Annotated in this window: 108 protein-coding genes and 3 riboswitches (1 of these 111 cut by a window edge); of the genes, 84 read left to right on the top strand and 24 right to left on the bottom strand. The window is 44.8% G+C overall.

Going from position 1 to position 115,343, the window contains the following annotated elements; all coding sequences use genetic code 11:
- From hflX to WFI24_RS03220, 5 genes are all read left to right on the top strand, one after another.
- Nucleotides 1-993, top strand: partial view of a GTPase HflX gene (hflX, locus tag WFI24_RS03240; protein ID WP_076210080.1) — the 3' portion only. Its footprint begins 294 nt before the window's first position; only the last 993 of its 1,287 coding nucleotides appear in the window; its start codon lies off the left edge, out of view; the stop codon is at nucleotides 991-993.
- An 84-nt stretch (nucleotides 994-1,077) separates the two neighbouring features.
- Complete coding sequence (locus WFI24_RS03235; RefSeq protein ID WP_336758709.1) at nucleotides 1,078-2,331, top strand: methionine gamma-lyase family protein; 1,254 nt, start codon at nucleotides 1,078-1,080, stop codon at nucleotides 2,329-2,331.
- Nucleotides 2,332-2,413: 82 nt separating this feature from the next.
- Nucleotides 2,414-2,827, top strand: coding sequence for a MerR family transcriptional regulator (locus WFI24_RS03230; protein WP_056689944.1), 414 nt, complete (start codon nucleotides 2,414-2,416; stop codon nucleotides 2,825-2,827).
- A 130-nt stretch (nucleotides 2,828-2,957) separates the two neighbouring features.
- Nucleotides 2,958-4,286, top strand: a complete 1,329-nt coding sequence (gene glnA, locus WFI24_RS03225) for a type I glutamate--ammonia ligase (RefSeq protein WP_091029299.1) — start codon at nucleotides 2,958-2,960, stop codon at nucleotides 4,284-4,286.
- Nucleotides 4,287-4,888: 602 nt separating this feature from the next.
- Complete coding sequence (locus tag WFI24_RS03220; RefSeq protein WP_336758706.1) at nucleotides 4,889-6,190, top strand: aldehyde dehydrogenase; 1,302 nt, start codon at nucleotides 4,889-4,891, stop codon at nucleotides 6,188-6,190.
- A gap of 103 nt (nucleotides 6,191-6,293) precedes the next feature.
- On the opposite strand, the gene lexA is transcribed toward WFI24_RS03220, so the two are convergent.
- Nucleotides 6,294-6,920, bottom strand: a complete 627-nt coding sequence (gene lexA, locus WFI24_RS03215) for a transcriptional repressor LexA (RefSeq protein ID WP_017688034.1) — start codon at nucleotides 6,918-6,920, stop codon at nucleotides 6,294-6,296.
- A 297-nt stretch (nucleotides 6,921-7,217) separates the two neighbouring features.
- Here lexA and WFI24_RS03210 point away from each other — a divergent pair, with 297 nt between their 5' ends.
- The 8 genes from WFI24_RS03210 (at nucleotide 7,218) to WFI24_RS03175 (ending at nucleotide 14,215) form a co-directional block, all read left to right on the top strand.
- On the top strand, nucleotides 7,218-7,595 hold the full coding sequence (locus WFI24_RS03210) for a LysM peptidoglycan-binding domain-containing protein (RefSeq protein ID WP_336758704.1): 378 nt from the start codon (nucleotides 7,218-7,220) through the stop codon (nucleotides 7,593-7,595).
- A 95-nt stretch (nucleotides 7,596-7,690) separates the two neighbouring features.
- On the top strand, nucleotides 7,691-7,900 hold the full coding sequence (locus tag WFI24_RS03205) for a DUF896 domain-containing protein (RefSeq protein ID WP_017688036.1): 210 nt from the start codon (nucleotides 7,691-7,693) through the stop codon (nucleotides 7,898-7,900).
- A 124-nt stretch (nucleotides 7,901-8,024) separates the two neighbouring features.
- Complete coding sequence (locus WFI24_RS03200; RefSeq protein ID WP_336758701.1) at nucleotides 8,025-8,534, top strand: hypothetical protein; 510 nt, start codon at nucleotides 8,025-8,027, stop codon at nucleotides 8,532-8,534.
- A 28-nt stretch (nucleotides 8,535-8,562) separates the two neighbouring features.
- Entirely contained in the window at nucleotides 8,563-9,354 is a 792-nt protein-coding gene (locus WFI24_RS03195; RefSeq protein ID WP_336758699.1) for an HAD family hydrolase, read from the top strand.
- Nucleotides 9,355-9,940: 586 nt separating this feature from the next.
- On the top strand, nucleotides 9,941-10,870 hold the full coding sequence (locus tag WFI24_RS03190) for an ABC transporter permease (protein WP_339177159.1): 930 nt from the start codon (nucleotides 9,941-9,943) through the stop codon (nucleotides 10,868-10,870).
- Nucleotides 10,871-10,882: 12 nt separating this feature from the next.
- A complete protein-coding gene (locus WFI24_RS03185) occupies nucleotides 10,883-11,755 on the top strand; it encodes a carbohydrate ABC transporter permease (RefSeq protein WP_336758696.1) in 873 nt (290 codons plus the stop codon).
- Nucleotides 11,756-11,802: 47 nt separating this feature from the next.
- Nucleotides 11,803-13,437: an ABC transporter substrate-binding protein gene (locus WFI24_RS03180; protein WP_336758694.1), complete on the top strand. Its 1,635-nt coding sequence runs from the start codon at nucleotides 11,803-11,805 to the stop codon at nucleotides 13,435-13,437.
- Nucleotides 13,438-13,540: 103 nt separating this feature from the next.
- Entirely contained in the window at nucleotides 13,541-14,215 is a 675-nt protein-coding gene (locus WFI24_RS03175; protein WP_336758693.1) for a GntR family transcriptional regulator, read from the top strand.
- 88 nt (nucleotides 14,216-14,303) lie between these two features.
- Here WFI24_RS03175 and WFI24_RS03170 read toward each other — a convergent pair whose 3' ends face one another.
- On the bottom strand, nucleotides 14,304-14,849 hold the full coding sequence (locus WFI24_RS03170; RefSeq protein ID WP_336758691.1) for an acireductone dioxygenase: 546 nt from the start codon (nucleotides 14,847-14,849) through the stop codon (nucleotides 14,304-14,306).
- A 179-nt stretch (nucleotides 14,850-15,028) separates the two neighbouring features.
- Here WFI24_RS03170 and metH point away from each other — a divergent pair, with 179 nt between their 5' ends.
- The 28 genes from metH (at nucleotide 15,029) to WFI24_RS03030 (ending at nucleotide 44,975) form a co-directional block, all read left to right on the top strand.
- Complete coding sequence (metH, locus tag WFI24_RS03165; RefSeq protein WP_336758690.1) at nucleotides 15,029-18,469, top strand: methionine synthase; 3,441 nt, start codon at nucleotides 15,029-15,031, stop codon at nucleotides 18,467-18,469.
- A gap of 75 nt (nucleotides 18,470-18,544) precedes the next feature.
- Nucleotides 18,545-19,483, top strand: a complete 939-nt coding sequence (rnz, locus tag WFI24_RS03160; RefSeq protein WP_336758689.1) for a ribonuclease Z — start codon at nucleotides 18,545-18,547, stop codon at nucleotides 19,481-19,483.
- Between the two features lie 128 nt (nucleotides 19,484-19,611).
- Entirely contained in the window at nucleotides 19,612-19,758 is a 147-nt protein-coding gene (locus WFI24_RS03155) for a hypothetical protein (RefSeq protein WP_186327799.1), read from the top strand.
- Nucleotides 19,759-19,839: 81 nt separating this feature from the next.
- Entirely contained in the window at nucleotides 19,840-20,649 is an 810-nt protein-coding gene (locus tag WFI24_RS03150) for a TIGR01457 family HAD-type hydrolase (RefSeq protein ID WP_336758687.1), read from the top strand.
- Between the two features lie 6 nt (nucleotides 20,650-20,655).
- Nucleotides 20,656-21,477 carry an Fpg/Nei family DNA glycosylase gene (locus WFI24_RS03145; RefSeq protein WP_336758685.1) on the top strand — a complete coding sequence of 274 codons (822 nt, stop codon included), beginning with the start codon at nucleotides 20,656-20,658 and terminating at the stop codon, nucleotides 21,475-21,477.
- Nucleotides 21,467-22,315, top strand: coding sequence for a deoxyribonuclease IV (locus WFI24_RS03140; protein WP_336758683.1), 849 nt, complete (start codon nucleotides 21,467-21,469; stop codon nucleotides 22,313-22,315). The genes WFI24_RS03145 and WFI24_RS03140 overlap by 11 nt, the downstream gene beginning before the upstream one ends.
- A gap of 19 nt (nucleotides 22,316-22,334) precedes the next feature.
- Entirely contained in the window at nucleotides 22,335-22,673 is a 339-nt protein-coding gene (locus WFI24_RS03135) for a cyclic-phosphate processing receiver domain-containing protein (RefSeq protein WP_017688046.1), read from the top strand.
- Entirely contained in the window at nucleotides 22,673-22,990 is a 318-nt protein-coding gene (locus tag WFI24_RS03130; RefSeq protein WP_336758681.1) for a thioredoxin family protein, read from the top strand. The genes WFI24_RS03135 and WFI24_RS03130 overlap by 1 nt, the downstream gene beginning before the upstream one ends.
- Nucleotides 22,987-23,766: an ABC transporter ATP-binding protein gene (locus WFI24_RS03125; RefSeq protein ID WP_336758679.1), complete on the top strand. Its 780-nt coding sequence runs from the start codon at nucleotides 22,987-22,989 to the stop codon at nucleotides 23,764-23,766. The genes WFI24_RS03130 and WFI24_RS03125 overlap by 4 nt, the downstream gene beginning before the upstream one ends.
- A gap of 6 nt (nucleotides 23,767-23,772) precedes the next feature.
- Complete coding sequence (locus WFI24_RS03120; RefSeq protein ID WP_336758677.1) at nucleotides 23,773-24,822, top strand: SAM-dependent methyltransferase; 1,050 nt, start codon at nucleotides 23,773-23,775, stop codon at nucleotides 24,820-24,822.
- Nucleotides 24,823-25,012: 190 nt separating this feature from the next.
- Nucleotides 25,013-26,491: a serine/threonine protein kinase gene (locus tag WFI24_RS03115; RefSeq protein ID WP_336758675.1), complete on the top strand. Its 1,479-nt coding sequence runs from the start codon at nucleotides 25,013-25,015 to the stop codon at nucleotides 26,489-26,491.
- A gap of 26 nt (nucleotides 26,492-26,517) precedes the next feature.
- Nucleotides 26,518-27,537, top strand: a complete 1,020-nt coding sequence (locus tag WFI24_RS03110) for an SAF domain-containing protein (RefSeq protein ID WP_336758673.1) — start codon at nucleotides 26,518-26,520, stop codon at nucleotides 27,535-27,537.
- Nucleotides 27,538-27,612: 75 nt separating this feature from the next.
- Complete coding sequence (locus WFI24_RS03105) at nucleotides 27,613-28,326, top strand: hypothetical protein (protein WP_336758671.1); 714 nt, start codon at nucleotides 27,613-27,615, stop codon at nucleotides 28,324-28,326.
- The gene (locus WFI24_RS03100; protein ID WP_336758669.1) at nucleotides 28,323-29,153 is read left to right on the top strand and encodes a hypothetical protein; all 831 of its coding nucleotides are present in this window, start codon (nucleotides 28,323-28,325) and stop codon (nucleotides 29,151-29,153) included. The genes WFI24_RS03105 and WFI24_RS03100 overlap by 4 nt, the downstream gene beginning before the upstream one ends.
- A gap of 7 nt (nucleotides 29,154-29,160) precedes the next feature.
- Complete coding sequence (locus WFI24_RS03095; RefSeq protein ID WP_336758667.1) at nucleotides 29,161-30,987, top strand: ATPase, T2SS/T4P/T4SS family; 1,827 nt, start codon at nucleotides 29,161-29,163, stop codon at nucleotides 30,985-30,987.
- The gene (locus WFI24_RS03090; protein WP_442956192.1) at nucleotides 30,977-33,043 is read left to right on the top strand and encodes a hypothetical protein; all 2,067 of its coding nucleotides are present in this window, start codon (nucleotides 30,977-30,979) and stop codon (nucleotides 33,041-33,043) included. Before WFI24_RS03095 ends, WFI24_RS03090 begins: the two co-directional genes overlap by 11 nt.
- A gap of 61 nt (nucleotides 33,044-33,104) precedes the next feature.
- On the top strand, nucleotides 33,105-33,590 hold the full coding sequence (locus tag WFI24_RS03085) for a hypothetical protein (RefSeq protein WP_062834890.1): 486 nt from the start codon (nucleotides 33,105-33,107) through the stop codon (nucleotides 33,588-33,590).
- A 16-nt stretch (nucleotides 33,591-33,606) separates the two neighbouring features.
- Complete coding sequence (locus WFI24_RS03080) at nucleotides 33,607-34,005, top strand: hypothetical protein (RefSeq protein WP_336758663.1); 399 nt, start codon at nucleotides 33,607-33,609, stop codon at nucleotides 34,003-34,005.
- Nucleotides 34,002-34,556, top strand: a complete 555-nt coding sequence (locus WFI24_RS03075) for a hypothetical protein (protein WP_336758662.1) — start codon at nucleotides 34,002-34,004, stop codon at nucleotides 34,554-34,556. The genes WFI24_RS03080 and WFI24_RS03075 overlap by 4 nt, the downstream gene beginning before the upstream one ends.
- A 696-nt stretch (nucleotides 34,557-35,252) precedes the next feature.
- Nucleotides 35,253-37,058 (top strand): group II intron reverse transcriptase/maturase, encoded by a 1,806-nt coding sequence (ltrA, locus tag WFI24_RS03070; RefSeq protein WP_285080847.1) that lies wholly within the window; start codon nucleotides 35,253-35,255, stop codon nucleotides 37,056-37,058.
- A gap of 21 nt (nucleotides 37,059-37,079) precedes the next feature.
- The gene (locus WFI24_RS03065) at nucleotides 37,080-38,123 is read left to right on the top strand and encodes a hypothetical protein (protein WP_336758660.1); all 1,044 of its coding nucleotides are present in this window, start codon (nucleotides 37,080-37,082) and stop codon (nucleotides 38,121-38,123) included.
- A gap of 138 nt (nucleotides 38,124-38,261) precedes the next feature.
- The gene (locus WFI24_RS03060) at nucleotides 38,262-39,812 is read left to right on the top strand and encodes an ABC-F family ATP-binding cassette domain-containing protein (protein WP_036613631.1); all 1,551 of its coding nucleotides are present in this window, start codon (nucleotides 38,262-38,264) and stop codon (nucleotides 39,810-39,812) included.
- Nucleotides 39,813-39,887: 75 nt separating this feature from the next.
- Nucleotides 39,888-39,997: riboswitch (TPP riboswitch) on the top strand.
- A 191-nt stretch (nucleotides 39,998-40,188) separates the two neighbouring features.
- The gene (locus WFI24_RS03055) at nucleotides 40,189-40,884 is read left to right on the top strand and encodes a thiamine phosphate synthase (protein WP_336758656.1); all 696 of its coding nucleotides are present in this window, start codon (nucleotides 40,189-40,191) and stop codon (nucleotides 40,882-40,884) included.
- Nucleotides 40,885-40,898: 14 nt separating this feature from the next.
- The gene (gene thiO, locus WFI24_RS03050; protein ID WP_336758655.1) at nucleotides 40,899-42,137 is read left to right on the top strand and encodes a glycine oxidase ThiO; all 1,239 of its coding nucleotides are present in this window, start codon (nucleotides 40,899-40,901) and stop codon (nucleotides 42,135-42,137) included.
- Complete coding sequence (thiS, locus tag WFI24_RS03045) at nucleotides 42,134-42,337, top strand: sulfur carrier protein ThiS (RefSeq protein WP_145322079.1); 204 nt, start codon at nucleotides 42,134-42,136, stop codon at nucleotides 42,335-42,337. The genes thiO and thiS overlap by 4 nt, the downstream gene beginning before the upstream one ends.
- 2 nt (nucleotides 42,338-42,339) lie before the next feature.
- Entirely contained in the window at nucleotides 42,340-43,107 is a 768-nt protein-coding gene (locus tag WFI24_RS03040; protein ID WP_336758773.1) for a thiazole synthase, read from the top strand.
- Nucleotides 43,104-44,153 carry a ThiF family adenylyltransferase gene (locus tag WFI24_RS03035; protein ID WP_336758652.1) on the top strand — a complete coding sequence of 350 codons (1,050 nt, stop codon included), beginning with the start codon at nucleotides 43,104-43,106 and terminating at the stop codon, nucleotides 44,151-44,153. The genes WFI24_RS03040 and WFI24_RS03035 overlap by 4 nt, the downstream gene beginning before the upstream one ends.
- A 108-nt stretch (nucleotides 44,154-44,261) precedes the next feature.
- Nucleotides 44,262-44,975, top strand: a complete 714-nt coding sequence (locus WFI24_RS03030; RefSeq protein WP_336758650.1) for a response regulator transcription factor — start codon at nucleotides 44,262-44,264, stop codon at nucleotides 44,973-44,975.
- 109 nt (nucleotides 44,976-45,084) lie between these two features.
- Here the strand turns inward: WFI24_RS03030 and WFI24_RS03025 are convergent, their stop codons facing one another.
- Together WFI24_RS03025 and WFI24_RS03020 are read right to left on the bottom strand one after the other, a co-directional pair.
- A complete protein-coding gene (locus tag WFI24_RS03025) occupies nucleotides 45,085-45,585 on the bottom strand; it encodes a C40 family peptidase (RefSeq protein WP_145322073.1) in 501 nt (166 codons plus the stop codon).
- 296 nt (nucleotides 45,586-45,881) lie between these two features.
- Nucleotides 45,882-46,523, bottom strand: a complete 642-nt coding sequence (locus tag WFI24_RS03020) for a thiamine diphosphokinase (RefSeq protein ID WP_336758647.1) — start codon at nucleotides 46,521-46,523, stop codon at nucleotides 45,882-45,884.
- A 126-nt stretch (nucleotides 46,524-46,649) separates the two neighbouring features.
- On the opposite strand from WFI24_RS03020, the gene WFI24_RS03015 reads away from it, so the two are divergent.
- Both WFI24_RS03015 and WFI24_RS03010 read left to right on the top strand, forming a co-directional pair.
- The gene (locus WFI24_RS03015; protein WP_336758646.1) at nucleotides 46,650-47,351 is read left to right on the top strand and encodes a trimeric intracellular cation channel family protein; all 702 of its coding nucleotides are present in this window, start codon (nucleotides 46,650-46,652) and stop codon (nucleotides 47,349-47,351) included.
- A gap of 1 nt (nucleotide 47,352) precedes the next feature.
- Entirely contained in the window at nucleotides 47,353-47,823 is a 471-nt protein-coding gene (locus WFI24_RS03010; RefSeq protein ID WP_237174872.1) for a low molecular weight protein-tyrosine-phosphatase, read from the top strand.
- Nucleotides 47,824-47,988: 165 nt separating this feature from the next.
- Here WFI24_RS03010 and WFI24_RS03005 read toward each other — a convergent pair whose 3' ends face one another.
- The gene (locus tag WFI24_RS03005; protein WP_336758643.1) at nucleotides 47,989-48,723 is read right to left on the bottom strand and encodes an alpha/beta hydrolase; all 735 of its coding nucleotides are present in this window, start codon (nucleotides 48,721-48,723) and stop codon (nucleotides 47,989-47,991) included.
- Between the two features lie 256 nt (nucleotides 48,724-48,979).
- Between WFI24_RS03005 and pdhA the strand changes: the two genes are divergently transcribed.
- From pdhA to WFI24_RS02960, 9 genes are all read left to right on the top strand, one after another.
- Nucleotides 48,980-50,047, top strand: a complete 1,068-nt coding sequence (gene pdhA / locus WFI24_RS03000) for a pyruvate dehydrogenase (acetyl-transferring) E1 component subunit alpha (protein WP_017688072.1) — start codon at nucleotides 48,980-48,982, stop codon at nucleotides 50,045-50,047.
- Nucleotides 50,048-50,148: 101 nt separating this feature from the next.
- Nucleotides 50,149-51,126 carry an alpha-ketoacid dehydrogenase subunit beta gene (locus WFI24_RS02995; protein WP_076210115.1) on the top strand — a complete coding sequence of 326 codons (978 nt, stop codon included), beginning with the start codon at nucleotides 50,149-50,151 and terminating at the stop codon, nucleotides 51,124-51,126.
- Nucleotides 51,127-51,302: 176 nt separating this feature from the next.
- Nucleotides 51,303-52,625, top strand: coding sequence for a dihydrolipoamide acetyltransferase family protein (locus tag WFI24_RS02990; protein ID WP_062834876.1), 1,323 nt, complete (start codon nucleotides 51,303-51,305; stop codon nucleotides 52,623-52,625).
- A gap of 3 nt (nucleotides 52,626-52,628) precedes the next feature.
- Nucleotides 52,629-54,044, top strand: a complete 1,416-nt coding sequence (gene lpdA, locus WFI24_RS02985; RefSeq protein ID WP_124115257.1) for a dihydrolipoyl dehydrogenase — start codon at nucleotides 52,629-52,631, stop codon at nucleotides 54,042-54,044.
- A 279-nt stretch (nucleotides 54,045-54,323) separates the two neighbouring features.
- Nucleotides 54,324-55,118 carry a thymidylate synthase gene (gene thyA / locus WFI24_RS02980; RefSeq protein WP_036613661.1) on the top strand — a complete coding sequence of 265 codons (795 nt, stop codon included), beginning with the start codon at nucleotides 54,324-54,326 and terminating at the stop codon, nucleotides 55,116-55,118.
- Nucleotides 55,119-55,168: 50 nt separating this feature from the next.
- Entirely contained in the window at nucleotides 55,169-55,657 is a 489-nt protein-coding gene (locus WFI24_RS02975; RefSeq protein ID WP_336758636.1) for a dihydrofolate reductase, read from the top strand.
- Between the two features lie 616 nt (nucleotides 55,658-56,273).
- Nucleotides 56,274-57,761 (top strand): glutamate synthase subunit beta, encoded by a 1,488-nt coding sequence (locus WFI24_RS02970; RefSeq protein WP_336758634.1) that lies wholly within the window; start codon nucleotides 56,274-56,276, stop codon nucleotides 57,759-57,761.
- Between the two features lie 275 nt (nucleotides 57,762-58,036).
- Nucleotides 58,037-58,528 carry a ferric iron uptake transcriptional regulator gene (fur, locus tag WFI24_RS02965; RefSeq protein WP_036613667.1) on the top strand — a complete coding sequence of 164 codons (492 nt, stop codon included), beginning with the start codon at nucleotides 58,037-58,039 and terminating at the stop codon, nucleotides 58,526-58,528.
- Nucleotides 58,529-58,653: 125 nt separating this feature from the next.
- Nucleotides 58,654-60,993 (top strand): type IA DNA topoisomerase, encoded by a 2,340-nt coding sequence (locus tag WFI24_RS02960; protein WP_336758632.1) that lies wholly within the window; start codon nucleotides 58,654-58,656, stop codon nucleotides 60,991-60,993.
- Between the two features lie 36 nt (nucleotides 60,994-61,029).
- Here WFI24_RS02960 and WFI24_RS02955 read toward each other — a convergent pair whose 3' ends face one another.
- Both WFI24_RS02955 and WFI24_RS02950 read right to left on the bottom strand, forming a co-directional pair.
- Complete coding sequence (locus tag WFI24_RS02955) at nucleotides 61,030-61,794, bottom strand: HAD family hydrolase (RefSeq protein WP_336758631.1); 765 nt, start codon at nucleotides 61,792-61,794, stop codon at nucleotides 61,030-61,032.
- 49 nt (nucleotides 61,795-61,843) lie between these two features.
- On the bottom strand, nucleotides 61,844-62,764 hold the full coding sequence (locus WFI24_RS02950) for an ArsR/SmtB family transcription factor (RefSeq protein WP_336758630.1): 921 nt from the start codon (nucleotides 62,762-62,764) through the stop codon (nucleotides 61,844-61,846).
- A 208-nt stretch (nucleotides 62,765-62,972) separates the two neighbouring features.
- Here WFI24_RS02950 and WFI24_RS02945 point away from each other — a divergent pair, with 208 nt between their 5' ends.
- The 5 genes from WFI24_RS02945 (at nucleotide 62,973) to WFI24_RS02925 (ending at nucleotide 68,492) form a co-directional block, all read left to right on the top strand.
- On the top strand, nucleotides 62,973-64,163 hold the full coding sequence (locus tag WFI24_RS02945) for an MFS transporter (RefSeq protein ID WP_336758628.1): 1,191 nt from the start codon (nucleotides 62,973-62,975) through the stop codon (nucleotides 64,161-64,163).
- Nucleotides 64,164-64,246: 83 nt separating this feature from the next.
- Nucleotides 64,247-64,972 (top strand): phosphonate ABC transporter ATP-binding protein, encoded by a 726-nt coding sequence (locus tag WFI24_RS02940; protein ID WP_091020744.1) that lies wholly within the window; start codon nucleotides 64,247-64,249, stop codon nucleotides 64,970-64,972.
- A gap of 22 nt (nucleotides 64,973-64,994) precedes the next feature.
- Nucleotides 64,995-66,314 (top strand): hypothetical protein, encoded by a 1,320-nt coding sequence (locus WFI24_RS02935; protein WP_336758626.1) that lies wholly within the window; start codon nucleotides 64,995-64,997, stop codon nucleotides 66,312-66,314.
- Nucleotides 66,307-67,005 carry a response regulator transcription factor gene (locus WFI24_RS02930; protein ID WP_017688086.1) on the top strand — a complete coding sequence of 233 codons (699 nt, stop codon included), beginning with the start codon at nucleotides 66,307-66,309 and terminating at the stop codon, nucleotides 67,003-67,005. Before WFI24_RS02935 ends, WFI24_RS02930 begins: the two co-directional genes overlap by 8 nt.
- Complete coding sequence (locus WFI24_RS02925) at nucleotides 67,002-68,492, top strand: sensor histidine kinase (protein ID WP_336758620.1); 1,491 nt, start codon at nucleotides 67,002-67,004, stop codon at nucleotides 68,490-68,492. The genes WFI24_RS02930 and WFI24_RS02925 overlap by 4 nt, the downstream gene beginning before the upstream one ends.
- 56 nt (nucleotides 68,493-68,548) lie before the next feature.
- On the opposite strand, the gene WFI24_RS02920 is transcribed toward WFI24_RS02925, so the two are convergent.
- The gene (locus WFI24_RS02920; protein WP_336758618.1) at nucleotides 68,549-69,775 is read right to left on the bottom strand and encodes a glucose-1-phosphate adenylyltransferase; all 1,227 of its coding nucleotides are present in this window, start codon (nucleotides 69,773-69,775) and stop codon (nucleotides 68,549-68,551) included.
- Nucleotides 69,776-69,968: 193 nt separating this feature from the next.
- On the opposite strand from WFI24_RS02920, the gene glgB reads away from it, so the two are divergent.
- Nucleotides 69,969-71,975, top strand: coding sequence for a 1,4-alpha-glucan branching protein GlgB (gene glgB, locus WFI24_RS02915; protein ID WP_336758617.1), 2,007 nt, complete (start codon nucleotides 69,969-69,971; stop codon nucleotides 71,973-71,975).
- Nucleotides 71,972-73,414 carry a glycogen synthase GlgA gene (gene glgA, locus WFI24_RS02910; RefSeq protein ID WP_336758615.1) on the top strand — a complete coding sequence of 481 codons (1,443 nt, stop codon included), beginning with the start codon at nucleotides 71,972-71,974 and terminating at the stop codon, nucleotides 73,412-73,414. The genes glgB and glgA overlap by 4 nt, the downstream gene beginning before the upstream one ends.
- Nucleotides 73,415-73,550: 136 nt before the next feature.
- On the opposite strand, the gene WFI24_RS02905 is transcribed toward glgA, so the two are convergent.
- Entirely contained in the window at nucleotides 73,551-75,320 is a 1,770-nt protein-coding gene (locus WFI24_RS02905; RefSeq protein WP_336758613.1) for an alpha-glycosidase, read from the bottom strand.
- A 237-nt stretch (nucleotides 75,321-75,557) separates the two neighbouring features.
- Nucleotides 75,558-76,733, bottom strand: coding sequence for a M20 family metallopeptidase (locus tag WFI24_RS02900; protein WP_336758611.1), 1,176 nt, complete (start codon nucleotides 76,731-76,733; stop codon nucleotides 75,558-75,560).
- Nucleotides 76,734-76,943: 210 nt separating this feature from the next.
- On the opposite strand from WFI24_RS02900, the gene WFI24_RS02895 reads away from it, so the two are divergent.
- From WFI24_RS02895 to WFI24_RS02885, 3 genes are all read left to right on the top strand, one after another.
- Nucleotides 76,944-78,380, top strand: coding sequence for an ABC transporter substrate-binding protein/permease (locus WFI24_RS02895; protein WP_442956191.1), 1,437 nt, complete (start codon nucleotides 76,944-76,946; stop codon nucleotides 78,378-78,380).
- Nucleotides 78,367-79,089, top strand: coding sequence for an amino acid ABC transporter ATP-binding protein (locus tag WFI24_RS02890; RefSeq protein ID WP_336758607.1), 723 nt, complete (start codon nucleotides 78,367-78,369; stop codon nucleotides 79,087-79,089). The genes WFI24_RS02895 and WFI24_RS02890 overlap by 14 nt, the downstream gene beginning before the upstream one ends.
- Nucleotides 79,090-79,306: 217 nt before the next feature.
- Nucleotides 79,307-79,504: riboswitch (cyclic di-AMP (ydaO/yuaA leader) on the top strand.
- Nucleotides 79,505-79,506: 2 nt separating this feature from the next.
- Complete coding sequence (locus WFI24_RS02885) at nucleotides 79,507-80,178, top strand: 3D domain-containing protein (protein WP_336758605.1); 672 nt, start codon at nucleotides 79,507-79,509, stop codon at nucleotides 80,176-80,178.
- Between the two features lie 113 nt (nucleotides 80,179-80,291).
- Here WFI24_RS02885 and WFI24_RS02880 read toward each other — a convergent pair whose 3' ends face one another.
- Nucleotides 80,292-81,086: a polysaccharide deacetylase family protein gene (locus WFI24_RS02880; RefSeq protein WP_336758603.1), complete on the bottom strand. Its 795-nt coding sequence runs from the start codon at nucleotides 81,084-81,086 to the stop codon at nucleotides 80,292-80,294.
- Between the two features lie 153 nt (nucleotides 81,087-81,239).
- On the opposite strand from WFI24_RS02880, the gene WFI24_RS02875 reads away from it, so the two are divergent.
- From WFI24_RS02875 to WFI24_RS02855, 5 genes are all read left to right on the top strand, one after another.
- Entirely contained in the window at nucleotides 81,240-81,581 is a 342-nt protein-coding gene (locus WFI24_RS02875; protein WP_145322023.1) for a prenylated flavin chaperone LpdD, read from the top strand.
- Nucleotides 81,582-81,692: 111 nt separating this feature from the next.
- Entirely contained in the window at nucleotides 81,693-82,364 is a 672-nt protein-coding gene (locus WFI24_RS02870; RefSeq protein WP_336758600.1) for a PspA/IM30 family protein, read from the top strand.
- 95 nt (nucleotides 82,365-82,459) lie between these two features.
- A complete protein-coding gene (locus WFI24_RS02865; protein WP_145322019.1) occupies nucleotides 82,460-82,861 on the top strand; it encodes a DUF350 domain-containing protein in 402 nt (133 codons plus the stop codon).
- Nucleotides 82,862-82,884: 23 nt separating this feature from the next.
- On the top strand, nucleotides 82,885-83,391 hold the full coding sequence (locus WFI24_RS02860; protein WP_145322017.1) for a DUF4178 domain-containing protein: 507 nt from the start codon (nucleotides 82,885-82,887) through the stop codon (nucleotides 83,389-83,391).
- Between the two features lie 11 nt (nucleotides 83,392-83,402).
- On the top strand, nucleotides 83,403-84,140 hold the full coding sequence (locus tag WFI24_RS02855) for a DUF4247 domain-containing protein (RefSeq protein WP_145322015.1): 738 nt from the start codon (nucleotides 83,403-83,405) through the stop codon (nucleotides 84,138-84,140).
- 111 nt (nucleotides 84,141-84,251) lie between these two features.
- Here WFI24_RS02855 and WFI24_RS02850 read toward each other — a convergent pair whose 3' ends face one another.
- Nucleotides 84,252-84,542, bottom strand: coding sequence for an HNH endonuclease (locus tag WFI24_RS02850; RefSeq protein ID WP_336758596.1), 291 nt, complete (start codon nucleotides 84,540-84,542; stop codon nucleotides 84,252-84,254).
- A gap of 223 nt (nucleotides 84,543-84,765) precedes the next feature.
- Between WFI24_RS02850 and WFI24_RS02845 the strand changes: the two genes are divergently transcribed.
- Nucleotides 84,766-86,034 (top strand): molybdopterin molybdotransferase MoeA, encoded by a 1,269-nt coding sequence (locus WFI24_RS02845; protein ID WP_336758772.1) that lies wholly within the window; start codon nucleotides 84,766-84,768, stop codon nucleotides 86,032-86,034.
- Between the two features lie 7 nt (nucleotides 86,035-86,041).
- Entirely contained in the window at nucleotides 86,042-86,575 is a 534-nt protein-coding gene (gene mobB, locus WFI24_RS02840) for a molybdopterin-guanine dinucleotide biosynthesis protein B (protein WP_336758595.1), read from the top strand.
- Nucleotides 86,576-86,762: 187 nt separating this feature from the next.
- On the opposite strand, the gene xerS is transcribed toward mobB, so the two are convergent.
- On the bottom strand, nucleotides 86,763-87,869 hold the full coding sequence (gene xerS / locus WFI24_RS02835) for a tyrosine recombinase XerS (protein WP_145322010.1): 1,107 nt from the start codon (nucleotides 87,867-87,869) through the stop codon (nucleotides 86,763-86,765).
- Between the two features lie 162 nt (nucleotides 87,870-88,031).
- Between xerS and WFI24_RS02830 the strand changes: the two genes are divergently transcribed.
- The 3 genes from WFI24_RS02830 to WFI24_RS02820 all read left to right on the top strand — a co-directional run bounded on the left by WFI24_RS02830 (nucleotide 88,032) and on the right by WFI24_RS02820 (nucleotide 90,382).
- Nucleotides 88,032-88,520 (top strand): GNAT family N-acetyltransferase, encoded by a 489-nt coding sequence (locus tag WFI24_RS02830; RefSeq protein WP_336758592.1) that lies wholly within the window; start codon nucleotides 88,032-88,034, stop codon nucleotides 88,518-88,520.
- Between the two features lie 78 nt (nucleotides 88,521-88,598).
- Nucleotides 88,599-89,372, top strand: a complete 774-nt coding sequence (locus tag WFI24_RS02825; RefSeq protein ID WP_336758591.1) for an SDR family NAD(P)-dependent oxidoreductase — start codon at nucleotides 88,599-88,601, stop codon at nucleotides 89,370-89,372.
- Nucleotides 89,373-89,488: 116 nt separating this feature from the next.
- Nucleotides 89,489-90,382 carry an aldo/keto reductase gene (locus tag WFI24_RS02820; protein ID WP_336758590.1) on the top strand — a complete coding sequence of 298 codons (894 nt, stop codon included), beginning with the start codon at nucleotides 89,489-89,491 and terminating at the stop codon, nucleotides 90,380-90,382.
- A gap of 475 nt (nucleotides 90,383-90,857) precedes the next feature.
- Here WFI24_RS02820 and WFI24_RS02815 read toward each other — a convergent pair whose 3' ends face one another.
- Together WFI24_RS02815 and WFI24_RS02810 are read right to left on the bottom strand one after the other, a co-directional pair.
- Complete coding sequence (locus WFI24_RS02815) at nucleotides 90,858-91,502, bottom strand: LysE family translocator (protein ID WP_336758589.1); 645 nt, start codon at nucleotides 91,500-91,502, stop codon at nucleotides 90,858-90,860.
- 154 nt (nucleotides 91,503-91,656) lie between these two features.
- Nucleotides 91,657-92,406, bottom strand: coding sequence for a YqcI/YcgG family protein (locus tag WFI24_RS02810; protein WP_336758588.1), 750 nt, complete (start codon nucleotides 92,404-92,406; stop codon nucleotides 91,657-91,659).
- Nucleotides 92,407-92,544: 138 nt separating this feature from the next.
- Between WFI24_RS02810 and WFI24_RS02805 the strand changes: the two genes are divergently transcribed.
- Together WFI24_RS02805 and WFI24_RS02800 are read left to right on the top strand one after the other, a co-directional pair.
- Nucleotides 92,545-93,408 (top strand): manganese catalase family protein, encoded by an 864-nt coding sequence (locus tag WFI24_RS02805; protein WP_336758587.1) that lies wholly within the window; start codon nucleotides 92,545-92,547, stop codon nucleotides 93,406-93,408.
- 204 nt (nucleotides 93,409-93,612) lie between these two features.
- Nucleotides 93,613-94,467 carry a manganese catalase family protein gene (locus tag WFI24_RS02800; RefSeq protein ID WP_336758586.1) on the top strand — a complete coding sequence of 285 codons (855 nt, stop codon included), beginning with the start codon at nucleotides 93,613-93,615 and terminating at the stop codon, nucleotides 94,465-94,467.
- A 154-nt stretch (nucleotides 94,468-94,621) separates the two neighbouring features.
- On the opposite strand, the gene WFI24_RS02795 is transcribed toward WFI24_RS02800, so the two are convergent.
- Nucleotides 94,622-94,975 (bottom strand): AMP-dependent synthetase and ligase, encoded by a 354-nt coding sequence (locus WFI24_RS02795; RefSeq protein WP_145321997.1) that lies wholly within the window; start codon nucleotides 94,973-94,975, stop codon nucleotides 94,622-94,624.
- Between the two features lie 173 nt (nucleotides 94,976-95,148).
- Here WFI24_RS02795 and WFI24_RS02790 point away from each other — a divergent pair, with 173 nt between their 5' ends.
- Nucleotides 95,149-96,597 carry an amino acid permease gene (locus WFI24_RS02790; protein ID WP_336758584.1) on the top strand — a complete coding sequence of 483 codons (1,449 nt, stop codon included), beginning with the start codon at nucleotides 95,149-95,151 and terminating at the stop codon, nucleotides 96,595-96,597.
- Here WFI24_RS02790 and WFI24_RS02785 read toward each other — a convergent pair.
- Nucleotides 96,590-97,222 carry a LysE family transporter gene (locus WFI24_RS02785; protein ID WP_336758771.1) on the bottom strand — a complete coding sequence of 211 codons (633 nt, stop codon included), beginning with the start codon at nucleotides 97,220-97,222 and terminating at the stop codon, nucleotides 96,590-96,592. The two genes, WFI24_RS02790 and WFI24_RS02785, sit on opposite strands and share 8 nt — an antisense overlap.
- A 128-nt stretch (nucleotides 97,223-97,350) precedes the next feature.
- Between WFI24_RS02785 and WFI24_RS02780 the strand changes: the two genes are divergently transcribed.
- From WFI24_RS02780 to WFI24_RS02770, 3 genes are read left to right on the top strand one after another with little or no spacing between them, the layout of a single operon-like run.
- Nucleotides 97,351-98,955, top strand: a complete 1,605-nt coding sequence (locus WFI24_RS02780) for a spore germination protein (protein WP_336758583.1) — start codon at nucleotides 97,351-97,353, stop codon at nucleotides 98,953-98,955.
- A 12-nt stretch (nucleotides 98,956-98,967) separates the two neighbouring features.
- A complete protein-coding gene (locus WFI24_RS02775; RefSeq protein WP_336758581.1) occupies nucleotides 98,968-100,176 on the top strand; it encodes a Ger(x)C family spore germination protein in 1,209 nt (402 codons plus the stop codon).
- Nucleotides 100,177-100,196: 20 nt separating this feature from the next.
- Nucleotides 100,197-101,303 (top strand): GerAB/ArcD/ProY family transporter, encoded by a 1,107-nt coding sequence (locus WFI24_RS02770; RefSeq protein WP_336758579.1) that lies wholly within the window; start codon nucleotides 100,197-100,199, stop codon nucleotides 101,301-101,303.
- Between the two features lie 78 nt (nucleotides 101,304-101,381).
- Here the strand turns inward: WFI24_RS02770 and WFI24_RS02765 are convergent, their stop codons facing one another.
- The 7 genes from WFI24_RS02765 to WFI24_RS02735 all read right to left on the bottom strand — a co-directional run bounded on the left by WFI24_RS02765 (nucleotide 101,382) and on the right by WFI24_RS02735 (nucleotide 107,295).
- Nucleotides 101,382-101,693, bottom strand: coding sequence for a spore coat protein (locus WFI24_RS02765; protein WP_145321989.1), 312 nt, complete (start codon nucleotides 101,691-101,693; stop codon nucleotides 101,382-101,384).
- Between the two features lie 13 nt (nucleotides 101,694-101,706).
- On the bottom strand, nucleotides 101,707-101,901 hold the full coding sequence (locus WFI24_RS02760) for a spore coat protein (protein ID WP_336758576.1): 195 nt from the start codon (nucleotides 101,899-101,901) through the stop codon (nucleotides 101,707-101,709).
- Nucleotides 101,902-102,003: 102 nt separating this feature from the next.
- Nucleotides 102,004-102,843 (bottom strand): manganese catalase family protein, encoded by an 840-nt coding sequence (locus WFI24_RS02755; RefSeq protein WP_336758574.1) that lies wholly within the window; start codon nucleotides 102,841-102,843, stop codon nucleotides 102,004-102,006.
- Between the two features lie 173 nt (nucleotides 102,844-103,016).
- Nucleotides 103,017-103,529, bottom strand: a complete 513-nt coding sequence (locus tag WFI24_RS02750) for a DUF3231 family protein (protein WP_336758572.1) — start codon at nucleotides 103,527-103,529, stop codon at nucleotides 103,017-103,019.
- A gap of 217 nt (nucleotides 103,530-103,746) precedes the next feature.
- The gene (locus WFI24_RS02745; RefSeq protein WP_336758570.1) at nucleotides 103,747-105,243 is read right to left on the bottom strand and encodes an amidase; all 1,497 of its coding nucleotides are present in this window, start codon (nucleotides 105,241-105,243) and stop codon (nucleotides 103,747-103,749) included.
- Between the two features lie 189 nt (nucleotides 105,244-105,432).
- Nucleotides 105,433-106,413, bottom strand: coding sequence for a DMT family transporter (locus tag WFI24_RS02740; protein ID WP_336758568.1), 981 nt, complete (start codon nucleotides 106,411-106,413; stop codon nucleotides 105,433-105,435).
- A 144-nt stretch (nucleotides 106,414-106,557) separates the two neighbouring features.
- A riboswitch (FMN riboswitch) is annotated at nucleotides 106,558-106,711 on the bottom strand.
- A gap of 83 nt (nucleotides 106,712-106,794) precedes the next feature.
- Complete coding sequence (locus WFI24_RS02735; RefSeq protein ID WP_336758566.1) at nucleotides 106,795-107,295, bottom strand: DinB family protein; 501 nt, start codon at nucleotides 107,293-107,295, stop codon at nucleotides 106,795-106,797.
- A gap of 142 nt (nucleotides 107,296-107,437) precedes the next feature.
- Here WFI24_RS02735 and WFI24_RS02730 point away from each other — a divergent pair, with 142 nt between their 5' ends.
- From WFI24_RS02730 to WFI24_RS02705, 6 genes are all read left to right on the top strand, one after another.
- A complete protein-coding gene (locus WFI24_RS02730; protein WP_336758564.1) occupies nucleotides 107,438-107,989 on the top strand; it encodes a CGNR zinc finger domain-containing protein in 552 nt (183 codons plus the stop codon).
- Nucleotides 107,990-108,109: 120 nt separating this feature from the next.
- Entirely contained in the window at nucleotides 108,110-109,477 is a 1,368-nt protein-coding gene (locus WFI24_RS02725) for an amidohydrolase family protein (protein WP_442956184.1), read from the top strand.
- A gap of 484 nt (nucleotides 109,478-109,961) precedes the next feature.
- Nucleotides 109,962-111,398, top strand: coding sequence for an amino acid permease (locus WFI24_RS02720; RefSeq protein WP_336758560.1), 1,437 nt, complete (start codon nucleotides 109,962-109,964; stop codon nucleotides 111,396-111,398).
- Between the two features lie 258 nt (nucleotides 111,399-111,656).
- On the top strand, nucleotides 111,657-112,736 hold the full coding sequence (locus WFI24_RS02715) for a hypothetical protein (protein WP_336758559.1): 1,080 nt from the start codon (nucleotides 111,657-111,659) through the stop codon (nucleotides 112,734-112,736).
- 98 nt (nucleotides 112,737-112,834) lie between these two features.
- On the top strand, nucleotides 112,835-113,758 hold the full coding sequence (locus WFI24_RS02710) for a tyrosine-type recombinase/integrase (RefSeq protein ID WP_145321972.1): 924 nt from the start codon (nucleotides 112,835-112,837) through the stop codon (nucleotides 113,756-113,758).
- Nucleotides 113,759-113,796: 38 nt separating this feature from the next.
- Nucleotides 113,797-115,011, top strand: a complete 1,215-nt coding sequence (locus WFI24_RS02705) for a chromate transporter (RefSeq protein ID WP_442956183.1) — start codon at nucleotides 113,797-113,799, stop codon at nucleotides 115,009-115,011.
- Nucleotides 115,012-115,343: the final 332 nt, after the last annotated feature.

The following is a 115,343-nucleotide window of genomic DNA, read 5'->3' as shown; positions in this document are numbered from 1 at the left end:
GTTCGTAATCTGGAAGAGACCCTGGATCTTAAAATTATTGACCGTACGCAATTGATTTTGGACATCTTCGCACAACGTGCCAACACAAGAGAAGGTATCATTCAAGTGGAATTGGCTCAACATAGCTACTTGCTGCCACGTTTGTCGGGTCATGGCAAGAACCTGTCCAGGCTCGGTGGCGGTATTGGTACTAGAGGTCCTGGTGAAAGCAAACTGGAGACAGACCGTCGTCACATTCGTGGTCGCATCGACGATCTGAAACGTCATCTGGAAGAACTGACACGTCATCGTAAACTGCATCGTGAACGCCGTAAAAAGACAGGTATTGTTCAGGTGGCTCTTGTTGGTTATACCAATGCTGGCAAATCAACATTGCTCAAGCAGTTGACTGCTGCAGATGTTTATATTCAAGATCAGTTATTCGCCACATTGGATCCAACATCACGTACCATGGAACTTCCGAGTGGCAAAGAAATCGTACTTACCGACACGGTTGGGTTTATTCAAAATCTTCCGCATGATCTGATTGCAGCTTTCCGGGCAACGCTGGAGGAAGTAAATGAAGCAGATCTCATCCTGCATGTTGTGGATGCCTCATCGGCAATGCGTGAAGATCAGATGCGAACGGTTAACACGATTCTGCAAGAACTTGGTTCAGGGGACAAGCCACAGCTAGTGCTTTATAACAAAAAAGATGCATGCACACCTGAACAGCTTGAGATGCTTCCATTGGATAAAGACCATATCAAAGTAAGCGCATTAGACGCAGACGATTTGCTTAAAATCCGTGAATTGATCCAGACAGAGCTTACAGGTGACACGAAGCGCTTCCGGATTCCGGCAGAACGTGGTGATCTTACGTCCGTCCTCTACAAAATTGGTGATGTAGTGGATACCAGCTTTGAAGAAAATGATGTGATTTATGAAGTGGAATTACAAAAAGGTGAGTATGAGAAATTTGGTCATATGCTTGAAGATTTCATCGAATTGTAATACTCATGACATATTGATGTGATAAGTTGACACGATAATAGATATTTAACGTCAGATTCGTGCTATGAAGGGGAATGAAGTAAGATGGTAAGCTTTGATTCAGAAATATCTGGACTTCAACATCAAGTGGAGCGTCAGATTGAAGGACAACTGCAACAGATTGATCGGATCACAGATCACAACCAATGGAAGGTGATTAATGCCTTCCAACAGCGAAAAGTAAGTGATTTTCATTTTGCAGGTTCAACAGGTTATGCGTATAACGATCGAGGTCGTGAAGTGCTTGATGAAGTATATGCTGATGTCTTCGGCGCTGAAGCTGCGTTGGTACGTCCTCATTTTGCTTCAGGTACACATACGATTAGTACAGCTCTCTTTGGAGTATTGCGCCCAGGTGACGAATTATTATACATCACGGGTAAGCCTTATGACACATTGCATAAAGTTATTGGCAAACCCGGTGATGGTACAGGTTCGTTACGCGATTTTGGCATCGGTTACCGAGAGACGGCCTTAACTGATGAAGGTGGAGTAGACTGGGCAGAAGTTGAGAAAAGCATCACAGCGGCTACCAAAGTCATTGGGATTCAACGTTCACGTGGTTATGACTGGCGCTCTTCCTTCTGCGTTGCTGAAATCGCTGAGATGGTTACGCGTGTTAAAGCGCTGAAGGAAGATGTTATCGTATTCGTGGACAATTGTTATGGTGAATTCACGGAAGAACGTGAACCGACTGAAGTCGGAGTTGATCTGATGGCCGGGTCACTGATTAAGAATCCTGGTGGAGGCATTGCGGAAACCGGTGGATACATATGTGGGAAGGAACAGTACGTACAGCTGGCAGCTTATCGTCTGACAGCCCCGGGAATTGGGGGAGAGGTGGGAGCAATGCTGGGGACAACACGTGGCATCTACCAAGGACTTTACATGGCTCCGACAATTGTAGGACAAGCTATCAAAGGAAGTACGTTTGCTGCTGCGATGTTTGCTGAATCCGGATTTGTAACCAAACCTGCTTGGAATGAAGCTCGCACAGATCTGATCCAGGCTGTTCAGTTTAGCTCTGCCGAGCATCTGATCGCCTTCGTGCAGGGGATTCAGCGTGCAGCAGCTGTGGATAGTCATGTGGTTCCTGAACCGTGGGATATGCCTGGTTATGAGCATCCTGTCATTATGGCGGCAGGTACGTTCATTCAGGGTGGAAGTCTGGAATTATCAGCCGACGCGCCTATTCGGGAGCCGTATATCGGGTATATGCAAGGCGGATTAACGTACTCTCATGTCAAATATGGCGTTTTGATGGCGTTACAGACTATGAAAGATCGTAAATTATTGTGAGTTTATCTAACACGTCATTGACACTTGGTAATAACTAAATGTACAATAGGGTGAAGAATAGATGACTGGAAGGTTGATGAACATGGGTGATGAAATTCGCAGAAATATGGCCTTATTCCCGATTGGTATTGTAATGAAACTTACGGATCTGTCTGCACGTCAGATTCGTTATTATGAGCAGCACAGCTTGATCGTTCCTGCGAGAACGTCAGGTAATCAACGTTTGTTCTCTTTTAATGACGTAGAGAGATTGCTAGAGATCAAGGCTTTGATTGAAAAAGGAGTTAACATCGCGGGGATCAAACAAGTGATGAATCCTGTTTCAAAAGAATCCGAGGAAGCTACAGTTATCACGCCAGATACTGAAGTTAAACGCAGAGAGTTGTCCGATACGCAGTTGCACCGCTTGTTGAAGCAACAGCTTGTATCAGGTAAGAGACCTGGACAAGTATCTCTCATTCAGGGAGAGCTTTCCCGATTCTTTAATAAAAAGTAAATTCGCATAACTTGGCGAGTGAGGGGAAAACATGCACTTTTGGTGTGAGACTCCTTGACCCGTGGAACTTTCTAATGTACAAATATAACAGGCAAGCCAAATTACGCAGATAAGAAAGGGAGAGGTTATAGTGAGTTATACAAAAGAAGACATTCTCCGCATTTCGAAAGAAGAAAACGTACGATTCATTCGATTGCAGTTTACCGATTTGCTTGGAGCTATCAAAAACGTTGAGATTCCTGTGAGCCAGTTGACTAAGGCTCTGGATAACAAAATGATGTTCGATGGATCTTCCATTGAAGGTTATGTACGTATTGAAGAGTCCGACATGTACCTCTATCCAGATCTAGATTCTTGGCTTATTTTCCCATGGGTTGCAGAGAACCGTGTCGCACGTCTGATTTGTGACGTATATCTTCCGGATGGTAATCCGTTCCCAGGAGATCCACGTGGCATCTTGAAACGAAACCTGAAGGAAGCCCAAGATATGGGATTCACTTCATTCAACGTCGGTCCTGAACCCGAGTTCTTCTTGTTCAAAACAGACGAAAAAGGAAACCCAACTAACGAACTGAATGACCAAGGTGGTTATTTCGACCTTGCGCCTACGGATCTTGGTGAAAACTGTCGTCGTGACATCGTTATCACACTTGAAGAAATGGGCTTTGAGATTGAAGCTTCCCACCATGAGGTAGCTCCAGGTCAGCATGAGATCGACTTTAAGTATGCTGATGCTCTGAAAGCAGCTGACCAGATTCAAACGTTCAAACTCGTTGTTAAAACGATTGCGCGTCAGCATGGTTTACATGCAACATTCATGCCGAAACCGCTGTTTGGTATGAACGGATCCGGTATGCACTGTAACCAATCCTTGTTCAAAGGCAATGAGAATGCATTCGTTGACGAGTCGGACGAGTTGGGTCTGAGCAAAACTGCACGTCACTTCATGGCTGGAACTCTGAAGCATGCGCGTGCGTTTGCAGCAATTACTAACCCAACTGTGAACTCATACAAACGTCTTGTACCAGGTTATGAAGCACCTTGTTATGTAGCATGGTCTGCTAGTAACCGTAGCCCAATGATCCGTATTCCAGCTTCCCGTGGTCTGAGTACCCGTGTTGAGGTTCGTAACCCGGATCCGGCTGCTAACCCTTACCTGGCTTTGGCTGTTTTGTTAAAAGCAGGTCTGGACGGAATCAAACGGGAGCTTTCCTTACCAGCTCCAATTGACCGTAACATCTACATCATGTCAGAAGAAGAGCGTGTGGAAGAAGGCATTCCAAGCTTGCCAGCTGACCTGAAAGAAGCATTGAATGAATTGATCCGCAGCGAAGTAATCTGTGACGCTCTCGGCGACCACGCCTTGGCTCACTTCTATGAGCTGAAAGAAATTGAGTGGGATATGTACCGTACACAAGTCCACCAATGGGAACGCGATCAATATATTACTTTGTACTAATAGCTTAATCCCTTGGCGCTCTAGCGCTGAGGGGTTTTTCTTTTTGTGGGCAAGTCCTTACATACTTAATGAAAAATCAAAGTGCCCACAAAATCCCCCAATTATCCCCCGAATTATTATTTATCGGCCAAGATAGCTTTTCCTATTTTATCTGAAACCAAGGCTTACTTGTAAATAACAATGTACATTTGTTCGTGCATTTAGATAATCGTAAACCGTAAACTCTCTTTTCATTAATGAAAGGGGAGTTTTTTATATGTGTTATCTAAGCTCTCTTTTGATGAATAGTTTCACTTCATGTGTATAGCGCGCATTACTATAGTCGCCGGTCTTGTAACCTATTAAATAGAAACTGAAGTCAGATTTTACATTAAACTGTTATAAAGAATCGAAAGGGAAAGACTTGAATCAAGCTTTCTTAGAAAATCTATTAGCTACAAATTGAAGATGATACTTGCTTTCGCTCTATTAAAAGTCCAACCAAATTTTAATTACTATCAAATCAATGTTTCATATATATGTTGAAAGTTTCATATAGAAGAGGTATACTTTAATTAAATTTTGGACAATTTAATTTTAAATAATTAACTGGAGATGTTAATATGGATCATGCAAAACAACTGGTGACAGAACAACGCACATTTTTTTATACAGGACAAACTAAAAATATCGAGTATCGGATTAATGCGCTTCAACAGCTTAGAAAGGGAATTGAAAAGTATCAACAACGGATTCAAGACGCACTTCGGGCGGATCTGAACAAATCTGAGGCGGAAGCTTACGGTTCCGAGATTCGCATTGTTCTAGGTGAACTGGATTTTGCATTAGAACACCTGCAGGACTGGGCTGCACCAAGACAAGTCCCAACCAATTCGGCTATGCCGGATGGGGTGAGTACCATTTACCCTGAACCATACGGAGTGGCTCTTATTATTGCACCTTGGAACTATCCTTTCCAACTGGCCTTTGGTCCACTGATTGGAGCAATTGCAGCCGGTAACTGTGCAGTTATCAAACCTTCTGAATTAACACCAGTCGTATCTCGTCTGACGTATGACCTGATTCAGGAGATCTTTCCTCAGGAGTATATTGCCGTTATGGAAGGGGAGGTTGAGGCCAGCACAGCATTGTTGAAAGAGAAGTTTGATTATATTTTCTTCACAGGCAGCACGGGTGTTGGACGCATTGTTATGAAGGCAGCAGCAGAGCATCTGACTCCTGTAACCCTGGAGCTAGGCGGTAAGAGTCCGGCTATAGTTCATAGTGATGCAGATCTAGAGCTGGCAGCTCAGCGTCTGGTTCGCGGTAAATTCCTGAATGCAGGGCAAACATGCGTTGCTCCGGATTACTTGCTTGTGCATGAACAAGTTCATGATGAATTGATCAATCTGATTGGTGCAGAGATCAAAGATAAATTTGGAGATGATGTGCTACAGAACGCTGATTTTCCGCATATTGTCAACGCACGTAACTTTGATCGATTGTCGAAATTCCTTAATGATGGTAAAACGCTAATTGGTGGACGTTCTGTGCGTGAGCAGTTGTTAATTGAGCCGACCGTACTTGGAGATGTAAACTGGGAATCATCTGTTATGCAAGAAGAGATCTTCGGTCCAGTGCTTCCTGTATTTACGTACAGTGACCTGAACCCGATGCTGGATGAGATCGTTCGCCGGCCAAAACCATTGGCGTTATATCTCTTCACACAGGATGAGCAACTACAGGCTCAGGTTCTGAATCAAGTATCCTTTGGTGGGGGATGTATTAATGACACACTTTCTCATATGACTTCACACTATCTTCCGTTTGGTGGGGTAGGAGAGAGTGGTATGGGCTCATATCACGGACAACAGAGTTTTGATGTGTTCTCGCATCACAAGAGTGTTCTGAAACGCAGTGAATAATTAGCTGATAAAACAACATAAACATGAAAAAAGAGGTTGTCCTGTTTTTAGGGCAACCTCTTTACATATTTCATTACATCTAGTTTTGTTACTCATGTAAATATTAATGAATATCTCGGAAAAGGCCAATGACTTTACCCAGAATACTAACGTGTTTCAAACGTAAAGGTTCGAAGGTCGCATTCTCCGGTTGAAGGCGAATATGATCTTTTTCTTTATAGAACGTTTTCACTGTAGCTTCATCGTCTTCAGTCATTGCAACGACGATATCACCGTTATCAGCAGTTTGCTGTTGACGGACAATAACATAATCTCCGTTAACGATTCCAGCTTCCACCATACTATCTCCGACTACCGAAAGCATAAACACTTTCTGTTCGCCTACATAGTGCGTAGGAAGAGGGAAGTAGTCTTCAATGTTCTCGGTTGCAGTGATTGGAACCCCGGCTGTAACCTTACCAACGACAGGAATACGTGCAACGCTATGAGCAAATTGATGAGAATGCTCAGATTCTTCCTGGCTCAAAAGCTCAATAGCTCTTGGTTTGGTAGGGTCGCGTCGGATCAGCCCTTTTTTCTCCAAACGATCCAAATGTCCATGTACTGTTGAGCTGGAAGCCAGTCCAACCGCTTCACCAATTTCCCGTACGGAAGGAGGATACCCCTTCAACCGGACTTCATTTCGTATAAACTCCAGAATAGCCTGCTGCCTGCTGGATATCTTCGACATACCGTATCAACCCCATTTTAGTAACGTTTGGGAAAATTATAACATAGAACCTCCGTTCGTACAAACATAAGTTCTAAATATAATGGCATTAAATCAGTGTTTTTTTAACTTTCAGAACAGAATCTGTACAAAAGTTAGAGCAGAATACTACAAATACTGTGCAAGAGGCTTCAATTAGGATATCTCTCCTTCAAAAAAAGAAGCGAACAATTGTTCTAAAAAGCTATTGAACAAAACAAGTGTTCGTGTTATATTGATTCCAACAGATAGGAACAAACGTTTGGAGGCGGGTATTTAATGAGATATTCTACTTATCAAAGCATTTATGAACCAATGAATTCGGAACTGGTGAAGTCCAACATAGGGAACTACAAGAAGGTTTTAGCACGTTTCAAGATTTCTTCATGGATGTTAAAGGTGGCTATTACCTCTTTGATTATATTTATTGGATGTAGTACTGTTTTAACTGTATTTGCTGGCAAAGAGAATGATGTTCTTCCAGGAGGAAAGATAGCCATTTCAGAAGGGGAAACATTATGGAGTATTTCTTTGGAACACAAACCGTCGAATATGGATACACGTGTTTATATAGAAGCAATTAAAAAAGTGAATCAACTTCATACGACTTCGATCCAAGTGGGTCAGGTATTAGCTCTACCGCAATTTGCAGAATAAAATGCACATCAATGAGTGTTAACGCGTGTCAGCTTGACAAGCTGCCTTTATCATGGCAAAGTTAATGTGACTTTGTATTTTTGGAGGGGACAAGCTTGGATATAGATAGTCTGGTAGCACGCATTAACGAATTGGCTCGTAAGCAAAAGTCCACTGGATTGTCGGAGGAAGAACTTGCTGAACGTGCCGAGCTTAGAGAGATTTATTTGAGTAATATCCGCAGCAATTTCAGACAGCAACTGGATACCATTGAGATTGTTGATGATGAGAATGACAAAGGCCACCAAGGCAAACTCAAACACTAACGAAACCTAATGATATCATTATGATATTTAGGTTTCTTCCTGTTATTTGAGAGTGCAATTTATAGGGGGAAATGTTGGTTTACAGTTATGTAAGCCGATACAAAGACACATAAGGGGGATTCTCATGTCGCGTTCGTTCGAGAGAACGGTTAAGAAAAATTCCAAGCAGTTAAATCAGCAACGTAAAAAAAGTGGTCAACCAATCACAGGAACACCAGGTGAAGAAGTCTTTAAAGGACGTAGCCTGTTGTTCCCTATATTTTTGATTGGTCTTGCCTTTTTGTATCTGTTTATGAGCACCTTCCTTGTACAAGCTCCAATGACAACCTGGGACTGGGTGACGATGCTGCTTTACGTATTTTTGGCAGTCATCTTTATGCTTCGTCGTCCGTATATCAAGATTAGCAGTAATCGGATTATAACGACGAAGGGTAATCGTGAACGTTCAATCGGGGTTGATGACATCATCAAATTCAGAATTGAACCAGGTACAGTTGTTATCGAACATAACAGTCGCGGGAAAAGATGGGTGTTCACCAAGTTATTGAACCGTTACGATACAGATGCGATTGCAGAACGTTTGCTGAAGTTTGCAAAAGCACACCAGATCACCGTGGAAATCGTCGAAAAGTAATTATTGTATAAAGGGGTAGATGATCGGAATGGCGTTAAAAGCGATTTTGTTCGACCTGGATGATACTTTATTATGGGATGAGCGTAGTGTTCGAGAAGCTTTTCATGAGACTTGTCTAATCGCAGCGAAAGAGACTGGGGTTAAACCGGAAGAACTTGAAGAAGCTGTTCGTAATGAGGCACGTGGACTGTATGAATCATATGAAACCTTTCCGTTTACTAAAATGATTGGAATCAATCCGTTTGAAGGCCTTTGGGCTAACTTTACTGGTGGGGATCAACCTGAGTTCCGTCAGTTGGAACAGCTTGCTCCAGTTTACCGTAAAGAATCCTGGCGTCGTGGCTTGTTGAAGTTGGGTATAGATCGGGAAGATCTTGCTGAACAACTGGCCGCACAGTTTGGAGTAGAACGGAGATCCAGACCTCATGTATACGAAGAAACGATGGATACCTTGCGTCAGTTACAAGGAAAGTACAAACTGTTGTTGTTAACGAACGGTTGTCCTGCTTTGCAACAAGAGAAGTTGGATGGTGTACCTGAATTGACTCCTTTCTTTGATGAGATTATTATCTCGGGTAACTTTGGAAAAGGAAAACCGGATCCTTCGATTTTTGAACATGCTTTGAGTAAACTGGGAGTTAAACCGGAAGAGAGCATGATGGTAGGAGACAAGTTGACGACGGATATTCGTGGTGCGTTATCAACTGGCATTCAATCCGTATGGATTAACCGTGAACATAAGACCAACAATGAAACGTATGCGCCTGACCATGAAATAACGCATTTATCGGAACTCGATGAGCTAATTGCTAATTTCTGAGCAGATCAGCTATAACATCTTTCCTCAGCACCCTGAAACATTGGAAGCTTCATTGAACGATAATATCGTTCGTGAAGTTACCAATGTTTTTTTATTGGGCATGTTGCCCAATTTACCCTGTTAAATGAGATAATAATTTTTTTTGCTAAAAGTTATTGAAATTAAGGGGAAGCTGGATTAGAATGTAACTAACATACTAGTATGACTAGTATTCAGATTGTCCTAAAGCGATTTCTTTTGACTTACTTCATCGAATGGAAGCAGGAGTAGTGGCTTATTATTTTTGATTAATTGTAAGCGCTTCACCTGCTTTGAAGACTTTCTTTCGATTTGGAGATCACACCGCCTAGAAAAGTGCTAATTCATGATGTGAAGCGCCTTGGATTGTGTGATTCTACATAACACTCTAATATGGTATCGCTTACATTGGTCTGTTATCTATTTTGTAGTGGGGGTGAAGATGAAGGAGTTGTTGTCTTCTACAATAGGAGAAACAATGGGGTAGTACATGAATTACTCTTACTTATCAAGTCCTGGATCGGAGTGAAAACACATGGAGTCGGAAACCGCTAAAACAACGTTAACCATGACATCTTTACGTAAAGAGAGCAGATTACGAACGGCAGCTACCTTGTTCCGCAAAGACTGGCAACTGTATTCACTATTAATCCTTCCCATCATTTATCTCCTTATTTTCAAATATGGACCGATGATTGGTAATGTGATTGCGTTCAGACGTTTTGTTCCTGGGGGGAGTATATTTGGAGAAACGTGGGTTGGATTACGATACTTCAAAATGTTCATTGAGGACCCTACCTTCTGGAGAGTATTCGGTAATACGCTGATGTTGGGCGGACTTGCGTTACTCTTTACATTCCCGGTTCCAATCATTTTTGCCTTGATGCTTAACGAAGTGAAGAGTAAACGATTCAAAAAGTTTGTACAGACCGCGTCTTATCTGCCTCATTTTTTGTCCATCGTTATCGTTGCGGGTATGATCCTGCAACTGACAGCAGTGAATGGATCTATTAATGGACTGGTGGCTTTCTTCACCGGAGACAATATTCCTTTTATGCAGCGGGCTGAATGGTTCAGAACAATCTATATCACTTCAGAAGTATGGCAGGGTATGGGTTGGGGAGCGATTCTGTATCTGGCTGCACTGACAACCATTGATGATTCTTTGTATGAAGCTGCGCGTATTGATGGAGCCAATCGCTGGAAGCAAACGATTCATGTAACGCTTCCAGGTATCTTGCCAACCATTGTGACGTTATTGATTTTGAACATGGGTAATTTCCTGGCTGTTGGATTTGAAAAGATATTGCTCTTGTACAATCCGCTTATCTATGAGACATCTGATGTGATCTCCACTTACCTGTATCGGGTCGGACTGGAATCCAGTAACTTCAGTTATGCTACCGCAATTGGCTTATTCGAATCGCTGATCGGTCTGATTCTGGTGTTCTCCGTAAATGCCATCTCACGCAGACTGACACAAAGAAGCTTATGGTAAAGGAGGAGCATCATGCAGGAATCCAGATCTTATAAGGTATTTAAAGTTTTTAATGTCATCTTTCTGCTATTCGTGGTATTTATAACGCTCTATCCATTCTTGAATGTCGTGGCACAATCCTTCAGCAGTGAGTCTTATATTAATTCGGGCAAGGTTAGTCTGTTTCCAAAAGGATTCAATGTGGAGACGTATAAGACCATCTCACGTGACAGCATGTTCTGGACCAATTATAAAAATACGATTATTTACACTGTGGTAGGTACATTAATCTCCATGTTCATGACGACTATTTTTGCATATGCCTTGTCCAAAAAGAGGTTGATGGGTCGCAAGTTTCTGACGATGTTCGCCGTGTTCACGATGTTCTTCAGTGGTGGATTGATTCCTAACTATGTCTTGATTAATTCACTTGGCTTCAACAACACCATGTGGGCACTTGTTGTGCCTGGCGCAATTAGCATATACAACATGCTGATCATGAAGTCATTTTTTGAGAATATGCCTGAAGAACTGGAGGAAGCTGCCTCCATTGACGGTTTGAACACTTACGGGATCTTGTTACGCATTATTTTGCCGCTGAGTAAAGCTGTTATGGCAACCATGGTGCTGTTTTACGCAGTAGGTCATTGGAATTCCTGGTTCCCAGCCTTTCTGTATTTGGACAAAAAAGAGCTGTTCCCAGTCACCATTTATTTGCGCAATATGATTGCAGGAGCGACAAGCGGGGCGTCTGCTGGTGCAACCTCAGCTGATAACCTGACACAGATTGCTGCCAATATTAAGTCAGTAACGATGGTATTAACCATCTTGCCGATACTCACTATTTATCCATTTGTTCAAAGATACTTTGTAACCGGTATCATGTTGGGGTCTGTTAAGCAGTAATAAGTAGAAGCTAGAATACCTAAACCAAATTCAGGGGGATAACCTAAATGAATCAAAAGCCACGTAAGTTTGTCGGTAAAATGGTTTTGGCAACAATGATGACCGTCGTTCTGGCAGCATGTAGCAGCGGTACTGGAACTGGAGGTGACGTCACAGAAGTTCAGACCAACGCTGCGATGGAGTCGTACAATGTAGGGGATACATTCAAGGCAACGGAGCCGTTTAATCTCTCCATACTATATAGTGATCAACCTAGTTATCCATATAAAAAAGACTGGTTACTTTTTGATAAAATCACCGAACTGACGGGTGTGACGCTTGAGCCAACGATTGTACCGATGAGCGATTACTCTCAGAAGAGATCTTTGTTAATTAGTTCCGGTGATGCACCACTGGTTATTCCTAAAACGTATCCAGGTGAAGAGTCTGCATTTGTATCTTCCGGTGCGATCTTGCCGATTAGCGACTATATTGATTTGATGCCGAACTTCAAGGATAAAGTGGAAAAATGGGGATTGGAAGATGAACTTGAAGGACTTCGACAGGAAGATGGAAAGTACTATGTACTTCCAGGTCTTCATGAAGAAGTATGGCCAGATTACACATTGCTCGTAAGAACAGATGTTTTTGAGGAAAATAACATCGCCATCCCGACCACATGGGACGAATTGTATGATGCAGCGAAAAAACTGAAAGAGATCTATCCGGATTCTATTCCGTTTTCGGACCGATTCCAATTCAATAGCACGCTGAACATCGCTGCTACCGGCTTTGGCACCAAGGCTGGATGGGGTTTTGGTAATGGATTGACGTATAAAGAAGATCAAGATCAATTTGTATACACGGCTACTACACCGGAGTATAAGGAAATGCTAACGTACTTTAACAAGTTGGTATCCGAAGGGCTGCTCGATAAGGAGAGTTTTACACAGGATGATGATCAGGCTGTACAGAAATTTGTATCCGGCAAATCATTCATGATTAATGGTAACTCCCAAACGGTGGTGCTGCACCGAAATGATATGAACAAAACACTGGGAGAGGGTAAATTCTCGGTTGCGAAGATTACAGTACCTGGTGGGTCAAAAGGACAGCTGATGTCCGGATCGAGACTTGAAAACGGTGTCATGATCTCCGGGAAAATTCAAAAGAGCGAAAATTTCAAAGCCATTATGCAATTCGTTGATTGGCTGTACTACAGTGATGAGGGGCAAGAGTTCGCCAAGTGGGGCGTAGAAGGTGAAACATTCACCAAAGAGGGTGGAAAACGTACATTGGCAGAGGACGTTAACTACAATGGTTTGAATCCGAAAGGAACGAAGGATTTGCGTATTGACTATGGCTTCTCTGGTGGTGTATTTGCCTATGGGGGTACTACAGATCTGCTGCAATCCATGTTTAGTGAAGAAGAGTTGAAATTCCAGCAAGACATGAAGGATACCAAAGAAGTTATCCCGGCAGAACCACCAATACCATACTCTTCTGAGGATCGTGAACGGGTGACACTTCTGAGTACACCACTGAAAGACTATTCGGACCAAAATACACTTAAATTTATCTTGGGTGAGCGGGACTTGTCTGAATTTGATACCTTTGCCAAAGAGCTGGATAGTCAAGGATTATCTAATTATCTGAAGCTGGCAAATGACACGTACAAAGCCTACAAAGAAAACAAGCAATAATATAGTTGATGCTGTCCAGATTACCGTTTCTACTCCGATATTTAAGTGGAACGGTAATTTGTGCTAAGATGAATGAATACGGCTGAGAGAAAGAGGTCAAGGCATGTCACTTAATCAAAAAATTAGAGGCTCGACCCGGGCATATTCATATAATCTGTTAAAAGAACGAATTCTTCATCTGGAACTTAAGCCTGGTACCAAGATTTCAGAAAAAGAGATTGCAGATGAACTGCAGGTGAGCAGAACCCCCGTGCGGGAAGCATTCATGAAGCTTGCTGAAGAAGAACTGCTGGATATTATTCCACAGAGTGGAACCATAGTCTCTCATATCAACTTGGAGCATGTGGAAGAAGGCAGATTTATGCGGGAGAAAATGGAGAAGGAAATCGTGACGTTGGCTTGTGTTTCGTTTCCTGAGGAGTTCCGATTCAGACTCGAAACCAACATTGTAATGCAGGAAGTATGTATAGGAAAAAACAATTTCTATCGACTGTTCGAACTGGATGAAGAGTTTCATCAGATTTTGTTTCAGGGCACAGGAAAGCTGAGAACATGGAAAATGTTGCAACAGCTAAATATCCCCTTTAATCGGTTGCGTTTATTACGTCTAGCGGAGGACTCCAACCTGGAGGTCATTATCTCGCAGCACAAAGAGATTTATCGACTTATCACAGAGCGTAAGACGGACCAAGCGGTTCAGGTGATGGAAGCTCATCTCAGACTTGTCGTGATTGAACAGGAATCGATAAAAGCAAAATACCCACATTATTTTATCTAGTACGCAGATGTTGTAAAATACGCTCCATGCCAAAACCCCTGTTCAAATGAACAGGGGTTTTGGTTTATTAAATCGCAACAAGCAAGTCTTAGCCTTGTTTGATAAATGTAGGATCAGGATACGGATCTGCAATCCAGCCATCTTTTTCGATGAACAGACGTACAGCAATGATCTGTTTGTTCTCCATTAAAGTGAAGAAGTGCGGTGTATTCTCCGGTACGGAAATGACGTCTCCAGGAGACAGTTCTACATTAAAGTAGCCCACATCATCTGTAGCTTTGATAACAAAGATTCCTTTACCAGCGACAATTGCACGAATCTCATCTTCAGCGTGGGTGTGGATCTCTTCGAACTTGGCCAGTTTTTCTTCGATATCTGGTGTTTGTTCGGACAGCGTGATGACATCCCAGATTTGGTATCCGCGACGTGCAGCCAAATCTCTGATTTCATAATCGTAAGTTTCCAAAACCTCGGTTTTCTGTTCATCAGTTAATCCAAAGTTATTTTGCAGATCAGTGTTCAGTTTGGATGCGTCCCACTTCTCATATAATACTTCGTATTTGTTCAAGAAATTTCGAACATTTTCGTCACCAGTGATGCGTTCGTTCGTATTTCGGATAACAATTTCAGCCATGTTCTTTCCCTCTTTTCCACTTGGTTTAATTGAATTATATCGGATTGCTTTGTTTTTGTCGATTCTCAAATTCCGTTCATATTCGTGCAAACCCGCCATCTTTCGGGACCAAACCCGATCTTTCACATTAAGTTAGTTTCTGTTAAACTAAGATTTAACGTTTTGCGGGGGTGAAGATATTGGATAAGATTAGTCTACACGATGCATTAAAACAACGAATATTAATCCTCGACGGTGCAATGGGGACCATGATTCAACAAGTTGATTTGACTGGCGAAGATTTTGGCGGCGAAGATTTGGATGGATGTAATGAAATGTTAGTGCTTACTCGTCCAGAGCTAATCCAGCGCATTCATGAAGAATATCTTGAAGCTGGCGCTGATCTGATTGAAACCAATACATTTGGTGCAACATCAGTCGTACTGGCTGAATACGATATTCAGGATCGTGCACGGGAGATCAACCTAGAAGCAGCCAGAATTGCGAAAGCTGCAGTTGATCGTTTTTCTACACCAGAATCTCCACGTTATGTGGTAGGTGCGATGGGACCAACAACCAAAACACTGTCTGTTACTGGGGGAGTGACGTTTCAGGAACTAATCGACAGTTATTTGGAGCAAGCGCTTGCTTTAATAGAGGGAGGCGTTGATGCGCTACTGCTTGAAACCTCACAGGATACCCTCAATGTAAAAGCAGGCAGCATTGGCATTCAGCAAGCCTTTGAACAGAGTGGCATTACACTGCCACTGATGATATCAGGAACAATAGAACCAATGGGGACGACCCTTGCAGGTCAGAACATCGAATCTTTTTATATATCCTTAGAACACCTTAACCCAATTTCGGTAGGACTAAACTGTGCTACAGGTCCAGAGTTCATGCGTGATCACATTCGCTCGCTTTCTGGAATGGCATCGGTTGCCGTAAGTTGTTACCCGAACGCGGGTCTTCCAGATGAGAATGGTAATTATCATGAGTCACCAGATTCTCTTGCTCAGAAGATTGGTGCTTTTGCCGAACAGGGTTGGTTGAATATTGCTGGTGGATGTTGCGGAACAACTCCCGCACATATTCGGGCCATGCGTGATACACTAGCCCAGTACCCCCCAAGAGAAATGAACGGAACACATCCACCTGCACTGTCAGGTATAGAACCGATCTACATCGAACAGGACAATCGCCCATATATGGTCGGAGAGCGTACGAACGTGCTGGGATCACGGAAGTTCAAACGGCTCATTGTTGAAGGCGAATATGAAGAAGCTTCGGAAATTGCTCGTGCTCAAGTGAAAAATGGAGCGCACATTGTCGATGTATGTGTACAAGACCCGGACCGTGAAGAGTCCGAAGACATGGTAAAATTCCTTGAACTTGTTGTGAAAAAAGTCAAAGTGCCACTCATGATCGATACGACAGATGCTTCAGTAATTGATCTGGCCCTCCAGTACTCCCAGGGTAAAGCGATAATTAACTCCATTAACCTTGAGGATGGCGAAGAGAAATTTGAGCTGATCACGCCATTGCTGCATAAATATGGTGGTGCGGTTGTCGTCGGAACGATTGATGAACGCGGTCAGGCGATTAGTCGGGAGGATAAGCTGGACGTAGCCAAGCGCTCTTACGATCTACTGGTGAACAAATATGGACTCAAACCAGAAGACCTGATTTTTGATACGTTGGTGTTCCCTGTAGGTACGGGAGATGAACAGTATATCGGTTCAGCCAAAGAAACGATTGAAGGTATAAGAGTAATTAAGGAAGCGATGCCTGAATGTCATACGATCCTCGGGATCAGTAACATTTCATTCGGACTGCCTGAAGCAGGTCGTGAAGTGCTGAACTCCGTATTTTTGTATGAATGTACCAAAGCAGGTCTCGACTATGCGATTGTGAACACAGAGAAACTGGAGCGTTATGCGTCCATTCCTGAAGAAGAACGCAGGCTCTCGGAAGAGCTTTTATATAACACGAATGATGACACACTGGCGGCGTTCGTAGCGGCGTTCCGTAACAAGAAGGTTGAGAAGAAGGAAAAAATCTCGAATCTTTCATTAGAAGAGCGTCTTGCTTCATATGTTGTGGAAGGAAGTAAAGAGGGATTGCTGCCGGATCTCGAACAGGCACTTGCCAAATATACAGCACTTCAAGTGATTAACGGTCCACTGATGCGGGGGATGGAGGAAGTAGGTCGTCTCTTTAACAACAATGAGTTGATTGTAGCTGAGGTGTTGCAGAGTGCGGAGGTTATGAAGGCTTCTGTAGCATATCTGGAGCAATTCATGGAGAAGAACGAGACTTCTGTTAAAGGCAAGATCATTCTCGCCACGGTCAAGGGTGATGTGCATGATATCGGCAAGAACCTGGTAGAGATCATCCTGTCCAATAACGGTTACCAGATCATTAATTTGGGTATAAAAGTACCACCAGAACGTATCATTGAGGCATACCGAGAAGAAAAAGTCGATGCAATCGGTCTCTCGGGTCTATTGGTAAAATCAGCGCAGCAGATGATTCTTACCGCTCAGGATTTGCGAACAGCAGGTATTGATGTGCCTATTATGGTTGGTGGAGCGGCACTGACACGTAAATTCACCAAAAATCGTATCCGTCCTGAATATAACGGAATGGTTGTATATGCGAAAGATGCGATGGATGGTCTGGATCTGGCGAACAAATTGATGAATCCCGTTACACGTGAAGCGATGCAACTGGAGATGGAAGCTGAGAAAGAAGCTGATGCTTCAGGTGCTGTAGCCGTTCAGACTCTTCCAGAGCTTACACGGGTGGAACGTTCGGATATCGCCTTAGATAATCCGGTTCTTGTACCGCCTGATTTGGAGCGGCATACGATGCGCAACTACCCGTTATCACACATCCTGCCATACGTGAACATGCAGATGTTGCTTGGACATCATCTGGGGTTGCGCGGTTCAGTTGAACAACTGCTTGCTTCAGGTGATAAGAAGGCTACTGACTTGAAAGCAGTAGTGGATGAGATCATGCAAGAGGCTGTTCGTGACGGAATTATTCAGGCGCATGCCATGTATCGTTTCTTCCCTGCTCAGTCCAGTGGTAACAGCATCATCATCTATGATCCAAAAGACACCAGTAATATCTTGCATACTTTTACGTTCCCACGTCAAAAAGTCGAGCCGTTCCTGTGCCTGTCCGACTTCCTGAAGCCTGTTGAATCCGGTCAGATGGATTACGTTGGTTTCATGGTTGTTACGGCCGGACACGGTGTGCGTGAACTATCTACTGCGTGGAAAGATAAAGGGGATTACCTTCGCTCGCATGCTCTGCAATCCGTAGCGCTCGAGGTAGCAGAGGGATTAGCTGAACGTGTGCATCATATGATGAGAGATATCTGGGGATTCCCGGATTCTGCTCAGATGACCATGAAGCAACGTCACGGTGCACGCTATCAAGGGATCAGGGTATCCTTTGGATATCCGGCTTGTCCGGATCTGGAAGACCAAGGGCCGCTGTTCAAGTTGCTGCAGCCTGAGGATATCGGTGTTGAATTGACGGAAGGTTTCATGATGGAACCTGAAGCTTCCGTATCAGCGATGGTATTCAGCCATCCGCAAGCCAAGTATTTTAACGTAGAAAAGGCATAAATCAGTAGAGTGTCAGGCAAAGCCCTCCGCATTGTCGGAGGGCTTTGCTGGCAACAGAAAGAGGTGCGATCCAGAATGGAACTATATTTCCTGGGAACTAATGCTGGTGTACCTACGCTACAGCGGAATGTAACTTCCATTGGGCTACGCATGTTGGATGAGCGCAGAGCTTTGTGGTTGTTTGACTGCGGGGAAGGAACGCAGCACCAGATTTTGAGTTCTCCGCTTAAACTAAGCAAATTGGAGAAAATATTCATCACTCACCTGCATGGTGATCATGTATTTGGACTTCCAGGGCTGCTTTCGAGCAGAGCCTATCAGGGTGGAACTACACCATTAACGGTATATGGTCCACCAGGTACGGAACGAATGATAAGTACAACAATGGAGCTTAGCCAATCCAGGGTTAATTATGATTTGAATATCGTTGAACATACGGGTGGAGTCCTATTTGAGGATGACAGTTTTATCGTGGAAGCAGCTTTGCTTGAGCACCGGATTGACAGCTATGGGTACCGGATCACGGAAAAAGATCGTCCAGGCAGCCTGGACCCAGCCAAACTGGCGGAATATGGTTTGAAACCAGGCCCATTGTTCGGTCGGCTGAAACGTGGAGAAACCATTACGCTCGATAACGGTCATTCACTTCGTTCTGAAGATGTGTTGGGAACGCCAAAACGCGGCATGGTGATTACTATTTTGGGTGACACACGTCCATGTGACAATGTACATCCACTTTCCTTAAATGCAGATGTACTTGTACATGAAGCTACATTCATGCATGATCTGGCAGATACAGCGCATGAATACTATCATAGTACCTCAAAACAAGCGGCAGAAGCGGCTAGAGCAGCCAATGTAGGGCAACTGATCATGACTCACTTTAGCTCACGTTATAAGGATGAGGATCAACTGCAGCCACTTTTGGAAGAGGCACAGTCCATATTCCCGAATACCAGACTTGCCAATGAACATCAGCTTATTCCTGTCGTGCATCGCAAGCAAGAATCTTAACCATGACCGCGAACCAGGGCACGGCTAAACACGTCACATGAAGAACCGGGAAATTGCACGGGACTGAGGGAGAGGAACTCCCGCGGTCCCTTTTGCAATCTGGTCAGAAAGCGTGTAGGATGGGCAATATGAAGAGGGAAATGATTCAAATTATTTTCCGGGAAAGCGCAGGAAATGACAAGCTTGTACAGAAGGCGCGCGAGTTAAACCGTCGGTGTTCGATCTGGTTCGACTTGTTGCGTGCATATGCCAGCAAGCCCATATTTTTTGCCTGAATACATAGGTTCGCGTTAAAGTTCGAGGTAAATGATTAAGGACATGAAATGTTAATAAGATAAAGAAAGGAAGTGCTGTGTGTGATTAAGGCCTATCTGATTGACTTGGATGGTACGCTCTATCATGGCAGACATCGTATCGAAGGAGCCGATCAGCTTATTCGAACACTGCAAGAGCTAGGCAAGCCGTATTTATTTGTAACAAATAATTCTTCCCGTACACCACAAGGTGTGGCAGATCATCTGAACGGGATGGGCATCCCTGCCGACGCGTCTCAAGTATGTACTTCTGCAGTTGCGGCTGCTGAATATGTTGCTGAAGAGTCCCCAGGTGCAACAGTGGCATGTATCGGAGAAGCAGGATTGCTGGAAGCCATAGAAGAAGCAGGACTACAGCTGACGAAAGATACACCAGATTACGTAATACAGGGGATTGATCGTGAATTTTCCTATCATAAACTGACCAAGGCGCTAAGGTGGATTAATGCGGGATCAAAATTCATCATGACCAACCCGGATCTGCAGCTTCCTTCCGATGATGGACTGACACCTGGGGCGGGGACTATTGGAGCAGCAATTGAAGCCGCGACCGGCGTCCATCCTACCGTCATCGGCAAGCCATCGAGTGTTATAATGAAGTCGGCCATTAGCCGGCTAAACCTGGCGTCTCATGAAGTGGCAGTGATCGGAGATAATATGCGAACCGATATTGCAGCTGGAGTGGCAGCAGGGTGTGAGACGCTGTTGGTACTTACTGGTGTGACAACACGGGATAATATGGATGGACACATTCAAGCAGCGAAGGCTCGACCTGATCATGTGTTTGAAGATTTGCATAAATTGATGGAGTGGCTGTCGCAAGAGGCAGACCAAGCTTCCAAAAAGGGGTAATGTACGATGCCGGAACTTCCGGAAATGGAAAACTACCGGACCTTGCTGTCCGAGAAAATACTTGATCTACCGATTACAGGAGTTGTAATTAATCGGGATAAAACGATAAATACGGAGCCTGATCTGTTCATCAGTGAACTTACAGGCAATCGCATCATATTTGTTGAGCGCCGAGCGAAGCATCTGATTTTCCACTTGGCCAATGGCAAACGTCTGGTGCTGCACCTCATGTTGGGCGGTATGATTTTCTGGGGCACGGAAGAGGAGCGCCCTGATCGTTCCACACAGGTGGAGATCCAGTTTGGAGATCACATTTTATTCTTCATCGGTCTTCGCTTGGGGTACTTACATCTGCTTACCTCAAAAGAAACCGAAGAAGCGATGTCTGATCTTGGACCTGAACCTCTGGATCGACGGATGAACGTGGAACGTTTTGCTTCTCTGTTGAAAGGTCGTCGGGGTACGCTTAAGACGACATTGGTGAACCAGCATATTATTGCGGGGATCGGCAATTGTTATTCCGATGAAATTGCTTTTGCTGCAGGTCTGAGACCAAGCGCCAAAACGCAGAACATTGCGAATTCGCCGGAGCTGACGGAGCGCTTGTTCCATTCGATGCAGTCCGTGCTTCGCGAAGCAGCTTCTGAGGGTGGTTATATGGAAATGCCACTGATGCAGGGGGACACCAAAACAGGAAGCTTTGACGAGCAATGCCGGGTGTACGACCGGGAAGGCGAGACTTGTCCGCGATGTGGGGGAACAATTGAACGCGTGGAAATTACGGGCAAGAAGGCATTCTTCTGTCCGAAATGCCAGCATGAGGCCTAAATCCGGAATCGGGGCACATGTCAGCACCAGAGGCGGATTTCTTCAGGCTGCCAAAAGAGCACATACGATGGGGGCAACGGCATTTCAGTATTTTCCGAAGAACCCGCGCAGTCTCAGCCTGAAAAGTCTGGATCTCAAGGATGCTGAGCAGTGCAGGGATTGGTGTGAACAGCAGGGACTTGCTTCCATTGCACATTCCCCCTATCCCACGAATCCGGCGTTGGGCATGACCCGTGGAGAGGCGGGCTTTCATGCTACGATAGCGTCAATTCGCAATGACCTTGAAATTTCAAATGCTTGCGGTTCTGTCGGGACGGTGGTCCATTTTGGACATATCAAAACGAGCGATCCGCTGGAAGGCTATCAGAACCTCATACATTGTCTGGATACCGCCTTGGAGAATTGGAATGGTCATTCAAAGGTGTTGCTTGAAAATCAGGCAGGTGATCATGGCCCCATGGGCACGACAATGGAAGAAATGATACAGATTCGCAAATTAAGCCGATATCCGGAGCATATTGCTTTTTGTTTTGACACATGCCATGCTTTTGCTTCAGGTTTGTGGTCGTCAGGCAACGAAGCGGCGATGCTCGATAAGGGCAGGGTGCTGGGATACTGGGATGGTGTTGCTGCTGTACATTTTAATGATTCCAAATATGCGTCTGGTTCGTGTAAGGATAGACATGCGAGGATCGGACAGGGTTATATCGGAAATGAATCGATGAAAGCATTGTTAAATGCGCCTGAGTTCCAAAAAGTGGTTGTTGTGCTCGAGACCGAAACGGGCGAAGATGGAACGCACCGTGATGATATAGCGCTCATGCGTTCCTGGTTATAATGGGGAGAGGAGCGATTGTATGCATGTTTTTTTGGATGACTATCGGGCGTGTCCGAAAGGATTTGTTCTGGCAACAAATGCAGAAGAGTGCCTGATGCTGCTAAGAGAAGGTGACGTGGACATTTTGTCTCTGGATTATGAGCTTGGTCCGGATTCGCCTAACGGCGGTGAGGTTGCGGCATCCATTGTACGGGAAGGTTTATTTCCGCGCGAGATCTATTTGCATACGTCCAGTATGTTTGGGAAACGCCAGATGTACGAGATGTTGTATAGCAATAAACCGGATTCGGTAACCATTCATAATGGTCCAATGACGGGTGAGGTCATGCTGCGTGTCGCCGCGGGGGAAGAAAGCTAATGAAGCCAATTACATCCAAAATGTTAATGCGCGGCGTATGGGAAGGCATGCCACAGGCTGTATATATATATACGCCTTTATGTGGGACATGTGCGGCAGCCCGGCGGATGTTGGAGGTCGTCGAGCACATGCTGCCAGAAGGTATTTTATCCGAAATGAACATTCATGACATTCCTGAACTTGTACAACAATTTCGAATTTCAAGCGTACCAGCCGTGATGCTGTTTGACGGCCAGCAAGATGTTCCAAAAATGGTTTATCGGATGAGTTCTGTAGAGCATTTGCTCTCTGAGATCCGGAAGGCGGTGCTGAAATGAGTGTAATTTCAATGGAACATGTCTCACTTAGACGAGAAGAGAATCAGATTTTGGATAACGTACATTTGCGCATCGAACAAGGTGAACATTGGGTTATTCTGGGTCGGAATGGTTCTGGCAAAACAACGTTACTGGAAATGATGAACGGATATATGTTTCCAAGCCAGGGGCGCATTGAAGTACTTGGTAATCTGTATGGACAATGTGACGTCAGGGAAGTTCGTAAGGAAATCGGTTATATCAGCCAAACGTTGATTGAGAAATTTACACCCCGAGATCCGGTATGGGAGGTCGTCGCTACTGGAGCGTACGCTTTTTTGCGTTTTTATCAGACGATTCCTGATGAAGTGAAAGCCAAGGCGATGAGTTTGTTGGATGATATGGGCTTTGCCAACCTGGCTAACAACCCGCTTGGAACGTTATCCCAGGGAGAGCGCAAAAAAGTCATGCTTGCTCGTTCATTAATGGCTGAGCCAAAATTGCTGATTATGGACGAGCCTTGTGCCGGGCTAGACTTATATGAACGTGAGAAAATGCTGGCTGAGATTGATCGTCTGCGCCAGCGTAACATCACAGTTGTGTATGTAACACATCATGTTGAAGAGATCGTACCTTTATTTACACATGTGGCCGTGGTCCGCGATGGACGTATTGCTGCGGCAGGCCCAAAGCATGAAGTTTTGACACAAGATACAATTAAGCATACGTACGATGTCCCTGTCGATATCCAGTGGGATGACGGTCGTCCTTGGATACGCGTACGTTCTGGAGGGTAACACAATTTGAGTACACAATCGTCTTGGGAAGAAGGCAACTTCTCCCGCTTTATATGCACAGCCAATCATGGCTTTGCCCCTTATGCTCAGGAAGAGTTACGCCGTACGTTCGGTGCGGTTAAGAGCACGGTACTCGTACCAGGAGAAATTTTGCTTGCGGGTCTGCCTGTAGCGGAGGAAGAAGTTGCAGGTAAGCTGTGGGAAGAGTATCCAACGTTTTTACGTCATATTCAGCCTGTTCAGTTTCAAGAGAATACAGAAGATTCAGAACAGTCTATTGAAAAATTGATTGCATTCGTGATGAATCATAAGGAACTGACCGGTACCTCTGTTGTGCTGCAGGTACGGAAGACAGAAAAGTCCTTTTGGCAAGAAAATGCGGCCTCATTGAAGCAATTGCTGACAGAAAAGCTGGATGAGCTAGGTTGTGAATGGGTAGTGCGTGATGCTGAATATGTCATTTCCGTATTTGCTGCGAATGATATGTTGTATGCTGGCGTATCCAGACCTGAACAGAATCTGTCAGACTGGAGCGGGGGGGCTGTACGTTTTCAAAAAGAAGACGGACAGATCTCGCGGGCTAAGTTCAAATTACTTGAAGCTGAGCAAACGTTTGGTATAGACTTCACTTCTTTTCATAAAGCACTCGATATCGGTGCAGCACCAGGCGGATGGACCTCGTTCCTGCTTGAACGTGGGCTTGAAGTAACGGCGGTAGATCCGGCGAAGATGGATCCGACCCTGCTGACATCACCCAAACTGACTTTCTTGAAAAAAAATGCGGGGGATGTGCGTTTCCGCGAAGGAGAATTTGATCTGCTCGTATGTGATATGAGTTGGAGTCCCAAGCTGATGAGCCGACTTGTATCGGATCTTCTGTATAGCCTTCAGCCCGGGGGAACAGCCATCGTTACCGTGAAACTGCTGCATAAAAAGCCGCTCGCGCTCATTAAAGACGTCATTGATACGTTTGAGCGTTCACGGATGCAGATCCAACGTTCCAAGCAGTTATTCCATAACCGCGAAGAGATTACACTTTATATGGTCAAATATTAAGAAATTGATTCGATTAAGTTCATTAAATTTTGTGCTTTACAATCTATTCCTGCCTGTACTATAATGATACCAATATTAACCATAACAAACCTGAGGGAAAGCATCCCGAAGTGAACGAAACCGGATATCCGGTCTGTTCTTCTTCGGTGAAGCTTTCCCTTTTTTGTTGTGTATTGAAGGAGGAATTGATATGAGACATCCGGCCAGGCTGGAACGCGGAAGCCTGCTGGGAGGTAGATATCGTATCGTATCCATTCTGGGTACAGGCGGAATGAGCCATGTATACGAGGCGGAGGATCTGAAGTTGCCAGGCAAGATTTGGGCCATTAAAGAAAGCGTAACAGCTATGCCATATGAAGGCAGTATGGAGACGGAGGCGGCGCTGTTGACATCTCTTCGCCATCCAAGATTGCCGCAAATCGTTGATTTTTTTGTCCCGGATGAAGATGGGTACACGTACTTGGTGATGGAATACATCGAAGGATTAACGCTCAGTGAGTATTTCAAGCAGTGTCGTGGGAAGATCCCGATGGAGCAGTTGACGGAGCTGGTGCTTCAATTGCTAGATGTGTTGAGTTATCTGCATAATCTGAATCCACCTGTGATCTATAGGGATCTGAAACCATCAAACATCATGATCACGCCGGAACATGAAGTAAGATTAATTGATTTTGGCATCGCCAGAAGCTACAAAGCGCAAAATGCAGAAGATACGGTCAAGTTGGGAACCGCTGGTTTCGCCGCACCTGAACAATATGGTTCAGGCCAGACCGATGCCCGTTCAGATCTATATGGACTCGGAGCATTGCTCCTGTATCTTATGACAAGTGGTGCGTATACGGAATGGATTCAGGGTGTGGAAAGCTCTATCCGGAGTGATGTTCCGCGGACATACATCCCTGTGGTGAGAAGACTGTTAAGGTATAATGCCGAAGAGCGTTTCCAATCTGCCGATGAGGTAAGAAAGGAACTGCTCCGAATACCCGGGGGAACAACGCCCGGTGGAGATGCAACAATGACCTTGAATGGGGGAACCAGAGTTATTGCCCTGACTGGTGCTTCATCTGGTGTAGGGGTTACCCACACCGCTATAGCTATTAGTCATTATCTCGAAAGGCAAAATTTCAAAGTAGCTGTGATTGAAATGTCACCTCGTTCTCAATCCTTTGCAAGAATCCAACAAATCGCTCAAGCGGGTAAACCGGTGCCTGTAGGCAGACAGTTTGCTGTGGATGGTGTGCATTATTGGAAACAATCCGGACGAGCGGATATTTTGTCTTTGCTTGGGGGGAGCTACCAGTTCATCGTGATGGACCTCGGTAGTGGTCAGGACCAGAATAGGTTGGAAGAATTCCTGCGTGCAGATCTGCCGATTGTTATAGGCTCAGGTGCTGAATGGAGACAGGCGGAGATTGGCGCTTTTGTTCGATCCCATCATCGGTATCCACGAGATAAATGGATATATTGTCTGCCCCTAGCAGCAAGTGAAGCTGTTCAGCGTATTCGAAAAGAACTGGACACAACAAGTGTATACGGTTTGCCATTACACATTGATCCTTTTGACAAGGACGCACAGATGGATAAAGTGTTTTCTCATATTTTAACGCATATGATGGCACAACAGCCCAAGAAACGTTCGTTCTTTTCACGAAGGAAAGTACATGATTAGAGGAGATTACGAAAGGAGAGCCTCTGTTGTCTAAATTAAGAAAACAAAGCCGTCAACTGATCTATGCCGGGCTTATCGGAGCAGGAACTATAGGGTTGGTGTTCGGAGGATATGTTATTTATAATGTCAAAACGATGGGTGATGTCAGGTCAGCCGTAGAAGCCCGTTATTTATCAGCATATGAAGAAAAGGAAGCTGAATTAAAGCAGCAATGGAATTCGGGAGCACAAGGCTGGGTTACGATTCGGGATATTGAAGCAGGTGAACCGATATTACCGGAGGATATGAAGCTCATTGCTGTTCCGGATGCACAGGCGCCTCGAAATCTCTGGTCCAGTACCAAGCAAATGGAAGGCCAGGTGGCCAAAATAGAATTAAAAAAAGGAACAGCCATTACCACCGAAATGGTGTATGAGGATACGCCGGCTCCGCCCGATTTAAGAAATCGAGAGCTGCAGGTTGTCCTACTGCCGTCTTCACTCGTTAAAGGAGATATTATTGATGTGCGCATCCAGTTCCCCACAGGACAAGATTATGTTCTCTTATCGAAGAAGAAAGTGGAACAACTAAACGCAGCTACCTTATGGATTACGATGACGGAGGAAGAGATTCTGTCACTCTCAAGTGCAATAGTAGATGCCTATTTACATAAAGCTTCAATCTATGCCTTAACCTATGTAGAACCACAATTTCAGACACCTGCAATCGCGACGTATCCTGCCAATTCAGAAGTGTTAAAACTGCTGGAGAGTGATCCGAATATTGTTCGACGGGCCGAGCAGGAGTTATCCAGACAGGTTCGAAGTTCGCTTGAAAGTTCGCTGGCTGCCTCCATGACAGCACCATCAAAAGGGGTAGAACAGGATGTGGCACAATCCTCAGTTACCTATAATAGTCGTCCATCATCAAATAATCCGGCAACGTCGGATGGAGTGATGTGGAATGATGGTTCAGGAAACGGAGCAGGAGCTAATTCTGGAAGCGTGAATGATCCTGCTGAAGCTTTACAAACAGAACAGCAGAGCTTGCTAACGGGTGGAGAATAGAGTGAAATCCGAGGTTTACTTTAGAATGATTCAGATAACAAGGAGTTTTAGAAAAAGAAAGGAGTTGTAACATCTATGCATACATGGATCTTTGCGGGTTTATGTGAGAAGAATGATCTGATGCTGTATCTTTGCAAGATATTGGCTTCGACAGGCAACAAGGTCTTGCTTGTAGATGGAACCTTACAACAGAAATACGGGCACGGTGTATGGGACAGTCAGCAGTCTTTGCGAATTACGGAATTTGAAGGATTTGATATCGCTTGTCATTTTGGCACTTCATCAGCAGTAGAGAATCATCTTGAAGTAAATGGTGAGCGATTGGATAGTTATGACTATGTGTTATATGACATGGAGACCTCCCACTTTGCTTCGCGCAATCTCTGGCTGACAGCCGATGTAAGAGTCTGGGTGAGTGATTATGAGCGTTACAATCTGGAACGTGGCAAAGGCTGGTTGAAAGGGTTGCTTGAAGAACAGTCATTACCTGTTGAGTTGTCATTCCAGCGGATTTTGATCAATGGGGTAGACTGCAAGCTTGAAGCTCGTTATCTGTGGGCATATCTGGAAGGTAGCCCGTTTGGTTGGACAGGAGAATCTTTAGTGCTTCCGTGGGATGAGTTAACAGCGGCGGTTAAGCTTGAGAATGAGCATCATCGCAGAGTCCTTCTTGGTCCTCTATCCCGAAATTACAAAAAATCGTTATGTCGCGTGGTCGAGCAGTTAACAGGTTGGGAAAGTGTTCGCAGTCGTCGGGCGATGAAAGAAGCAGAGAGGATGAGAGCATGAGTACCATTACCTTTTGGAGCCCTTTTGCAGGATCAGGGTGCACCTCAAGCACATTAATTAGTGCCTATGCAATGGCACTTCACTATAGGACAAGGGTGTTGCTTGTTAATGCTGGACTTGTGGGAACTGGCACAGAAGCTGCTCTGCCATCCAATGAGATGGATTCCGCAGATTCCATGTTTTCCTTCGAAGAGGGCGGTTGGGATGCGATTGAACGGCTGCATTCGAGCGGAAGTCTGAACAAGCACAATCTGAGGGATTATACCAAGCCACTTCTGAAGGAAAGGCTTGATTTCCTGACTGGAAAAATGAATGAGATGGAATGTTCTCTGCAGGAACATGGTGAGACTGTGAAAAAGTTATTGAACGTAGCTAACGAATACTATGATCTGGTTCTTCTGGATGCGGATCAATCCGGTGTGGATTCGCAGCTCATGCTGCAACAGGCGGACTATGTTGTAATAAACCTTGATCAAAATATGCGAAATTTGGAATTGTTCTTTGAAGAGATCATGCCAGAACGAATGAACAATCCGAATAAACATGTTGTAATTAACAAATACGATCCGCATTCACGTGCAACCATTTCCAATATTCGACGCCGATTCAAATACAAGGGGACGATATCTGCTATACCGTATACAACCGGCTATCTGGATGCAATGAATCGGCGAGATGTTGCTAAGTACTTGCAATTGGAGAGTTTGAGTGAAAATAAGGATACTCGCAAAGGGAGCTTTGCTGCAAGCATGAGCGAACTCGCTCGCCTGATTATGGACGGCGCAGGTATGCGCACGGTTCTGAAGAGGCTGGAAAGGGGAGCCTGAACCTCCGATGATCTGGAATACCCTATGGATAAGTTTAATTTTGATTCTATGCCTAACATACATCTGGTTTAAGTATAGAACGTTTCTTCGTGAAAAGAATGCTCGTGTTCCTGAACACGAATCATTCACGATTGACATGTTGATTGAGAAGGTGAAGAACTCACTTCATGAGCTTAGTCATAGTCAGCTCGCGGATGCAGGTCTGCACGAAGAAGAATATCGTCGAAGAATCAATCAACGTGCCGAGATGAGAAAAGCCCTGAAAGGCTGTGTCTCAGGCAGTATCAGTGACAAAACATATGTCAAAAACCTGATAGGAGATCTGTTGGTCCGAAGCATAGGTCTGAACAAATCGAATGTAGATGAAGTTATTTTGTTCGCTGAACCTGATTTGTTGACGATCCAGGACCGATTCGAAATTGTGTTCTATCTGTACCGACAGCAATTCGGTGTGGATGCGCTTTCCCGAATGATTGATACTTACGATCTTGGCAGGCTGAGAATGGAGGAAGGTTCGGAGGATGGAGGGAGTTATTATATTTCTGAAGAGGACATTCAGTATGTGTTCGAGTGCGAATATCGAGAGCTTGGATTCAGAGAAAAGACAGATATCATCGTGCAACGTATCTACCAGCACTATAAAGGCTTCTCGGTTGTTGATGAGATAAGGGACCAACGTATTGACGGCGTTAGCGGTGGTGTCAGCGGTATGCTGGACACTGTTCATAATATGGGACTTCAAAAACCGGCATCATGGAATGATTTGTTAGATCAAGGGCTCGAGGATAATCCACATGAAGAACCGCTGAGTGGGATGGAAAGTGTCTGGATTTTCTATAAAGGTAAGTCCATCCATCTGTCCTTCCTCTCATTTGGAAGTATTAGGGAACTGAAGAGGGTCTGCCAGAACATATACAAATACAATTATCCGGGACAGTTGTCGGAAGCAAGTGGATACAAAGTGAACGAGATGAAAGACGGCTCCCGTGTCGTAGTGGTTCGTCCTCCTTTTGCAGAATCATGGGCATTCTTCGTCAGAAAGTTCGATATTCCGAATGCTTCACTTGAACAGTTGATTACGGGTAACAACGCAGATCTGCCAATTACATTGCTTCAATATCTGATGAAAGGAAGCCGGATTACAGCTGTAACCGGGGCACAGGGGTCTGGTAAAACAACGTTGCTTATGGCTATGGTCAAACACATCTATGCATCGTATACCCTTCGGGTGCAGGAGATGGCGTTCGAACTTCAATTAAGACGGATCTACAGCCGACGTAATATTTTGAGTTTCCGAGAGACCGAACATATTTCAGGTCAACAAGGGCTTGATTTGCAGAAAAAAACGGATGGTACCGTAAATATTCTTGGTGAGGTTGCGAGTGATGAAGTGGCTGCATGGATGATTCAAATGTCCCAGGTTGCCAGTCTGTTCACCTTGTTTACCCACCATGCCAAAACTTTTCGGGATCTGGTCTTCTCCCTCCGTAATTCCTTGCTCAAGACAGGCATGTTCCAACATGAACATATTGCTGAGGAGCAGGTTGTAAGTGTCATTAATTTCGATGTTCATATGAAGAAAGATGCTGAGGGACGAAGATATATTGAACGTATTACGGAGTGTCTTCCTCGTGCGAATCAAGGTGACAGTGTGGAAGAGAGGGCAGGTTTTGCGTTTCGTAATGTTGTGGAGTACAGAGATGGATCGTATGTCGCGATAGCTCCAATCTCTTCGGGAAGCATAATCGACATGCGAGAACAGATGACATTGCAGGATGCCGAGAAGTTTGAACAATTTATGGAGCAACATTGGGGTGATCAGCATGACCATTAAATGGACTCTGCTCCTCGTATTAAGTATTTGTGCAGGAGGGTTGCTGATCACGCTCTTGGTTTTAAGCTTGCTGCGTCGCAGAGGAGGTGGCTCAACAAGTCAGTCCGGCCTTATTCTTACGCCCAGCGGGAAGGGACTCAAAGGACTGGGATCACTCTTGTTGCAGTCTTACCGCCTTGGAATGAAAGTCCCACTGCTATCATCCTATATTCTACAAGTGCAGAAGCATATTTCATTCCGTCACGTGGGGGATGAGCCGTCACTTCGAAGAATGACGATGACAGTGGTTCTGATTATCCTGGGAGGCTATGGAGGCATAAGTGTCATTCTGTTTCTACTGCAGCCGGGTATCGCTTTTGTAATATTGTCCGTCCTCTGTGCTGTGGTGCTAAACAGTCTAGTGCTGGATATGTGCCTCAGTCGAATGGAGAAGAGGTTGCTGATGCAGATGTTGGATCTGTTTGCAGATGTAAGGCATAGGTATCATCAGCATGGCATGGTTGAGGAAGCGCTCTATGAAGCTGCTGAAGCAGGTACAGGAGAAGCGTCTGAACAGGTCAGACTGATCTACGAAGCTCTAACTTCTCCAGATCCGAATGAAGCACTTGAGCGTTATTATGAAGTAGCTCCCAACCGTTTTCTCAAAGGATTCGCAGGCATTTCCTATATGGTCATGGAGTTCGGAGATAAGGACAGGGCACAAGGTTCTATCTATCTTAAAGGACTGGGTAACCTGACTCAGGAGATTCATTTGGAGATTTTGCGGCGTGATAAATTAGATTATTTACTCAAAGGGCTTAACATCATCGCACTCGCCCCTGTATTGTTCACCGCTCCAATCGAACGTTGGGCCAGAGTCAGTTTCCCAACGATGGATGAATTTTATCGCAGCAAAATCGGTTTTGTCACCAAAATATCGATCTATGTCATCATCATTCTTGCCTATTTGCTTCTGCAAAGGCTCCAGCAATACGATGAGACCCGTTACCGTTCAGGGAATAAGCATTCATGGTTGGACCAGCTTCTGTACAAGCAAACTTTCATACGGAAATTGGCAATGTTGTTTGCAGCGAAACCTGGCAGTACACAGTACAGCCAAACGATACGCCTGATGAGGGAGAGTAGTTCGGAGTTAAAATACGAATGGCTCGCCATTCGTCGAGTGATGTTATTCGCAGGTTGTTTGGTCCTTACGATGGGTTGCATCTTGCTGTTGCACCAGGTTGAACGTAATCACATCTTGTATGATCCGATAAGGGATGACCGCATGTTCGGCGCAATGGCTGAGGCGGATATCAGGAAGGCTGAGGAAAAAACAGCGTTGGATCAATCCGTGCTGGAAAGTGTAGAAATGAACCGCGGGGCTACATACGAAGACATCTCCAAAGCGTTACAGCAGTTATCTCCCGTTCAGTTGGATCACGATACACAGACTGAGACGATCGCGCGCATTATGCAGAAACTTGAGGTGTATAACAAGCAATATGTACGCTGGTGGGAAATGATTATAGCCATTCTCATGGGTATAGCAGGGTACTACATGCCCGTATGGCTCATGTTATTTCAGCGGAAAATGCGGAGTATGGATATGCGACATGAAATCTATCAATTCCAGACAGTGATTTCCATTTTGCGTGAGATGGACCGAATGTCAGTCGAGGAGATATTGGAATGGCTTAATCGATTTGCCGTCATTTTCAAGCGTCCGCTGCAAAAATGTTTGTTGCATTTTGAACATGGGCCAGAGCATGCACTTGAACAATTAAAAGAAGAGGCAGGCTTGCCCGAGTTCCAGCGACTGGTTGATAAATTGCAGCTTGCCCTTGGCAAAATCTCAATACGTGAAGCCTTCGATGATCTTGAGAGCATGATGGCCTTCTATTTTGAACAGCGCAAGCAGGAGTACAGCAAAATGATTGATGTAAAAGCATCATGGGGGAGAACCATCGGATTTACACCTATGTATGCCCTTATCTTCTTGTATCTGGTCATTCCATTGGTGGGTATGAGCTTCTTGCAAATGAACATTTATTATGAACAAATTCAGAAACTGTAGCACAGTCCCTCTGTGTGAAGTCTGAAATAGTTTAATAATTTATAACTTAGGAGGATTTAACATGAACAATGCATCAAGCGCTTTAAAGGTGGCGGCAGGGATATTTTTGACGATCGCTTTGATCACAATTGTAGTTTTGTTGTTTATTTCGGCTCAGGAGGCAACCAAGACGGCCCAGAATAATTTTGCTGATATTCAAACCGAGTTATCCCAGGCGGCTTTTACGGTATATGATGGAACAACCATCAGTGGATCACAGGTAACCAATGCGCTACGTAAATACGCGGACAAGGATCAGTTCGGTATCCAAGTCATTACGGGTAAAAATAAAGCGGGTCAATGGTACGGCAACCAACTGAACATTTCACAGGATCTCAATAATGCGGACTATGGCTCGGTTATTGCACCTGACGATAAAGTAGGAATTATTAACCAGACCATGAGTGAAAAAGACAATCAGTATGTCAATCCAAGTGGTAAATTCAAAGCGATTATCGTGAAAGACCGATCTAATGTGGTAAGAGGGCTGATCTTCCAGCAATCCTGACAGGAGTTGGTTTAACATGTCCCAGAATACCCAACATCTCATGTTGTTTTGTACGGCGGTTGTCCTGTTTGTGACAGCCTGCCTGTACGGGCAACAGAATGTTACGATTTTATCAGCGGCTTTGAATGACAGAGTACAGACAACAACAGGTATGGAAGGTCGGCTGATAACAACATTGTATACCACTAATCCGAATCAGTATAAGGGTGCGGAAGTGTTGCATACCGTGAGGCAGATGACAGGCACAGGCATTCCTGTGGAGGTAGATGGGACTTCGTATGTGATCGATCCGCTTGTCAACAAAGCAGCGACTATTCCTGTCCAGCTCGATGCTACCTACAGACCTGAGTTTATACGAAGTGAAACTGGAGAACTGCTCAAAATTGTTTTTTGGAAGGAGGCGAGTATGAATTGATTAATGCCGCATCCAAGCTGCTTGCCGTGTTACTCGCAGTCCTTCTGCTCTATGTGTATCCGGCTGCTGAAACTGCTGATCGGCAGGATGATATGGCACGTATGACGGCTGTTCAGAATGTAACACGTTTTGTTGATGCTGTCCGAACGAAAGGGTACATTTCACCTCGGATGTTGTCTGAGTTTGAGGAGCAATTGGCCCAGACGGGCAATGTGTATGAGGTGTCGATGGAACACTTGCATAAAAAATATGTACCTCATTATACAGACCCGATGGACAATAACAGTTTTACCGGGACATACGAGGTTGTACAGGATGGATATTATTCATCTCAGATTCGGGAAAGGCTATTCCCGTCCTCAGGTGTGATACCGGTTGATGACCCTGGCCGAAGATATATGGTGACGACAGGAGATTTTTTCACCGTGACACTCCAAAATACAAATCGTACACCTTCCATGCTCATTCGTGAATGGTTGAGTGGTACAGCTCAGGCTTCAGCTGTATTTGTAACATACGGAGGTATGGTCCTCAATGAAGATTACGTGTGACTTGTTCCGCTATAACCGAACAATTCGGGAAAAGCGGGGACTTAACTAAATAAGTCCAACTTTGCGACCGAGAATTGGAAAGAGGGAACCATGTATCCTGAAACAATTCCGTTAATCTCCTGCGTGCGTGACACGGACAGCGTGTCGGGTATGAAGCACAGGTGAAGTCGGCAGAAGGGAAGCTGGAGCCACTCTATTGAGAAGGTATGCTAACTGATATGCCGGATGGCTGAAAAGCGGACTATGGTGAGAATGGTTGTAAAAAACCTGACGAACCTCCGAATGTACGGGTCTAAATTCATAACATATGGAAACATATGTACTGACAGAAGTCAGGGTGGATAGCGTAGAGTACGATTGTAGTCTAGGAAACACGCTATATCGAACAATGGCGATATCAAGTCCACAGGCTCAAAGGAGGCACCTAAGGTCTAGCAAGCATAGCTAGGTCACAAGGTACAAGGAAAGCAAGGAACGTCGATTTACAGGACTGTCATCCTAGACGTCTACTATAAGGCAGAAATTTGCTGAAATGTACTAATCCTTGTGAGAGTAGAGGCACGACCAATGAAGTGGCTGTAATGGCTACGGAGGAACAGCCTCAAGTCTTTTTAGATAATAAACAATTTTTCCGAAAAGTGAATTGCACCGATCAGGTAGGAACGTGGGGAATCACCGTAAGGAGGTGAAGCCACAGTGCAAACTCTTCGATACTGGGACTACTACGACATGACGAGTACTTTTACTGATTTACACGAAAAAGCACTAGGAAGAAAAAAGTTCGATAATTTATACGGGCTAATAAACTCACATCAGAACATCCTCCTAGCTTTTCGAACAATTAAATCAAACAAAGGCTCACTTACACCAGGAACAGATGGCAAAACCATAGAGAATATAAAGACACTAACAGAAGAAGAGATTGTGAGCCACGTAAGAAACAAGCTTTTGAATTATCAACCCAAAAAGGTTAGGCGAGTCCTTATACCAAAACCTAATGGAAAGAAAAGACCGTTAGGCATTCCATGCATAGTTGACAGAATCATTCAGCAATGTTTTAAACAAATTATTGAACCAATTGCGGAAGCTTACTTCTATAAACATAGTTACGGGTTTAGACCGGTAAGATCAACACACAACGCTCTAGCGAGAGTACAACATCTTATAAACACAACCAATCTCCATTATGTCGTTGATGTTGATATTCAAGGATTCTTCGATAATGTGAACCACACATTGCTTTTGAAACAACTATGGAATATGGGTATTAGGGATAAAAGAGTACTTCGAATCATCAGCAAAATGCTTAAAGCTGAAATTGAAGATGAAGGGATACCGTTGAAAGGCACACCACAAGGTGGAATCTTATCTCCTCTCCTGTCAAATGTAGTATTAAATGACTTGGATCAGTGGGTTGCAGGACAATGGACAAACTTCGAAACTCAATACGCCTATGCAGGAGACTATCACAGGATCAGAGCACTCAAGAAAACCAATCTTAAAGAAGGATATATTGTGCGATACGCCGATGATTTTAAAATTCTTTGTCGGGATTGGAAATCAGCTCAGAAGTGGTATCACGCTGTAAGACTCTATCTTAGAGACCGCCTTAAACTAGACATCTCACCCGAAAAATCACAGATTGTAAACCTCAGGAAACGTAAATCTGATTTCCTGGGATTCACAATATGGGCTGAGAAAAAAGGAAAAAGAAGAGTCGCCTATACGGGTATAAATGAAAAGAAGAGAGCAGAAATCAAGAAGCAAGCAAGAGAGCGCATTAAGAATCTGCACAAAGCACCAATTACTCAAAACGCTCTTCTCTTCAATAGCTTTGTACTTGGTTTACACAATTACTTTTCACGTGCAACACATGTTAGTGTAGAGTTCTCACGACTTGCCTTTGATCTGAAAGCATTCACATACAATCGTCTCAAAGTTATTGGTAAATACCAATATCCTGATAATGCCCCGCCAACCTTCAAGAAGTTCTACAGGAACAGATATAGAACCTTTAAGGTCGCAGGTGTATATCTCTTTCCGTTCAGAGATGTAAAAACGGTTAACAACCTATGCTTTCAGCAGACGTTAAATCCGTATACATCAGAAGGAAGAAAGAGACTTCATAGGGATTTAAAGACGGATATTAGATATGAACTAATTAAACTAATGCAGTCAAACATACCAAACCGTAGCATTGAATACCTGGATAACAGACTGAGTAGATATAGTATGCAGGGTGGCAAATGCGAGATATCTGGCATTTTACTAACTGCTGATTACGTGCATTGCCATCATCTTTTGCCAATCCATTTAGGTGGGACAGACGATTTTAGCAATCTACGTATTCTACACAAAGATATCCATAAACTTGTTCATGCTACAAAATCAGAGACGATTGTCAAACTCATGTCGCCGTTTGGATTTTCAGACTCTACGATTCAGAAAATCAACCTGTACCGAAAAATGAGTAACTTGGAACCTATTGTAATAAAAATCTAAAAAGATGGAGCGCCGTGTGCGATGAAAGTCGCACGCACGGTGTGGAGAAGGGGAAAAGGCGGTGATTATATCAAATCCTTACCTATTTCTATTGAGCTATCCATTGTATTTGTGCTGATCTTCTTCCCGCTCTTCTGGATCATCTCACTCTATACCCAAGATGCCGAAGAGGCTCAATATCTTGGTCAACGATACAGATCTGCACTTCAAACCGCAGTCATGGATGCAGGTGCAGTGATGCATCAGAATGAGAAACAAAATGATGAAGCAGGTTATGATTCAACCAAGTTTGTTAAAGCGGACAAAGAGCTTGCCTTGTTAACATTTACTCAGACGATGGCTTTGAATATGGGGATTCAGGATGATCCCGCAGCTATTCGAAGTATGTTTAATTACATTCCGGCCTTGGTTATCCTAGATTACGACGGCTATTATATGTTTTCCACAGAAATAGAGATGACAGGTAACCGCGAAGATTCTTTTCGGCAAGTATGGAGTCCCAAGAAACCTTATACATATTCAGATTCAAACGGTAGCAGTATTAACTTCACACTGGACGACTACGTATATGCCTACGATGCAAGTGCAGGAAAATGGATAGAGGGATTTCAAAAAGAACTGGCTTCTAGCACTCAGATTCCTTTGCTTCAGGATGCCGATGTATTTGAGCAGGTTAGACGAACCAGAATTGTAACCACTGTGCAGGATGATCTGGCTAATGTGATTAACCGTCATAATGAGTTTGCCAGAAAGAATGGTATTTCCTATACGTTTACGATGCCCCTGATTTCACAGGAGGATTGGTATAACTCCATTAATGATACAGGGATCATGGCTTTTATCCAGGGAATAGCCGTGGGGGATCAGAAGATCAACAATTATGCGATTGGTGGAGGCAGACTCGTGAAGAAAACGGCCATCGTAGGTGGGGTAGATCCTTCAACGGGTATCAAGTACTATTACCCCTCCACATGTGGTAATGGTTACCGTGCCGAAGAAGTGTTCACAGATGCAAAACAAGCAGCTGCACAAGGCTATTTTGAGTATAACTGCTCAAATCGTTAGAAGAGCCTGCATGACAAAATCATGGAAGTGGTTCCTGAACTGTTTACATTACTTTCAGAAAAGAAGGGACCTGTGCTAGAATAGGGTTTCGGAACAATATCAAAAGTAATGTCTAATAGATAGGAGCAACCTCATCTTATGAGTTTATTGTCAGTAGAAAACGTGAGTCACAATTTTGGAGATCGCACGTTATTTAAAAATGTATCGTTTCGCTTACTCGCCGGAGAGCGCGTAGGACTTGTTGGTGCCAATGGCGTGGGTAAATCCACACTAATGAACATCCTTACAGGTAAATTGCTTAAAGACAGTGGAAAAGTGGAATGGACACCTAAGGTCCGTTATGGATATTTGGATCAGCACACGAAGCTTACGCCAGGCAAAACCATTCGTGACGTGCTTAAGGATGCATTTCTTCCGTTACTTGAATTGGAAAAAGAAATGATGAATATTACGGACCAGATGGCAGATGCAGACCCAGATAAGCTGGAGCAGTTGCTCGAAGAGATGGGCGATATTCAGGAACAATTGGAGCAGGGCGACTTCTATCTGATTGACGTAAAAGTGGAAGAGATGGCCAATGGTCTTGGTTTGTCCGCGATTGGTCTTGATCGGGATGTTGCTGCTCTAAGTGGTGGACAACGTACCAAGGTGCTTCTTGCCAAGCTTCTGCTTGAGAAACCTACAGCTCTTTTGCTGGATGAGCCGACCAACTATCTCGACGTAGAGCATATTGAATGGCTGTCACGATACCTGAAGGACTACCCGCACGCTTTTCTTCTAATCTCCCATGATACGGAATTCATGAATGAAGTCGTGAATGTCATTTATCATTTGGAATTTGCCAAATTAACGCGATATGCAGCGAACTATAACAAGTTCCTGGAGATGGCGGATATGAATAAAGCCCAACATATTGATGCGTACGAGAAGCAGCAAGAATACATCAAGAAGCAGGAAGATTTCATTCAGCGGAACAAAGCACGTGCTTCCACCTCAGGTCGAGCGAAGAGCCGGGAGAAGCAGCTGGATAGGATTGAGCGTATTGATCGTCCAGATGAAGCGGCTAAACCAACGTTCAAATTCAAGGATGCCCGAGCGAGCAGCAAAACGGTCTTTGAGGGTATCGATTTTGAAATCGGGTATACGTATCCTTTGCTGCCTAAAATGACGATGACGATTGAACGTGGCGAAAAAATTGCCATCGTAGGCTGTAATGGTGTGGGTAAATCGACACTGCTGAAAACCATTCTGGGCAAGATATCTCCACTCAGTGGAAAGACCTTTTTGGGAGATTATCTTGAAACAGCCTATTTTGAGCAGGAAGTTCGTGCTGGGAATATCACACCAATTGAGGATGTCTGGAATGAGTTCTCACATTTAACACAGAATGAAGTCCGGGGGCATCTCGCTCGCTGTGGATTAAAAAATGAGCATATTACCCGTCCGCTTAACATGCTGAGTGGTGGAGAACAAGCCAAGGTTCGTTTGTGCAAGCTCTTGATGCGTGAGAGCAACTGGATTCTGTTCGATGAGCCGACGAACCATCTGGATGTCACAGCAAAAGCCGAGTTGCAGCGTGCCTTGCAAGAATTCAAGGGAACAGTGTTGTTGGTATCTCATGAACCTGATTTCTATGAGGGTTGGGTTACCAAAACATGGAATGTCGAAGAATGGTCTGAGAAGAACTAGACGATTCAGGGAACGTTTAATAGAATTGAACGGTGACAAAAAAAACCGTCTATGGTAACATAAACTACAACTTCATATGAACACTAGGGGGGCCGCACGATGCGGCTGAGATGGAAGAATGCGATTCCGGACCCTTTGCACCTGATCTGGATCATACCAGCGTAGGGAAGTGGCGCGCGCGTTCAGTAAATGACCTGAGCAAACGGAAATTCGAAGGAATTTCAACTGTCTGCTTAGCGAATTGAAACATGCAGTTCCTTGTATAAGTTATGGGTATAAGTTCCATAGCTGTTTTGTACGAAATGAACTGTATGCATCAGTCAGTCATCTGCTCCGATCATTAATACGCAGCCACTCCCCTACGGGAGTGGCTTTTTTGTATTTTCATAGCATTCACGCATGGAAGGAGATGAACAGTACGGTAATTTCTCATGAACATGTACACGGATCATTTGAACTGCATGTTGTATCTACGGGGGCTGGGGATCAAGCCTCTTTTGTGAAAGCAGCAAAGGACGTCTGGCCGTGGGTGGACTATATTCACATACGAGAGAAACAACTCACATGGCAAGAAAAAATCGGTTGGGCTGAAAGTTTGCGAAGTGTGGGAATCCCGTCTTGTCGTATCGTTATCAATGGATCAGAACTGTCCTCACAGAATGAAGGCTATGGCGGTGTGCATTGGGGGCAAGAGGCTATGCCTAAGTATAACACTGCTGTCATAAGCAATATGCAGCGACTTCGTCTGGGTGTATCTGTTCATTCAATCGATGAGGCAAAAATCGCTGAAGAACGGGGAGCCGATTACCTTTTCTTCGGGCATGTCTATGCAACCAATAGTAAGCCTGACCTTGACCCAAGAGGATTGCATGCTCTTGCTGAAGTGTGCTCTGGTGTCTCCGTTCCTGTCATTGCGATTGGGGGCATTGAACCGGCGAATATTCGCGCGATCCGCTCAACGGGAGCACAAGGAGTTGCCGTGATCTCGTACTTATGGGGGAACGATTCACCGGATCGAGCTGCTGCATCATTAAGACAGGCTATCGTTAATACAGAAAGTCTGCGGCGCTGAATCAAGGAGATGAGATGATGAAAGAGAACATAACGGGTCAGAACAGAAATCAGTTCAGTCATCAACTGAAGTCCGAACCGGAATCAACAAGTAAAAGTATTACGTATAGATCGGATAAGATTCATGCCGAAACCATTATTGTAGGTGGAGGCGTCATAGGTTGTGCCATTGCATATGAGCTTGCCTCTCGTGGACAAGATGTACTGTTGGTAGAGCGTTCAGCAATCGCGGGAGGAACTTCGTGCGCCGCGGCTGGAATGCTGGCAGCAGACAGTGAAGATTTTGCTCATCCTTTGATGGCTAAGCTTGCCAGGCAGAGCAGGCAGTTACTTCATGAGCAACAGGTGCTAATGGCTACCCTTAGTGGGTTAGAGGTTGGTCTGCAGCGCCAAGGATTTCTGACCCCTTTTCGTTCATACAGTGAAGTGAGCAGCTATAAGAACAATCGAAATTCAGCTCTGCCTGCTGATGAGGTATGGTGGGATCGTTACACTGTGCAACAGGAGGCATCATGGCTTAACAGAGAGACGTATGGAGCCTACTACAGGCCTTGCGAGAGTGAGATTCTTCCTGTCCATCTAACAAAGGCATACGCCGCATCAGCTCAAGCAATGGGAGCGCTGGTGATGGAAGGGATACAGGATATACGCGTGCGAGCAAACGAACATGGTGTACAGGGGATCACCACATCGATCGGTGAGATGACATGCAAACATGTCATTATAGCGGCTGGATTACAGAGTGAAGAATTGATGAGACATGTAAATCTGAGCTTGCCTGTTTGGTCGGTAAAAGGAGAAATAGCCGCCGTTCAGTTCTCAGCTGAACATGCAGGGTACAGACCTGACAGAACGGTGTATGCCGAAGACATCTATATTGTTCCGAAAGCCAATGGAGAAGTTTGGCTTGGGGCAACCAGTCTGCCTGGCAGAACGGATCTGAACGTTTCAGTTCAGAGTGTACAGAAGCTGCTAACAGCAGCTACCTATTGGGTACCTGGAATGAAAGAAGCTCGATTTTTGCGAGCATGGGCAGGCGTAAGACCAGCCACTCCGGATGGACTGCCTTATATAGGTGCTTGCGAGAGTGTTCCCGGTTTGTTCGCCGCCTTTGGGCATTATCGCAATGGTATTTTGCTCAGTGCAATAACAGGCAGACTAATGGCTGAATTGCTTGAGGGCAATAGCTCAGAAGAACTCGGGATCGAGGAGCTGAGTCCTGAGCGATTGAACAGAAAGGGAGTGGTGCAGTGAACATCATAGTAAACGGTCAACGGATGGAGATTGAAGACGGATTGAATCGTGTGGACAAACTGCTTAAATCTTTTGATCTGCAAGTCAAGACTGTAGTTGTTGAGCTGAATAGGCATATTTTAACACGTGAGTATCATGAAACGACGGCATTAAGAGAAGGCGATCGAATCGAGATTGTACATTTTGTAGGAGGCGGTTGATGATGTTGAATATTGGTAAATATACGTTTGAGTCCAGATTGTTGCTCGGAACAGGCAAATTTTCTGATCTTGAAGTGCAAAGCCAGGCTGTGGAAGCATCTGAGACGGAGATTCTAACCTTTGCTGTTCGTCGTCTGAATCTGGAGGAGCGTAACCAGAAGCATTTCCTAGATACGTTGGATCTCGATAAATACACTCTTCTGCCAAATACAGCTGGAGCTTCCACTGCGGAAGAAGCGGTGCGAATTGCCGAGCTTGCACGAGCATCTGGACTTTGTGATATGATTAAAGTTGAAGTTATCGGAGATGGAATGACGTTGCTCCCAGATCCAATTGAAACGTACAAGGCTTGCGAAATTTTGCTTGAAAAGGGCTTCACTGTATTGCCTTATATTTCGGATGATGTCATTCTGGCCAAAAGGCTGCAATTGCTTGGCGTGCATGCTGTAATGCCTGGCGCTTCTCCCATCGGAGCTGGTAGAGGCATCATTAATCCCTATAATCTTGAGATCATCATTGAGCAGGCCGTTGTACCTGTAATTGTGGACGCAGGGTTGCGCTCCCCCAAAGATGCTGCTTATGCCATGGAACTTGGTGCCGATGGCGTATTATTGAATACAGCCGTATCCGGATCAGGAGATCCGGTGAGCATGGCTAAAGCGATGCGATTGGGGGTAGAGGCAGGTAGACTGGCATATGAGGCAGGCATGATTCCCGTGAAGCGTTATGCAGCAGCCAGCAGTCCGGTGGAAGGAATGGTTCATACATGACAGATCAATTAACATCTTCCGAGCAGGCCGATCGGTATTCCAGACAGGAACGTTATGCGCCGCTGGGCAAGGAAGGTCAGGAGAAATTAAAGGGCAGCAGAGTACTAATCGTAGGCGCTGGTGCACTCGGAACAGGAATTGCTGAAACGTTAGTTCGTTCAGGAATCGGGCACATAACGATCGTGGATCGTGATTATGTGGAATGGAGTAATCTGCAGCGGCAGCAATTATATGTAGAACAGGACGCGATTGAGCGGATGCCGAAGGCGATGGCGGCGGAAAAACGTCTATCTGCCATTAATTCCACCGTTCATGTGGAAGGCAAAGTGTTGGATGTCAGAGTAGATGAATTGGAAGAACTCGTCCAGCATGCAGACTTGATCATGGATGCAACGGATAATTTTGATACCAGACTACTCGTGAATGATATGGCACAGAAATACCGTATTCCCTGGATATATGGTGGATGTGTGGGCAGTTACGGCATTACCTATACGTTTATGCCTGGAGACACGCCATGTTTAAACTGTTTGCTGGGAGAAGTCCCTCTTGGGGGAGATACCTGTGATACGTCTGGTATTATTCCTCAAGCGGTACAGATGGTAACGGCGAATCAGACAGCAGAGGCGATGAAGTTGCTTAGTGGCAATACGGGTGCACTGAGACGCAAGTTGTTGTCGTTTGACGTGTGGAGGAACGAATACATATCCATTAATGTGGATGGTGCGAAAAAGCAAGACTGCCTTTCCTGCAGCGATTCGGCAACTTATCCTTATCTTTCTGCGTCCAATCTGGAGAAAACAGATGTGTTGTGTGGCAGGGATACCGTTCAGATCCGGCCTGCACGGCGCATGAATCTGGATCTTCAACATACAGCGGATCGCCTGGACAGGCTTCAAGAAGGAAAAGTGGAATCCAATCCTTTTTTGGTCTCTTTTACAACAGGAGCTCATAGAATGGTCATTTTCCAGGATGGACGTGTTCTTGTTCACGGAACAAAAGATACAGCTGAGGCACGTACACTCGTTCACCGCTACTTTGGTTGAAGCAAAAATGAAGCAAAGTCTGTTCCCTTGAGGGAATGGACTTTTTCATTTTACGGCATGATAACTGTACCAACCTTTGCTGCGAGCAGAAGGATAGAGACAGGCCGGGTGAGAACAGTGAAAACAGCCATTTTGTTGATGGGAGCAGGAGAGCAGGTTGACCTTATTCAGGATGTATTATGTTCTGAAGGGTATGAGGTACACCGTAAGGAATGGTCTGAACTTAACCAATCCGTTGAGCCATTGTTGTTACATATCAATCTGATCATCCTGGTAGATAGTGAAAAGGCTCAGGGCCATCGGAGCCCACAGAAGAAAGAAGAACTGAAACAGTGGATAGATAAAGGTCAGGTTATACCTCTACTGGTTATCACTTCTAATGCATCTCCACAGTTCATCGTGGAATGGCTGGACTTTGGAGCTAACGACGTGATGGAAGAACCCGTTCACTTAAACGTGATGCTGGCCCGAATACGGAATTTATTGCGTGTTTTTGCGAATGTAAAGCAAGAAGGTGAAGAAGTAATTATAATTCATGATCTTAAAGTGAATTTGCGCTCAAGAAGGGTAAATCGTGCTGGGGAGTACTTAACATTAACGCCAAAAGAGTATGAATTGCTCGAATTCTTGGCGTTGCATGTAAATGAAGCATGTACGCGAAGTGATATCTTGCGGGAAGTATGGGGTTACGAGTATGCAATGGATACTAACGTAGTGGATGTATACATCAAACATTTGAGAGTTAAAGTGGACAAGGGTAGAAGTGTGAAACTGATTCATACCGTGCGTGGGATTGGTTACATGCTTCACGACAGAAATTAGATTATACAGCGAATTCCATGAATCACCAGTTTAGAGTGTGGCAAAATGAGGGTAAAAAGAAAAGACCGGATAGTAACCTCCGGTCCTTACTGATTAGCTATGATAAGTTCTAAAGTACACGACGAGCTTTAACATATGTTCTCTTCCAAGTACCTGAGTTCAGATCCGAGAGGGTTACGCCTGGTGATCCATACGTATGCAGAATCTTGCCGTTCCCGGCATAAACACCTACGTGAGTGACATTGGAACCTGTGGAACGGCTGCCACTGGAGAAGAACACCAGATCTCCGACACGCAGATTAGCTTTAGACACAGCTTTACCTTCTTTGGATTGTTTCACGGAAGTGCGCGGCAAATCTACACCATACTTTTTGAAAATATATTTCATAAAAGAAGAGCAGTCAAAAACCTTGGTTGTTGAAGTTGAAGCACCAAATTTATATGGAGTTCCAGTGAATTTTTTGCCATAGTTAACAATCTGTTGACCTGTGGATACAGAAGCAGTTGCTGCCTGTGCAACAGGTGCGTTAGTCATTAGTACAGCTCCAAAACCTAGTGTAGCGCACAACCCGACGGTTACGGCCTTTTGGACAAAGATGTTTGTTTTCATGTTAGTTAGTACCTCCAAAATTCGTTTTCGTTAAGTTGCTAGAGCGAGTATAACAGCTTTGTAACAGCCTAGAAATTGGATAGGGGAGTGTAATCCCTTGCGCCACAGTGGATTGGGTATGTTTATTAAAATACAATTAAAAATGTCAAAAAATTAATCATTGACGAATGACACAAATTGATGAAATAGAAAAGACCCTTGAATATCAAGGGTCTTTATTACATGTGAACCTATTTTCTTCAATGAATCACTGGTTACAAAAACGTAATAAATAACGATAAAGCATGCTAGTAGATTCAATCTTTGCTCTGAATAATCAGTAGTAAGCCACTATCGATGGTGACTGTACCCGAAGTACCTAATAGTTTATTGCTAACACCCAAGGATTGTCCCATGCGAATCGTGGCTTGATCCAGTGGATACATAAAACCTTCCAGAGTTATTCCTGTAACTTCATGAGTCAAGGGGAGCAAAGAAACATATTTATAGTCACGGTGTTCAACCACAGCTCTGGATGTTGTCAGTGTCATGTAGTTGTGTTTGTCCTGTATGACACAGGAGATGTGATGCTGCATCGCGCGAACCATAATATGTACATTGGCGAGTGTGTGATCCATACGTGTACCTGTTGCACCTAACATTAAGATGTGAGAAGGTTCGTGATCTAGCGCTGTCTCAAAGGCCATTTCTGTATCAGTAAGATCCTTATGAACCGGGTCGCATGTAATGAATTTAATACTATTGTTACTTACAATTGTAAGTTCCTCTTCGGTAATAGAGTCGAAGTCACCAACTGCAATGTGAGGCTGAATGCCGTGTTCAATCAAAAATAGTGCACCGCGATCAGCCGCGATAATCATGTCATCTTCTTGTATTTCCTGAAGTAATTCCACAGATAAGTTCCCGCCTGTAAAAATAACAATTCGTTTCATCGTCATTTCATCCTTCCTAATTCTTTCACCAAACCAGTATAATCCACAAAATGTGGTTGCACAATTTCAATGCTCGCGGATACAATGGGTAGAGCGACACGGAGATAACTTGAAAAGTGAGGTTTGAACAGGTTGGACTTACACATTTTTGAAGTATTCAGTATTATAGGTACCATCGCATTTGCAATGTCCGGTGCCTTCGTGGCTATGGAAGAGGAGTATGACATTCTGGGTGTACTAGTGCTTGGACTTGTCACGGCATTCGGAGGCGGGATTATCCGGAATGTACTTATAGGTATACCTGTAACGACACTGTGGAGTCAGGGATCACTTATTATGTTAGCCCTAGTATCAGTAGCGATTGCGTTTATATTACCTCTCAAGTGGATTAGTCACTGGAAGCGAACAGAGGCGCTGTTTGATGCAATCGGACTCGCAGCATTTGCAATTCAAGGGGCTCTCTACGCGGCGAACATGGGACATCCTATTAGCGCAGTTATCGTTGCAGCAGTAATGACCGGTATTGGTGGGGGCGTTATTCGTGATGTGCTTGCAGGACGTAAACCGCTTGTATTGCGTGACGAAATCTATGCTGTATGGGCAATGACAGCCGGTTTTGTTATAGGTATGGGTTGGTTAACAACAAATGCCGGATTGTTGCTTTGTTTCGCGGCCGTTGTGTTTTTCCGGATGTGTTCTGTACATTATAAATGGAAACTGCCACGTCGTTCGTTGGTGTCGTCTGAGACCGGGAACGTCAGTCCTCAGCCGGAGAGCATTGTGACACAGCCAACATCGTCGGTACTTCAAGGTACGCTAAGCAAGGGGGATTAATATGATTAATGTTTTGTTTGTATGTCTGGGCAATATATGTAGATCACCAATGGCTGAAGCCGTTCTGCGTCACAAAGTCGTGGAGAAGGGGCTTGAACACCAGATTCGTGTGGACTCTGCGGGTACAGGGGACTGGCATGTTGGTAAACCTCCGCATGAAGGGACTCGAAATTTGCTGGATTCGTACCAGATTTCCTATGCCAATATGGCAGCGAGACAATTCGCCAGCGAAGATTTTACTCAATTTGATTACATTGTATGTATGGATAATTCGAATGCAGATAATGTGCGCAACGTTCCAGGCGGAGCTGAGGCGGACATCATCAAGTTCATGGACATGCTTCCCGAGGAAAAACTCAGAGAAGTACCTGACCCATATTACACAGGCAATTTTGAAGAGGTGTACGAGCTGGTTAACGCAGGCTGCGATGTTCTGTTGAGTAAGATTGAAGCGGAACATTCCTTAGCCTAAAAAGTAAACGAAATTCATGCTAAATTTGTAATTCGACAAAGAAGCAGGATTAGAGCGCTTAAAGCAAGCAGGATATCCTGCTTCTTTTTCAGATTACAATTGTAAGCGGTATCATTAAAATGAAAAACAATAGCGGCATTTCAGCCGCCTGTTGATGTGGTTCTTTTATCTTTCCTGGAGAAAATAAAGTAATGCTTCGGGCAATTCCTTCTGCCAAAAACCCCATTGGTGTTTTCCGTCTTTCTCCTGGTAGGAGACGAGGGCACCACGTTTTTCGAGCAATTCTCGAGTGTTCCGGTTTAATTGAACAAAATTATACGTACCCGTGTCTGCCTCGAAATCAGTCTCCTGCAAACCAACGATCATCCAGATCGAGAGCCAGGACAGATCTTCAGCTGCGGCATAGATTTCCTGTGAAGCAGAGTAGAAGGCGCCAGACATGCTGATCACACGTGTGAACAGATCCGGATATAACAGAGCAAGATGAAGCGAAACACTGCCACCGAGCGAATCTCCGGCAAGAATGCGTTCCTGCGGAGAACGGCGTACAGGATATTTCTCTTCTATATAGGGAATAATCTCTTCAGCGAAGCAAGCGGTATATGCCTTGAACCGATCTCCAAATGGGGCATATTCCTGCGTTCGCACAGACACATCCACCTGAACCCCTACAATAATGAAAGGTTCGGCTCCTTCGTCCAGAATAATTTGGTTAGCTGTTGTAGCAATTCGTCCGAAATTAAAAAATTCTTCGCCATCCTGACAATAAACCACAGGGTAGCTAAGCAATTCGTTATAGCCCGGAGGAAGGTATATACGGAGTGTTCGCTTCTCTCCGAGATAGCGACTTTCAATCTCTTCCTTCACAATCGTGCGTTTCAAATAGCGGGAATCCGTCATAAAACGTCACCTTTCTCGGTTAATTTTTTGCATTCGACCGCGCAATACGGTAAGATTACCCTTGTGCGGGGTTAGGTCAAACACGCAATCATGTATTATGCTGTTATACCAATATTAATCCCCTGTTATACATACAATCCGGCAGGAAACATAAAAAAATTACGGATTTCTTTGACGTATGGAGTGAAACAGGTGTATAATAATATTATAACAGCGGAACTTGATATTCAAATTTTTTGTTGAGGTGAAGAAAAAAATGAGCAAGGTTCCTTATGAAGTGTATACAGAGGATGTAGAAGCTCTGTCCGTGCTGTCTCCTGACGGCGAAATTGTTAACAAAGACATGATGCCTACACTTTCCGATGATCAATTAAAAGAAATTATGTACCGCATGGTATTTACCCGTACTTGGGATGACCGTGCAGTAAACCTGGGCCGTCAAGGTCGTCTTGGTTTCTATGCTCCAGTATCTGGTCAAGAAGCTACAATGGTTGGTAGTGAATTTGCAATTGAAAAAGAAGACTTTGTATGTCCTGGCTATCGTGACATTCCGCAACTCGTATGGCATGGACTTCCTCTTTATCAAGCATTCTTGTATTCCCGTGGACACCAACATGGTGGACAAATTCCAGATGGCGTTAATGTATTGATGCCACAAATCATCATTGGTGCACAAATTCTGCATGCAATGGGTATCGCTATGGGTTACAAATTGAAGAAACAAAAACAAGTTGTTATCACATACACAGGTGATGGCGGTTCTTCTGAAGGTGACTTCTATGAAGGTCTGAACTACGCTGGTGTATACAAACTGCCTGTTATCTTCTTTGTACAAAACAATGGTTATGCCATCACTACTCCTTTTGCTAAACAAACAGCAGCTCTGTCCATCGCTCACAAAGCGGTAGCAGCAGGTATCAAAGGTGTTAAAGTTGACGGTATGGACATCTTCGCTGTTATCAAAGCTGTTCAGGAAGCTGCTGAGCGCGGACGTAACGGAGAAGGCGCAACATTGATCGAAGCAGTAACGTACCGTTTCCGTCCTCACTCCCTTTCGGATGATGCTTCCAAGTATCGTACAAAAGAAGAAGAGGCAGAATGGTCTGCTAAAGATCCAATCGCACGTTTCGCTAAATATCTGGAGAAAAAAGGTCTTTGGACTGAAGAAGATACAGCACGTGTGAAAGAAGAAGCAAAAGCTAAAGTCAATGAAGAGATCAAAAAAGCGGAAAAAACCGAGAAAATGACGATTTCAGGCTTGATCGACAGCATGTTCGAACAAACGCCTAAGCACTTGGAAGAGCAAAAAGCTGATTTCCAATAAGTTTTTTCCGATAAAGCATAAACATCCGCGACTTGAATGTCCCGGTATACATGTACGAATTCAAATGTGAACTGTCAATGTTTAAGGAGGAAATGAAGCAAATGGCACAAATGAACATGAAAGAAGCAATCCGTGATGCGCTTCGCGTGGAGTTGAAACGTGATCCTAACGTTCTGCTTTTCGGTGAAGACGTAGGTAATGTAGGCGGTGTTTTCCGTGTAACGGAAGGTCTGCAAAAAGAGTTTGGCGAAGAGCGTGTATTTGATACACCACTGGCTGAGTCCGCTATTGGTGGTCTGGCTGTAGGTCTGGGTGTACAAGGCTTCCGTCCGGTTGCTGAGATCCAATTCGTTGGTTTTATCTTCGAAGCCCTTGACCAAATGGTCGTGCAAGCTGCTCGTATGCGTTTCCGCTCCGGTGGAAAATACAATTCTCCAATCGTATTCCGTACACCATTTGGTGGCGGCGTAAAAGCGGCAGAATTGCATACAGATTCCCTGGAAGGTCTGCTCACGCAAACACCAGGTATCAAAGTCGTTGTTCCTTCTAACCCTTACGATGCAAAAGGTCTGATGATCGCTTCTATTCGCGATAACGATCCTGTATTCTTCATGGAGCACTTGAACTTGTACCATGCTTTCCGTGCAGAAGTGCCTGAAGAAGATTACGTTGTAGAGTTGGGTAAAGCGAACGTTGTTCGTGAAGGTTCCGATGTAACGATCATTACTTACGGTATGATGGTTCACACTTCTGTGAAAGCAGCAGATGAACTCGAAAAACAAGGAATCAAAGTTGAAGTTATCGACCTTCGTACGGTTAGCCCGATCGACATCGATACTATCGTTGCTTCCGTTAAGAAAACAAACCGTGCAATTGTTGTACAGGAAGCTCAAAAGAGCGCAGGTGTTGCAGCTGAAGTCATTGCCCAAATCAATGAAAAAGCAATCCTGCACTTGGAAGCACCGGTTCTGCGTGTAGCTGGTCCGGACACTGTATATCCATTTGCACAAATTGAAGATACATGGCTGCCTAACCCGGCGCGTATCGTTGCTGCGGTTAACAAAGTCGTAAATTTCTAATTTAATCATCTGACATGCCGCAAGGCGCAGTATGGTGATTCACACCGCAGCGCAAGCTGCACTGTAAACAGCCATTAGCCCCTTGAGTAACAGTTATTTGCATTAGCAGTAACAGTTGTTTCTTGGAGTTAAGGGTTGTTTTCAGGATTGAGCACATAATCAAGGAGGTTTTTCAGTTGGCTAAATTTGAATATAAATTCCCTGAATTGGGCGAAGGCCTGCACGAAGGCGAAATCATCAAGATGCACATCAAAGTCGGTGACAAAGTAACTGACGACGACATCATCATGGAAGTACAGAACGACAAAGCGGTTGTAGAAGTACCTTGTCCGGTTAACGGAACAGTTACAGAAGTATTCGCTAAAGACGGTCAAGTCTGCCACGTTGGTGAAGTAGTAGCGATCATCGATGCAGAAGGCGAACTTCCTGAGCAAGACGACGCTCCTGCTGGCGATCAAGGCGAGCAAGAGAAAGATGCAGCTCAAGGCGGAGCTGACACAAGCGGTTCTTCTGCAGCAGCTTCCAGCTCGGATGCAGCTAAAGAAGGCGGCAACAACAGCGTTCCGGCAGTACCTGCCAAAGACGTTCTGGCAACACCAAGCGTGCGCAAATTTGCTCGCGAACAAGGTGTAGACATCGCTCAGGTTAACGGCACTGGCAACAACGGTAAAGTAACCAAAGAAGATGTTGAATCCTTCAAAAACGGTGGCGGTTCTTCCGCAGCGGCATCTTCCGAAGCTCCGGCTCAAGAAGAGAAAAAATCCGCAGCACCAGCAGCGGCTGCAGCTGATCAACACGTTGAAGAAGAGCGCGTACCATTCAAAGGTATCCGTAAAGCGATCTCTAATGCGATGGTTAAATCGGCTTACACAGCACCTCACGTTACAATCATGGACGAAGTGGACGTAACTGAATTGGTTGCTTTCCGTACTCGCATGAAACCAATTGCAGAGAAAAAAGGAACAAAAGTTACTTATCTGCCATTCATCGTTAAAGCACTGGTTGCGGCTTCTCGCCAATTCCCGGCTCTGAACGCTATGATTGATGAAGAAGCTAACGAAATTGTTTACAAAAAATACTACAACATCGGTATCGCTACAGATACAGACAACGGTTTGATCGTTCCTGTTATCAAAGATGCTGATCGTAAATCCATCTGGATGATTGCTGATTCTATCCGTGATCTGGCTGCTCGTGGTCGTGAGGGCAAATTGAGTGCGAATGAAATGAGAGGAAGCACAATCTCCATCAGTAACATCGGTTCTGCTGGCGGTATGTTCTTCACTCCAATCATCAACTTCCCTGAAGTTGCTATTCTCGGAACAGGACGCATCAGCGAAAAAGCAGTGATCAAAAACGGCGAAGTAGTTGCAGCACCTGTAATGGCTCTTTCCCTGAGCTTTGACCACCGTATCATCGATGGCGCAACAGCACAAAACTTTATGAATTACATTAAACAGCTGCTCGCTAACCCTGAGCTGCTTGTTATGGAGGTGTAAGATATGGTAGTAGGCGACGCTTCTCTCAATATCGACACATTAGTAATTGGTGCGGGTCCTGGCGGCTATGTAGCTGCCATCCGCGCTGCTCAACTGGGCCAAAGCGTATTGATCGTAGACAAATCCGAACTGGGCGGTGTTTGTTTGAACCGTGGATGTATTCCATCCAAAGCCCTGATCTCTGCTGCACACCAATATGAGTCTGCACTTCACGGTGAAGCTTTTGGTATCTCTGCTGAGAACGTAAAAGTGGACTTCAGCAAAACTCAAGAGTTCAAAAACGGCGTTGTTAAGAAAATGACTGGCGGCGTGGCTGGTTTGCTCAAAGGCAACAAAGTTGAAGTTTTCAACGGTGAGTGCATGTTCATCAACGAAAACGAAGCTCGTGTATTTAATGACCACGAGTCTCCACGTTACAAATTTAAAAATGCAATTATTGCAACAGGTTCCCGTCCAATCGAACTGAAACCTTTCCCGTTTGGCGGACGCATTCTGTCTTCGACAGAAGCTCTGAACTTGCCTGAAGTACCAAAAAGCATGATCGTTATCGGTGGCGGATATATCGGTGCTGAGCTTGGTCAAATGTACTCCAAATTCGGTGCAAAAGTAACAATCATCGAAGGTTTGGATACAGTACTGCCAGGTTTCGATAAAGACATGACCAGCCTTGTGGCTAAAAACATGAAGAAAACAGGTATCGAAATCGTTACGGGTGCAAAAGCAGAAAGTGCTGAGCAAACGGACAAAGACGTAACTGTTAAATATTCCGTAAATGGTGAATCCAAAGAAGTTACTGCAGATTACTTGCTGGTAACTGTTGGACGTCGTCCAAACACGGATGGAGAACTTGGTCTCGACATGATTGGTGTTGACGTTGACGAGCGTGGATTTGTCAAAGTTGACCACCAAGGTCGCACAAGCATTCCTCACATCTTCGCAATCGGTGATATCGTATCTGGCTTGGCTCTGGCGCACAAAGCTTCTTATGAAGGTAAAGTGGCTGCTGAAGCAATCGCAGGACAACCATCTGTAGTTGACTACAAATGTATGCCAGCTGTTGTGTTCACAGATCCAGAGTGTTCCAGCGTAGGTTACACTGAAAAAGAAGCTAAAGAAAAAGGACACAAAGTAAAAGCAGGTAAGTTCCCTTATGCGGGTAACGGCCGTGCTGTATCTTTGAATCACGCTGAAGGCTTCGTGAAAATCGTAGCTGACGAAGAAAGCGGCCTTGTATTGGGTTGCCAAATCGTAGGTCTGGAAGCTTCCAACTTGATTGCTGAGCTTGGTTTGGCAATTGAGATGGGCGCAACTTTGGAAGATCTGGCTCTCACAATTCACGCTCACCCAACTTTGGGCGAAATCGTGATGGAAGCAGCGGAATTGGTTATGGGTCACCCGATCCACATCATCTCCCGTTAAGATCATCTAAGCTTCGGATTCGTCCGGCATTATACGTAAATCAGAAGAGACGAGTGACGCTAACGCGTTATTCGTCTCTTTTTTTGAATGAAGTATATAGGAGAAATCATGTGAAGGTTTACATGTTATACTATAATGTCACACTTAGCATAATGTTTGAGGAAGCCCTTTTTATCCAGAGGCTCAGGTGATACAATATTAAAATGATCAGACGTGATGTGGTGTATGCCAGTCTTAGTCTGAATAGGTATGAAATAAGAAGTGCGAGGAGATAACAACATGAAAAACTATCTCGATTTATTGCAGGATATTCTGAACAACGGCGTGCATAAAGGAGACCGTACAGGAACGGGGACACAATCTGTATTTGGCAGACAACTCCGTTATGATCTCTCCGAAGGATTTCCGCTGGTAACAACCAAACGAATTCATCTCAAATCGGTTATTCATGAACTGTTATGGTTTTTGAGTGGCGATACCAATATATCTTATTTGAAAGAAAACGGTGTGAAGATCTGGGACGACTGGGCAGACGAAAATGGGGATCTCGGTCCGGTATACGGCTCGCAGTGGCGTACATGGGAAGCACCAAACGGAGAAAAAATTGATCAGATCGCCGCAGTTATTGATTCGATCAAAAATAATCCGGATTCACGTCGTCACCTTGTCAGCGCATGGAATGTGGCTGAGATTAATAATATGAAGCTTCCACCTTGTCATTTCGCGTTTCAGTTTTACGTTGCAGAGGGTAAATTATCATGTATGCTTACGATGCGTTCCGTGGATACGTTCCTCGGGTTGCCGTTTAACATCGCGAGTTATGCGCTCTTGACTCATATGATTGCTCAGCAATGTGATCTGGAGGTGGGTGATTTCATCTGGTCTGGAGGGGATGTTCACATCTACTCTAACCATGTGGACCAGGTTAAAACGCAACTGGAGCGTGAACCTTATGCTTTACCTAAGCTGGTAATCAAGCGTAAGCCGGATTCTATTTTTGATTATAAGTTTGAAGATTTTGAGTTTGAGAACTATCAGCATCATCCGGGCATTAAGGCTCCAATTGCAGTCTAATTATGTATTCAATCTCGATAAGAGACTTGGATTGAAGGAGTGTATTACCCTTGAGTATTGAACTGGTATGGGCAATGGGGGAGAACGGTGTGATCGGATTGAATAATTCGATTCCATGGCGTTTACCCAAGGATATGGCCTTTTTCAAACAACGTACGCTGAACAAAACAATTATCATGGGACGCAACACATGGGAATCTTTTGGTGGTAAGCCGCTTCCTCAGCGCCGTAATATCGTAGTGACAAGAGATCTGAACTACAAGGTGGAACAGGCTGAAATCGTACATACGATTGAAGAAGGGCTGAGTGTAACCAAAGGTGAGGAACTGTGCGTAATTGGGGGTTCCCAAGTGTATCGTGAGTTCCTGCCACTTGCAGATCGTCTTGTGGTGACCAAGATTCATGAGAGGTTTGAGGGAGATACGTTTTTCCCTGAAGTGGATTGGTCCGAATGGGAACTAATTGAACAGATTGAAGGCGAACAGGATGAAAAAAATGTTTATGCGTATACATTCGAATTCTACGAACGTAAACGGTAAATTTGGCATAAGAAATTCCTGACTTCGGTCGTATTTTTATGATGAGAGGCGCTGATTGCGAAATATTCGTGAACAGCGTCTTTTCTTTTATAAAAAAATGAGTCACTTGTTTAAATTGGAATACATATAACATTAATATAACATGATTAATTGGTATTTATGTATATTATACATACGACCAAGCATTAAACAGTAAAAAAGTGTAAAAGTTTTGAGGTTTCAACGTTGTGAAGCCCTAAAACAGGTCTGATATTCGGAAATGAGAACGATTTATAGCAAAATATGTTGAATTTGATGACAAATTATCTGACATTCACTTAACGTTTCGACAGTTTATTTCTTTAACACACAACAGATTTCGCAGTTCAAAACCACATTAAACACCAAAATAAGGGTATTGACCATGGGTAGACTTGAAAGATATGATGTATAAAATACAAATAATTATGCGGATAATCCATTTAATATTCAGCACAGTAAATGCTACTATAATTGAAATATCTTCGAGAAGATTTTGTGATACAATAGACAAAAACTCAAGTAATGAGTAATCCATTTCATATAGAACCATGCACATGAAGGGATTAAGACAAGAACGGATGGGGGAAAACGTAAGATGTCTACACCTACTGGATTTATGGAATACAAACGTCAACTGCCAGCAGATCGTGAGCCAGCGGAGCGGATTAAGGATTGGGAAGAGTTTCATAAACACATGGCTGAAGAAGAGCTCAGAACACAAGGTGCACGATGCATGGATTGTGGTACCCCGTATTGCCATACAGGTATAGATATGATTGGCGGCACGTCAGGTTGCCCCGTGCATAACCTGATTCCAGAATGGAATAATCTTGTATATCGCGGACTGTGGAGAGAAGCACTTGAGCGCCTTCACAAAACGAATAATTTCCCAGAGTTTACAGGTCGCGTCTGTCCTGCTCCTTGCGAAGGATCGTGTACAGTTGGCTTAATTGGTCAGCCTGTAACCATCAAAACCATTGAAGAAGCTATTATTGAAAAAGGTTTCGAAGAAGGATGGGTGGTTCCCCAACCTCCTGAAAAACGTACGGGTAAACGTGTTGCTGTGGTAGGCTCAGGTCCAGCGGGATTGGCTACTGCGGCTCAGTTGAATAAAGCAGGACACTCGGTAACCGTATATGAGCGTTCGGACCGTGTCGGCGGATTGCTGATGTACGGTATCCCGACGATGAAATTGGATAAGAAGGTAGTTCAACGTCGTGTTGATCTGCTTGAAGCAGAAGGTATCCAATTCATTACGAACACCGAGATTGGTAAAGATATTGCAGCACAACAACTGGTGGATGATTATGATGCTGTTGTATTGTGCGGTGGTGCAACCAAGCCGCGTGAATTCAATATTGAAGGCAGCGACTTGAAAGGCGTTCATTACGCCATGGATTTCCTGAATGGCAGCATCAAGAGCTATCTGGACTCCAATCTGGAAGATGGTCAATATCTGTCCGCTAAGGATAAAGATATTATCGTCATTGGTGGTGGTGACACAGGATCTGACTGTGTAGCTACATCGCTGCGTCATGGTTGTCGTACGATCACTCAATTCGGTACGCATACACAAGCGCCTATGGAGCGTGATCGCATCAACAATCCTTGGCCGCAATTCCCGAACGTGTACACACTTGATTATGCACAAGAGGAAGCCAAAGCGTTGTTTGGTCAAGATCCGCGTGAATTCTCGATCATGACAACCAAATTTGTCGGAGACGATGAGGGTAACCTCAAAGAATTGCACACGGTACAGATCGAGCGTATTGTGGATGAGACTGGTCGCAAGATTTATCAGCCAATTCCAGGTACAGAGCGTGTATTCCCGGCTCAGATGGCCATGATTGCGATTGGATTTGATGGACCTGAACAAACGTTGGTAGAGCAACTGGGTCTTGCAACAGATCGTCGTACAAACGTTAAGGCACGTTACGGCAAATACAATACCAATGTGGATAAAGTATTTGCAGCAGGTGACATGCGTCGTGGTCAAAGCTTGGTTGTATGGGCAATTAATGAAGGCCGTGAGGCTGCTCGTGAAGTGGACAAATACTTGATGGGTGCTTCGGTTCTGGTGTAACGAGGTACAAAAAGAGCGGATTAATACGCATACTAAACATTCATAACTGTAATAAGATTATAAATGACAGCCCTCGCGTTCAGCGAGGGCTGTTTGTTGTTTATTGAATAGAAAAGACTACATATTTCACGTAAGTGTGAGCAATAGCATTGCTTTTTAAGTGATAAAGATTTATTATTATATTATAATGATTATAAATAAGGATTCACTGAAACCAAGAAATTCGTACGTTAAAAGTAAAATTTAATGAATATAAACTGGAGGTGCGACCTGCTATGGCAAGTAACCGGGACAAGTCCATTTCAGAACAGATATTTCACATTAAAAATCAATTGGTTGAAAAAGGATATAAGCTAACACAACAACGGGAAGTTACCGTACGTGTGTTGCTTGAACATGAGAAGGATCATTTTAGTGCAGAGGAAGTATTCCTGCTGGTCAAAGAGCAATTCCCTGAGATTGGATTGGCCACCGTATACCGCACTCTTGAACTCTTAAGTGACCTTCAGGTCGTTGAAAAAATTAACTTTGGCGATGGCGCTGCTCGCTTCGATCTACGGAGTACGGACGGGTCTCATCACCACCATCACTTGATCTGTACAGAATGTGGAAAAGTAGAAGAGATCATGGAAGATGGCCTGCTACGTTTGGAACAACAAATCGAGCGTCAGTATGGCTTTGCTGTCACGGATCATCGTCTGGATTTCCAGGGTGTATGCAAAGAGTGCAGACAAAAGCATGTACTGAAAGAACAGGCAGCAGGTTAATTCATTGTGGGAGGGTGCTCCCGAATCCAAAATCTGATATAATAAGTTTCAGAAGCAAGGGGCTTCCGTCGGCGGAAGGCCCCTTTTTGCCGTCATGCGGACGGTGAAGGAGGAGAGATGGACGGATGAAGACACTGGTTATAGCGGAAAAACCCGACATGGGTCGAACCATTGCCGCCGTCATAGAACCAAAGGCCAAGAACAATCGCACGTATCTGGAGGGTGAACATTACATCATCACTTGGGCGATTGGGCATTTGCTTGGACTGGCTGAACCGGATGCCTATGATACGAAGTACAAGCGCTGGAATATAGCGGACCTGCCAATCATACCTGATCAGTTTAAGATTGTACCCAATCCGAGAACGAAAGATCAGCTCAAAATGATTGGAGAACTGGCGAAACGGGCTTCAGCGATCGTCAATGCTTGCGATGCAGGGAGAGAAGGGCAGTACATTTTCGCTCTCATACAACAGCAATTGAAGCTGCGTCAGCCTGTAAAGCGTTTATGGATATCGGATTTGACGGCAGAGAGTATCAGACGAGGTTTTGATGGTCTGAAGGATGCATCTGAATTTGAAAATTTAACCCATGCAGCTCGCGCGAGAAGTGAAGCTGATTGGCTGATCGGCATGAATGCTTCACGCGCATTTACTACTCGACATAATGCTTTGCTGTCTGTAGGCCGTGTGCAGACGCCAGTACTGGCGCTAATCTACGATCGGGAAATAGAGATTGAAGCGTTCCAGTCACAGACCTTTTATGAAGTAGCCGCCTGGTTTCGGCAGGAAGGTGTCGAGTACCGGGGACTGCGTCAGGGAGATAAGTTGACCGATGCTGAGGCAGCAGAGGCCATTGCAGCCAGTGTGAAGGGCAAGACAGGGCAGATTACCAAATACGAAGCAAAGCAGACGAAGGAGTATCCGTATCGTTTGTATGACCTGACCCTTCTACAGCGTGAAGCCAATGCCAAGTTCGGATATGGTGCCAAAAAAACACTGGATATCGCACAGGCCTTGTATGAAAAACACAAGGTGATTTCGTATCCACGGACGAACTCCAACTATGTTACAGAACAGAATATTGAAGGTATGCACAAAACGCTGAACCTGCTCAAGAATGGGACGTATAGTGAGCTTGCACAAGGGGCCAAGCCGGAGCTTGTTCATAAGAACAATAAAGGGGTATGTAATCCGAGCAGAGTTGAGGATCACCATGCAATCTTGCCAACGTTGAAGCGACCGGGTACGTTATCCAAGGATGAACAGAATATCTATGATTTGATTGTAAGACGCTTCTTGTCTCACTTCTATCCTCCGGCGGAGTATAAGCAGCATACGGTGCTCACCGAAGTGGAGAAGCATCAGTTTAAGACATCTGTCAAAGAGCTGCTGTCCCTCGGATGGAAAGTGGTGCTCGGTTCTGGAGATCAGGAACAGGGTGGCGCAGGCAAGAAGAAGACTAAAAAGAACAGTAATGAAGAAGAGGAAGCCGAGGAATGGACGGACAAGGCTTTTGCCGTACAGCCTGACTTACCTGTTCAATGTACGAAGAGTGAGTTTAAGGAAAAGGCGACTCAGCCCCCCAAGAGTTATACAGAGGGAACGCTTCTGAAAGCGATGGAAAGTGCAGGCAAGCAGATCGAGAATGAAGAGCTGCGAGACGCGATGAAGGACAGTGGCCTGGGTACCCCGGCTACACGTGCGGCTACGATTGAACGCCTCAAAAACGTAGGTTACATTACGCTGCAGGGGAAGAAAATGCAGTTAACCCTTAAAGGCAGAACAGCGATTGAATTGATTCGCCGAGCAGGCGTGGATCTGTTAACTTCACCAGAGATGACAGGCCAATGGGAAAGAAGACTATATCAGATTTCCAAAGGTGAGGCGGGTCAGGACAAGTTCATGGAGAACGTCAAGAAATTTACCTTGTCCATCATTGAAAAAGTACGTGTGCAAGCTCCAGCGCCAGCAGATGCTTTTGGGGAAGATTCGCGTGCAGGCAGGGGGAAAGGCAAAGGAGCCAAAAGCCAGGCCGGCAATACGCGAACATCTGCCAAGACAACTAGTGGCGGTTCAGCTGTAAAAACGTCACGTCAGTCTTCGGCGTCTTCGTCAAGATCTAGTAGTAGGACAAGTACGACTACCAAGGCGCCATCTTCAACTGCGAACCAATCAGGAGTGAGAGAGTTACTGGCACCCTGTCCTTCACCCGGCTGTACAGGCCAGATCATAGAAGGCAAGAAGGGCTATGGATGTTCACGTTTCAAGGAAGGCTGCTCGTTTGTAGTCTGGAAAGAGTATGCCGGCAAAAAAATCACCAGTACGATGTTAAAATCGCTGATTGAGAAGGGGAGTACGCAGGTACTATCTTTCAAACGGAAAGACGGAAGTACGGTGAAAGCACGTATTATTTTGCAGGACGTGGTAACAGGCAAGTTATCTGGTGAGAAGCAGGATGCGTGAGCTTAGTTAACATGTTAACATAAAGCAAAAGGACCCTTAACCAAGGGTCCTTTTCTGTTGCTGCTGTTGTATATTTTCGTGTATGACCTTCGGTACCTCTTCCAATGCAGTGATGGTGTACATCGATGTTTCCGGATTAGGCTGAAGTTCTACAATGTTGTATTGCCATTCGTTTGGCTGTTTGATGTATATGCTGTGAATTCCGGCTTTTACTGCGGGCATAATATCTGTCCGAAGAGAGTTGCCAATCATCCATGTTGTTCGACGATCAAATGGACCGTTAGATAGAATTCCTTCCAGGGCCTCGATGTTTTTGTGTTGTCGGATATAGATCCGATCATCAAAATAAGCTGAGAGCTTCATCTGATCAATCTTGCGCTGCTGAATCACGGTTTCGCCACCTGTATATAAGTAGAGGGAATGTCCAGCACTTTTGAGGTTCTCAAGCGTTTCGACCATATGAGGGTAGGGTTCAACCTCCTGGTCGTACACACTCATGCCCAACTTGCTCAGATAATTTTCTTCTCTGGGAGAAGTTGATCTGGCGAACTTCCGGGAAAAGTAACGATAGGTATCAATCAGGGATTGCGGGAAGTGATGACTAGCGAACCCAAGCTTGTTCACGCCGGTTACATCAATCTCCAGTTGTTTTTCGCGGATCTCTTGCGTCGTTAGTGAATGTCCGTCAAACCACTCCTGCATATTCTCAAAGAATTCTCCCAAAATCAGGTTAAAATACTTGTTGCAATATACGAGTGTATCATCAAGGTCAAACAAAATATGTTGTTTCATTATTTTCATGATCTAACTCACTCCTTGTTGCCAGTAACTCCACAATGGTTCAACTAAATTATATGCGAATATAGGATTCCAGGAACATATTCAATTCAGATACGCCATCTGGACGAATACTGTATTTCTCTTTACGATTACTTCCCAGCAGATGGGTTCGCAGCAGACCTGCGATGCGCAGCGCCATCACCTGATCTTTGACAGTGTCTTCGTCTTTACCCAATTCTTCACACATCTCAGCGAGGGATTTGGGTTCATCCGATACGTAACGAAGCAGGCGAAGTCTTTCAGGATCAGCCAGTGCATGGGTGAAACGTAAAAGGCATGTTGGTGGCTGGTCTTCGTTCTCTTCAGGTGCATCTACGGGATACTGCATGATCATCATACCCTCATAGAAGCAGTACATATTAATAGGGCGGTTATGCACCGTTGGAAACAGGATAACTTCATTCAGTCCAGGCATGGGTTCAACAAGAACTCCTGCAGTAGCATATTCAATGAGCAGTTCAGATTCCATTTTATCAAGCAAAACGCGTTTTTCTTCAGCATCTTCTTCCAGCCATACACGCTGATCTTCACTCATATTCTGACAGTAGTGTTGATCCCATAGTCGCAATAATGGGACATAGCTGTTCCGAATACGCGTAGATTCTTCTATAGTAAGGGCGGGCAGAAGAGGAGACACACGTGCATACAGGTCATCCGCTGTCATTCCGGCAAGCATGTCCAGAAATTCACGATTCTCCTTCGTATCATTTTGATACGCAGCCCATGCAAACAGGACATCAAAATCATCAAAAGGCCAAGTGGCAGCGGGTGCGAGCGCAGCTCGTACATTGGAACTTAGTTTGCCTTCCACTTCCAGAATCCATTCAGGACCTATATCCAGATGCTGAATCCATTTTTTCGTAACATAAACCAGAAAGCTGTTGAGCATTTCATATATCGGTGAAACATCAATTTTAACATGATAAGCCATATTGTTGCAGAATCCTCCCGTCACATCTAAGTGTACGCAGCGACTTAAGTACTATTATGGCTTGTTTTGCAGGGCGTTGTCCACTATAATGTTCAAGTCCGGGGCAAAGCCCTGATTCAAGAATAGCAGTTCAAAACCATATGTATACCATACGAAAGTCGTCAGCGATGGCGATTTTTCTTTGTGTGCTCGCAGGAGGAATGAATTCGTGTCATCGATTACTCGCCCCAAACTATCACACTCGACAGCCAATTATCTGATTTTGATCACGGTTATTGTGGTAGCTGGAATTAGTCAGGGGCTTTTGCTGCCTGTGCTTTCGATTTTTTTGGAGCAAAAAGGGGTTTCACCAGGTTTAAACGGATTAAACGCTGCTGCATTGTACATTGGCTCTTTTGCCATGACTCTAGTTGCGGAACGACTATTGGGAGCACTCGGGTTCAAAAAATTGATTGTGGGTGGCCTGATATTGGTCATGGTCCCTTTAATACTATTTCCGTATTTACCAGATATTAAAATATGGTTCATTTTGCGTCTAATCGTTGGAATAGGAGACAGCGCACTGCATTACGCGGCTCAACTCTGGGTGCTGCTTGTTACGGCACCTGAGAAACGTGGACGCTACATATCGCTATATGGCATGTCCTACGGTCTGGGATTCAGCATTGGTCCGCTGGGAATCAAGCTGCTTGGATTCGGTGATGCTGTCCCTTTCTGGGCATTGTTCGTATGTATGGCAGCAGTACTTATGCTGGTATTAATGAAGCTTCCGAATACGAAGCCGGAAAAAGCAGAGCATGGCCAGCTCCCTGAACGGCGCTTCCGTCGTAGTCTGGCTTGGGCTTGGTACGCACTGTTACCTGCTCTTTTGTACGGATATATGGAGGCCGGCATGAATAGTAACTTCCCCGTGTATGGCCTGCGTATTGGGTTCGACACCGATCAGATTTCGTCGTTGCTTCCCTTTATCGGTATTGGAGGTTTGTTCCTTCAATTGCCTCTGGGGATGTTGAGTGACCGATACGGGCGTAAAAAGATATTGATGTTTGCGGGCATCAGCGGGGGAATCATCTTCATGCTGGTTCCAGTCGCAGGTACGCATTTCTGGTGGACGCTTGTATTGTTAACGATTGCTGGTGGCCTGGTCGGCTCCTTTTTCTCATTGGGCCTTGCCTATGCCGCAGATATTTTACCTAAAGTGTTGCTGCCTGCAGCGAACGTTGTGGCTTCCTTTCATTTCACGATTGGAAGCATTATCGGACCGAATCTGGGCGGTCAGATGATTAACTGGATTTCGCCCGGAAGCATGTTTACCTTGCTGGGTGTCATGTACCTTCTTTTCGGGGCGGCAGGTATATTATTTCGTCGCAAACCTGAGTTCGAATCTGTGTTAAAATAGAAGCTGGTGTTCGCATGGAAATTGATGTCCATTTCCGAGTACACTAGTGGTAGGGAAAAACATGGACAAGAGGAGACATCGCGATGATCAGAGTAGAGAACTTGAGCAAATCCGTTGGCGTGGACCGCGTTCCCGTTCTACGGGATATTCGTTTTGATATGCAACAAGGTGAGATGATAGCTGTAGTTGGCTCAAGCGGTAGCGGAAAAAGCATGCTGCTCAAATGTCTGGCTATGATGGAGAAATGGGATTCAGGCCGATTTACGGTCGATGGGGCCGAGATTTTGAAAGAAGGCTGGTCCGGTAAACGAAAAATCAAACGGGAATGGGCATACTTGGAACAGAATCCAGAACTATTTCCTAGACGTACGGCTCTTAAAAATGTGTTAATCGGACGATCGGGTCAGACTCCCGTATGGAGAATGGTAACCGGTATGGTTCGTTCCGATGATTATATGGGTGCTATGGACTATCTCGAAGGATTGGGATTACTTGACAAAGCACATCAAATAGCAGAGAAGCTGAGTGGTGGAGAGAAGCAGCGGGTTGCCATTGCAAGAGCGCTTGCTCATGGTGCCAAAGTGGTTCTGGCCGATGAACCTGTAATTGGTCTTGACCCTCACACAGCAGATTCCGTGCTGGAAACGCTGCGCAAATTATGTGAAGAAGAACGCGCAACTGTCATTGCAGTATTGCCTATTGAACTTGCTGAGAAACATGCCACGCGAATCTGGGGATTGGCAGACGGCAAGATTGCTTTTGATATTCGTGGACGGAGACTAACACAGCAAGAAAAAAACCAGATTTAAACTATTGAAAAGAGTGATGAGATTGTTTAATTCACGGTGGGGACGCTTTGTAGCAGCAGGAACAATGGCGATCATGCTTGGTTCTGTTCTAAGCGGATGCACAGTCATAAGTGACCCCAAGGGTTTGATGAGAAAACCAATGATGTCCACCGATAAGGAGAAACTGTACAACGTGGTTCAGGTTAAACTGCCGCCAGAGAGCACGTTGATTCGTCCCAAGGATATGAATAATACCAGTATGATTCGAGTGGAAGACCTGAATGGGGATGGAACTCGGGAAGCGATTGTTTTTTATGAGACGCCGAATGAGAATGTGCGAATCCATGGCATGATTTTGGAAGAGCAGGGAGGGACATGGGTTAAAAAGCTAACATTTGATGTGCCGGGAAATGAGCTGCAATCCTTTAAAGTATTGGATATTACAAATGACGGAAATCCGGATATTATTCTTGGTGTAAGTCTGCAGGAGCAGAAGGCCCTGACTGCATATTCTTACAAGGGCGGGGCACTGGAGCAGGTCTTGGGTGGAGTTCCGTATAATCAATATATCATTGATGATGCGCAGGGCAACACGCTGGATTTGAGCGGAGATGGTAAAAGTGATTTTGTTATCATTTCGCTGAACAACAGCGGTTTTGCAACGATTGCGTTATACCAGTACGAAGATGGCAGCTTCAAGGAAGTTGATCGGGTGCAGACCGATTATACCGTTAAAGAAGTATATAATGCTCTGGGCGGAGAGATCGCTGAAGGACAAATGGGCATTGTACTGGATGCTGAGCTTGATGATCGAAGCTCCTTCTCGCAAATTATGTATGTTAAGGATAATAAGTTAGTGAATGCTTTCAAATCACCGGATCAAACGTATAGAGATGACAAAATTTTAAGCGGTGATGTTGATAATGATGGTATTATTGAGTTTGGACTTAAAGAGACTCCAAAAGGTTGGGAGCATTACGTATTTGACTCTCGGTTGTGGTTTTACACCTATTATCAGTGGGATGGCAAAGACGGCAAGAAATTTGTCTCATTCCAATTCCGGGATGATGCTGATTTATTTCATCTAAACCTCAAGCCAGAGTGGTACGGTAAGATCACTATTGATACCAAATCGGAAAAAGAAAAATATATTCGATTTAAAATGATTGAAACTGACGAAACCGTGGCTGAGATTAAATATTTTACTCTTTCCAAGTGGGAACAGGAGAAGGGTAAAAGCTGGAAGGAAATTACACGAACCAAAGATCGGGTTATTGCTTCTAGGGTAGCACAATCAGAGGCGGGTAAAGATGCGCTAGGAAATACTTCTCAGCTGAATAGAAAGGGAGAACTTAATGAGTAAAGTACTTATTCTTGAGGATGAAGAATCCATCCGCAGTTTTATAGTGATCAATTTAAAGAGAAACGGATTCGAAGTGCTTGAAGCGGGTGATGGCCATGAAGCGCTACGCATACTGCAAACGGTACCGGATATTGATCTGGCTCTGCTGGATGTCATGGTACCTGGTATTGATGGATTCGAAGTGTGTCGACGGATCCGCGAGACCAATGAACGCTTGGGTATCATCTTCTTAACCGCGAAAGTGCAGGAACAGGATAAAGTGTATGCACTTTCTGTTGGTGCAGATGATCATGTAAGCAAGCCTTTCAGCCCTACAGAGTTGATTGCGCGTATTCAGTCTTTATTGCGTCGAGTGAACGTGCATCGGGAAACCGCGGCAAAGGTTACGTTCCAGTCAGGGCCATTTTCCCTGGATCTGATCTCGAAGCAATTCAAAAAACAGAATGAAGCGATTGAATTAACTCCAACGGAATTTTCCCTGATTCAGTTTTTCCTGGAAAAAGAAAATACACCGCTCAGCCGCGATGTGTTGTTAGATCACGTATGGGGAAAAGAGTACATGGGTGATCCAAAAATTGTGGATGTAAACATTCGTCGTCTGCGTCAAAAAATTGAGAACAATCCTTCCGAGCCCGAATACCTGCAAACTGTATGGGGTCACGGGTACAAATGGAAGGGCCGGGAGCAATGATTAAAAAAGGCATTACTCGGCAGATCGTACTACATTATTTCTTTGTAGTTTTTCTCGCTCTGCTGTTGGTCGAATTCGTATTTATGTTGGCAGTACAAAGGTATTATTATGAAAGTATCTACAATACGATTAGCACCCACATTTCTAATTCAAAGGACTTTTTCGAGCCGATTGCCCGTGAAAATACTACGGAGGATGGCAATAATCTGTCCAGACTTATTGTGAACTTGGCATTGTCCAATACTGAATTGGAAATTTTGGATCTGAACGGGCGCGTATTGGCGAGTTCGACTGCTTTTGAATCTGACCGTGCTGTGCTGCAAACCAGTGATATTATGCAGGCTCTGAATGGGGATATGGGACGCTGGATTGGAAGACAACCAGGTACTGGAGAATCCGTCATGGCCGTTTCACACAAGTTTGATCTGGGCGGCGAAAATACGTATGTTATTCGATATCTGACATCACTCGAAGATGTGAATTCAAAGCTGTTGAATATGGGACTACTTGCCGCTGCGGTCGGTGTTGCCGTGCTTGCGATTGTTCTGATTATCAGTATTGGTATGGCGAATTCCATTGTGCGTCCAATCAACAATATCACTGCAGTATCGGCTCAGATGGCCAGAGGACGGCTGGATGTCAGGGTTAAAGGAAACTATAAGCACGAACTGGGCGAATTGGCTTCGACGCTTAACTTCATGGCACATGAAATCGTGCGCAGTAATCAGATCAAGGATGATTTTATCTCTTCGATCTCACATGAATTAAGAACACCTTTGACCAGTATCAAAGGCTGGAGTGAGACACTGGATTCAGGTGGTTATGATCCGGAAGAAACCCGCATCGGAATGGGTATTATCTCCAAGGAAACAGAACGACTGATTGGACTTGTTGAAGAAATGCTGGATTTCTCCAAATTACAGCAGAATCAGATGAAGCTGGTCAAAGGAACCGTCAACATCCGTGAAATTGTGCAGGAAACGATGTTGAATGTCTGGGCCAAAGCGGAACAAAAACAGGTTCATCTCAAGTTGGAAACGGACGAGACTCGTGCTTATAATGTCCATGGAGACGGGAACAGACTGAAACAAGTCTTCCTGAACGTTGTGGATAATGCAATCAAATTTTCACATGAGAATTCATGGATCTTCTTGTCCGTCAAAGAGGAGAATGGTCAGATCATTGCAGCTGTTCAGGACACCGGTATTGGAATCAGTGAGGAACATCTAATCAAAGTAAGAGATCGCTTCTTCCAGGTAAATCATCAAAATGGGGGAACTGGGCTGGGGCTTGCGATTACGCAGGAACTGGTAGAACTGCATGAGGGCACCATTACAATGCAGAGTGAACTCGGCTCTGGTACAACGGTTACGGTCACGTTACCGGCTGTGGCAGAAGAGATGGGTACAGAGGAATCTGTAACGCAGCCTGATGATACTGAAGTAAGAGAAGCATCCGATGTAAAATTGGATCCAGAAAAGTCTTAAGGTTGTATAAGACCAAAAAAGGCGAGCCACAATGGCTCGCCTTTTTTGGTATATGATTATGAAGAAAGTTCACCAGCGCGCAAGCGCCCACTTTTTTCATAAGCTTCTTTCAACATACGAACAGGTTGTGTACGGACAGCCGGTTTCGCAGAGACAATCTCGTTAGGACCAACGACAACAATTTCATCTGCCGTACCTTTAACGATTGCACCGTCTTTAATGATCGCACCTTCACCAATGATGGCGCGCTCGATGTGAACTCCACGACCTACGCGTGCGTTCGGCATAACAACACTGTCTTTTACCTCTGAACCCTTACCTACTTCAGCACCGCAGAAGATGACAGAACGTTCAGCACGACCTTCAATGGCACAAGAGTCGTGAATCATGGAAGCCACATGTTCAATCTTCGCGTGTCTAGCCTTGTAAGCACTTGGCTTAGAGCGCCAGTCGCGGGTAAACATCGGCCAGTTCTCTTTTTGAAGACTCCAGTCTTCATCGTTGTGCAACAAATCCATATGTGCATCCCAAAGGCTCTTAACCGTGCCTACATCTTTCCAATAACCATTAAAGTTATAGACAAAGAGGGGATTATTCTCGTTTAACATTTGAGGAATAACATCTTTGCCGAAGTCATGGCTGGATTCAGGGTTGGCTGCATCTTCCAAGAGATGCCGTTTCAGATACTCCCACTTGAACATGTAAATACCCATTGAAGCCAGATTACTTTTTGGTTCCGCTGGTTTCTCGGTAAACTCGGTTACACGTAAATTCGCATCAGCAGCCATAATTCCGAAGCGATGTGCTTCATCCCACGGAACTTCCATCACCGAAATGGTTGCTGCCGCATTGTTGGCCTGGTGAGCCTCCAACATATCACGATAATTCATATGATAAATATGATCACCCGACAAAATTAGAACATTTTCGGGGTTTTGCTGATCAATATAGTCAATATTTTTATAAATAGCATCCGCCGTTCCCAAGTATTCGTCATTTCCTGTATGATAAGATGGAAGTAAGGAAATTCCTGCCTGACTTGAGTCACCATGTCCCCATGGTTCTCCTTGACCAATGTGATCATGCAAAGATTCCGCTTGGTACTGCGTTAATACTCCTACAGTATCGATCCCTGAGTTTACGCAGTTACTGAGAGGAAAATCGATGATCCGGTAGTGCCCGCCAAACGGTACAGCGGGTTTTGCGATACTTGAGGTTAAAGGGGCTAATCGCTTCCCTTCTCCTCCCGCCAACAGCATAGCGATGCAATCTTTATTAAACATAATCGTTTCCCTCCCAAAATATTGTGCATTGTAGTACATCATTAACGCAAAGTAGAGCAGATGAAACGATTGTTACTGTAAAAATTCAGAAAAAAGACAACATTTTCTAACGCACCGCATTTTTCTTTTCAACTTGGCTAGAATGGGGTAATGGTTACTGTTATATCTATTTTCTTGAGAAGAAGGTGATCTCTTGGCCATTCAACCGTTGGCACGCCCGGACATATCGCCGGAGCATATTTATTTATTTCATGAAGGTAACCTTCATCACAGTTATCGAATTTTGGGCGCACAGCCTGAGATCTGCGATGGCCGTCAGGGGTATCGCTTTACCGTGTGGGCACCAAATGCCGCAGAAGTAGGATTGGCTCTGGACCGTAATGAATGGAAAGGCGAAAAGGAACCTTTATATAAGATACCCGAATCAGGATTTTGGAGTCGTTTTTTTCCGGAAATTAGTGAAGGAACTTTATACAAGTTCCGTATATTAACGGAAGATGGAACAGAATTGCTCAAAGCGGACCCTTATGCGTTTCATGCGGAGGTTCGACCTCAGACAGCCTCTGTCACCAGTTCAATCGAAGGTTACAAATGGAATGATGGAGCTTGGAGACGCAAACAACGTGGGCTGTATAACAAACCTCTACATATTTATGAAATGCATATGGGAACCTGGAAGCGCAAAGAAGATGGCAGCCTTTATAGTTACCGCGAGATGGCTGACTTGCTCGTTCCTTATTTATTAGAAATGAAATATACCCATGTTGAGATGATGCCTCTTAGTGAGCATCCTTATGACCTTTCGTGGGGATACCAAAACACTGGATTTTACGCGCCAACAAGCCGTTACGGACAGCCCAAAGATCTGATGTATCTGGTGGATACACTACATCAGGCTGGAATTGGTGTTCTGCTGGATTGGGTGCCCGCGCATTTTGCCAAAGACGCTCATGGATTGCGTATGTTTGATGGTACGCCTTTGTATGAGTATGCAGACCCGATGTTAGCAGAGAAGCCAGGCTGGGGTACACTTAGCTTTGACTACTCAAAACCTGAGATTCGTTCATTTCTGATCTCCAATGCATTATATTGGATGGAGATGTATCATTTTGACGGACTCCGTGTTGATGCGGTTACGAGTATGCTTCGGCTTGATTTTGAGAAGCAGCCAGGACAATACCGAACCAATGATGAAGGGGGTCTTGAGAACAAGGAAGCTGTAGCTTTTTTGCAGCAGCTGAATGAGACGGTGTTCAAGTATTTCCCTTATGCATTGATGATGGCTGAAGAATCCAGTGCATGGCCAATGGTGACTTTACCTGTAGATGAAGGTGGTCTGGGCTTCAACTACAAATGGAACATGGGCTGGATGAACGATACGCTTGATTACATGGAATCTGATTTTCATGAGCGTCCTTCCAAACATCATTTGCTGACTTTCCCGGTCGTATACTCCTTTGCTGAAAATTATGTGTTACCTCTGTCACATGACGAGGTTGTTCATGGCAAAAAGTCGCTCCTCGACAAGATGCCAGGAACCTATGAGCAGAAATTTGCCGGCATGCGTGCTTTTCTGGGCTATTTTATGACTTTCCCAGGGAAAAAGCTGTTGTTTATGGGTGGAGACTTTGGCCAGTTCATCGAATGGAAAGATGAGGATCAACTGGACTGGTTCTTGCTGGACTATGACAGTCACCGCAATTTGCATAAGTTTGAGCGTGAACTGTCTAACCTGTACTTGAGTGAAAAAGCTTTGTGGGAGCTTGATCATTCCTTGGACGGTTATGAATGGATTACTCCGGATGATCAGGACCAGAGCGTCATTTCATACGTACGCAAAGGAAAAAAACCTGCGGATACACTCCTTGTGCTCATTAACTTTCAGCCGGTCAAGCGGGAGCGTTACCGGATTGGTGTCATGCGTCCCGGTATGTATACCGAAGTTCTGAACAGTGACCATTCCGTTTACGGCGGTTCAGGCATTACTAATGATATGCAGCTACCTACCGAAAAGATTCCTTTTCATGGGCATCCACATAGTCTCGAATTGGTTTTACCTCCGCTGAGCATCGTGATTCTAAAAAAGAACACGCGTCGGAAAACGGATGAATCGCCTGCGAGTATAACTTCCGTCAGTTCAAAAACGAAGAATAAGAATGAAAGTAATACGCTTAAACCGAAAAGGAGGACAAAGGCATGAATATTCTATTTGCTGCTGCTGAAGTACATCCATTTATCAAAACAGGAGGCCTTGCCGACGTAATCGGTGCTCTCCCGCTTGCATTGAAGAAGAGCGGGGCAGATGTTCGGGTGATTATGCCTAAATACAAGGGGATTCCCGATGAATATAAAGACGCGTTACAGCCCGTAATTACAACGGATGTGCCTCTTGGCTGGCGGAGACCTTATTGTGGAATAGAAATGCTGGTTCATGATGGGATTCCAGTGTATTTTGTGGATAATGAGTATTATTTTGGGCGTGATGGGGTGTACGGATATATGGATGATGGCGAGCGCTTCGCCTTCTTCAACCGTGCAGTGCTCGAAGTGTTGCCACAGATTGAGTTCAAGCCTGACGTGCTGCACAGTCATGACTGGCATGCAGGAATGATTCCTTTGCTGCTCGAAGCACACTACAGACACGATTCATTCTACAGTGATATGCGAACGGTATTCACCATACATAACTTGTTGTATCAAGGGGTATTCCCGCATCAGTTATTCAGTGAAATCCTGGAGCTTGACGATCGATATTTCACAGTGGATGGAGCCGAGTATTACGGTAATGTCAACTTCCTGAAGGCTGGAATTGTGTACGCTGACCATGTGACAACCGTTAGTCCAACTTACGCACAGGAAGTGAAAACATCTTATTACGGATACGGTCTGGACGGACTGCTCAGTTCACTTGGAGATCGATTCAGCGGGATTGTAAATGGCATTGATACCAAGAGCTACAACCCGGCTACAGACACCAAAATCCCGGTGAAATACAGAACAAGTCTGTCCAAGAAAACGGAAAACAAAATCGAGCTGCAAAAGGAACTTGGATTGCCTGTTCGACCAGATGCACCTCTTATGGTCATGGTCACAAGGCTCGTGGATTCTAAAGGACTTGATCTGGTCTGCCGTATCCTGGATGAATTGTTGTATTATGATGACATTCAATTCGCTGTACTTGGAACAGGGGAGCAGTCCTATGAACACTGGTTCCGTGAAGCCGCGAATCGTTATCCACTCAAAATGTCTGCCCAGATCAAGTTCAACGATGGGTTATCCCGTCGGTTCTATGCAGGCAGTGATATCTTCCTGATGCCATCCAGATTCGAGCCGTGTGGCATTAGTCAGTTACTGGCTCTACGGTACGGCAGTGTGCCTCTTGTAAGAGAAACAGGTGGTCTAAACGATACTGTGCAGGCATATAACGAGTTTACCGGTGAAGGAAATGGCTTCTCATTCACAAGCTTTAACGCGCATGACATGATGAATACCATTCGACGTGCGGAAGAGATCTACAAACAGCCAGAACACTGGAAGAAGATTGTGAAAAATGCAATGAGTGGAGAATACAGTTGGAATGTTTCTGCTGAGGAATATATGGATATTTACCGTCGAATTACACTCGCACCTGCAAATTGATGCAGTTGTCAATGAGCCACGGCATATGATGCTGTGGCTTTTTTACGCAAAAAAACACTTCGAAACTCAGAAATGAACGTACTACATTCATCTGAGGCGGTAGAAGTGTTTTCTTTTGTTATGACCACACTTGGACTTAGATTTTAAAATGAATGGTCGCCGGATCAAGCTGCCTGTACAAAATCCGGTACCCGTAGGGATCAAGCTTAACATTCATCATGCCATCGGTTGGATACACAGACTCTTCCGTTAAAGCATCCTTCCAGTCTTTGGTTTCCATGGGATGAGAGAGCGTACGATCTTGAGAAGTATTATTCATCCATACAGTAAAGTGGAGGTTGTCATCTACACGTTCGTAAACGATACAGGGATCGTTAGGATCAGCTTTGAGGAAACGGAAGCGTCCTTTGCGCAGGGCTTCATTGCTTTTGCGTAAATCGATCATCAGACGATAGAAATCGTAGAGTTCTCTGTCTTGTTTAACAGGGTCCCATTCCATGCATTTTCGGCAATCCGGGTCAGCACCACCACTAATTCCAACCTCATCTCCATAGAAGATACAAGGTGTGCCAATATAGGTGAAGAGAAATACAACCGATAACTTTAATCGGCGTTTGTCTTCTCCTAACCGGGTGAGCAGGCGAGGGGTATCATGGCTGCAGAGCATATTGAAGATTACTTCGTTGGTTTGTTGCGGATAGCGCATAATCAGTGAACCCATCTCGTTGGCAAAATTATACCCATCCATTGAACCACAGAAGAACTGAAGCACTTTGTCGGCAAAAGGATAATTCATGACGGAATCGAATTGATCTCCCATAAGCCAGGTCAAGGAATCACTCCATACTTCACCAACAATATAAGCTTCAGGATTCGCAGCCTTAACAACCTTGCGGAAATCACGCCAGAAATGGTTGTCCACTTCATTCGCTACATCCAGTCGCCAGCCATCCAGCTTGATCTCCTTGATCCAGTACTCAGCCACATCGAGTAGATAGGCCTTAACCTCTGGGTTGGCTGTATTGAATTTGGGCATGTTGCCATAGAACCCGAACGTATCGTAGGTAGGTATACCGTCCTTAATCTGCAACGGATATTCATTGATGTGGAACCAATCCGCATACTTTGAGTTTTTTCCATGTTGGAGTACGTCTTGAAAAGGAGGGAAGTCTTCGCTGCAATGGTTAAACACCGCGTCAAGCATGACACGTATACCCAGGCGATGGCATTCTTCTGTCACTTGTTTGAGCATGGCGTTATCACCGAAATGGGGGTCTACCTTTTTATAATCAATGGTGTCGTATTTGTGGTAGGAATTAGCCTGAAATAACGGGGTAAAGTAAATGGCGTTCACGCCAAGTTCAGTCAAGTCATACAGATGATCCAGCACACCTTGCAGATCTCCACCAAAATAATTGTCCAACTCAGGTTTGCCACCCCAGTCATGTATTCCTTGTGGATTCAGTTTGGGATCTCCATTGGCAAATCGTTCAGTCATGATCTGATAAAAGACGGCTTCTTTGGCCCATTCAGGCACCTTAAACACATCGATCTCGTGTATATAAGAGAACTCATAGTATCCTCCGGTGGGATAGGGGGTCTCATAATGAATTCCATTATCCGCAAGAAACACATCCTCTGAACCAGCGGTTATCCGAAAAATATAGGTGAGACGTTTGAATTGTGGCTTGACGGCAGCCTCCCAATAATCAAACATGTGATCGGAAGCAGCTTTCTCCAGTTGAATTTCCTTGTAGGTTCCGTTCCAATTGTACTTATCTCCGGTCAGTGCAGTCACGTATTGCACATCATTGCGCTTGGTTCGTACGCGCAGATGTATGGTAGACGAATTATAGGCGTAAGCCCACTTGTCACGAGGGACATGATACATGGCTTCGAGCAGCATGACAGCACCTCCTGAATATAGGATAAGTTATAGCAATATATAACCAAGTTAGCCAGCAAATGAACCATATTTACTGTAATAAAATGTATTATTTTCAGTGTTTTCAAGGCTTTTTTTCATAGCATATCCAGCTTCTTACTGGATATACTTACAGATTATTACGAAAAGGGGTACCCGGAACAAGCTTGAAATTCAAGCCCTCTCAGGGTACCCCTATGCAACGTGCTGAAACAAATGTTAACGAATAGCTTGCTCGAACTCAGTACGGATGGATTGAAGCAGTTCCGGCTGGCTCAGGACGTCGTAGGCTGTTGTAGCGAGTGCCTTGGCTCCCAGAATCATCCCGTCCAGGGCACGCTCTTGGAGTGCAAGATCACGGAAGGCTATGGAGTGCAGTGTGTGCACCTCGTCTACAACACGAATGTAAGGATGGATGGCAGGACATTTCAGGGAAACGTTACCGATGTCCATGGAGCCATGATCGTTACCACTCACAATCTCTTCTTGAGGGATGCCCAGTTCCATCAGATTTTGACTAAAAGCAGCTGAGAATGCTTCATTGGTGACCATCTCGTCATAGGACGTTTCATAGTTGGACGTCACCAGCTTGCAGCCTGTCTGGAGAGCAGAGCCTTCAGCGATCTGAATCACACGTTCCGTGAGGATATTCAGCTCTTTTCTGGTTGCTGCACGTACATAAAATTGAGCGGAAGCATAGTCAGGAATGATGTTTGCCGCTTGACCCCCGTTGTTGATCACACCGTGGATACGAACGGTGCTTTTCACTTGTTGCCGGAATGCATTGATTCCATTGAACGTTTGAATAACGGCATCAAGTGCGTTAATGCCTTCATGTGGACTTGCAGCAGCATGTGAAGATCTGCCATGGAATTCAAATTGTACAGCATCAATAGCCAGTGAACTGCCTGATTTTTCATAGGCATAATATGGATGCGCCATCAGAGCGACATCGCAGTCATCGAACAAACCTGCTTCAGCCATAGGAACTTTGGCACCACGTGTCTCCTCAGCGGGTGTCCCAAACACTTTAATTGTTCCGCCGACTTCATCCAGAATGGATTTTAGCCCAACAGCAGCCCCAAGACTCATCATGCAGATCAGATGGTGACCACAAGCGTGACCGATCTCCGGCAACGCGTCATACTCACACAGTAATGCGATGGTAGGGCCGGGTTTGGCGGCAGAATAGGTTCCAATAAAAGCTGTGTCTAGTCCAAGGATTGGAGCCTCTACAGTGAACCCGTGATAGACCAGTTCTTCTTTTAGACGAGCAGAAGCAAGGAACTCTTCATTTCCCAGTTCGGGGTTGGCACCGATATATGATGAAATGGCTTTAAAACGGGAAGCATATTGATCAATAACCGTCTGGATCTGTGATTTGTTAGATGTCATTAGTAAACTCCTTATGCAAAAATGAAAATAATTCATTGATTATATCATGTTTGCTTCATTTTTTCAGAAACAAGTCAAGATTTGTAATGTCAAAATGCATTGCATAATCATGCATTGTACTTTATAATGACTCAGTCATCAACATGAGAAGCATACAAAGTATTGTAAGGGGAGAGAACAAGGTTGAAATTGATAAGTCGTTACACTATGATGCTGTTGACCTTTGTCGTTCTGCTGACGACTGCCGTTCCTGTGGCACTTGCAAGTGGGACTACAGACAATTCAAGCAGTAAAAAGCTGGTGCTCGGTACAAGTGCCGATTTTGCACCCTATGAATTCCATAAAGTGATCGATGGCAAAGATCAAATCGTTGGTTTTGATATTGCCATTGCCAAAGAAATTGCCAAAGACCTTGGCGCTGAGCTTGTCATTGAAGATATGGGCTTCGACGGACTCCTGCCTGCATTGCAGAGCGGTCGTGTGGATCTGGTCATCTCGGGCATGACACCAACCGATGAGCGGAAGCAAAGTATTGATTTTTCCGACACCTATTACAAGTCCAAACAAGTAATCATGGTTCGCAGTGCGGATAAAGACAAATATCCGACGATGGCAGAACTGGAGAATGAAAAAATAGGGGTTCAGAAGGGTTCCATTCAAGAGACGATTGGACAGAATATCCCAGGAGCGAAGCTTACTGCGCTCGATAAAATTTCTGATATTGTGTTGCAGTTGCAAACGAATCGTATAAATGCAGCAATCGTTGAAGATACCGTTGCTGCGGGATATCTGGACGATGTGATTGCACTTGCTCCTGCTGTTCCTGATGAAGAACAGGTAGAAGCAGCAATTGGAATCCGTAAAGGTAATACAGAGTTGCTAAGTGCGGTAAATGGAACGCTCGAGCGATTGAAAAGTGAAAATAAGATCGAACAGATGGTCACAGACGCCAGTCTCCTGATGGCTGATAAAGTGAACAAATCACAAAATATAATTGAAGTGTTCTGGCAATACAAGAGCTTCTATGCAACAGGTGTAGGATACACGCTCCTGTTATCTGCACTTGGTGTAATATTTGGGGTTATCATCGGACTGATCATCTGTTTGTTCCGTCTGCATGATGTAGCCATTCTGCGTTGGATTGGAACAGCATATGTCGAAGTCATTCGGGGTACTCCGATGCTAGTGCAATTGATGATAATCTATTACGGATTGGCCCTGACATTTGGTATTAATTTTAGTCCCCTTCAAGCGGGTATTATCACACTTTCCATCAATAGTGGTGCCTATCTTGCGGAAATTTTCCGAGCAGGTATTCAAGGGGTGGATCGTGGCCAGTTGGAAGCAGCTCGCTCCCTCGGAATGGGCAGAGGTGCAGCCATGCGTTACATCATATTGCCACAGGCTTTCAAGGCCGTATTGCCGGCAATTGGTAATGAATTCATAACGATCATCAAGGAATCCTCCATTATCTCTGTTATCGGTATGGTGGACATTATGTATCAGGCAAGTGTTGTCAAAAACATTACGTACCAAGGAATGAGTCCGTTTGTTATTGCGGCAGCCATTTACTTTGTATTGACGTTCATTTTGTCCAAGCTGCTGGGACGACTGGAAAGGAAGTTGAGTGCAAGTGATAGACGTTAGACAATTACACAAATCTTATGGAAATAACGATGTGCTTAAGGGCATTAACGTGACCATTGGCAAAGGCGAGGTTGTCGTGGTCATCGGTCCTTCCGGTTCAGGTAAAAGTACATTCTTACGTTGCCTGAACCTCTTGGAACAACCTACATCAGGTGAAATCGATTTTGAAGGTGTTTCAATAACGGACCCCAAGCACAACATTAACGCGACTCGTGAAAAAATGGGGATGGTGTTCCAGCATTTTAACCTGTTCCCACACAAAACGGTGCAGCAAAACATTACAATTGCCCCAATCAAAGTGAAGAAGCAATCCACGCAGGAAGCAGAGAAAATTGCTGCTGATCTGCTTAACACTGTGGGCTTGTACGATAAGAAAGATACATTCCCGAATCAGCTGTCCGGTGGACAGAAGCAGCGGATCGCCATTGCAAGAGCATTGGCCATGCAACCGCATGTCATGCTGTTTGACGAGCCTACTTCGGCACTGGACCCCGAGATGGTTGGTGAAGTGCTGGATGTCATGAAACGCCTTGCAGAAGGCGGGATGACCATGGTCATCGTGACGCATGAAATGGGTTTTGCACGTGAAGTGGGAGACCGGATCCTGTTCATGGATGGCGGGGTTATTGTGGAAGAAGGAACACCAGATGAGGTGTTCGGAGCACCCAAAAATCCACGAACACGTGATTTTCTTGCTAAGGTACTCTAAATTCATGAATCAAATAGCGTTACTGACTTTATGTCGGTAGCGCTATTTTTTTATGCGTAATATCCACTAATGAAATCGAAAAGTAACTTTTCTGTTACCTAATATTATGAATCGGTGTATCCAACATCTCGAAATTATCCAGTATTCTTACAGATGATGACGTGCAGAAAATTATTTGGTAAGAATTACTACAAGTTCAGGTTACAAAATTGTGATATATTGAACTCTGCCGAAACTTCCGGACAGGGAGTGCGGGGGATGTAACAATGCAGATCGTGCAGGGGGAAGATATACGGCACACTGCTTGGGGTGAATTAGGGGTACATAATGATTCCAAATGTAACGAAGAACCTATAGGGTGGGCTCCTCATCCGAATCCGACAACTAACTTCGCAGGCACAATGAGGGAGGAAGACCATGATTAACAAGAAACGTATAGCCAAAACAGCAGTAGCATTATTGACAACAGCAATGCTTATTCAAGCCGTTCCGGCTCACGCAGATTCAGTTCATGTGGCCAAAGAGGGGGATACCTTCTACACCTTATCGAAACAATATGGAGTAGCACTTAACACGTTGGTTAAAGCAAATAACGACATTTCGCCTTACAACATTTATGGTGGTTTGAAAATTACAATCCCCGGCAAAGCAAACAAAGTTGCTGCTGCCGCTACGGAAAGCAAGGCTCAAGCGAAGACGGTTACCACAGCAAGCTTGGACGTTAACGCAGATAACAAAGTGGTTCAAGCCTGGGGCAAAACGTTTGATTACAGTAAAGCAGTGAATGTGAAAGCAACGGCATACTCTGCAGATCCGTCCGAAAATGGAGGATGGGGTCCTGTGGATTACTTCGGCAATGATCTTGAACTGGGTACGATTGCAGTTGATCCAAGTGTGATTCCGCTCGGAACCAAAGTATTGGTCACAGGTCACAGCCATCCAGGATTGCCCAAACAGGCTTTTGTAGCCACAGCACGTGATGTGGGTGGAGCAATCAAGGGTCACCGAATTGATATCTTCATTCCGGGTAGCAAGCAGTCCGTAAGCACATTTGGTTTTCAGGATATCGAGCTGTACATTCTGAAGTAGCAAGTAATTACATCTAATGAATTCAAACAGGGTGTCTGGCAGTCGCTAACTTGCGATTGAACAGGCACCCTTTTAACATTCGTAATCATTTCTTGACACGGATCATGGACATTCTAATCTTTGGCCTTAGGCAATCCCAACATTTCGTCCAACGTGACCAGTTCATATCCGCGGTGACGCAGTTCCTCAATGACTTCGGGCAGAGCCTCAATCGTGCCGTTCAGGTTAGAGCCCACACCGCCTCCTGCATGCTGCAGAACGATGGAACCAGGTTTCACGGCAGATAGGATATTATCTTTCACCTTTTCCTTGGAGAGGCCTTTCCAGTCCAACGAATCCACATTCCAGTTCACAATGCTATAATGCTGTCTGGCAGCCCATTTCAGCTGTTCCTCATTAATGTCACCATAAGGTGGCCGTATCATTTTGGGGGTATATCCCGTGAGGTGGTGAATAATATCGCCGGTATGTAAAATTTGTTTGCGAAAGGCATTCATCGACAGCTTACCGAATTCCGGATGATTATAGCTGTGATTGCCAACGATATGTCCTTCCTTAACCATGCGTTTTACCAGATCCGGATGTTTCTCAGCACGACTACCCACGATGAAGAAGGTAGCTCTGACTTTGTATTTTTTCAATACATCCAGCACCTGCGGAGTAAATCGTGGATCGGGCACATCATCAAAAGTCAGTGCAACCTGTTTGGTTGAAGGACCATTGGTTTTGAACGTATCGGCATATTTTTGACGTAATTGTCCCAATGTCAGTTGTTCTTGTTCCGCGGAATCTGAACCTGATACCGACTCACTTGGCGGGCTTGAAGCATCCCGCGATGAAACAACTGGAGCATGATACCCTCCGAGAAAAATAACGATAACCATCAGCATAATGAGGCGTACGCGCATAATAACGGCCTCCTTTTCCAAAATGACGTTCTCTTTGGTATGCCCGGGGTATCCATAAGTTATGCGTAGTGTGAGAATTTTCATTGCCGATGTAGCTCATGAAAGCCATAATTCCTCCATATATAACATATAGAGAAGGATAGGTGGATGGCTATGAGTACATATGATTTGAAATCGATACGTTTACAGGTGATTGAAGCAGGAGAGGATAAGGTTTTTCTCGTTACCGGAGGAAAGGCGCATATTGGCGCTGTAGCCACGTTCTATGTCGATCATGAGCGGGTTAGTGGGACTACGGTACATATTCCGGGTCATAAGGAACAAGAGCTCTGTGAACGGCTTGCCCGAAAAGCTGCCCTGCAGCTGAAAGTAACCGTTACGGTAATTATGGGTATCCATTTTGATTCCATTACACGGATGCAGATCGACGAAATCGTGCAGACTGCAGAGAGGTTGATGGAGGATCATCTGAATAAGGATAAACAATCTTCCTGACGTAAGAGCAATCGCATGTTTTGATTTTATTTGCTAAAATTGAAACGAGATGTAGATTCTTACGTATGTATAATTATATACGATGTAATATCGACTAGGAGGAATACCATAATGTCCATTTTCAAACGATTGCGTGATTTAACGATGTCTAACATTAATGCCATTATTGACAAGGCAGAAGATCCAATCAAGATGACGGACCAATATATCCGTGACATGCAAGAGGATCTGGAGGATGCGGAGAAAGCAGTAGCCGCACAGATCGCCATTGAGAAGAAATTCAAGCAGTTGTTCGAAGAGCAGGAAGCGCTTGTGAAGAAACGTGAAGAACAGGCGCACACGGCGGCACGTGCTCAGAACCTGGACCTGGCTCGCCGGGCTCTTGAAGAGAAAAAGGTTGCTGAAGAGAAGATGGCTGAGTACAAAACCAGCTATGATCAGAACAAGGCTTCTGCAGATAACCTGCGTGGCAAGCTCGACGAGATGCGTAAGCAGTTGACTCAAATGAAGAACAAACGTGAAACATTGGTAGCCCGCTACAATGCAGCAAAAGCCCAAACGGAAATCAACAAAGCGTTGAATGGATTTGGCTCGGATACGGCAAGTGCCGGCATGAAGCGAATGGAAGAGAAAATGATGCAAATGGAAGCACAAGCTGAAGCAAGCAACGAGATGTCATCCAAAGGCAAGTCGCTTGATGAAGAGTTCGAGAAGCTGGGTAAAGACAAGGCTGTTGAAGACGAACTGGCAGCATTGATGAAACAGTACGATAATAAGAACTAACACCTTGGTTGTCAGCAGGGTTAACCAGCGGAGGAGAAGAGTGTTTCTCCTTCGCTTTTAAATGCGGTTCATGTTGATATGTGGGGGCTGTGTAAATGGATTTGAACATTTTGGCGATGCTGGTCTGGACCGGATCTGGTGCGGTTTTGCTGTTTGTTTTGATGTATGTTGATTCACTGTTTACGAAATATAAGGATTTTGCTGAAGTTAAGGCTGGCAATATGGCTGTTACTACACGTATGGTGATGAAATTATTTGCGCAAGGGTATGTTCTGGCTACGTCCATTTCTACGGCTGGTCACCTGGGAGAAGCACTGTTGGTCTCCGTTGTATCCTTTATCATTTTGTTGATTCTGGAGAGTGTCGTACACTTTATGATTCGCAAATGGGCCACTCTGGATCTGGATACCGGAATTCAGCAAGGGAAGACAGGATACGGGTTGTTCTCTGGCGCTTTACATATCGTGGGCGCACTGATTATTGCAGCTTGTTTATAAGATAAGGAACAGGAGTAATTATCATGAGTGTATGGAAACGTATTAAAGGAATACTAACGAAACCTGAACCGCCGCAGGCAGAGAAAACCATGCTACAGCTTGCACCTGGTGATATCTGTGAGGTTTCTCTCGTCACTTATGAAGTCGTTGGTCGGGTACAAAATCGCGCTCGAAATGCAGTTGTGCTTACGCTGCAGGATGGTACCGCTTTTCGATATTTGCATATTGAAGAACGGGAAATCACCCGTTATGCCTTATACACACCGATTGACGGCAGGCTTGATGCACCTGATGAGGTGCCTACATTACTCGACCTGGATGGCCGTGCATATCATCTGGAGGAAGAATATGGAGGCATGGTATCCACGGCAGGCAGAACTCCCTATGGCCAGGCTGGAGAACAATTGGTATGGCAGTATCAGTCTGATGATAATATGCTTCTTCGCGTGGAGTGGCAAGACAGAAGATTTACACTGTATGAGGGTGAGTCCATTCTTCCTGCTGATATCAAAGTGATTCGTTCGAGCTAGGAGAGGTTCCAATGAAAAAACGCTTGGCACATGGATTAAAATTAATGCTGGTCCTCAGCCTTGTGATGTCTCTGTTGTCCGCGTGCGGAGCACCTTCTGTTCAGGACACATATCCGCTTGAATCGGTTAGTGGCAGTGGTAACTCAACGTCCTATGTGTACCGGGCTTCGGACCGTACGGTTCCGGAAGTGGCTCAGGAATTGTCTGAGCAAAGACAACCGGATCAGATCTCGGCAGAGAACACAGAGCGTATGTTCCTGGTGTACCAGGACGATTATTATCATCTGCAACAAGATCCGAACAAACCGGAGGATACCTTGGTTGAGGTGGACTCAAAGGAATATGTTCGACAGAACTACGATTCATCTTTTTTACAGGGTTATCTGACCGCTACGTTAATTGGTAATCTGTTCGATTCTTTTGGCGGGCGGGGGTATGGTAAATATCGGGGATATACCAATAAAGATACGTATAAACCGAGTGCAGGATCTTACCGTACACCAACGAGTAATGACAAGAAAGTTGCTCCACCCATTACTGTGGATCGGAAAGGTACGATTACAAGGCGCGGAAGCGATAAAGATTCTAGCGTGGGATCTGGCGGCGGATTATTCAATCGGAACAAAGATCAGAGCAAGGGAACCATTGATCGCAACAAGAGCAGTGGTGGGTTGTTTGATTCGCCTAAGAAATCCTACAAAAAACCGAAAACCAGAGTGGGCGGCGGCCGAATTAAGAGGCGAAGATAATAGCATCTAATCATAAGCGTGGCTGCTAAACGAAGTTCATTTTAAGAACAGTGACAAGGGAAGGCGGATTCACCTCTGCCTGCACATTACCTTGGAGCTGTTCTTTTTGGTTTACGATTTGCGAACATGATTGGACTTGCGTACGCGGGGAATCGTTGAAGCAGGCTGTTTGCGAATCCAGCGGATAAATGGAATCATTCGTTCATCTTTTCTCAAGGATTGGAGGTCAGTGAGACCAAGGGTTACAATGTCGCGATTGGTGTATAGCGAATGAATCTGTTTGTGACAGGGAATGCACAGGTTGGCTGTTGGCAGGAATGTTCCGCCCATTTCTTTGGGTGTCAGATGATGGATGGTCGTGTCTACAGGTTCTCTTCCGCATAACTCACATTGGTCACTCATGGTCCTCGCCTCCTTGTATCAATGATATTATGAGCATATGCGCTGGCTTTCATGTTGGATGTAGGCCTTGGAACTGCTGCATCCGTAAGAATTAGAATCTTGTGACAGGAGTCAGTGAGCGATGTACTTGTCATCGAGCAGCTTTCGGGCTACACTTTCTTAAACGATAAGATGTCCCTAGGAGGTAAGAATACTTTTGAAACTGAACTCACATTCACATGATATGACAACTGCCAAGTTCAATCGTACAGCTGTACAGGTACCGGATGCCCAAGCCAAAATAGCTGCACGCGTGACTTCGGGTCCCATAGAGAAAGTTCGCCTTGAATCTGCCCATGGACGTACACTTGCGAAGACTATTCAGGCACCTCACCCGTATCCGTTCTTCCGAAGATCGGGCATGGATGGCTTTGCGATTATAAGCACAGATACTACAGATGCATCAAGTGAGCAACAAATCTGGTTTCGTGTAATTGACGAAATTCCCTGTGGATATACCTCGGACCACACCATCGTATCAGGTACGACTGCTCGCATCATGACGGGTGCACAGGTTCCAGAGGGTGCGGATGCGGTGGTCATGATGGAGATGACCGAGAGCAAAGAAGAGAACGGAGAACAGTGGATTGCATTGAAACGCCAGATAATGTCTGGTGCTAATATTACACCCATTGGACTGGAAGTTCAGGAGGGTCAGCAACTGCTTGAAGCAGGAACGATCATCAGAGCGGGAGAGCAGTCGGTGTTGGCTACTTTTGGCATTGCAGAAGTCCCCGTATTTCAACGTCCTAAGGTAGCGATATTCGCAACAGGCACGGAATTGCTTGATGTAGACGAGCCCCTGCAACCAGGTCGGATTCGAAACAGCAATAGTTACATGCTGCGTTCATTGGTCGTAGAAGCGGGAGGAGAGCCGGTGATGTACGGTTCCATTGCAGACGATGTGAATACAGCCAGGGCCAAACTGGAAGAAGCCATTCAAGATAATGATATCGTAGTGACCACAGGCGGTGTATCCGTCGGGGATTATGATATTATGGGGGAACTTGTTCTGGAAGAACATGTGGAGATGTTGTTTAACAAAGTGACGATGCGACCAGGCAGTGTAACCACAGCAGCTGTGTACAAAGACAAATTGCTTTTTGCGCTTTCGGGTAATCCGGGTGCTTGTTTTGTGGGTTTTGGTCTATTTGTTCGTCCTACCATTCGTTCCATGCAAGCGGATGCCCATCCTTATTTGGAAGAATGGACTGCGATTTTGGAAGAAGGCTACACCAAAGTAAACAATTTTACACGATTCGTACGTGGACGCACTGCAATCCGCAACGGCATGGTGTACGCGAAACCCGCTGCTGCCCGTGTAGATGAATCCAGCGTGATGATTACCATTAAGGATAGTGATTGTCTGATTGTTATTCCACCTGAGAAAAAAGGTATTCCAGCAGGTGAACAAGTGCGCATCCTCAAACTGCCCTCGGGTCATGTGAGGTAGTTGATAGATGAGTATATGGAGTGAAACAAAACCACATATTATACAGATTGTTGGTTACAAGAACACAGGCAAAACGACCATGACTGCCGCGATAATCGAGCACTTTTTCTCTATGGGACTTAAGGTAGCGGCGATTAAGCATGATGGACACGACCACTTTGAGATGGATCAAGAAGGAACGGATTCGTATTGTTTTGGGGAGGCAGGGGCCTCGGCGGTCATTGTCATGTCGGAGAAACGAACAGCAATTATGGAACGACAGGCAACCAGGCTGGAGGATATGCTGAGCCATCTGTCCGGGTATGATTGGATTGTTATTGAAGGATTCAAAGAGGCTTCTTATCCCAAATTCGTGATGGTTCGAGAAGAAAAAGACCTGAATCTAATTGACCGCCTTGAAGGGGTAGTGGGGATGATCTCATGGTTACCTTCAGATCAAGTAATGGAGCCGGGCATTGTAAGCAGAGACATAACGTGGTTCTCGGTTCATGAACCCGAACACATAGCTAAATCGTTGTTAGAGATGGACAAGGGTAAGTAAGTACTTAATGTTGATGATAGACTTAACATGATAAACATAATTTATATTATGTAAACTTAAATTATTTATAGCATTGCTTTGGCGACAGATATCATTCTATCTCCTTAAGAATCCATAAAAAAAGCAGCAGACCTTTCTCGGATCGAAATCCTTGATGCGGTTTGCTGCTTTTCGTTCGTTCAGCGTGTTACATCCCGTCTTCTGTACGACGTTCGATGGCTTCGGACATCGTTTTGTCGGTAAGGTGAGCATAGATCTCGGTCGTTTCCGTAGAAGCGTGTCCAAGCTGCTCTTTCGTTTTATAGATATCATTTTGCAGATAATAGTCAGTAGCGAATGAGTGGCGTAATTTATGCACGGTCAGATAAGGTTTGCCAAAACGTTTGGCGTATTTCATGATCATGGCCTGGATCGCTCTTTTGGTCATACGGCTGCCTTCTGAATCTCCGTTTCGCAATGCAATGAACAGACCCTTCTCCCGCTTGGGCGTACGGTAACGTGATTGCCTCAGATTCATATAGGTCGCGAGTTCGTCCTTGGCCTGTTCCCTGAAATAAACAGGTGTTTTGTACGTCTCATCATTGTTACCTTTGCGATAGACATACAAGAGCTTATTATTCAGATCGAGGTCATCGACGTTTAGATTCACGACTTCCGACACCCGTAAACCTGAATTGAGAATCAGGCTGGCAATACAGGCATCACGTTCTTTGTTAAGTTCATGGGAATACAGCGCCTGCTTGTTCTTCTCCATATCGACAGCGTAACCTTCAAGAATGTATCCAATAAATTCGAGAAGTTCCTCTTCCTCCAGAATTTTGCCTTTGAGTTTGGCAGCAGTGTCCTTGGGTTTATGGGTACGCTTGATCTCAATTTTGGCCATAATATTTCGTTTCAGCAGAGGGTAGAAATCTTCATCTTCCGCAATCTGGCTCAGGTAATGAAAAAGGGAGCGGAGGGAAGAGAGCTTGCGAGAGACGGTAACTCTCGAATTGGTTCCTTCTCGCTTGGTTGTGAGAAATAACCGATAGGCAGTAACTGAATCCATGCGAAGGACTTCCAGTTCAGACAACGTAACTTCTTTATTAGAGCTTGCCTCGGACAGTCCTTCTGCTCGCAACCAACCGAAGAAAGCTTCGTAATCTCTTATATATTCGAGCAGGGTAGAGGGGGACAGATCAGGCAGCTTATAGTCCATAAATTGCTGAACGAACCAAGGCATGGAAGGTAGTTTGTCATCCAGCTTGCGTCGATCGATCTCTTTTTGCACGTTGGTCAAGTTCGGCACCTCCATGTGAAAAACATATGAAATTAATATTCTATGCTCTAGTGTACCATAATTTACATGCTCACAGCTTGTTCACTGAAGTAGGAAGAAGGTAGCGGACGCTTCTTGCCCTTCAGCGCGTAAACCTTTAAAGTAATCAGTATACGTAGAACAGAGGAGGTGAACCGGATGAATATGCAAATAGAACTGGTTCCCCGGGAACGCAGTCAGGTGATTCGGCATTTAATGCAATTTTATCTATATGATTTTACCAAGTATCTAAATATTGATGTTGATCGCAACGGTATTTTCCCCGAATATCCCGGTCTGGAAGCCTTTTGGACAGAGGAGGACCGTAAGTTCCCTTTTTTGATTACAAGTGATGGAGCACCTGCAGGATTTGCTCTGGTGGAGAAAATAGAGCCTGGAAGTAAGGATAATGATTACTATTTGACTGAATTTTTTGTCATGCAAAAATATCGGCGCAGTGGAGTGGGCACTCGGGCAGCATATGAATTGTTTAAACGTTTTCCGGGGAGATGGAAAGTGACTCAGGTTCGGAACAATGTCATTGCCCAGGCGTTCTGGCGAAAAATTATAGGGGAATATACGGGAGGACGCTTTCGAGAGAAGTTCCATCCGGAACTGGGCAATCCAAGCCAGTATTTTGTAACCTGATTCCAATCAAGCTTCACTTACATATAAAGCATTCTACATGAATGCTGAAATAAAGAATCTGAAGAAGGAGTGAGTAACATGAACGTACCTACATTCCATCTCGATGGACAGACAGCACTGGTGACAGGTGCAGGAAGAGGGATCGGAAAAGCAATCGCAATTGGACTTGCCCAGTCAGGCAGTGACGTTGTACTTGTATCTCGAACGATGAGAGAAATTGAGGAGACAGCTGCCTACATCTATGAACAGACAGGGCGTAAAGCGCTCGCTCTAACTGCGGATGTGACATCAAGAGAACAACTGGAAGAGACGTTTCGAGAGGCGATCTCGGAGATGGGCGGTCTGGACATCCTGGTGAATAACGCGGGGATGAACATCCGGACACCAGCACTTGAAGTTACGGATGAGCAGTGGGAGACGATCATGCAGACGAATCTGAAGTCGGCATTCGTCGCTTCACAGTTGGCGGGTCAGCATATGAAAGAACGTGGGGCTGGGAAGATCATCAACATCTCCTCTGTAGGCGGGCATACGGCTCTGCGGACAGGGGTTGTATATGGTGCAACCAAAGCTGCATTAATTCATATGACCAAAGTGCTCGCACTGGAATGGGGGAAGTATGGAATCCGTGTCAATTCAGTAGGGCCATGGTATTTCCGAACACCTCTGACCGAAAAACTGCTGGATGATCCCCAGTATCTGCAGGAGATTGTAAGTCGTACACCGCTTCAGCGAGTGGGAGAACTGGAAGAAGTGGTAGGGCCGGTCGTATTCCTGGCATCAGATGCAGCAGGATACATAACGGGTCAGACGTTATTGGTTGACGGTGGAATGTCCATCTATGGATTTTAAATGAGTGGATTGAAAAAGTGGGTGGTATTACCTACACATGGGTAATAACATAAGGGATGTTAATCTGTATTTCTATTTATCTGTACCCAATTCACTGAACTTGGAGGAAGATAACCATGGAAACGCGCATTTACGGAAACACGGGCATGAACGTAAGTACACTTGGATTCGGCGGAGCGGAAATAGGCAAAAATGTATCCAAATCGGATGTAGAGACATTGCTGAATAGTGCTTTGGATGCGGGATTAAACGTAATTGACACGGCTGAGTGTTACGGTGACAGCGAGGAGTTAATTGGTGAGGTGCTGTCACATCGGCGTGATGACTACTATTTGTTCACCAAATGTGGACATGCTGCCGGGATCGAAGGTCCGGATTGGGATGCCAAAGTGCTGGAGCAAACGATTGACCGTAGCCTGAAACGGTTGAAAACGGACTATGTGGATGTTATCCATTTGCATAGTTGTTCAGAAGAAGTACTTCGACAAGGTGCGGTTATTGAAGTGCTCCAGCGTGTCAAGGAAGCAGGGAAAACCAGATTTATCGGATACAGTGGGGATACAACGGATGCGCTATATGCGATTCAGACCGGAGTATTTGACAGTCTGGAGACGTCACTAAATATCGCAGATCAGGAAGCGATTGAACTGACTTTGCCTGAGGCGAGAAAGCGAAACATGGGTGTAATCGCCAAAAGACCTATTGCCAATGCGGCCTGGACGTATGAAACACTTTCGGAAGAGGCTTATCCCTTCATTTACTGGAAACGCTTAAGTGAACTTAACTATGGTTTCCTCGGTGAAGATGCTCAGGCAGCGGTGGAAACAGCACTGCGGTTTACGCTAAGTACAGAAGGTGTAGACACCGCTATTGTAGGAACAGCCAAGCCAAATCGCTGGCAGCAAAATGCCGACCTTATTGCTAAAGGCGTACTTCCACAGGAATTGTATGATGAGATAAGAGCTCGATGGAAAGAAATCGCCGGACCAGACTGGACTGGCCGGACCTGATTCTTTGCATTTGCCAAATGGATTTTAATTTTGCGAAGCTGCCTATAGGCAGCTTCCTTTTTTGTCATCAACCTTATATTTTCAACATCTGAAAAATTCACAATAACCAAACATTCTAACTATTTCGTAAAATGTCCAAATCGTCTTAAGCAAACTACTTTAATTTCGAGACAACGATAAACGATAACTGTGTTGGCACTAAAAGTTAATTCGTCATCACTATAATATTTCAACATATGAAAAATTCATAATAGAAAAAAACAACGCACACCGCTGTTACTACCTACCTTTAGATACGATTCAGCACGCCCCGCGACTAAATGAACTGCCATCCTTCACTGTGAAAGTCAAATGATTTCTGATTAACAAAAAAATTAGATATTCCAGGAAAGTACCTGCAGCAGCGTATGTGAAAGGAATTAAAGAAAAGGTTGTCCCTTTTTCAGAAGGAACAACCTTAATTTCTCGAAAAAATCTACTGAAATAGAAGCCACAGGGCCAATATAAATTTATATAAAAAGTAGAACGAGAAACCCAGCAAAAGGACTCCAGCCATGGCAGAGACTGCTTGTATCATTTTTTTGCTCATTACTTTTCGTGTCACAGATACAATGGAGAGCAGACCCAGATCATGAATGAGAATTCCACACAGTACGCCAAATGCTGCAATGATAAAACTCAGCTTACCGGTAGATTGGTATGAATCGGACAATACAACACCAAAAACAGATATCCAAAAAATAAGATTACCAGGGGAGACAGCAACCAATAAGCCATTGCGGTATGTCCTCCAGAACGATTTTTTAATTTTTCCGTTGGTATTATCTGATGTTACCATATCCAGATCTGAGTTCCGGATCGAATCGTATCCCAGAAAGGCCAGAAACCCAGCTCCCGCAAGCCATAGTGGAATTTGTACATAAGGAAGAGATAAGACGGAAGCAAACCCGAAGTACATGGCCAGGATCAAACCAGCATCAATTGTCATGCCTCCAAGACCCACAGCCCATCCATGGATAAACCCATTTCTCAATCCCTGCTTGGTCATCTCTACAGTAATTGCTCCAACTGGCATGGCAATGGCGAGACCAATCAGGACGAACTTAATATAGATTTCCATTGTCATTTCCTTTCCGTATGTAATGAATTCTTATTTCGATAGGGCTTGTCCGGTTGCTTATGTAGTTGTAGCAGGTATGGAGCACAGGGCTCTCCTCCTATAATGGGTGGTATTGAGTTTATTCGGAGGAGAGTATTTTTAGAATCGACTTAAGCTATTCCTTTACGTTGTCCTGCTGATGGGATCGAAGAAACGGGCATTTGGAAGGAGCGGTATCGTCATCGCGCAAAAAATATTGTTTATACTCCAGATTGTCTTCTGATCCATATTGCTTTAATTCAGGATGTGCGGGTATGGTATCGTAGGCAGCCAAGCGTGAGCGGATTCTCGGTGCAATCGCTGCAACTTTCTGAGGTTGTGCGTTCCATATATCGAGTACCCAGCGCGGTGTTAGAGCTAACATGAAATAAGGAAAGTTGCGACTTTGTCGTGACACATGGGCGGGCGTCCCGCAATAGACAAAATACCGTTCGTCATTGTAACAAAACTCCCACATGGGATGCTCCGGGTCTTCTGGAATATCTTTTGGCCAAGGCTTGTTATCCAAGTGTCTAATCTGGCTTAATAAATCCCAGAAGGCTTTTTCGTAGGCCAATACATCCCGAACCTCTTTTTCCTTATCAAAAAATAAAATCAATGAAGAGTATTCTCCGAATGAAAGAGAGGAATCTCCATATTCCTTGAGTATGTCTGATACATTACGTTCCGCAGACTCGTCTCCCAAATTAGAAACAAAGCCGTATCGGAGGTGACCCAGGGCGAAGGCCTGTGTAGCTGGAATACAGGGGAATCGAGTCTCCCGGTCACTCATTTTGGAAGAAAATAAACGGTAAGCATCTCTTTTCCAGGCTTCGAGAGGGATCTCCTCATTCTCAATCTCAGAAGATGAAAACAACAACGACATGAACAGTCCTCCTTTATCTATAGGATATAACCCAAGGGTAAAATGGTGACAGTTCAACTTATTTTTGTTAATGAGACATGCAAGTGATCGATGTAATACACATACATATCACTTATCTAAAACGGATGAGGTGATGTGTTGTTTTTTAATATCAAGGAATTGCAATATCATGCTAAGCCGGATCGACCCGACCCCGTGTTCGCCAGAAAACTACAAGAAGTACTGGGAGGACAATTCGGCGAAATTACCGTAGCCATGCAGTATTTATTTCAGGGCTGGAATGTCCGTGGAGATGGGAAATATAAGGACCTTCTTATGGATACGGGAACCGAAGAACTCGCTCATGTTGAGATGCTGGCTACGATGATTGCTCGCTTGCTGGACAATGCTCCATTAACCACACTAGAAGCAGCTGCCAAAGATCCAGTTATTAATGCGATACTCGGTGGGAGTAATCCACAACACGCCATTGTAAGCGGACTTGGAGCAGCCCCAACCGATAGTAATGGGTATCCTTGGAATGCCAAGTACACAATAGCAAGTGGTAATTTATTGGCTGATTTCAGACATAATCTAGCTGCAGAATCTCAAGGCAGACTTCAAGTTGCCAGACTATACGAAATGACCAATGACCGTGGTGTGAAAGACATGTTGTCGTGGTTGCTGGCTCGGGATACCATGCATCAGAATCAGTGGATTGCAGCGATAAGAGAACTTGAAGAAAAAGAAGGAATTGTTGTGCCCAGTACGTTCCCGAAAGAACTTGAGAAGAGAGATGTGGCGTATGTTCTCTTTAACTTCTCTCGTGGTGATGAGAGCGCAACCGGACGGTGGGCTCACGGTCCAAGTATGGATGGGCAAGGTACTTTCCAATATGTTCAGCATCCTCAGCCTTTGGCACCTGCGCCTAAACTTCCGCCAGCTCCGCCGTATATTTTTGATACCCCACCTGAGGTTCTAAGAAAAGGAAGTTCAGCTGATATGCCACCGTTTATGCCATAAGAATATGTATTCAAAATAGATAAAGGGAAACAGAATATATTCTGTTTCCCTTTTCATTAACAGAATGCATTATTCTAGTTCATGCACTTCTATTTGTTTTATGAGGTTGGAGCCAATACCAGAGATTGTTAACGGCTGGTTTACATAAAATTAGGAAGGGAACAGAAACTAGAATAGTAAGTTAATTCAGAATGGAGGAAAACCATGTTTTTTTATCGTGAAGACCTGATCAATATGATCGTACCAGACAAGCCTGATCCCGCGGCAGCAAAAGTATTGCAAGAGACGCTTGGCGGTCAATTCGGTGAAATGCGGACGATGATGCAATTTTTCTTTCAAAGCAGTAATTTTCGGGGCAACGCCACGCAGTTTAGAGATCTGATCCGTGGTGTATTTCTTGAGGAATTAAGCCATATTGAACTGGTGCAACAAACCATTAATCAGTTATTAACGGGAGCCGGTGCAGAGGGCGCGGGAGATGCAGGGGTCGACGGTGCTCCATTGGATGAAGCGATTAAACATGCCAACCCGCATCATTACATCATGGGGGCTCAGAGCTCATTGCCTGTTGATGCTGCAGGTAATCCATGGCTTGGAAACTATGTGTACGATCATGGGAATCTGGTAAGCAACTTACTTGATAATATTGTGTTGGAGTCTACGGGTGTGTTGCAAAAATCAAGAATATATGAAATGAGTACCAACAAAGCATTCCGTGAAACGCTGGGTTTCCTGATTGTTCGTGATAATGCGCATCAAAATGCATTTGCCAAAGCACTGGAGACCCTGGGTGTGAATTGGGGCAAAATATTCCCGATTCCCAACTATGACATTAATAAATATCCCGAATGCCGGAAATATGTAGATATGGGCTTCCACAATGCGCAGTTTAATTTCCGTTTAGACAATACACGCATCGCTGAGATTTTCAGTGGTCAAACGCCAAGTCGTAATGGTGGGGAACTGCAGGTAATCGATCCCCCACAAGGATATCCACTTCCTTATATGCCTGAACTTCCAAATGAGCATAGCCCAGGGATACATGATCTCAATGCATAAAGAATGAACATCAAGTATGAACAAGCACTCTATAGTATAGGACGGGTATGAAACTCAAGGTAATGACGAAAAAAGAGACACTTGTGCTCTCTTTTTTTGCAACGAATAAAAAAGGAACCCAAAGCTGGGTTCCTTTATGTGTTACATGAAAATGTTATTGCGGGCGGTTTTGATTCGAATACGAACCAAAGGATTGACCATTAGTTGAGATATTGGGAGTGTTGTATGGCTGCTCAAGATAAGATACGTGCTGTGAAGATGAGTGTGCAAGTTGTTGTGCAAGATTGGAGATTTGTTGTAATTGCTGGATGGCGGTTTGATGTCCTTGCAGTGCGGTCTGGATCATATGTGCAGCTTGTTGCTCGCGTTGTGCCAATTGCTCAAGTTGTTGAGCGTTGCTTTGTTCTTGTCTAAGTAGTTGTTGATATTGCATCGAAGCCTGCTGTGTTTGTTGTGTAAGTTGTTGAGCCAACTGCGTAATTTGCTGCGATTGAGAGAACTGATTCATGTGTAAAACCTCCTATGTGTTTTGATGTACTCGTGTATTATTTAATGAGGCCTCAAGAATTATTCAATATATCCAGTTTGTCTGAAATAAGGATTAATTTATGAACATGATTCGCTGTGGATTGGGAAGGCTACCTTTAGTGACCTAAAATGATACAGAAAAGGAATGACAACATGAGTAAAGCATCGACTAACGCTACAGAAGAAAAGAAACTGAAATGGTGGCAATTAAGTCTGCTAGGTGTGGCAGGAACAATTGGTACAGGGTATTTTCTGGGTTCCAGCCTTGCGATCTCGATTGGTGGTCCAGCTGTGCTGCTGGCCTATATCTTGGCGGCCTTGGGTACATATGTAGTTTTTGATGCGCTCGCGAGAATGACAGCGGACCATCCGGAACAAGGATCTTTTCGCTCATATGCCAAGAAAGCCTTTGGAAGTTGGGCAGGCTTTGCTAGCGGATGGTTCTATTGGTTTTCGGAGTTGCTCATTATGGGGAGTCAGCTAACCGCATTGTCCATTTTCTCCAGGTTCTGGTTTCCGTCTGTTCCGCTCTGGATCTTTGCTGCAGGATTCGGAATTGTAGGTCTTTGTATTGTATTCTTCGGTAACAAGGGATTTGACCGGGTTGAAAATGTACTGGCTATCATTAAAATTGCAGCCATCATCATGTTCTTGGTGCTTGCCATCGCTCTTCTCGCAGGATGGATTGGGGGAACCAAGTATGAACACAAAGTACCGCTGGATATGGCAGCGATTTTTCCAAAGGGTGGCATCGGATTGTGGTCTGCGTTTCTTTTTGCGTTCTATGCCTATGGAGGTATTGAAGTGCTTGGCATTATGTCATATCGGCTTCAAAAACCGGAGGATGCCCCAAAAGCAGGAAAAGTCATGCTCATTGCGCTTTCCACCGTATATGTTGTATCCATTGGACTCGCGTTAATCATGGTTCCTTTGAATGCATTCAATCCCAAGGAGAGTCCATTTGTACTGGCACTCAGTAGTGATCACCTTGCTTTTGTCCCACATTTGTTCAACGGGGTGCTCATTGTAGCCGGATTTTCAACGATGACAGCTTCGCTCTATGCGGTGACGTCTATGATTATTACCCTCGCTCAGGAGGGAGACGCCCCGCAGTTATTTTCTCGAAAGTGGAAAACGAAGTATCCGTTATTTGCCTTGTCCCTCATTGGTTGTGGGTTAGTTGGTACGATCATCATGTCTCTCTTACTCCCAGGCAAAGTATATGAATACATCACGACTGCAGCTGGTCTGATGCTTCTGTACAACTGGTCGTTTATTTTGTTATCCTCCGGTAAACTGTTGAAATCAGGCAAGTTCGATGTAATTAAACGCTGGATTGGCTTATTGTTGATCGCTACTGCAGTCACAGGAACGCTTTTTCATGCACTCAGCAGACCAGGGTTCTATATTAGCTTATTGCTTGTCTCTCTCATTGCCATTAGTGACGTCATTGTACAACGGATTCGCAAGAAGAAGCCTGCGACCAATACATCATCAAATGACGAGAAGGATGAAAGTGAAGAAAATGAGCAGCGTTCTGTGGATATAAGCAGTTATCACATCACGGGTATTCGGCTACGCAAAAAAAACAAACTCAAATAAAGAAGAGAAATTGTATGGCTTTAAATCCAAAGTAACAGCCAAAACCGACTAAAGACAGTCTGGAAATGAGAGCAATTCCTTTAAGCACAGTAGAAGTGAGATATTTGCGAAAAAAACTCGCGGCAGTCGCCATGAATAGATCCCACAGAAGTACGCCAAAGATGATAGCTCCACTATAGATCAACAATTGATCCATAGGAGAGTCATTTACAGCCTTCGCCAGAACAGAGCCGTAAATGCCTAGCCAGAACATGATGGAAAGAGGGTTAAACAGAGACATCAGGAATCCTTGAAGAAATGACTTGGCAAGCTCCGAATCATCTCCTCTCATTTGAGAAGCGGCAAGGGTTCCTGCATTTTTAATACTTTCCACACCCGTATAGATCAGTACAAAACAACCAAACATCCAGAGGAATACCCTTACAAACGGAAGTTCAAGCAGATGTACGATGCCGAAATACACCAGCAGCATGTAAATGATATCAGCTGCGATGGCTCCTAGTCCAACAAACCAGGCAGGCATGAACCCACCTCGAATACCCTTGTCCAATTGAGCAGCATTGATGGGTCCAATAGGGGCTGAAAGTGATAGCCCCAGGATCACATAACCTAACATAATATAAATAAGATTGTCCTCCTTCCCATACTGTAACAGCATATTCTTCACATTGGTTTTATAGGACATGATTATTCGTGGATGTATACTTTTTGAACAAATGATCCATATTAGTCGCAAATAGAGGGGGTGATTGTGTGCTTATACGTTGGATAAAGGAAGTATTTACATCACAAAAGAAAGGAGAAACATTTAATAAACCAACACAGCATTCACAAAGTCTGGATATTTCGCTAGAAGATAAACTTAACAGTATTATCAAGGCATTTGAGTATAGTCCTGATTTTGTAGTTCGTGAGTTTCCTATGGTAGAGGGGAAGGGCACTGCCCTGGCTGTATGTTACATGGAAGGGTTAACAGATTCTACACTGTTGGTTGAACTTATGGACAATATCATTCAATGGATGAATACGAATCCCCTTCCGGGAGATCAACCGGGAGATGTGTTAGTGAAAAGAAACTTACCCTCAGGTAATATCCGAAATATAGATTCGCCGCAACTTATCTATGAGGCTTTGTTAACAGGCCACGTCGTTATACTTATTGATGATATAAAGACTGTTCTGGCAGTACCTATCGCCGGAGGAGCCAGAAGATCTGTAGAGGAACCCACGTCCCAAACGGTGGTCAGAGGGCCAAAGGAAGGATTCACAGAGGAGCTTACGACCAACATTACCCTTGTTCGACGAAAAATACGGACTCCTGATTTGAAATTCCAGATGCATACCATTGGAGAGTACACCCAGACAGTAGTTGCACTGGCTTATATCCAGGGTATTGCCAAGCCACAAGTCATTGAAGAAGTTACCAAACGTCTTAATGGCATTAACACAGATAGTATACTCGAGAGTGGTTACATAGAAGAATTTATTCAGGATGCACCGCTTACGCCTTTTCCGACCATGATCAATACGGAGCGACCAGATACGGTTGCAGGCAGTCTACTGGATGGTCAAGTAGCCATTATGGTAGATGGTACGCCATTTGCCTTGATTGCACCTGTTACTTTTTTTAATTTCTTTCAGACGCCCGAGGATTATTATCAGCGTTATGATATCTCTACCTTTCTGCGGATTATACGGTTAATCTGTTTCCTCGTATCTTTGTTGCTGCCTTCGACTTTCATCGCACTAACTACATTCCAGCAGGAAATGATACCAACTACGTTACTGGTCACCTTGGCCGCACAACGGGAAGGGGTCCCTTTTCCGGCATTACTTGAAGCTTTGCTTATGGAAATTACGTTCGAGGTCATTCGTGAAGCTGGAGTGCGAATGCCGCGAGCCATTGGACCTGCAATCTCCATTGTTGGTGCATTGGTCATCGGACAAGCTGCGGTAGAGGCGGGATTGGTCTCAGGCGTAATGGTCATTGTGGTTTCCTTTACAGCAATAGCGAATTTTGCTATACCCTATTTCAGTATGGCCACAGCAGTAAGGCTATTACGATTTCCGTTTATGGTACTGGCAGGTACGCTGGGGCTGTACGGCATATTGGCCGGAGCCGTCCCATTACTTGCACACCTGGTATCGCTGAAGTCATTTGGCGTTGACTATCTGATGCCATACAGTCCGTTTTTCAAGTCAAATATGAAAGATCTGTGGTTGAGAGTACCCTGGTGGGCTATGAAGACTAGACCTGATGAGAAGTCGAATACAAATAAGACTAGACAAGCCCCTCATCAATACCCGTCAGGATCGGATAACATTGTAGACCGTATTAATGAAGCTGAGAACGAATAAGGAGCGATTTATATGATTCGCTTGCAGTCCATATTAATATTACTCGTGGTCGGACTGATTACTGCTGGTTGTGGAAATCGCACAGAATTAAATGATTTGGGCATCACAACGGCAACAGGATTTGACCGAAAAAATGGAAAGTGGATCATTACCTATCAGGTTATTGTACCGCCAGCGAGCAGTTCAATTGGATCGTCGTCTGGTGGATCTCAATCGCCCGTAAACACATTTTCATCAGAAGGCAAAACGATTCGGGAAGCCGTTGCCCAAAGCAGCGTCGAGAATCCCAAAAGATTATATTTTGCACATACCCATGTCGTTCTGATTGGTGAAGAAGCGGCGAGATATGGGATTGCTGAGATCATGGATCACTATTATCGAAATATTGGTGCTCGGGAATCTGCCAAGCTTATTATTGCAGACGGTCAGGCAAAAGAATATCTCAAAAAATTGATTCCTCCAGAAAAACAGCCAGGCCGTGCTTTATCCGAGATTTTGGAGAGAAATAATGAAAAAGGGTCGTACTATCCCGTGATGAACATCCATGAGGTTGGTCTGAAGATCACTTCAGACAGTGGATCTGCCGGGATTCCTGGTGTTACAACAGATACACTGGGCGATAACAAACAGAGTTCAATTGATATTTTTAAGGAGACATCAATACCCGGGAATTTAAGACTTCAAGGGTTAAGTGTATTTCTCAAAGATAAAAAGATCGGGATGTTGAACCAAAAAGAAAGTATGGGTATCACCTGGCTGACAGACAGGGTGAACTGGACTAACTTGACCTATAAAGGTGCAAAGGGGGAGGTTAACTCTTTTCTTGTGCGTAAAGCAAAAGTTAAGGTCTTTCCTGTGAAAAAGGGGCTTCATTATGCTGTTCAGGTAGATGCAAAGGTCGACGCTGAGCTGGATGAGAGCACATCTGGTGAGGATATAGTTAGAACACATACCATTCATGAATTGCAGCGACAGGCTGAACAAGTCATTCAAGCACAGATATTGGACGGATGGAGAGGGAACCAGCGGCTTCATGTCGATATGTTGGGGATCGCGAACAAAATACATCAAAGACATCCCAAAGAGTGGAAAGTTCTAAAAGACAACTGGTCTAGTGAATTGGCACAGATGGATATTAACATAAACGTAAACGTAACTTTGGAACGAGTAGGTCTGCTTCAAGGTTCTTTCAGCAAGTTGCTTGGCGAACAGAAAGACTAACACCAAGGAGAGGTTCAATCATGAAATTGTCTAGGGAGCTTCGCGTATCCGAATTGGCTGTTTGTCTTTCCTTATTTGAAGTTGGCAGTACAACCTTGTTTCTGATAGGTGGAGATGCCAAACAGGATGCATGGTTAGCCATGCTCGCCGGGGCTGCTGGTGGCTTGGTGTTACTACTCCTTCATCTGGCTATTCATCATCAGGAACCTGAATTGGATTTGTTTCTTCTGTGTCGCCGTTATATGGGAAAAGTACTAGGGACAATCGTAAGCCTTTCATTTGTAGGTTATTTCGCCTATGAGGCTTCACGAAATTTACGTGACCTCAGTGAAGTCACTGAATTGACCTTACTGAACAGAACGTCCATGTGGATCATAAGCTTGATCACCATTGTCGTCATATCCAACACGGTACGATATGGATATCGTGTACTGTTTCTCATGTGTATGATTCTGTTTCCGCTCATGGCGCTGGGCTATGCGTTGATCAGTTTCTTAATTCCCACTACAGGTCTTTTTCACTCAGAACTAGCCTTGCCCGTGTTGGAAAATGGCTGGAAGCCGATTTTCCAAGCTGCTTTTCCGGAGATCGTATCCTTTCCATTCGGGCAGGTTGTCTTATTCCTGGTCTTTTATCCCTATGCCCACAAAGGCAGGAATCTTAATAGAGCGGTGATCATCGCCTATATCCTAACGGCTCTCGCTTTAACATTTATTAATCAACTTGTCATTTTTGTCTTGGGTCCTCAGATTGCTGCCTACAGCACACTCCCGCTTTTGGAGACAGTACAATTAATCGATTTGACAGAAGTGTTCGAGCGGATGGATGCCTTGTTCACTTTACTCCTGTTCCTCGGATTGGGTATTAAAATGGCTGCATTTTTCCATGGAGCCGTGATTGGACTCGAAAGAGTAACGGGAGCGAACTATAAGACATGGGTGTTTCCAGTAGGGCTTGTTCTATATGGGTTGTCTTTTTTATCACCGACATTTACAGAACATATTGAGATCGGGCGAGGATTCACGTTGAATTATAGTTCTCCTGTATTTCAGATTTTTTTACCCGTCTTACTATTGGTTGTCATCCTATTGAGAAAGAAAGGTATGCAGAAAAACGAAGAAAACTAGTGGAAGATATAAGTGCAATATGCTCTGGAATCAAAAAACGACTCAGTCGTAAACTGAGTCGTTTTTAAGCGTTAACCATTAGTTATCATCCAACAATTTTAACGCCATGTCTGACTTCTGCAAATCGTGTTCAACTTGCTCTTCTATACTATAGGGATGATACATCTCATTTTTGATCATATAGTCTGCGATCTTTTGGTGGGTTTCAATTGCAGTATCCAATTGAGCCTTAAGGACTTTCCGAACTCGGGGGGTTGCAGTTTCGGTAAGAGCTATCGCATAGGTGCGTACCGCTGACTTAGCAGAGAGGAGCATATCGGTGGCAATAGCCAAATCATCCATGGGAGCAACGGCTTTAACGAGCATTTCTTTCGTTTTGGTCGTAGTCATAAGAGAAACCTCCTTATTTTAATAGGGATTTTAATTCTTCAATAGCTTTGGAAGAGTTGTCCAAATCTTCTTCGATTAAGGATTTTAGTTTGTCGTCTTTTACCAGTTCCAGCATCGTTACGGCTTTGGTAGCACACGAAGTTTTGAGGGTTAGCAGTTCATGTACTTCGAGTTTCTCATGTAATGCAAGTTCCTTAGTTGCCATCATTAAGCACCTCCAAGAATTGATTATTCTATTATGTTAGTACCCTGCTATAAAGCATATAAACAGGATTAATTCAAAATATTTTAAAAAAAAGAAATTAATGCTTTACTTGTCTGTTGATTTCATATCCAGGTCATGGTGAAGTTCTGTGGCAGGGATAACGGGCTCATGTATCTGTCCCTTTGGAACAGGGCTCGAGATATATACATAGTCTCCGCTTCCATCAGGTGCACTTCCTGTAGCCCATAAACCTTCGGCGGATTCAGTTCCCTCGGAGAGATTCCAGAATTCATAGGCCTGTGGCTGAGATTCTTGCTCGGCTTCTGGAGGGAAAGAAGCTGGAACAACGACTCCGTTTTTTTCCTCCAGTTCCTGAATAGCTGCCATCCATTGATACTGGTGATAACGGTCACGTGCTAACATTTTACGAAAAGTAGCCCGTACGCCCTCATCTGTTGTCATATGGTACAGTCTTGCTACCTGAAGGCGACCCTGACTCTCGGCATGCAAATTAGAACGCATGTCTGCAAGCAAGTTACCGCTTGCCACGATATACGAACCATTCCACGGAACACCGTTTGAGTTGGTTGGTAAGCCACCAAGACCACTGACGAGCAGATGTTGCGGATTAATACCGCCCATAATTGCAGCTATCGCAGGATCCTCAGCGGCTTGTTGTTGTTCCTCAGGAGTAGCACCATCCAGCAACTGACTGATCAATGAGCAGAGCATCTCGACATGTCCAATTTCTTCGGTGCCAATATCCATGAGCATATCTTTATATTTCTCTTCACCTCGGCAATTGAATCCCTGAAAAAGGTACTGCATCATGACGGTCATTTCGCCAAATTGTCCTCCCAACACTTCTTGAACCTGACGTGCAAGCATGGGATCGGGACGATCTACTTTGACTTCAAATTGCAACTCTTTCTGATGTCGAAACATATGATTCCCTCCAATAATGTTTTAAATTTCTGAATGAATTCAAAATTTTATTAACCTGATCATTGGAAATTAAACAGTAAAATAACAAAAAGACAAAGCAGAAGAATGGGGGCTTCTCCTGCTTTGTCTCTTCAATTCACTACAACATATTGTTAGACGTCGTCCAATGAACTCTATTCTGAATCCGGTCTTTTGACTTGAAGCGGTGGGGGAATAAGCCAACCTTTTTCTTTGTTCATCTGAAGAATTCGGAGGCCAAGAGCTGTTTTCGTCGCATGATATTTGGCGAATAGCGCGCCAATATCTTCTCTGATCGATTGCCCAATCGTTTGGCTTGCAGCAACCAGACCCATGGATGTATCGGCTGTTACTTTTGCAGCAATCTCAGGGTCTGTGAATCTTGCGCCAGCCGGGATATCCTCAAACTCTACATGTGGTCTTTCCGGCAGTGTTGGTGCAGGGGCAATACCATTTTCAGTCAATAGTGTATCGCATTCTTTAATTTCGAGTTTGGCTTGGTCCAGCAGGTCTTCCAATATTTTTTTTAAATCTTTATCACCTGCATGACTCATATAAGCTTGATAGCAAGACACAGCGCCTTTGGCTATTGTGGAACATTGCCATACACTAAAGATTTCACCATAATGCATCGGCTCGTTCTTGGGGTTGCCACTTAGAATACCCATGATTTGATTTCCCTCCAGTAGGTTAATTTACCACCAACTTATGATCGCCTATATTCTATAAAATTATGCACTGAACAGGGAATGGAGGATGTTATATCGATTTTATTAACATCATATTTATTATGTAAACTAAAAGGAATCTAAACTATTTTATCTTGTTATTCAAAAGGGAAAAACCAGCAGAACAGGTCTGCTGGTGGGAGTGCAACGTGTATTTTTAGACTGGAAAAAGTGGGTTACCATTCATCCCGATCCATAATTCTGACTTTTCAAGCTGTCCAGCCAGATGTAATAACCAATCTTCACGTCCCTTGGTTGCCATCACCTGAACACCCATTGGCAAACCTTCTGGTGTCATATGCAAAGGCACACTTATCGCAGGCTGGCCTGTTAAATTCGCAAGCTGGGTGAACGGAGTATACGTAAGACTTGGCTCAAACATCTCATAGATGAGTTGTTGCTGCTGGGTCTTGTCCAGTTCGCTGATCCGCATCAGGTTACGGATCTGTTCATCATGAGGTGTTAACTCTCCAATTTTGGGCGCAGAAAATGCATTAACGGGTGTGACGTAGAAGTCGTAACGCTCAAACAAAGTGGACATCTGAGCAGCGGCAACATCCCATTCAGCCAGACTATGCACGAATTCCGCAGCGGACACCTTTTTGCCAGCTTCAGCCAGAACCCAGGATTCAATCTCCATATCATCTGAGGTAAGAATTCGGCCCATGGAACGTTCCATGGAAGAGATCATTGCCGCCATTTCTCCACTGTTCATCATATAGTAGTTCTCCATCAACCGGACTCCGTTAACCGGACTCAGCTTTTCTTCAACAAGATGCCCTTGGTCTTCCAACCAGCGAACGAGTTTGTGCACAGATTCTTTGGCTTCTGCGCTGACGGGTGTACCTACAGGTGAATCTGTTGTGTACGCAATTTTCAGTTTGCGTTGATGAGGATAGCTCATATCTGCCAAGTAACTGCCTGGAAATAGTGGAGCATGAAACGCAGCTTCAGGCTGAATGACTTGCAAAGTATCAAGGAGGGCGGCGCTGTCCCGAACCGAGCGGGACAGGGCAAAATCAATGGATGCGCCTTGCCATTGACGACCAACTCCAGGCCCCACAGGTGTCCGTCCGCGTGTTGGTTTTAATCCAAACAAGCCGCTAAAGGAAGCCGGGATACGAATCGAACCGCCTCCGTCACTGGCTCCGGCAAGCGGGACAATCCCTGAAGCTACTGCCGCGGCAGCACCGCCACTTGACCCACCTGGGGAGTGATTGATATTCCATGGATTGCGAGTTGGACCATGAAGACGGGACTCGGTAATATTTTTTAAACCAAATTCTGGCGTATTGGTATGTCCTATAATGATAAAGCCGGCATCACGCAGTCGAGAGACAAAATTAGAACTGCGCAATGCACGATGCTCGCTGAACAGGCGTGAGCCTGAGGTTAGAAATTCACCTTCCAAGGATTGGGAAATATCTTTCAGAAGCAGGGGAACACCGGCAAAAGGTTGTTCTCCAGGGTGAACCAAGCCCGCTTCTTGCCGCGCACGAGCTTCATATGTACGAATAACCGCATTAAGCTGCGGATTTACTTCTTCAAGACGTGCAAATGCCGCCTCCAGCAATTCAACCGGAGATACTTCCCGGGATCGGATCAGTTCAGCCAAACCTACCGCATCGTAGGAGGTATATGAGAATGAAGACATGATGATCGTTCCTCTCTGAATATAGTTCATCTGTTATTCCATATGTCATCGTACCACCGGAATAGATAAAAGACAAAAATGATCGAGTATCGAGTAATGAAGAGAAAAAAAGCACTACTCATCGAATTCGATGTGCAGTGCTTTCATGTTTTATTTGATCCTTTGATAAACCTTTAATAAAACATCCACTTACTCTGTACGAAGCTTCGGTGCCGCATCGGACGCCGTTGATGATCGTTCCTGCTGTTTGGAAATGGCGAAGAGGGCAACCCAGATCAAAATAAAGCCAAGCAGCTGCTCCCATGTAATCAGCGTACGGAAAGCAATCCAGTTCACCAACACACCTGCCATCGGGAAGCTCAGTTCCGCGAGAGTTGCAACAGAAGCTTTGGTCGACGATAGACCTTTGTAATATAACAGAAGACTGAGCAAACCTGGTAACAATGCCTGGCCAAGAATGTTGAGGATGACAGCAGTCTGTTCACCCGTTCCAGATGGAAACGTCCACGGCGCACCTTCGTTCCACGTCATAAAGATCAGGAGCGGGAGAGCAACGACGAAGCGAAGAGAGGTGACCGTTTCATAACGCGCCTGTCCCAGCATCAATCGGCCCATTACGGTTGAACCTCCCCATAAGGCAGCAGCCCCAAGGGATAACAGGCTACCTGCATGAATCCAGTTGTCCCAGTTACCTAGTGGCAGTGTAAAGCCGAAAGTTAGCAAATATGTTCCTGCAAGTGCAATGAAGAACAGTCCGCCAAAGCGACGAGGCAATGTCTCTTTCAATAACAGCTTAGCCAGAACGATAGCGAACAGTGGCTGCATTTTTTGCAATAAAAGTACCGTGTTGGGATCGTTATGTGTAAGGGCCATGGTGAACAATACTGTTGCGAGTGCTGAACCACCCCATGAGATAAAGATCACGGCAATCCAGTGGCGAGCGCGCAAGTTCTTCAGATCAGCCCGGAATTTCCATAGCACGGGAATGGCTATAAGACTGACGATGATATGCTCCACCAGTACAATCTGTGTGGATGTCATTGTATTAAGCAAAATAATGCGGAAGAGTGGATCCACACCCCATAGGGCGGCGCCGAGAACAACAAGCCAGAATCCGGTATTACTTCGTTCCTTCCGGTAAACCGCTGATGCTGATGATGTCTTTTCCATATTCAGGACTCCTTCGTCAGAACACGGAATCTTCAGTTGGCAAAATCGACAAAAGCCCCCGTTTTGGTATATACCAAATAAACGGGGGCTCATCCAAGGACATGCGTCAGGAAAGAGGCCTTCCCGTGAACGGCATGTCAATGTGTTGATCTTCTCTCATCCGGACTGTACCGTCGGCCTTGGATTCACACCAAGTCAGTCGCTATATGTCCTTCGTTAAGAACATATAGCGAGTCGCGGGCTGGTTCCGAAGAACATCACCGCCGGTTGGGAATTGCACCCTACCCCGAAGATCCTATTCAATTAATAGTGTGTTGAACAAGCTGTAACATTAATAAGTTCATCTTATTCCTGTAAGCGCTAGCAGTTCAAGCATTTTTTTCAGAAAATGATATTCCAGCTCCCTTGCTGTCTGCGAAGAAGCACGATCTGACCTGCGTGATACGCATCATGGAGTACCCAGCGGGCAAGTTCGTGTGCCCACTTCTCTTCAGAGTCCATATAAGTAGCTTCCAGATCTGACTCCTGCAGCGCCGCCAATTGATCTCGCAACTGTTGAGCTAATCGAGTTGTACCCTGTTGCAGTGTATTCCATCCTTCTGCGTCCGTTGCATCTCCAGAATTCCCAAACGTGTATTCATTGGAGTCTACAGCGGGAAGGGTAGGTTCCTTACCTTGCATGCGACATAATAAGCGATGGTTGTAATAATACATATGGTTAACCAACTGCCAGATGCTTAATCCTCCTGAAGGCGGAGCCCAGGCTGCTTGTACTGCTGTAAGACCTTCCAGGGATTTGGACAAAGGTACAATCCAATTACACTGATCCCAGGTTTCATCTTTTTGAATAAGTAACACATCTAATGCTGTAGTTTTCGTCATGCCTTTATTCCTCCTTGAATGCTATTATGGTTGGTGTAACTAGCTAAAACTGCTTATTGAGGTTACACTTAATATAACACAACAAGGAATGAGTGTAACTATCTTTTTCGATTTAAGATGGTTACATAAAACGGAGGCACATATGGACAGACTATGGACCGATTTTGTAAACAGTGATTATCACGATTGGCGTGGGGGAGATCGATCCGAGGACAGGCTGGGGAAGGCAGACTGGCAGCGAGACTTTCTGGTTAGATGGAAGCTGCAAGCTCCTGTACCCGCATCATCTGAGGATGAATTGGAGATCAGAAATTTCAGGGATGGATTGCTGACCTTGGGAGCTCGAGTCTCTTCCGGAGCATCATTAACAGATGAGGAAAGACAATGGTTGAACTCTGTTATGGAAGCAGGAACGATAAGAAGAAGATTGACCTCAATGAATCAGGAATTACAAATTCAACTTGTTCCGACAGAAGTTCATTGGCATCAGGTTATGGCTGAGGTAGCTGCTGATTTTGCTGTGACTTTGGTGGAGGGAGAAGCGGGCAGGATTCGGATCTGTGATAATTCGGATTGCCGCTGGATGTTTTATGATGACACCCGAAGCAGAACACAGAAGTATTGTGATGATAAGATGTGCGGGAACTTGATGAAAGTCAGAAGATTTCGAGCGAAACGAATAACCCAAAATTGATAAATATTAACAATAACTATATCATGTATATATACTAGCGAAAAAACAGTCAGAAGCCGTTCGGATTCGTATGCAGGATATGATCGTCTTTCAAACCAAATCAGATGGGAGATGTGTCTTGTGCGGACAAGTTATCTGTTGAAAAATGGCTGTGTGTTGTCGATGGATGCTCGAATTGGACAGTATAAAAGGGCGGACGTCCTGATCCAGGATTCACTGATCACGGCGGTCCAGCCCGACCTTGATATTCCGGATGCGGAGGTAATTGATGCTTCATCCATGATTATTATGCCTGGGCTGGTGGACACGCATCGGCATGTGTGGGAATCACTTGTCAAAACAGCGGGAACCAACTGGTCGTTGCCAGTCTATTTGCAAAATCTCTATTATGGTGCAATGGGAAGCAAACTCCGTCCAGAGGATAGTTATATTGCCAATCTGCTCGGTTCCTTGGAAGCGCTTAACGCAGGAGTGACGACAGTGTTGGATTGGAGCATGCCTTATTCCCCCGAGCACACGGATGAATTGATTCGTGGACTTCAGGATGCCGGGATTCGGGCGGTATTTGCTCATGGAGTACCTGGTGAGACGAACTACTGGAATAGGGATAGCCAACTCACGTATTCGAATGATGTGAGAAGAGTCAAAGAACGGTATTTTTCATCACGGGATCAATTGCTTACCTATGGGCTTGCCATTCGTGGTCCGGAGTTCAGTCATTGGGATACAACGGTGAAGGAGATCGAGCTGGCCCAAGAACTGGATGCAATCTGTTCCATGCATGCCGGATTTGGCAGTTGGGGATCGGTGGATCGTTCCATTAGTCACTTGTATGAAGCAGGCCTGTTAAGTCCACGAGTGAATATCGTTCATGGTAACACCATGGGCATGGATGAATATAAAATGTTGGCCGATAGCGGCGCTTCTCTGTCGGTCACACCTGAGGTTGAAATGATGATGGGTCATGGATATCCGGCAACTGGCTATTTTCTAGAACATGGAGGAACCCCTACACTAGGTGTAGATGTGGTGACGTCCACAGGCGGAGATATGTTTTCCCAGATGAAGTTTGCACTTCAGGCGGAACGATCTAGAGCTAATGAACAACTTCTGCAGCAGGGTGAGATGCCTGGTGAGTTGAATTTGCAGTCCAGCCAAGTGCTGAGATTTGCAACTTCAGCTGGTGCTCAAGCATTGGGACTAGAGCAGAAGGTTGGAACGCTGACCCCAGGAAAGGAAGCAGATCTGATCATGATTCGCACCACCGATCTGAATCTGTTCCCCGTCCATGATCCGATCGGTGCTGTCGTGCAATTTGCCAATCCATCCAATGTCGATACGGTGTTTGTGGCAGGCAGACTCGTGAAGCGAGATGGGAAGCTGTTGCATGTTGATCTGGACGCAATCCGCCATGCGGCGATGCAGAGCAAAGATTATTTGTTATCCCAATACCGGATGTCAGACGCGGAGAGAATTACTTTTTCGTGAATTGTTCTCATATACACCACTATCTATATTACGAAATGAAGGGCCGCATAACGCTATGTGGCTCTTTAACGTGCCTTCGGATCGTCGAATTAGACAGGATAAGGTAGAAAGAGACAGCGGAAAAAGACGAAAAGAGCTCTCTTTTGCTTAACTTCATATAACAGAGTATTAAAGAGAGAATTCTTAGAAATTAAGACTCATAAAAACTGCGCATAACATAAATTATACGCAGTTTTGTTTTAAATCCATTTTCATATTCATCCACGTGCAACAGATCATGATAATATTCGCGAAAAAAGAACAAAATAAGTGATCTCTCAAAATAAATTTAACCAAGCAACGCGATAACGTGTAGAATCTGCTAGTTTTTTATAGGTGATCGATAAGATAGAACAAATGACTTTTTCATAGAACAGATGGAAAACCATCCAATCTCCATTACATCCATAACACATTCAAGATTCATGATGAGAGGAACATGACCATGCGTAACAACGAACCGCGATCTTCACTATTCCGTAAAAAACCAATTGCCTCCGGGGGTGATAACAACAGTGCGTTGAAACGGGCGCTTGGTCCATTGGACTTAACCACACTCGGGGTAGGTGCCATAATTGGTACAGGGATTTTCGTGCTGACGGGAGTAGCTGCTGCAACGTATGCAGGCCCGGGGCTTGTACTGTCCTTTTTGCTCGCAGGTATCATTTGTGCATTCGCGGCATTATGTTACTCAGAATTTGCATCAAGCATACCTGCATCGGGTAGTGCGTATACCTACAGCTATACAGCTTTTGGCGAAGTGATTGCCTGGATTCTGGGATGGGATCTGATATTGGAATATGGATTCGCGAGTGCGGCGGTAGCCAGCGGATGGTCGGGCTATTTTCAAACGTTATTATCCGGATTCGGCTTGGAGTTACCTCATGCGCTAACGAGTGCGTTCAGCCCGGAAAAGGGAACCTATTTTGACATCACGGCTGCGGTCATTACCTTAATTATTACCTTTCTCCTGACAAGAGGGGTGAAGGAAGCGGCTCGTGCGAACGGCATCATGGTAGCGATTAAAATTATCGTGGTGCTGATCTTCATTGGTGTAGGTGTCTTCTATGTAGAGCCAACCAACTGGCAGCCTTTCTTGCCTTTTGGCATCTCCGGTGTAACTGCAGGAGCAGCGACAGTATTTTTTGCCTACATCGGATTTGATGCGGTCTCCACTGCGGCAGAAGAGGTCAAGCGGCCACAACGGGATTTGCCAATTGGCATCATCGCGTCACTGGCAATCTGTACGGTTCTCTACATCGTTGTATCGTTGATCCTCACAGGCATCGTGCCGTATAACATGTTGAACGTAAGTGATCCGGTGGCGTTTGCATTTGAATTTGTTCAATTGAAGGGATTGTCATGGATTGTGTCCCTTGGAGCGATTGCGGGCATTACGACGGTATTGCTTGTCATGATGTATGGTCAGACACGTCTGCTCTATTCCATGTCTCGTGACGGATTGCTGTCTCCGGTCTTCTCCAAAATTAGTGGTAAGAGCCAAACACCAGCGGTTGGAACATGGGTTGCAGGCATTATCGTGGCTCTGTTCTCCGGGTTCATCTCACTGGGACATCTGGCGGAGCTCACGAACATCGGAACGTTGTTTGCATTTGCAGTCGTAAGTCTGGGTATTATCGTGTTGCGCAAAAATAACCCCGATCTCAAACGCGGCTTCCGCGTTCCACTTGTGCCACTGATTCCAATCCTGAGTGCCTTGGGTTGTGTATACTTGATGACACGCCTTGCAGCGCTTACATGGATTACATTCTTTGCCTGGTTGATCATCGGATTGATCATCTACTTTGCGTATGGACGTCATTACAGTCATCTAAATCCGGCACGCCGGATCTCCAGTGCTTTCCGATCGAAGGATAAGTAGACAAGACGGGAACATCTTCATCCGAGAATATTTTCCATTTTCCTCATTTCGTATCGCTCAGGCGAGGCGGGATGGGGATTTTTTTTATAGAAATATAAAGGGGGATTACAGCAGAGGAAGGTTGGGATTTTCTTCATATATGGGTAAGTAATAAGGGGTATGACCGATATAATTAAGGAGCCGGGGTTGCGGCTAAGCCAAATATGAAATATATTTGGGGTTGTGACATGCCATCAGACATAAGAGAGGGGATGTATCATGAACACACCATTACATACGAATTCAGATCATCAAAATGCAGCTTTTGGATTTGCACTAGCTGACTCATCCGTACTAGCAGAGGCGAAATTAGTTGTTTCACAACCAGGAGGTGCAGATGACCTGCAGTTCGATATTGATCCGCAGCGTCTCATGAAGGATGGTCGTAAAGTATCTGTCATTGCACAACCGTTGGAATCACCCGTCGATCGTCAAGATGCCAATATCATCTATGGTCAGGAGCTGGCATACGTACAATATGCTGTTGACCTGAAAACGGATAGCACGATTTCGATTGCTTCTATTGAAGGCGTGGAACAGCCTGTTAATCTGGGTTGGTCAGCATTGGCAGAAGGGGAATACGAACTTCGAATCTCCCTGCATATGAAAACACCTCGTATTGCTGAGGGTGCGCTCGAACCTGAACAACTTGCAATGGTTAAGTATGCGCAGGTTATCACCGTATATATATCACTTTTCCCGGCAGAAGCAGCGTCGTTAGCTTTGCCAACTCAACCTGTATGGACTAGGAACCATCATGTATTTGATTCCTATGGCAGAGGAGGTTTCATTCTCGCTGACCTGCCTCGGCTCGCTAAGCGTGTGGAGGAATTGATTGGACCAGGTAACCATAATCTGATCGAACAATTTGCTGAAGGGGAACTGTCGGATACGTTGCTGGAAGAAGGTCTAATGGCGATCGCCTGGGGCGTGACTCCCTGGTGTTACTCACTCTATTCTGCACCAGACCAGCCATCCGCTCGAATGCTTGCCGTGGACAAGCTGGGCGATGAACCTGAACGGAAAGGGATCTACCATATTGATCCATCCATTCAGCAGTTAAGTATCGTACCGGCGAACGAACTGGCTTATTGGCCTGCCTGTGTTCAGAACGATTGGCCTGTTATTGATGTGGCGGGTGAAGGTGAGATGTTACATATGAATTTGTATACTCAGATCTGTGAATCCGTGAATGGGCTGCACGAGAATCCATTGCCATCGTTTGTACTTACCCGCAGTCAGGGCGAGCCCGAGGCGATTATTCCGCTGATTGACGTTGTTATAGTGGATGAGGAATAAGTTCTCTGTTCAGCTTAGTAAGCTTGTTCTGTCATCACAGTGTCAGTGTAAAAAATTTAGTCAACTTATAAAGAACTGAATCGAGGTGACGTAGACAGATGATAACCGAGGAGATCCAGGAGCAATATGCGGACGAGCTTGAAGCTTTTCACATATGGATGAAGGACGCCGGATATACAGGACATACGGTAAAATCATACACAGGTGACGTGGTAGAATTCCTGGTCTCCATTCAAGGAAAGTCACTGGAGCAGGTCAAAAAGCTGCATGTGTTATCTTTTCTCTCTCGCGCCCGGGAGCGTGGGGTTAGTGATGCCACGAGGAATCGCAAACATGCGGCGGTGAACTGTTTTTACAAGTCCCTCATTGAACTTGAAGTATTAACGAATAATCCGGCTTTTGGGATTAAGAAATCCAAAACCGAGAAAAACCGTGCACCGGTTTTCCTTGATGAAAATGGCCTAACGCGTTTTCTGGAGTCGGTAGATGGCAAGTATCGGACACGCAATCTGGCTGTTTTTCTACTGATGGGGTATATGGGATTACGGGTGGGAGAAGTGCATGCCTTGAATTGCAAAGACTATAATGCGGAGCGGCGTACACTAGATGTTTTCGGTAAAGGCCGGAAGTGGCGTTCGCTTCCTGTACCGGAAACCGTGGCAGACGTGTTATCTCAAGCTATGGCTGAGCGATTGGACCCTTGGCGGCCGAAAGAGGAAGCGTTATTTGTCTCGCAAAAAGGGAAGAGACTTTCGATTCGCAGCATCCAGCTTATATCGACCGAGACCTTTGATCGTTTCCAGCAGGAATCACCAGCTAATCAACGCCAGAACTATTCCAGTCATAAGCTGCGTCACTCCTTCGCGACCATGATGTTAAGGCGTGGAGCTGATCTCCGTACGGTGCAGGAGCTACTAGGTCACGCGTCGATTCAAACTACAACCGTGTATACTCACGTAACCAGCCGGGAGAAAGAAGAGGCTATGGCTTTGCTGGACGTTAAACTTCCGAACGCAAGGTGATGACACAACTACTTCATGATTAGGAGAGATGCATCAGTATGGAAGAGGAGAAGCAGAGTTTGGTGCCAGATACCCCACCTTCGAGAATACACTCCCTATGGGAGGTGTTCTTGGTATCAACAAAGCTCGGCTTAACGTCCTTTGGGGGACCGACTGCACACTTGGGTTACTTTCACAATGAGTACATACGCAAAAGAAAATGGATGGATGAGCGAAGCTATGCGGATCTTGTGGGGCTGTGTCAGTTCCTCCCTGGACCGGCGAGTAGCCAGGTTGGCATGGGCATTGGCATCATTCGTGCTGGTATTACTGGAGGGCTTATCGCCTGGATCGGATTTACGCTTCCATCCGTGATTGCTTTGGTGATATTCGCTTTCCTATTAAAAGGATATGATATCGGCAACGCCGGATGGCTTAGCGGATTGAAAATTGTAGCTGTAGCTATTGTTGCTCATGCGATCCTTGGAATGGGACAGAAACTCACACCTGATAAAGTGAGAGTTACACTTGCTGTAATAACAGCTGCTGTTGCTTTACTATGGACAGCCATATACAGTCAGGTGGTACTCATTCTGTTAGCAGGATTAGTTGGGTGGTGGCTCTATCGAAAATCACCCGCTTCACAGGTTCCTGATCTTGTAGTTCCGATAAGCCGAACCGTTGCCGTGCTGTGTTTGATCACCTTTTTCGGTCTCTTTATGGCACTTCCGGTATTGCGTCAAGTTACGGGGGTCGAGTGGTTATCCTTGTTCGATTATATGTATCGATCAGGTTCACTGGTATTTGGTGGAGGGCATGTCGTTCTACCTCTACTGGAACAGGAATTGGTACCCAGAGGGTTGTTAAGCAAAGATGATTTTCTGGCTGGTTATGGAGCAACTCAAGCCGTACCAGGTCCACTTTTTACATTTGCTTCTTATCTTGGTGCCATAACAATGGGGATTCCAGGTGCAATCGTTGCTACTATAGCGATTTTTTTGCCCGCCTTTTTGCTCATCATCGGAACGTTGCCTTTCTGGAGTGCTCTGCGTAGAAATCCGCATATTCAAGGAGCTCTGACTGGGGTCAATGCAGCCGTTGTAGGCATTTTGCTGGCTGCGCTATATCAACCATTGTGGACGACAGCGATCATCACCCCAGCTGATTTCTCGTTACTAAGCATATTATTTATCATGCTTACCTTCTGGAAATGTCCGCCTTGGGTCATTGTTGTAGCAGGGATTGTCGGAGGTATGCTAATAGAGTCTATTTAGGGTAGCCGAGAGGTCTCGAAAAAGGAAAGAGAGGGTAGAATCCAAGGATTCCATCCTCTCTTTTTTTTGTGACTATTTGGACTCTTCATACATTTCCAGTTATTTATTAAAAGATAAGTTGAAAAACAGAAATAACAGGAATTTAGAATAATGTTACAAAAAGAAAAAAAGTATTACGTAATATTTATTATGTAAACTAATGGAGTAAACATGCTTTAAATGAAATCTTAAATCCATCTTCCCATGAGAATGGTAAGCTGAATATCATAGCCCAAAGGACCATCAGTCTCTTCACTCTAGAAGAAACCGATGGCCCTTTGGCTATGAAAAAT

The organism is Paenibacillus sp. USHLN196 (assembly GCF_037144955.1).
In the GTDB taxonomy this organism is placed as follows: domain Bacteria; phylum Bacillota; class Bacilli; order Paenibacillales; family Paenibacillaceae; genus Paenibacillus; species Paenibacillus xylanexedens_C.
The sequence above is the reverse complement of the archived record's forward strand: the minus strand, read 5'-3'. Positions and strand labels throughout refer to the sequence as shown.

Excerpts from the sequence above, each read along its gene's own strand:
- WFI24_RS03085 (WP_062834890.1), top strand. The coding sequence starts at position 33,105 with ATGAACAATGCATCAAGCGCTTTAAAGGTGGCGGCAGGGATATTTTTG.
- WFI24_RS02765 (WP_145321989.1), bottom strand. The coding sequence starts at position 101,693 with ATGACTACGACCAAAACGAAAGAAATGCTCGTTAAAGCCGTTGCTCCC.
- WFI24_RS03210 (WP_336758704.1), top strand. The coding sequence starts at position 7,218 with ATGAGATATTCTACTTATCAAAGCATTTATGAACCAATGAATTCGGAA.
- WFI24_RS02865 (WP_145322019.1), top strand. The coding sequence starts at position 82,460 with ATGGATTTGAACATTTTGGCGATGCTGGTCTGGACCGGATCTGGTGCG.
- WFI24_RS02850 (WP_336758596.1), bottom strand. The coding sequence starts at position 84,542 with ATGAGTGACCAATGTGAGTTATGCGGAAGAGAACCTGTAGACACGACC.
- WFI24_RS03035 (WP_336758652.1), top strand. The coding sequence starts at position 43,104 with ATGACAGATCAATTAACATCTTCCGAGCAGGCCGATCGGTATTCCAGA.
- xerS (WP_145322010.1), bottom strand. The coding sequence starts at position 87,869 with ATGGAGGTGCCGAACTTGACCAACGTGCAAAAAGAGATCGATCGACGC.
- WFI24_RS02940 (WP_091020744.1), top strand. The coding sequence starts at position 64,247 with ATGATCAGAGTAGAGAACTTGAGCAAATCCGTTGGCGTGGACCGCGTT.
- WFI24_RS02735 (WP_336758566.1), bottom strand. The coding sequence starts at position 107,295 with ATGACGAAAACTACAGCATTAGATGTGTTACTTATTCAAAAAGATGAA.
- rnz (WP_336758689.1), top strand. The coding sequence starts at position 18,545 with ATGGAACTATATTTCCTGGGAACTAATGCTGGTGTACCTACGCTACAG.
- mobB (WP_336758595.1), top strand. The coding sequence starts at position 86,042 with ATGAGTATATGGAGTGAAACAAAACCACATATTATACAGATTGTTGGT.
- WFI24_RS03140 (WP_336758683.1), top strand. The coding sequence starts at position 21,467 with ATGAGGCCTAAATCCGGAATCGGGGCACATGTCAGCACCAGAGGCGGA.
- WFI24_RS02905 (WP_336758613.1), bottom strand. The coding sequence starts at position 75,320 with ATGCTGCTCGAAGCCATGTATCATGTCCCTCGTGACAAGTGGGCTTAC.
- WFI24_RS02790 (WP_336758584.1), top strand. The coding sequence starts at position 95,149 with ATGAGTAAAGCATCGACTAACGCTACAGAAGAAAAGAAACTGAAATGG.
- WFI24_RS02855 (WP_145322015.1), top strand. The coding sequence starts at position 83,403 with ATGAAAAAACGCTTGGCACATGGATTAAAATTAATGCTGGTCCTCAGC.
- WFI24_RS03130 (WP_336758681.1), top strand. The coding sequence starts at position 22,673 with ATGAAGCCAATTACATCCAAAATGTTAATGCGCGGCGTATGGGAAGGC.
- thiO (WP_336758655.1), top strand. The coding sequence starts at position 40,899 with ATGATGAAAGAGAACATAACGGGTCAGAACAGAAATCAGTTCAGTCAT.
- WFI24_RS02950 (WP_336758630.1), bottom strand. The coding sequence starts at position 62,764 with ATGGCTTATCATGTTAAAATTGATGTTTCACCGATATATGAAATGCTC.
- WFI24_RS02705 (WP_442956183.1), top strand. The coding sequence starts at position 113,797 with ATGGAAGAGGAGAAGCAGAGTTTGGTGCCAGATACCCCACCTTCGAGA.
- WFI24_RS02870 (WP_336758600.1), top strand. The coding sequence starts at position 81,693 with ATGTCCATTTTCAAACGATTGCGTGATTTAACGATGTCTAACATTAAT.
- WFI24_RS03105 (WP_336758671.1), top strand. The coding sequence starts at position 27,613 with ATGCATACATGGATCTTTGCGGGTTTATGTGAGAAGAATGATCTGATG.
- WFI24_RS03190 (WP_339177159.1), top strand. The coding sequence starts at position 9,941 with ATGACATCTTTACGTAAAGAGAGCAGATTACGAACGGCAGCTACCTTG.
- WFI24_RS02795 (WP_145321997.1), bottom strand. The coding sequence starts at position 94,975 with ATGAATCAGTTCTCTCAATCGCAGCAAATTACGCAGTTGGCTCAACAA.
- WFI24_RS03125 (WP_336758679.1), top strand. The coding sequence starts at position 22,987 with ATGAGTGTAATTTCAATGGAACATGTCTCACTTAGACGAGAAGAGAAT.
- fur (WP_036613667.1), top strand. The coding sequence starts at position 58,037 with ATGGCAAGTAACCGGGACAAGTCCATTTCAGAACAGATATTTCACATT.
- WFI24_RS03235 (WP_336758709.1), top strand. The coding sequence starts at position 1,078 with ATGGTAAGCTTTGATTCAGAAATATCTGGACTTCAACATCAAGTGGAG.
- glgA (WP_336758615.1), top strand. The coding sequence starts at position 71,972 with ATGAATATTCTATTTGCTGCTGCTGAAGTACATCCATTTATCAAAACA.
- WFI24_RS03090 (WP_442956192.1), top strand. The coding sequence starts at position 30,977 with ATGACCATTAAATGGACTCTGCTCCTCGTATTAAGTATTTGTGCAGGA.
- pdhA (WP_017688072.1), top strand. The coding sequence starts at position 48,980 with ATGAGCAAGGTTCCTTATGAAGTGTATACAGAGGATGTAGAAGCTCTG.
- WFI24_RS02995 (WP_076210115.1), top strand. The coding sequence starts at position 50,149 with ATGGCACAAATGAACATGAAAGAAGCAATCCGTGATGCGCTTCGCGTG.
- WFI24_RS03080 (WP_336758663.1), top strand. The coding sequence starts at position 33,607 with ATGTCCCAGAATACCCAACATCTCATGTTGTTTTGTACGGCGGTTGTC.
- WFI24_RS02750 (WP_336758572.1), bottom strand. The coding sequence starts at position 103,529 with ATGGGTATTCTAAGTGGCAACCCCAAGAACGAGCCGATGCATTATGGT.
- WFI24_RS02740 (WP_336758568.1), bottom strand. The coding sequence starts at position 106,413 with ATGGAAAAGACATCATCAGCATCAGCGGTTTACCGGAAGGAACGAAGT.
- WFI24_RS02745 (WP_336758570.1), bottom strand. The coding sequence starts at position 105,243 with ATGTCTTCATTCTCATATACCTCCTACGATGCGGTAGGTTTGGCTGAA.
- WFI24_RS02970 (WP_336758634.1), top strand. The coding sequence starts at position 56,274 with ATGTCTACACCTACTGGATTTATGGAATACAAACGTCAACTGCCAGCA.
- WFI24_RS02885 (WP_336758605.1), top strand. The coding sequence starts at position 79,507 with ATGATTAACAAGAAACGTATAGCCAAAACAGCAGTAGCATTATTGACA.
- WFI24_RS02720 (WP_336758560.1), top strand. The coding sequence starts at position 109,962 with ATGCGTAACAACGAACCGCGATCTTCACTATTCCGTAAAAAACCAATT.
- WFI24_RS02760 (WP_336758576.1), bottom strand. The coding sequence starts at position 101,901 with ATGATGGCAACTAAGGAACTTGCATTACATGAGAAACTCGAAGTACAT.
- WFI24_RS02880 (WP_336758603.1), bottom strand. The coding sequence starts at position 81,086 with ATGCGCGTACGCCTCATTATGCTGATGGTTATCGTTATTTTTCTCGGA.
- WFI24_RS03180 (WP_336758694.1), top strand. The coding sequence starts at position 11,803 with ATGAATCAAAAGCCACGTAAGTTTGTCGGTAAAATGGTTTTGGCAACA.
- WFI24_RS03020 (WP_336758647.1), bottom strand. The coding sequence starts at position 46,523 with ATGACGATGAAACGAATTGTTATTTTTACAGGCGGGAACTTATCTGTG.
- WFI24_RS03005 (WP_336758643.1), bottom strand. The coding sequence starts at position 48,723 with ATGACGGATTCCCGCTATTTGAAACGCACGATTGTGAAGGAAGAGATT.
- WFI24_RS03095 (WP_336758667.1), top strand. The coding sequence starts at position 29,161 with ATGATCTGGAATACCCTATGGATAAGTTTAATTTTGATTCTATGCCTA.
- WFI24_RS03145 (WP_336758685.1), top strand. The coding sequence starts at position 20,656 with ATGCCGGAACTTCCGGAAATGGAAAACTACCGGACCTTGCTGTCCGAG.
- WFI24_RS02730 (WP_336758564.1), top strand. The coding sequence starts at position 107,438 with ATGGACAGACTATGGACCGATTTTGTAAACAGTGATTATCACGATTGG.
- WFI24_RS02955 (WP_336758631.1), bottom strand. The coding sequence starts at position 61,794 with ATGAAAATAATGAAACAACATATTTTGTTTGACCTTGATGATACACTC.
- WFI24_RS03100 (WP_336758669.1), top strand. The coding sequence starts at position 28,323 with ATGAGTACCATTACCTTTTGGAGCCCTTTTGCAGGATCAGGGTGCACC.
- WFI24_RS03155 (WP_186327799.1), top strand. The coding sequence starts at position 19,612 with ATGAAGAGGGAAATGATTCAAATTATTTTCCGGGAAAGCGCAGGAAAT.
- WFI24_RS03170 (WP_336758691.1), bottom strand. The coding sequence starts at position 14,849 with ATGGCTGAAATTGTTATCCGAAATACGAACGAACGCATCACTGGTGAC.
- WFI24_RS02820 (WP_336758590.1), top strand. The coding sequence starts at position 89,489 with ATGGAAACGCGCATTTACGGAAACACGGGCATGAACGTAAGTACACTT.
- WFI24_RS02825 (WP_336758591.1), top strand. The coding sequence starts at position 88,599 with ATGAACGTACCTACATTCCATCTCGATGGACAGACAGCACTGGTGACA.
- WFI24_RS02810 (WP_336758588.1), bottom strand. The coding sequence starts at position 92,406 with ATGTCGTTGTTGTTTTCATCTTCTGAGATTGAGAATGAGGAGATCCCT.
- WFI24_RS02815 (WP_336758589.1), bottom strand. The coding sequence starts at position 91,502 with ATGGAAATCTATATTAAGTTCGTCCTGATTGGTCTCGCCATTGCCATG.
- lpdA (WP_124115257.1), top strand. The coding sequence starts at position 52,629 with ATGGTAGTAGGCGACGCTTCTCTCAATATCGACACATTAGTAATTGGT.
- WFI24_RS02930 (WP_017688086.1), top strand. The coding sequence starts at position 66,307 with ATGAGTAAAGTACTTATTCTTGAGGATGAAGAATCCATCCGCAGTTTT.
- WFI24_RS02925 (WP_336758620.1), top strand. The coding sequence starts at position 67,002 with ATGATTAAAAAAGGCATTACTCGGCAGATCGTACTACATTATTTCTTT.
- WFI24_RS03040 (WP_336758773.1), top strand. The coding sequence starts at position 42,340 with ATGTTGAATATTGGTAAATATACGTTTGAGTCCAGATTGTTGCTCGGA.
- WFI24_RS02900 (WP_336758611.1), bottom strand. The coding sequence starts at position 76,733 with ATGACATCTAACAAATCACAGATCCAGACGGTTATTGATCAATATGCT.
- WFI24_RS03060 (WP_036613631.1), top strand. The coding sequence starts at position 38,262 with ATGAGTTTATTGTCAGTAGAAAACGTGAGTCACAATTTTGGAGATCGC.
- WFI24_RS02875 (WP_145322023.1), top strand. The coding sequence starts at position 81,240 with ATGAGTACATATGATTTGAAATCGATACGTTTACAGGTGATTGAAGCA.
- WFI24_RS03230 (WP_056689944.1), top strand. The coding sequence starts at position 2,414 with ATGGGTGATGAAATTCGCAGAAATATGGCCTTATTCCCGATTGGTATT.
- WFI24_RS03115 (WP_336758675.1), top strand. The coding sequence starts at position 25,013 with ATGAGACATCCGGCCAGGCTGGAACGCGGAAGCCTGCTGGGAGGTAGA.
- WFI24_RS03220 (WP_336758706.1), top strand. The coding sequence starts at position 4,889 with ATGGATCATGCAAAACAACTGGTGACAGAACAACGCACATTTTTTTAT.
- WFI24_RS02800 (WP_336758586.1), top strand. The coding sequence starts at position 93,613 with ATGTTTTTTTATCGTGAAGACCTGATCAATATGATCGTACCAGACAAG.
- WFI24_RS02845 (WP_336758772.1), top strand. The coding sequence starts at position 84,766 with ATGACAACTGCCAAGTTCAATCGTACAGCTGTACAGGTACCGGATGCC.
- WFI24_RS03010 (WP_237174872.1), top strand. The coding sequence starts at position 47,353 with ATGATTAATGTTTTGTTTGTATGTCTGGGCAATATATGTAGATCACCA.
- WFI24_RS02830 (WP_336758592.1), top strand. The coding sequence starts at position 88,032 with ATGAATATGCAAATAGAACTGGTTCCCCGGGAACGCAGTCAGGTGATT.
- WFI24_RS03025 (WP_145322073.1), bottom strand. The coding sequence starts at position 45,585 with ATGAAAACAAACATCTTTGTCCAAAAGGCCGTAACCGTCGGGTTGTGC.
- WFI24_RS02770 (WP_336758579.1), top strand. The coding sequence starts at position 100,197 with ATGAAATTGTCTAGGGAGCTTCGCGTATCCGAATTGGCTGTTTGTCTT.
- WFI24_RS03185 (WP_336758696.1), top strand. The coding sequence starts at position 10,883 with ATGCAGGAATCCAGATCTTATAAGGTATTTAAAGTTTTTAATGTCATC.
- WFI24_RS03135 (WP_017688046.1), top strand. The coding sequence starts at position 22,335 with ATGCATGTTTTTTTGGATGACTATCGGGCGTGTCCGAAAGGATTTGTT.
- WFI24_RS03195 (WP_336758699.1), top strand. The coding sequence starts at position 8,563 with ATGGCGTTAAAAGCGATTTTGTTCGACCTGGATGATACTTTATTATGG.
- WFI24_RS02960 (WP_336758632.1), top strand. The coding sequence starts at position 58,654 with ATGAAGACACTGGTTATAGCGGAAAAACCCGACATGGGTCGAACCATT.
- WFI24_RS02920 (WP_336758618.1), bottom strand. The coding sequence starts at position 69,775 with ATGTTTAATAAAGATTGCATCGCTATGCTGTTGGCGGGAGGAGAAGGG.
- WFI24_RS02710 (WP_145321972.1), top strand. The coding sequence starts at position 112,835 with ATGATAACCGAGGAGATCCAGGAGCAATATGCGGACGAGCTTGAAGCT.
- WFI24_RS02860 (WP_145322017.1), top strand. The coding sequence starts at position 82,885 with ATGAGTGTATGGAAACGTATTAAAGGAATACTAACGAAACCTGAACCG.
- WFI24_RS03175 (WP_336758693.1), top strand. The coding sequence starts at position 13,541 with ATGTCACTTAATCAAAAAATTAGAGGCTCGACCCGGGCATATTCATAT.
- thyA (WP_036613661.1), top strand. The coding sequence starts at position 54,324 with ATGAAAAACTATCTCGATTTATTGCAGGATATTCTGAACAACGGCGTG.
- WFI24_RS02715 (WP_336758559.1), top strand. The coding sequence starts at position 111,657 with ATGAACACACCATTACATACGAATTCAGATCATCAAAATGCAGCTTTT.
- WFI24_RS03200 (WP_336758701.1), top strand. The coding sequence starts at position 8,025 with ATGTCGCGTTCGTTCGAGAGAACGGTTAAGAAAAATTCCAAGCAGTTA.
- lexA (WP_017688034.1), bottom strand. The coding sequence starts at position 6,920 with ATGTCGAAGATATCCAGCAGGCAGCAGGCTATTCTGGAGTTTATACGA.
- WFI24_RS03065 (WP_336758660.1), top strand. The coding sequence starts at position 37,080 with ATGAAAGTCGCACGCACGGTGTGGAGAAGGGGAAAAGGCGGTGATTAT.
- WFI24_RS02755 (WP_336758574.1), bottom strand. The coding sequence starts at position 102,843 with ATGTTTCGACATCAGAAAGAGTTGCAATTTGAAGTCAAAGTAGATCGT.
- WFI24_RS02775 (WP_336758581.1), top strand. The coding sequence starts at position 98,968 with ATGATTCGCTTGCAGTCCATATTAATATTACTCGTGGTCGGACTGATT.
- WFI24_RS02895 (WP_442956191.1), top strand. The coding sequence starts at position 76,944 with ATGCTGTTGACCTTTGTCGTTCTGCTGACGACTGCCGTTCCTGTGGCA.